Annotated in this window: 107 protein-coding genes, 9 pseudogenes, 1 riboswitch and 2 other annotated features (2 of these 119 only partly in view); of the genes and pseudogenes, 37 read left to right on the plus strand and 79 right to left on the minus strand. The window is 50.2% G+C overall.

Annotated elements, in window-relative coordinates; genetic code table 11:
- The 3 genes from ald to IC804_RS05635 all read right to left on the minus strand — a co-directional run.
- On the minus strand, positions 1 to 545 hold the 5' portion of the coding sequence (ald, locus tag IC804_RS05625; protein WP_008880874.1) for an alanine dehydrogenase. It extends 571 nt beyond the left edge of the window; only the first 545 of its 1,116 coding nucleotides appear in the window; it begins with the start codon at positions 543 to 545; the stop codon falls past the left edge of the window.
- Positions 546 to 636: 91 nt separating this feature from the next.
- Positions 637 to 1,401 carry an SDR family oxidoreductase gene (locus IC804_RS05630; protein WP_011887965.1) on the minus strand — a complete coding sequence of 255 codons (765 nt, stop codon included), beginning with the start codon at positions 1,399 to 1,401 and terminating at the stop codon, positions 637 to 639.
- A gap of 267 nt (positions 1,402 to 1,668) precedes the next feature.
- The gene (locus IC804_RS05635; RefSeq protein WP_167526070.1) at positions 1,669 to 1,815 is read right to left on the minus strand and encodes a hypothetical protein; all 147 of its coding nucleotides are present in this window, start codon (positions 1,813 to 1,815) and stop codon (positions 1,669 to 1,671) included.
- Positions 1,816 to 1,923: 108 nt separating this feature from the next.
- Between IC804_RS05635 and IC804_RS05640 the strand changes: the two genes are divergently transcribed.
- Positions 1,924 to 2,370: a universal stress protein gene (locus IC804_RS05640; protein WP_029760607.1), complete on the plus strand. Its 447-nt coding sequence runs from the start codon at positions 1,924 to 1,926 to the stop codon at positions 2,368 to 2,370.
- An 85-nt stretch (positions 2,371 to 2,455) separates the two neighbouring features.
- Here the strand turns inward: IC804_RS05640 and argH are convergent, their stop codons facing one another.
- Both argH and IC804_RS05650 read right to left on the minus strand, forming a co-directional pair.
- A complete protein-coding gene (gene argH, locus IC804_RS05645) occupies positions 2,456 to 3,835 on the minus strand; it encodes an argininosuccinate lyase (RefSeq protein WP_029760606.1) in 1,380 nt (459 codons plus the stop codon).
- 49 nt (positions 3,836 to 3,884) lie between these two features.
- Positions 3,885 to 5,105: an argininosuccinate synthase gene (locus IC804_RS05650; protein WP_008880880.1), complete on the minus strand. Its 1,221-nt coding sequence runs from the start codon at positions 5,103 to 5,105 to the stop codon at positions 3,885 to 3,887.
- A 178-nt stretch (positions 5,106 to 5,283) separates the two neighbouring features.
- On the opposite strand from IC804_RS05650, the gene IC804_RS05655 reads away from it, so the two are divergent.
- Complete coding sequence (locus tag IC804_RS05655; protein ID WP_008880881.1) at positions 5,284 to 5,616, plus strand: hypothetical protein; 333 nt, start codon at positions 5,284 to 5,286, stop codon at positions 5,614 to 5,616.
- Between the two features lie 627 nt (positions 5,617 to 6,243).
- Here the strand turns inward: IC804_RS05655 and IC804_RS05660 are convergent.
- A complete protein-coding gene (locus IC804_RS05660; protein ID WP_155121011.1) occupies positions 6,244 to 6,417 on the minus strand; it encodes a hypothetical protein in 174 nt (57 codons plus the stop codon).
- Between the two features lie 343 nt (positions 6,418 to 6,760).
- On the opposite strand from IC804_RS05660, the gene IC804_RS05665 reads away from it, so the two are divergent.
- The gene (locus IC804_RS05665; RefSeq protein WP_011887971.1) at positions 6,761 to 8,422 is read left to right on the plus strand and encodes an acetate--CoA ligase; all 1,662 of its coding nucleotides are present in this window, start codon (positions 6,761 to 6,763) and stop codon (positions 8,420 to 8,422) included.
- 42 nt (positions 8,423 to 8,464) lie between these two features.
- On the opposite strand, the gene IC804_RS05670 is transcribed toward IC804_RS05665, so the two are convergent.
- The 8 genes from IC804_RS05670 to sppA all read right to left on the minus strand — a co-directional run bounded on the left by IC804_RS05670 (position 8,465) and on the right by sppA (position 15,114).
- Positions 8,465 to 8,977: a MogA/MoaB family molybdenum cofactor biosynthesis protein gene (locus tag IC804_RS05670; protein ID WP_008880884.1), complete on the minus strand. Its 513-nt coding sequence runs from the start codon at positions 8,975 to 8,977 to the stop codon at positions 8,465 to 8,467.
- 150 nt (positions 8,978 to 9,127) lie between these two features.
- The gene (locus IC804_RS05675) at positions 9,128 to 10,318 is read right to left on the minus strand and encodes an acetate kinase (RefSeq protein WP_081157354.1); all 1,191 of its coding nucleotides are present in this window, start codon (positions 10,316 to 10,318) and stop codon (positions 9,128 to 9,130) included.
- 196 nt (positions 10,319 to 10,514) lie between these two features.
- Positions 10,515 to 11,504 carry a class I SAM-dependent methyltransferase gene (locus IC804_RS05680; protein ID WP_008880886.1) on the minus strand — a complete coding sequence of 330 codons (990 nt, stop codon included), beginning with the start codon at positions 11,502 to 11,504 and terminating at the stop codon, positions 10,515 to 10,517.
- Positions 11,505 to 11,624: 120 nt separating this feature from the next.
- Positions 11,625 to 12,125, minus strand: a complete 501-nt coding sequence (gene tpx / locus IC804_RS05685) for a thiol peroxidase (RefSeq protein ID WP_008880887.1) — start codon at positions 12,123 to 12,125, stop codon at positions 11,625 to 11,627.
- A gap of 207 nt (positions 12,126 to 12,332) precedes the next feature.
- Positions 12,333 to 12,812, minus strand: coding sequence for a GerW family sporulation protein (gene ytfJ, locus IC804_RS05690; protein ID WP_029760604.1), 480 nt, complete (start codon positions 12,810 to 12,812; stop codon positions 12,333 to 12,335).
- 11 nt (positions 12,813 to 12,823) lie between these two features.
- Positions 12,824 to 13,453, minus strand: coding sequence for a DUF2953 domain-containing protein (locus IC804_RS05695; RefSeq protein WP_087960381.1), 630 nt, complete (start codon positions 13,451 to 13,453; stop codon positions 12,824 to 12,826).
- Between the two features lie 169 nt (positions 13,454 to 13,622).
- On the minus strand, positions 13,623 to 14,075 hold the full coding sequence (locus IC804_RS05700) for an RDD family protein (protein WP_223812938.1): 453 nt from the start codon (positions 14,073 to 14,075) through the stop codon (positions 13,623 to 13,625).
- 31 nt (positions 14,076 to 14,106) lie between these two features.
- Positions 14,107 to 15,114, minus strand: coding sequence for a signal peptide peptidase SppA (sppA, locus tag IC804_RS05705; protein WP_008880891.1), 1,008 nt, complete (start codon positions 15,112 to 15,114; stop codon positions 14,107 to 14,109).
- Positions 15,115 to 15,222: 108 nt separating this feature from the next.
- Between sppA and IC804_RS05710 the strand changes: the two genes are divergently transcribed.
- Positions 15,223 to 16,026 carry an NAD kinase gene (locus IC804_RS05710; RefSeq protein ID WP_008880892.1) on the plus strand — a complete coding sequence of 268 codons (804 nt, stop codon included), beginning with the start codon at positions 15,223 to 15,225 and terminating at the stop codon, positions 16,024 to 16,026.
- A 201-nt stretch (positions 16,027 to 16,227) separates the two neighbouring features.
- On the opposite strand, the gene mbcS is transcribed toward IC804_RS05710, so the two are convergent.
- From mbcS to ezrA, 5 genes are all read right to left on the minus strand, one after another.
- Complete coding sequence (gene mbcS, locus IC804_RS05715; protein ID WP_081157355.1) at positions 16,228 to 17,823, minus strand: acyl-CoA synthetase MbcS; 1,596 nt, start codon at positions 17,821 to 17,823, stop codon at positions 16,228 to 16,230.
- Positions 17,824 to 17,958: 135 nt separating this feature from the next.
- Positions 17,959 to 18,165 (minus strand): alpha/beta-type small acid-soluble spore protein, encoded by a 207-nt coding sequence (locus IC804_RS05720; protein ID WP_008880894.1) that lies wholly within the window; start codon positions 18,163 to 18,165, stop codon positions 17,959 to 17,961.
- A gap of 81 nt (positions 18,166 to 18,246) precedes the next feature.
- Positions 18,247 to 19,452, minus strand: coding sequence for a tRNA uracil 4-sulfurtransferase ThiI (gene thiI / locus IC804_RS05725; RefSeq protein ID WP_011887981.1), 1,206 nt, complete (start codon positions 19,450 to 19,452; stop codon positions 18,247 to 18,249).
- Between the two features lie 7 nt (positions 19,453 to 19,459).
- Positions 19,460 to 20,605, minus strand: coding sequence for a cysteine desulfurase family protein (locus IC804_RS05730; protein ID WP_008880896.1), 1,146 nt, complete (start codon positions 20,603 to 20,605; stop codon positions 19,460 to 19,462).
- A 142-nt stretch (positions 20,606 to 20,747) separates the two neighbouring features.
- On the minus strand, positions 20,748 to 22,451 hold the full coding sequence (ezrA, locus tag IC804_RS05735) for a septation ring formation regulator EzrA (protein WP_008880897.1): 1,704 nt from the start codon (positions 22,449 to 22,451) through the stop codon (positions 20,748 to 20,750).
- A gap of 186 nt (positions 22,452 to 22,637) precedes the next feature.
- Here ezrA and hisJ point away from each other — a divergent pair, with 186 nt between their 5' ends.
- Positions 22,638 to 23,462, plus strand: a complete 825-nt coding sequence (gene hisJ, locus IC804_RS05740; protein WP_081157357.1) for a histidinol-phosphatase HisJ — start codon at positions 22,638 to 22,640, stop codon at positions 23,460 to 23,462.
- A gap of 26 nt (positions 23,463 to 23,488) precedes the next feature.
- Positions 23,489 to 23,965, plus strand: a complete 477-nt coding sequence (locus tag IC804_RS05745; RefSeq protein ID WP_008880899.1) for a GAF domain-containing protein — start codon at positions 23,489 to 23,491, stop codon at positions 23,963 to 23,965.
- A gap of 52 nt (positions 23,966 to 24,017) precedes the next feature.
- Here the strand turns inward: IC804_RS05745 and IC804_RS05750 are convergent, their stop codons facing one another.
- Positions 24,018 to 25,853: a sensor domain-containing diguanylate cyclase gene (locus tag IC804_RS05750; protein ID WP_081157356.1), complete on the minus strand. Its 1,836-nt coding sequence runs from the start codon at positions 25,851 to 25,853 to the stop codon at positions 24,018 to 24,020.
- Between the two features lie 332 nt (positions 25,854 to 26,185).
- On the opposite strand from IC804_RS05750, the gene rpsD reads away from it, so the two are divergent.
- Positions 26,186 to 26,788 carry a 30S ribosomal protein S4 gene (gene rpsD / locus IC804_RS05755; RefSeq protein ID WP_008880902.1) on the plus strand — a complete coding sequence of 201 codons (603 nt, stop codon included), beginning with the start codon at positions 26,186 to 26,188 and terminating at the stop codon, positions 26,786 to 26,788.
- Positions 26,789 to 27,149: 361 nt separating this feature from the next.
- Positions 27,150 to 28,040 carry an ISNCY family transposase gene (locus IC804_RS05760; RefSeq protein ID WP_011886641.1) on the plus strand — a complete coding sequence of 297 codons (891 nt, stop codon included), beginning with the start codon at positions 27,150 to 27,152 and terminating at the stop codon, positions 28,038 to 28,040.
- Between the two features lie 52 nt (positions 28,041 to 28,092).
- Here IC804_RS05760 and IC804_RS05765 read toward each other — a convergent pair whose 3' ends face one another.
- Positions 28,093 to 28,569 (minus strand): DinB/UmuC family translesion DNA polymerase, encoded by a 477-nt coding sequence (locus IC804_RS05765; RefSeq protein ID WP_223812939.1) that lies wholly within the window; start codon positions 28,567 to 28,569, stop codon positions 28,093 to 28,095.
- 183 nt (positions 28,570 to 28,752) lie between these two features.
- Here IC804_RS05765 and IC804_RS05770 point away from each other — a divergent pair, with 183 nt between their 5' ends.
- Positions 28,753 to 29,922, plus strand: coding sequence for an IS256 family transposase (locus IC804_RS05770; protein WP_190300666.1), 1,170 nt, complete (start codon positions 28,753 to 28,755; stop codon positions 29,920 to 29,922).
- Between the two features lie 224 nt (positions 29,923 to 30,146).
- Here IC804_RS05770 and IC804_RS05775 read toward each other — a convergent pair whose 3' ends face one another.
- The 5 genes from IC804_RS05775 to IC804_RS05790 form a co-directional block, all read right to left on the minus strand.
- The gene (locus IC804_RS05775) at positions 30,147 to 30,479 is read right to left on the minus strand and encodes a hypothetical protein (RefSeq protein WP_087960191.1); all 333 of its coding nucleotides are present in this window, start codon (positions 30,477 to 30,479) and stop codon (positions 30,147 to 30,149) included.
- Positions 30,480 to 30,494: 15 nt separating this feature from the next.
- Positions 30,495 to 32,447, minus strand: a complete 1,953-nt coding sequence (locus IC804_RS05780; protein WP_081157648.1) for a DUF6792 domain-containing protein — start codon at positions 32,445 to 32,447, stop codon at positions 30,495 to 30,497.
- 24 nt (positions 32,448 to 32,471) lie between these two features.
- Entirely contained in the window at positions 32,472 to 32,894 is a 423-nt protein-coding gene (locus IC804_RS05785; RefSeq protein WP_223812896.1) for a hypothetical protein, read from the minus strand.
- Positions 32,875 to 33,057, minus strand: coding sequence for a hypothetical protein (locus IC804_RS18485; protein WP_223812897.1), 183 nt, complete (start codon positions 33,055 to 33,057; stop codon positions 32,875 to 32,877). The genes IC804_RS05785 and IC804_RS18485 overlap by 20 nt, the downstream gene beginning before the upstream one ends.
- A 368-nt stretch (positions 33,058 to 33,425) precedes the next feature.
- Positions 33,426 to 34,559 (minus strand): IS4-like element IS5377 family transposase, encoded by a 1,134-nt coding sequence (locus IC804_RS05790; protein WP_015374614.1) that lies wholly within the window; start codon positions 34,557 to 34,559, stop codon positions 33,426 to 33,428.
- Between the two features lie 266 nt (positions 34,560 to 34,825).
- On the opposite strand from IC804_RS05790, the pseudogene IC804_RS05795 reads away from it, so the two are divergent.
- The 3 genes and pseudogenes from IC804_RS05795 (at position 34,826) to IC804_RS05805 (ending at position 39,084) form a co-directional block, all read left to right on the plus strand.
- A pseudogene (locus IC804_RS05795) lies at positions 34,826 to 35,703 on the plus strand (IS982 family transposase).
- Positions 35,704 to 36,014: 311 nt separating this feature from the next.
- Positions 36,015 to 37,250 carry an IS256 family transposase gene (locus tag IC804_RS05800; RefSeq protein WP_031406929.1) on the plus strand — a complete coding sequence of 412 codons (1,236 nt, stop codon included), beginning with the start codon at positions 36,015 to 36,017 and terminating at the stop codon, positions 37,248 to 37,250.
- A 356-nt stretch (positions 37,251 to 37,606) separates the two neighbouring features.
- Positions 37,607 to 39,084 (plus strand): annotated as a pseudogene (locus tag IC804_RS05805) (IS1182 family transposase).
- A gap of 36 nt (positions 39,085 to 39,120) precedes the next feature.
- Here the strand turns inward: IC804_RS05805 and IC804_RS05810 are convergent.
- The 3 genes and pseudogenes from IC804_RS05810 to IC804_RS05820 all read right to left on the minus strand — a co-directional run.
- Complete coding sequence (locus IC804_RS05810; RefSeq protein ID WP_011230089.1) at positions 39,121 to 41,259, minus strand: heavy metal translocating P-type ATPase; 2,139 nt, start codon at positions 41,257 to 41,259, stop codon at positions 39,121 to 39,123.
- Positions 41,252 to 41,618, minus strand: a pseudogene (locus tag IC804_RS05815) (ArsR/SmtB family transcription factor). Before IC804_RS05815 ends, IC804_RS05810 begins: the two are co-directional and overlap by 8 nt.
- Before the next feature lie 125 nt (positions 41,619 to 41,743).
- Positions 41,744 to 42,304 (minus strand): annotated as a pseudogene (locus IC804_RS05820) (IS982 family transposase); the annotation flags it as partial.
- A 106-nt stretch (positions 42,305 to 42,410) separates the two neighbouring features.
- Between IC804_RS05820 and IC804_RS05825 the strand changes: the two are divergent.
- Positions 42,411 to 43,055: pseudogene (locus tag IC804_RS05825) on the plus strand (transposase); the annotation flags it as partial.
- Positions 43,056 to 43,104: 49 nt separating this feature from the next.
- Here the strand turns inward: IC804_RS05825 and istB are convergent.
- Together istB and istA are read right to left on the minus strand one after the other, a co-directional pair.
- Positions 43,105 to 43,864: pseudogene (istB, locus tag IC804_RS05830) on the minus strand (IS21-like element helper ATPase IstB).
- A pseudogene (gene istA, locus IC804_RS05835) lies at positions 43,857 to 45,145 on the minus strand (IS21 family transposase). The pseudogenes istB and istA overlap by 8 nt, the downstream one beginning before the upstream one ends.
- A gap of 92 nt (positions 45,146 to 45,237) precedes the next feature.
- Here istA and IC804_RS05840 point away from each other — a divergent pair.
- Positions 45,238 to 45,774: pseudogene (locus IC804_RS05840) on the plus strand (transposase); the annotation flags it as partial.
- 128 nt (positions 45,775 to 45,902) lie between these two features.
- On the opposite strand, the gene IC804_RS05845 reads toward IC804_RS05840, so the two are convergent.
- From IC804_RS05845 to tyrS, 3 genes and pseudogenes are all read right to left on the minus strand, one after another.
- Complete coding sequence (locus IC804_RS05845) at positions 45,903 to 46,379, minus strand: PAS domain S-box protein (protein WP_087960194.1); 477 nt, start codon at positions 46,377 to 46,379, stop codon at positions 45,903 to 45,905.
- 135 nt (positions 46,380 to 46,514) lie between these two features.
- A pseudogene (locus IC804_RS05850) lies at positions 46,515 to 47,326 on the minus strand (IS982 family transposase).
- A gap of 75 nt (positions 47,327 to 47,401) precedes the next feature.
- Positions 47,402 to 48,661, minus strand: a complete 1,260-nt coding sequence (gene tyrS, locus IC804_RS05855) for a tyrosine--tRNA ligase (protein ID WP_081157600.1) — start codon at positions 48,659 to 48,661, stop codon at positions 47,402 to 47,404.
- 54 nt (positions 48,662 to 48,715) lie between these two features.
- Positions 48,716 to 48,940: a binding site (T-box leader), on the minus strand.
- Positions 48,941 to 49,096: 156 nt separating this feature from the next.
- Between tyrS and IC804_RS05860 the strand changes: the two genes are divergently transcribed.
- Positions 49,097 to 51,856: a transglycosylase domain-containing protein gene (locus IC804_RS05860; protein ID WP_081157601.1), complete on the plus strand. Its 2,760-nt coding sequence runs from the start codon at positions 49,097 to 49,099 to the stop codon at positions 51,854 to 51,856.
- A gap of 298 nt (positions 51,857 to 52,154) precedes the next feature.
- On the opposite strand, the gene acsA is transcribed toward IC804_RS05860, so the two are convergent.
- Entirely contained in the window at positions 52,155 to 53,870 is a 1,716-nt protein-coding gene (acsA, locus tag IC804_RS05865) for an acetate--CoA ligase (protein ID WP_008880911.1), read from the minus strand.
- Between the two features lie 175 nt (positions 53,871 to 54,045).
- Between acsA and IC804_RS05870 the strand changes: the two genes are divergently transcribed.
- Positions 54,046 to 54,678, plus strand: a complete 633-nt coding sequence (locus IC804_RS05870) for a GNAT family N-acetyltransferase (RefSeq protein WP_008880912.1) — start codon at positions 54,046 to 54,048, stop codon at positions 54,676 to 54,678.
- 281 nt (positions 54,679 to 54,959) lie between these two features.
- Here IC804_RS05870 and IC804_RS05875 read toward each other — a convergent pair whose 3' ends face one another.
- Positions 54,960 to 56,396, minus strand: coding sequence for a DDE-type integrase/transposase/recombinase (locus IC804_RS05875; RefSeq protein ID WP_081157677.1), 1,437 nt, complete (start codon positions 56,394 to 56,396; stop codon positions 54,960 to 54,962).
- Positions 56,397 to 56,564: 168 nt separating this feature from the next.
- Between IC804_RS05875 and IC804_RS05880 the strand changes: the two genes are divergently transcribed.
- Together IC804_RS05880 and IC804_RS05885 are read left to right on the plus strand one after the other, a co-directional pair.
- A complete protein-coding gene (locus tag IC804_RS05880) occupies positions 56,565 to 57,209 on the plus strand; it encodes an acetoin utilization AcuB family protein (protein WP_008880913.1) in 645 nt (214 codons plus the stop codon).
- On the plus strand, positions 57,206 to 58,375 hold the full coding sequence (locus tag IC804_RS05885; protein ID WP_008880914.1) for an acetoin utilization protein AcuC: 1,170 nt from the start codon (positions 57,206 to 57,208) through the stop codon (positions 58,373 to 58,375). The genes IC804_RS05880 and IC804_RS05885 overlap by 4 nt, the downstream gene beginning before the upstream one ends.
- A gap of 290 nt (positions 58,376 to 58,665) precedes the next feature.
- Here the strand turns inward: IC804_RS05885 and ccpA are convergent, their stop codons facing one another.
- The 11 genes from ccpA to IC804_RS05940 all read right to left on the minus strand — a co-directional run bounded on the left by ccpA (position 58,666) and on the right by IC804_RS05940 (position 70,690).
- Complete coding sequence (ccpA, locus tag IC804_RS05890; protein ID WP_011887988.1) at positions 58,666 to 59,661, minus strand: catabolite control protein A; 996 nt, start codon at positions 59,659 to 59,661, stop codon at positions 58,666 to 58,668.
- Positions 59,662 to 60,133: 472 nt separating this feature from the next.
- Positions 60,134 to 61,216 (minus strand): bifunctional 3-deoxy-7-phosphoheptulonate synthase/chorismate mutase, encoded by a 1,083-nt coding sequence (locus IC804_RS05895; RefSeq protein ID WP_008880916.1) that lies wholly within the window; start codon positions 61,214 to 61,216, stop codon positions 60,134 to 60,136.
- A 243-nt stretch (positions 61,217 to 61,459) separates the two neighbouring features.
- The gene (ytxJ, locus tag IC804_RS05900) at positions 61,460 to 61,792 is read right to left on the minus strand and encodes a bacillithiol system redox-active protein YtxJ (RefSeq protein WP_029760596.1); all 333 of its coding nucleotides are present in this window, start codon (positions 61,790 to 61,792) and stop codon (positions 61,460 to 61,462) included.
- Between the two features lie 5 nt (positions 61,793 to 61,797).
- Positions 61,798 to 62,181 carry a YtxH domain-containing protein gene (locus IC804_RS05905; RefSeq protein ID WP_008880918.1) on the minus strand — a complete coding sequence of 128 codons (384 nt, stop codon included), beginning with the start codon at positions 62,179 to 62,181 and terminating at the stop codon, positions 61,798 to 61,800.
- The gene (locus IC804_RS05910) at positions 62,168 to 62,617 is read right to left on the minus strand and encodes a DUF948 domain-containing protein (protein WP_008880919.1); all 450 of its coding nucleotides are present in this window, start codon (positions 62,615 to 62,617) and stop codon (positions 62,168 to 62,170) included. The genes IC804_RS05905 and IC804_RS05910 overlap by 14 nt, the downstream gene beginning before the upstream one ends.
- Before the next feature lie 261 nt (positions 62,618 to 62,878).
- Positions 62,879 to 64,183, minus strand: a complete 1,305-nt coding sequence (gene murC, locus IC804_RS05915; RefSeq protein WP_008880920.1) for a UDP-N-acetylmuramate--L-alanine ligase — start codon at positions 64,181 to 64,183, stop codon at positions 62,879 to 62,881.
- 127 nt (positions 64,184 to 64,310) lie between these two features.
- A complete protein-coding gene (locus IC804_RS05920; RefSeq protein WP_081157202.1) occupies positions 64,311 to 67,403 on the minus strand; it encodes a DNA translocase FtsK in 3,093 nt (1,030 codons plus the stop codon).
- 106 nt (positions 67,404 to 67,509) lie between these two features.
- Positions 67,510 to 68,115, minus strand: coding sequence for a YtpR family tRNA-binding protein (gene ytpR / locus IC804_RS05925; protein WP_008880922.1), 606 nt, complete (start codon positions 68,113 to 68,115; stop codon positions 67,510 to 67,512).
- A 21-nt stretch (positions 68,116 to 68,136) separates the two neighbouring features.
- Positions 68,137 to 68,934 (minus strand): DUF1444 domain-containing protein, encoded by a 798-nt coding sequence (locus tag IC804_RS05930; RefSeq protein WP_008880923.1) that lies wholly within the window; start codon positions 68,932 to 68,934, stop codon positions 68,137 to 68,139.
- Between the two features lie 46 nt (positions 68,935 to 68,980).
- Positions 68,981 to 69,511 carry a DUF84 family protein gene (locus IC804_RS05935; protein WP_081157201.1) on the minus strand — a complete coding sequence of 177 codons (531 nt, stop codon included), beginning with the start codon at positions 69,509 to 69,511 and terminating at the stop codon, positions 68,981 to 68,983.
- Between the two features lie 102 nt (positions 69,512 to 69,613).
- Entirely contained in the window at positions 69,614 to 70,690 is a 1,077-nt protein-coding gene (locus IC804_RS05940) for a M42 family metallopeptidase (RefSeq protein WP_008880925.1), read from the minus strand.
- Positions 70,691 to 70,802: 112 nt separating this feature from the next.
- Here IC804_RS05940 and IC804_RS05945 point away from each other — a divergent pair, with 112 nt between their 5' ends.
- On the plus strand, positions 70,803 to 71,099 hold the full coding sequence (locus tag IC804_RS05945) for a PepSY domain-containing protein (protein ID WP_011887994.1): 297 nt from the start codon (positions 70,803 to 70,805) through the stop codon (positions 71,097 to 71,099).
- Here the strand turns inward: IC804_RS05945 and IC804_RS05950 are convergent.
- Positions 71,094 to 71,945 carry a YtnP family quorum-quenching lactonase gene (locus tag IC804_RS05950; RefSeq protein WP_008880927.1) on the minus strand — a complete coding sequence of 284 codons (852 nt, stop codon included), beginning with the start codon at positions 71,943 to 71,945 and terminating at the stop codon, positions 71,094 to 71,096. The genes IC804_RS05945 and IC804_RS05950 overlap by 6 nt on opposite strands.
- A gap of 257 nt (positions 71,946 to 72,202) precedes the next feature.
- The gene (gene trmB, locus IC804_RS05955; protein ID WP_008880928.1) at positions 72,203 to 72,853 is read right to left on the minus strand and encodes a tRNA (guanosine(46)-N7)-methyltransferase TrmB; all 651 of its coding nucleotides are present in this window, start codon (positions 72,851 to 72,853) and stop codon (positions 72,203 to 72,205) included.
- 147 nt (positions 72,854 to 73,000) lie between these two features.
- Between trmB and IC804_RS05960 the strand changes: the two genes are divergently transcribed.
- Positions 73,001 to 73,270, plus strand: coding sequence for a YtzH-like family protein (locus IC804_RS05960; protein ID WP_008880929.1), 270 nt, complete (start codon positions 73,001 to 73,003; stop codon positions 73,268 to 73,270).
- Positions 73,271 to 73,366: 96 nt separating this feature from the next.
- On the opposite strand, the gene IC804_RS05965 is transcribed toward IC804_RS05960, so the two are convergent.
- From IC804_RS05965 to pepV, 6 genes are all read right to left on the minus strand, one after another.
- Entirely contained in the window at positions 73,367 to 74,149 is a 783-nt protein-coding gene (locus IC804_RS05965) for a phosphotransferase family protein (protein WP_008880930.1), read from the minus strand.
- Between the two features lie 228 nt (positions 74,150 to 74,377).
- Complete coding sequence (pulA, locus tag IC804_RS05970) at positions 74,378 to 76,558, minus strand: type I pullulanase (protein ID WP_081157200.1); 2,181 nt, start codon at positions 76,556 to 76,558, stop codon at positions 74,378 to 74,380.
- A gap of 105 nt (positions 76,559 to 76,663) precedes the next feature.
- Positions 76,664 to 77,605, minus strand: a complete 942-nt coding sequence (locus IC804_RS05975) for a hypothetical protein (RefSeq protein WP_008880932.1) — start codon at positions 77,603 to 77,605, stop codon at positions 76,664 to 76,666.
- A gap of 11 nt (positions 77,606 to 77,616) precedes the next feature.
- Positions 77,617 to 78,195 (minus strand): RNA 2',3'-cyclic phosphodiesterase, encoded by a 579-nt coding sequence (gene thpR / locus IC804_RS05980; RefSeq protein WP_060476118.1) that lies wholly within the window; start codon positions 78,193 to 78,195, stop codon positions 77,617 to 77,619.
- On the minus strand, positions 78,192 to 79,388 hold the full coding sequence (locus IC804_RS05985; protein ID WP_060476119.1) for an MFS transporter: 1,197 nt from the start codon (positions 79,386 to 79,388) through the stop codon (positions 78,192 to 78,194). Before IC804_RS05985 ends, thpR begins: the two co-directional genes overlap by 4 nt.
- 82 nt (positions 79,389 to 79,470) lie before the next feature.
- Positions 79,471 to 80,883, minus strand: coding sequence for a dipeptidase PepV (gene pepV / locus IC804_RS05990; RefSeq protein WP_078172648.1), 1,413 nt, complete (start codon positions 80,881 to 80,883; stop codon positions 79,471 to 79,473).
- A gap of 249 nt (positions 80,884 to 81,132) precedes the next feature.
- Here pepV and IC804_RS05995 point away from each other — a divergent pair, with 249 nt between their 5' ends.
- A complete protein-coding gene (locus IC804_RS05995) occupies positions 81,133 to 81,354 on the plus strand; it encodes a DeoR family transcriptional regulator (RefSeq protein WP_008880936.1) in 222 nt (73 codons plus the stop codon).
- 97 nt (positions 81,355 to 81,451) lie between these two features.
- Here the strand turns inward: IC804_RS05995 and IC804_RS06000 are convergent, their stop codons facing one another.
- Positions 81,452 to 82,198 (minus strand): pseudouridine synthase, encoded by a 747-nt coding sequence (locus IC804_RS06000; protein ID WP_008880937.1) that lies wholly within the window; start codon positions 82,196 to 82,198, stop codon positions 81,452 to 81,454.
- Between the two features lie 102 nt (positions 82,199 to 82,300).
- Here IC804_RS06000 and IC804_RS06005 point away from each other — a divergent pair, with 102 nt between their 5' ends.
- On the plus strand, positions 82,301 to 82,501 hold the full coding sequence (locus tag IC804_RS06005) for a prefoldin domain-containing protein (RefSeq protein WP_008880938.1): 201 nt from the start codon (positions 82,301 to 82,303) through the stop codon (positions 82,499 to 82,501).
- Positions 82,502 to 82,606: 105 nt separating this feature from the next.
- Here the strand turns inward: IC804_RS06005 and IC804_RS06010 are convergent, their stop codons facing one another.
- Positions 82,607 to 84,232, minus strand: a complete 1,626-nt coding sequence (locus tag IC804_RS06010) for a putative polysaccharide biosynthesis protein (RefSeq protein ID WP_060476120.1) — start codon at positions 84,230 to 84,232, stop codon at positions 82,607 to 82,609.
- Positions 84,233 to 84,346: 114 nt separating this feature from the next.
- Between IC804_RS06010 and IC804_RS06015 the strand changes: the two genes are divergently transcribed.
- Complete coding sequence (locus IC804_RS06015; RefSeq protein WP_060476121.1) at positions 84,347 to 85,648, plus strand: BaiN/RdsA family NAD(P)/FAD-dependent oxidoreductase; 1,302 nt, start codon at positions 84,347 to 84,349, stop codon at positions 85,646 to 85,648.
- Positions 85,649 to 85,780: 132 nt separating this feature from the next.
- On the opposite strand, the gene IC804_RS06020 is transcribed toward IC804_RS06015, so the two are convergent.
- The 6 genes from IC804_RS06020 to IC804_RS06045 form a co-directional block, all read right to left on the minus strand.
- On the minus strand, positions 85,781 to 85,960 hold the full coding sequence (locus IC804_RS06020; protein ID WP_008880941.1) for a sporulation protein Cse60: 180 nt from the start codon (positions 85,958 to 85,960) through the stop codon (positions 85,781 to 85,783).
- A 237-nt stretch (positions 85,961 to 86,197) separates the two neighbouring features.
- Positions 86,198 to 86,512, minus strand: a complete 315-nt coding sequence (locus IC804_RS06025) for a rhodanese-like domain-containing protein (RefSeq protein ID WP_029760579.1) — start codon at positions 86,510 to 86,512, stop codon at positions 86,198 to 86,200.
- Positions 86,513 to 86,575: 63 nt separating this feature from the next.
- Complete coding sequence (gene leuS / locus IC804_RS06030; protein WP_008880943.1) at positions 86,576 to 88,993, minus strand: leucine--tRNA ligase; 2,418 nt, start codon at positions 88,991 to 88,993, stop codon at positions 86,576 to 86,578.
- Between the two features lie 76 nt (positions 88,994 to 89,069).
- Positions 89,070 to 89,294 (minus strand) — a binding site (T-box leader).
- 79 nt (positions 89,295 to 89,373) lie between these two features.
- Positions 89,374 to 90,573: an MDR family MFS transporter gene (locus IC804_RS06035; RefSeq protein ID WP_008880944.1), complete on the minus strand. Its 1,200-nt coding sequence runs from the start codon at positions 90,571 to 90,573 to the stop codon at positions 89,374 to 89,376.
- Positions 90,574 to 90,689: 116 nt separating this feature from the next.
- Complete coding sequence (locus IC804_RS06040) at positions 90,690 to 90,854, minus strand: hypothetical protein (protein WP_008880945.1); 165 nt, start codon at positions 90,852 to 90,854, stop codon at positions 90,690 to 90,692.
- 129 nt (positions 90,855 to 90,983) lie between these two features.
- Positions 90,984 to 91,247, minus strand: coding sequence for a YtzC family protein (locus tag IC804_RS06045; protein ID WP_011888007.1), 264 nt, complete (start codon positions 91,245 to 91,247; stop codon positions 90,984 to 90,986).
- Between the two features lie 158 nt (positions 91,248 to 91,405).
- Here IC804_RS06045 and IC804_RS06050 point away from each other — a divergent pair, with 158 nt between their 5' ends.
- A complete protein-coding gene (locus tag IC804_RS06050) occupies positions 91,406 to 92,365 on the plus strand; it encodes a tRNA modification radical SAM protein MnmL/YtqA (protein WP_008880948.1) in 960 nt (319 codons plus the stop codon).
- Positions 92,362 to 92,934 (plus strand): tRNA 5-(aminomethyl)-2-thiouridylate-methyltransferase MnmM, encoded by a 573-nt coding sequence (locus tag IC804_RS06055; protein ID WP_029760569.1) that lies wholly within the window; start codon positions 92,362 to 92,364, stop codon positions 92,932 to 92,934. Before IC804_RS06050 ends, IC804_RS06055 begins: the two co-directional genes overlap by 4 nt.
- Positions 92,935 to 92,986: 52 nt before the next feature.
- Here the strand turns inward: IC804_RS06055 and IC804_RS06060 are convergent, their stop codons facing one another.
- Positions 92,987 to 94,069, minus strand: a complete 1,083-nt coding sequence (locus IC804_RS06060; protein ID WP_029760568.1) for a tetraprenyl-beta-curcumene synthase family protein — start codon at positions 94,067 to 94,069, stop codon at positions 92,987 to 92,989.
- Between the two features lie 172 nt (positions 94,070 to 94,241).
- Between IC804_RS06060 and IC804_RS06065 the strand changes: the two genes are divergently transcribed.
- Positions 94,242 to 94,763, plus strand: coding sequence for a gamma carbonic anhydrase (locus IC804_RS06065; RefSeq protein WP_008880951.1), 522 nt, complete (start codon positions 94,242 to 94,244; stop codon positions 94,761 to 94,763).
- 122 nt (positions 94,764 to 94,885) lie between these two features.
- On the opposite strand, the gene metK is transcribed toward IC804_RS06065, so the two are convergent.
- On the minus strand, positions 94,886 to 96,100 hold the full coding sequence (gene metK / locus IC804_RS06070; RefSeq protein ID WP_011888011.1) for a methionine adenosyltransferase: 1,215 nt from the start codon (positions 96,098 to 96,100) through the stop codon (positions 94,886 to 94,888).
- A gap of 118 nt (positions 96,101 to 96,218) precedes the next feature.
- Positions 96,219 to 96,334: riboswitch (SAM riboswitch) on the minus strand.
- Positions 96,335 to 96,520: 186 nt separating this feature from the next.
- On the opposite strand from metK, the gene pckA reads away from it, so the two are divergent.
- Positions 96,521 to 98,107, plus strand: coding sequence for a phosphoenolpyruvate carboxykinase (ATP) (gene pckA / locus IC804_RS06075; protein WP_008880953.1), 1,587 nt, complete (start codon positions 96,521 to 96,523; stop codon positions 98,105 to 98,107).
- 198 nt (positions 98,108 to 98,305) lie between these two features.
- Here pckA and IC804_RS06080 read toward each other — a convergent pair whose 3' ends face one another.
- Complete coding sequence (locus tag IC804_RS06080) at positions 98,306 to 98,548, minus strand: DUF2584 domain-containing protein (protein ID WP_008880954.1); 243 nt, start codon at positions 98,546 to 98,548, stop codon at positions 98,306 to 98,308.
- 148 nt (positions 98,549 to 98,696) lie between these two features.
- On the minus strand, positions 98,697 to 99,485 hold the full coding sequence (locus IC804_RS06085; RefSeq protein ID WP_008880955.1) for an alpha/beta hydrolase family protein: 789 nt from the start codon (positions 99,483 to 99,485) through the stop codon (positions 98,697 to 98,699).
- A gap of 218 nt (positions 99,486 to 99,703) precedes the next feature.
- Here IC804_RS06085 and IC804_RS06090 point away from each other — a divergent pair, with 218 nt between their 5' ends.
- The 3 genes from IC804_RS06090 to IC804_RS06100 are packed head-to-tail and all read left to right on the plus strand — an operon-like array spanning position 99,704 to position 102,341.
- A complete protein-coding gene (locus IC804_RS06090; protein WP_081157199.1) occupies positions 99,704 to 100,708 on the plus strand; it encodes an ABC transporter substrate-binding protein in 1,005 nt (334 codons plus the stop codon).
- Between the two features lie 18 nt (positions 100,709 to 100,726).
- On the plus strand, positions 100,727 to 101,545 hold the full coding sequence (locus IC804_RS06095; RefSeq protein WP_008880957.1) for an ABC transporter ATP-binding protein: 819 nt from the start codon (positions 100,727 to 100,729) through the stop codon (positions 101,543 to 101,545).
- Positions 101,532 to 102,341, plus strand: a complete 810-nt coding sequence (locus IC804_RS06100; RefSeq protein ID WP_008880958.1) for an ABC transporter permease — start codon at positions 101,532 to 101,534, stop codon at positions 102,339 to 102,341. Before IC804_RS06095 ends, IC804_RS06100 begins: the two co-directional genes overlap by 14 nt.
- Before the next feature lie 52 nt (positions 102,342 to 102,393).
- Here IC804_RS06100 and ytkD read toward each other — a convergent pair whose 3' ends face one another.
- The 4 genes from ytkD to IC804_RS06120 form a co-directional block, all read right to left on the minus strand.
- Positions 102,394 to 102,861: an RNA deprotection pyrophosphohydrolase gene (gene ytkD, locus IC804_RS06105; protein WP_029760561.1), complete on the minus strand. Its 468-nt coding sequence runs from the start codon at positions 102,859 to 102,861 to the stop codon at positions 102,394 to 102,396.
- A 58-nt stretch (positions 102,862 to 102,919) separates the two neighbouring features.
- A complete protein-coding gene (locus IC804_RS06110; protein ID WP_008880960.1) occupies positions 102,920 to 103,258 on the minus strand; it encodes a hypothetical protein in 339 nt (112 codons plus the stop codon).
- 253 nt (positions 103,259 to 103,511) lie between these two features.
- Entirely contained in the window at positions 103,512 to 103,907 is a 396-nt protein-coding gene (locus tag IC804_RS06115; RefSeq protein ID WP_008880961.1) for a phage holin family protein, read from the minus strand.
- Between the two features lie 142 nt (positions 103,908 to 104,049).
- Positions 104,050 to 104,490: a Dps family protein gene (locus tag IC804_RS06120; protein WP_081157198.1), complete on the minus strand. Its 441-nt coding sequence runs from the start codon at positions 104,488 to 104,490 to the stop codon at positions 104,050 to 104,052.
- A 151-nt stretch (positions 104,491 to 104,641) separates the two neighbouring features.
- On the opposite strand from IC804_RS06120, the gene ytzI reads away from it, so the two are divergent.
- Entirely contained in the window at positions 104,642 to 104,800 is a 159-nt protein-coding gene (gene ytzI, locus IC804_RS06125; RefSeq protein WP_223812898.1) for a YtzI protein, read from the plus strand.
- 24 nt (positions 104,801 to 104,824) lie between these two features.
- Here ytzI and IC804_RS06130 read toward each other — a convergent pair whose 3' ends face one another.
- Positions 104,825 to 105,301, minus strand: coding sequence for an S-ribosylhomocysteine lyase (locus IC804_RS06130; RefSeq protein ID WP_008880964.1), 477 nt, complete (start codon positions 105,299 to 105,301; stop codon positions 104,825 to 104,827).
- A gap of 194 nt (positions 105,302 to 105,495) precedes the next feature.
- Here IC804_RS06130 and yidD point away from each other — a divergent pair, with 194 nt between their 5' ends.
- The 4 genes from yidD (at position 105,496) to IC804_RS06145 (ending at position 108,312) form a co-directional block, all read left to right on the plus strand.
- Entirely contained in the window at positions 105,496 to 105,735 is a 240-nt protein-coding gene (gene yidD / locus IC804_RS06135; protein ID WP_041264654.1) for a membrane protein insertion efficiency factor YidD, read from the plus strand.
- A gap of 108 nt (positions 105,736 to 105,843) precedes the next feature.
- On the plus strand, positions 105,844 to 106,818 hold the full coding sequence (locus IC804_RS06140; RefSeq protein ID WP_011888020.1) for a metal ABC transporter substrate-binding protein: 975 nt from the start codon (positions 105,844 to 105,846) through the stop codon (positions 106,816 to 106,818).
- 63 nt (positions 106,819 to 106,881) lie between these two features.
- On the plus strand, positions 106,882 to 107,319 hold the full coding sequence (locus tag IC804_RS18490) for a S1C family serine protease (RefSeq protein WP_223812899.1): 438 nt from the start codon (positions 106,882 to 106,884) through the stop codon (positions 107,317 to 107,319).
- Between the two features lie 12 nt (positions 107,320 to 107,331).
- On the plus strand, positions 107,332 to 108,312 hold the full coding sequence (locus tag IC804_RS06145) for a S1 family peptidase (protein ID WP_223812900.1): 981 nt from the start codon (positions 107,332 to 107,334) through the stop codon (positions 108,310 to 108,312).
- Positions 108,313 to 108,459: 147 nt separating this feature from the next.
- Here IC804_RS06145 and IC804_RS06150 read toward each other — a convergent pair whose 3' ends face one another.
- Both IC804_RS06150 and IC804_RS06155 read right to left on the minus strand, forming a co-directional pair.
- The gene (locus IC804_RS06150) at positions 108,460 to 108,963 is read right to left on the minus strand and encodes a hypothetical protein (protein WP_008880968.1); all 504 of its coding nucleotides are present in this window, start codon (positions 108,961 to 108,963) and stop codon (positions 108,460 to 108,462) included.
- Positions 108,964 to 108,981: 18 nt separating this feature from the next.
- Positions 108,982 to 109,272, minus strand: a complete 291-nt coding sequence (locus tag IC804_RS06155; RefSeq protein WP_008880969.1) for a DUF2325 domain-containing protein — start codon at positions 109,270 to 109,272, stop codon at positions 108,982 to 108,984.
- Positions 109,273 to 109,488: 216 nt separating this feature from the next.
- Here IC804_RS06155 and IC804_RS06160 point away from each other — a divergent pair, with 216 nt between their 5' ends.
- Both IC804_RS06160 and IC804_RS06165 read left to right on the plus strand, forming a co-directional pair.
- On the plus strand, positions 109,489 to 109,650 hold the full coding sequence (locus IC804_RS06160) for a DUF1540 domain-containing protein (protein WP_008880970.1): 162 nt from the start codon (positions 109,489 to 109,491) through the stop codon (positions 109,648 to 109,650).
- Between the two features lie 66 nt (positions 109,651 to 109,716).
- Positions 109,717 to 109,917 (plus strand): hypothetical protein, encoded by a 201-nt coding sequence (locus IC804_RS06165; protein ID WP_011888022.1) that lies wholly within the window; start codon positions 109,717 to 109,719, stop codon positions 109,915 to 109,917.
- Positions 109,918 to 109,948: 31 nt separating this feature from the next.
- On the opposite strand, the gene IC804_RS06170 is transcribed toward IC804_RS06165, so the two are convergent.
- The 5 genes from IC804_RS06170 to IC804_RS06190 all read right to left on the minus strand — a co-directional run.
- On the minus strand, positions 109,949 to 111,430 hold the full coding sequence (locus IC804_RS06170) for an o-succinylbenzoate--CoA ligase (RefSeq protein ID WP_008880972.1): 1,482 nt from the start codon (positions 111,428 to 111,430) through the stop codon (positions 109,949 to 109,951).
- A 195-nt stretch (positions 111,431 to 111,625) separates the two neighbouring features.
- Positions 111,626 to 112,444 (minus strand): 1,4-dihydroxy-2-naphthoyl-CoA synthase, encoded by an 819-nt coding sequence (menB, locus tag IC804_RS06175; protein ID WP_008880973.1) that lies wholly within the window; start codon positions 112,442 to 112,444, stop codon positions 111,626 to 111,628.
- Positions 112,445 to 112,449: 5 nt separating this feature from the next.
- Positions 112,450 to 113,250 (minus strand): 2-succinyl-6-hydroxy-2,4-cyclohexadiene-1-carboxylate synthase, encoded by an 801-nt coding sequence (menH, locus tag IC804_RS06180; protein ID WP_008880974.1) that lies wholly within the window; start codon positions 113,248 to 113,250, stop codon positions 112,450 to 112,452.
- Complete coding sequence (menD, locus tag IC804_RS06185) at positions 113,241 to 115,001, minus strand: 2-succinyl-5-enolpyruvyl-6-hydroxy-3-cyclohexene-1-carboxylic-acid synthase (protein ID WP_081157197.1); 1,761 nt, start codon at positions 114,999 to 115,001, stop codon at positions 113,241 to 113,243. Before menD ends, menH begins: the two co-directional genes overlap by 10 nt.
- Positions 114,994 to 115,343: the 3' end of an isochorismate synthase gene (locus tag IC804_RS06190; protein ID WP_029760552.1), read on the minus strand. It continues 1,027 nt past the right edge of the window; 350 of the gene's 1,377 nt are visible here — the last part of the coding sequence; its start codon lies beyond the right edge, outside the window — the gene reads right to left on this strand; it ends in the stop codon at positions 114,994 to 114,996. The genes menD and IC804_RS06190 overlap by 8 nt, the downstream gene beginning before the upstream one ends.

Raw genomic sequence — 115,343 nt, forward strand, 5'->3', positions numbered from 1 at the left:
GCGTTCGTCCCAGCCGTTCCCCCACCGATGATTGTCACTTTGCCGCGTCGCACTCCGGGTACACCGCCAAGCAAAATCCCTTTGCCGCCGTGCGGCTTCTCCAAAAACTGGGCACCGACTTGCACCGACATGCGGCCTGCGACTTCACTCATCGGGGTTAATAGCGGCAGGGAGCCATTCTCCAACTGCACCGTCTCATAGGCGATGCCGACGACTTTTTGTTCAACAAGCGCTTTTGTTAGCTCTTCGGCCGCTGCCAAATGCAAATACGTAAACAAAATCAACCCAGGCCGAAAATAACGGAATTCCTCAGGCAGCGGTTCTTTCACTTTCAACACCATCTCCGCCGCCCACGCATCTTCGGCGTTCGGTACGATCACCGCTCCGGCTTGTTCATATTCGGCATCTGAAAAGCCCGATCCGGCGCCGGCATTCGTTTCAACATAGACGTCATGCCCGGCTTTCACAAGCGTCATGACGCCAGCCGGTGTAATGGCGACACGGTTTTCATTATTTTTGATTTCTTTTGGAACGCCAATTTTCACCGTTCATTTTCCTCCTTTTTCCTTGCCACTTCCTCTTTTATTGTTCCCTGTTCAACCGGAAAGCAAACAGCAAAAGAAGACGGCATTGCGATCACCGGAAAAAGTGGCGATAGATGACGTTCGCTCCGCCGGTGACATCAATGACAGCGCCGGTGATGAAGTCCGAATCGTCTTCGCACAAAAAGGCGATGACACGAGCGATATCCTCTCCCGTCCCAGGCCGTCCGATGGGCGTTTCCTCATCACGCTTGGTGCGGGCATCTTGAATGTCCGCTTCTTTCATGTCGCCAACGATGTTGCCTGGACAGACCATGTTGGCGGTGATGCCGTATTCCGCCTCTTCGAGAGCGATCGTTTTCGTCAATGACACAAGCCCGACCTTCGCAGCGCCAAAGGCCGAACGATGCACCCATCCCGGGGCATCGGCCGCTCCTTGGAACCCATACGTAATGATGCGACCGAACCGTTGTTTCCGCATAATCGGAATCGTCCGCCTTACCAAATGGAACACCGAGCTCAAGTTGCCTTCCACCATCTCGTACCATTCATCTTCCGTATAATCGGCCAGCTTTTTCCGTTCAAAAATGTATGGTCCCGCGTTGTTAATGAGGAAATCAATGCGGCCGAACCGTTCCATGGCCGCGTCAACCAATGCCGCCAAATCGTCTTTGTTGGTCACATCGCCGCGCACAAATTGGAGACGATCGCTCGCGTCCTTATACCGTTCTTGAAGCAAGTGCACTGCCCGTTCATCGCTCCGGTAGTTAACCGTCACTGAATAACCTTTGTCCAGCAGCAGCTCCGTCACTTTTCGACCCAGCCCTTTCGCTCCAGCCGTGATTAAGGCGTGCCGCACTGTTCTCCCTCCTTGCCGCTATTCGCCTGTCTCATTTTTACTTTACTACAAACAGGAGAGAATTGGAACGCTCTGCCACCGACGTTTACGCTTAGAGAGGAGAGTGTCGGGAACACCCGTCCCACGGCAGGCTGTCAACCACGCCAGCCTCGTGCGCTCCACAGTGGGTGATGACGGATTCATCTCCCACTTATCCTCATGGGGTCGAAGTGAGGTCTTCCCGGGGCACGATGATAAAAAAATAACCATAGCGCGTTGTCGCTATGGTTATTCGCCGACTTCCCGGCGCGGGTCATAATACGATGCATCGTCATCATCAATCATACCGCTCTCATACGACTCAGTAATTTGCTGCGTAATCGTCCGTACTTCCTCCTCATCGTATGACCAGCCGTTGTACCGCTTTTCCATCATTTTTCCTCCTTGTTCACAAAATCGAAATATATGGTCTAGTTTCCCGCTAGAACGAGGAGGGTATACTACATATAGAAGTAACATTTATATCCAAGGGGAGTGGAGAACGTGACGACAACATACAAAACGATTGTCGTTGCTGTTGACGGCTCGAAAGAAGCAGAATGGGCGTTGAAAAAAGCGATCGAAATTGCGAAACGAAACAAAGCGAAGCTCATTTTATCCCATATTATCGATTTGCGCGGCTTTACGACTGTCGAGGCGCATGATTATTCTCTTGCCGAACGGTCGGAGCAGTACGCCAACGACCTGCTCGAACGTTATAAAAATGCGGTCATCGCCGCAGGACTCAACGACGTGGAGACCGACATTGAGTTTGGCTCGCCGAAAGTGAAAATCGCCAAGGACGTCGCTCCCAAATACAAAGCCGACTTAATCATTTGCGGGGCGACGGGTCTGAACGCAGTCGAGCGGTTCTTAATCGGCAGCGTATCGGAAAACATCGTCCGCTATGCAAAATGCGATGTGTTGGTCGTTCGGACACCAAAAGAATAGTGGTACGAACAAAACTCATGCACATAGAGAGAGAAAGAAACCGCACATGTTCCGGCCCTGTCCAAAAAAAGAGCACCCCGTCATGTTACAGGGTGCCTAGTCTCTCTTTCACTTTGGCGAGCGTCGCGCGCACTTCCGCAAAACCGGTTCCGCCGGCGCTGTTGCGGCGATTGACCGCCGTACGCGAATTCAACGCGTCATAAATGTCTTTTTCAAACAGCGGCGACGCTTCCTTATACACCTCAAGCGGCAAATCGGCCAAAAAAACGCCTTGTTCGATGCAATGCAAGACGAGCTTGCCGACGACCTCATGCGCTTCGCGGAACGGCATGCCTTTGGCCGCCAGATAATCGGCGAGCTCCGTAGCGTTCGAAAAGTCTTGTTTTGTCGCCTTCTCCATCGCATCCACGCGCACATTCATCGTCTCGATCATGCCGGTGAAAATTTTCAACGAACCGATGACCGTCTTCACCGTATCGAACATGCCTTCTTTATCTTCTTGCATATCTTTGTTGTAGGCAAGCGGCAGCCCTTTCATCACCGTCAACAAGGCCATTAGGTGCCCGTAGACCCGCCCGGTTTTGCCGCGGATAAGCTCGGCCATGTCCGGGTTTTTCTTTTGCGGCATGATGCTGCTGCCGGTCGCAAACGCGTCATCAAGCTCAACGAACTGAAACTCTTGGCTTGACCAAAGGATGAGCTCCTCCGCCAGCCGCGATAAGTGCATCATGAGCATCGAGCTGTTGCTTAGAAATTCGATGATAAAATCGCGATCGCTTACAGCATCTAAGCTGTTTTCGTAAATGCCTTCAAAACCAAGGAGCTCCGCCGTCCGCTGCCGGTTGATCGGGAACGTCGTGCCGGCGAGCGCCCCGGCGCCAAGCGGCGAGCGGTTGATCCGTTTCAGCGACTCGGAAAAGCGCTCATAGTCACGTTCTAACATCCACACATACGCAAGCAGATGATGGGCGAACGAAATCGGCTGCGCCCGCTGCAAATGCGTATACCCCGGCATGATCGTTTCGACATGCTTCTCGGCTTGAGACACAAGCGCCCGCTGCAGCCCGCGGATCAAGCTGAGAATCTCTTTGACGCGCTTGCGCAAGTATAGATGCATATCGGTCGCCACTTGGTCGTTCCGGCTCCGTCCGGTATGCAACTTGCCGCCGACTGAGCCGATGTCATCGATCAACATTTTTTCGATGTTTAAGTGAATGTCTTCATACGCGACCGAAAACTCCAGCTCTCCCCGCTTCGCTTTTTCGAGCAAGCGCAGAAGCCCGTCTTTTATTTTTTCGACGTCCTCGGCCGGCAAAATACCGCACTCGCCGAGCATCGTCACATGAGCGAGGCTGCCTTCAATATCTTCTTCAACGAGCTCTTGGTCGAACGGGATCGATGCGCCAAACTCATCGACCCATTCTTCCGCTGTTTTTGTAAATCGTCCACCCCAAAGCTTTTTCACACATCACGCCGCAGAGGAATGCGACTTCCTCCTTCCTTTTCCCGATGTTTTATTGACCCGTCGACACCGATGATTTGTTTTGCTTATTCACAATGCTGTTGACTTTCGTCGGCAAGCCGTACAGCGAAATGAAGCCAACGGCTGCTTGATGATCAAATTCGTCTTCTGAAGTATACGTTGCCAATTTTTCATCATAGAGCGAGAATGGCGATTTGCGCCCTTCGACGATCGCATGGCCTTTAAACAGCTTCACACGCACAACGCCGGTCACGTTTTTCTGCGTCTCTTTCAAAAACGCGACCAACGCATCTTTGAGCGGCGAGAACCAGAGGCCGTTGTAAATGACTTCGGCGATTTTTTGCTCGATGAGCGGCTTGAAATGGGCAACTTCCCGCACAAGCGTCAAGTCTTCCAACTCTTTATGCGCTTTGATCAATGTCATGGCGCCTGGGCATTCGTACACTTCACGCGACTTAATGCCAACAAGGCGATTCTCGACATGGTCGATGCGGCCGACACCATGCTTGCCGGCGATGGCGTTCAGCTCCAAAATCATCTGTGCAAGCGGGTACGCTTTCCCGTTTAGCGTCACCGGTACGCCTTGCTCAAAGCCGATCTCGATAACATCCGGCACGTCCGGCGCATTCTCAAGCGAAGCTGTCAGCTCGTACGCCTCTTCCGGTGGTGCAGCCCACGGATCTTCCAAAATGCCGCATTCGTTGCTGCGTCCCCATAAGTTTTGGTCGATCGAAAACGGGCTATCAAGGTCAACCGGGATCGGAATGCCGTGTTTTTTCGCGTATTCGATTTCTTCCTCACGCGACCAGCTCCATTCACGGACGGGCGCGATCACGTCCAAATCCGGATTCAATGCTTTGATTGACACTTCAAAGCGCACTTGGTCGTTCCCTTTCCCCGTGCAGCCGTGAGCCACTGCCACCGCGCCTTCAAGCTCGGCGATTTCCACCAATTTTTTCGCAATGAGCGGGCGGGACAGCGCCGAGACGAGCGGATATTTTCCTTCATACAGCGCGTTTGCTTGCAAGGCGATGAGCGCGTACTCGTTCGCAAACTCGTCTTTGACGTCGATGACGTACGATTTGATTGCTCCGACTTTGAGCGCTTTTTCTTTCACAAAATCGAGGTCTTTCCCTTCTCCAAGGTCCAAGCAGCACGCGATCACATCATACCCGCGCTCCTGCAACCACTTAATCGCCACCGATGTATCTAAACCGCCGGAATACGCCAGCACCAATTTTGGATTTGCCATGGTTGTTCCCCTTTCTTTTTCACATAAATATACTTAAACATAAATAAATATTCAATCTAATACACTATCACTTTATCAGCTTTCCAATGATTTTTCAATACTTATTCAAATAAAAGCATAAAAATTCGACTCCGAGCTGTCGTATGTTTTCGTATAATAGAAACAGGGAGGGGATAAGATGAACCGCCAATTTATCGATGACAAACGGCTCGGCATCCGCGTGCCGCAGTTGGACAAACGTTGGGAAGACTACAGCGCCGAAGAACAGGAAGCGATTTTGCTCGAGTGGGAAGCCATCCGTGGCTCCATCCCTGACCGCATCGCGACGCTGGAGCGGCAAATCAATGAAAAACAAGATGCGCTTAGCCACGAAGCCGATTTTGCGCGCTCGTGCCAGCTCAATGCTGACATCGCCGAACTCGCCTCGATTATCAACGATTTGTGGATTTGGTATCGCACCGTGCCATCCGTTTCATCACTCACAGAAGAAAAACAAGGTGAAAAACGGTGACATGCCCTCACGAATGAGTGCCAAGACCGTTTGGTGTTCTTTTAAAGACAGCAGACAAGCGTAACGGAAAGAGAAGTGAACAGATGTAGCGGATTTCGCTGCGCTGACAGAGAATACGTTGGTACAAATAAAATTTTAGTCATGCCTGAAAGACGAGGAGGAGTGCTCAAATTAGGGAACTCCTCTTCAGCGTTTTTATCCCACTCGCCAAGAGCCTATCAAAGTCCTTTCTACTATTTGAAGTTCTCCAGCATCAATGACGCCAAGAAACAGCGATTTTCATCAGCCTTCCATAGCAATCATATTAGTGGATCAAGAGCTTTTATGTATAAAAAATATAGCAAGCAACAATGGGAACATAGGATAAAACATCAGGCACTTGAACGCATTCTCCGCTCCGCTGAAATAATACGCAATCGGTAAAAATAATAAGGCACTACTTACCAAATGAATCGCCCTTTTTCTCAGCCCTCCCCAAATGAGAAGGAAAATTGAGGCTCCGATGAATAACCAAAATAGAAATCCCACCCAAAAAAAGCTCATTTCCCCATCCCCCGTCTCTCTAATTTTACTATATCATTGCCCGGTTTTGTGTGAAAATTCGGTTATCATTGCTCGTCTACCATTTCATTTGTTTTGATCGCTCCCTTTCACTTCACCATTTTCTAATTCCCTACCTGCAATACTAGCTCCGTTAACGATGACGTATTCTTTCTTATTGTCGGTGATTGCTACAATCGCTTGCTCAAATCCCTCATCATTTCCTTGATGACTTCCCTTCCAACGTCCTGACTGATCCATTCATCACTACCAAATCGGTAAGAACGCCGTTTTCTTTTCGCATCCTCCGATAAAAATCGGAGAATTTTTTTATCCTCGAAATCCAAGAGGAAGCAAAAGGAGGAGCTTCCAGCATCATCGCTCGAAATGTTGCTTATGCAAAAAAGGAACGAGCCACTAGGGACACCAGCCAAGAAATGAATACCACCCTCATTGGTTCTGCCAAGTTCAGCACCCTAACACAAATTGTTCCTAAACAGATTCTCTTATTACTATCGGTGTTATCTAACAATAATATATTGAATTTTATACATTTTTCTATTATTATTAATTTAAGTCTTTTTCAAACAACGGAGGGATCAAGATGGTTAACAACGTATCACCAGTCTCACTCATCCAATCGTTTTCCTGGGATCACGTATTTGCTCATTATGATGGAGATCCCCACAGCCGATTCAACGTCGCCCATGAAGTATGCGACCGCTATGCCAATGATCCGAATCGCATTGCGCTCTTTTATGAAAACGCTTTAGGAGAGCAGAAAACGATCACGTATCGACAATTACGCGATTGGTCCAACCAAATGGCGAATGTGTTCCGCAAACTAGGAGTGAAAAAAGGGGATCGCGTCTGCGCGCTCATGCCGAAAAACCCTGCGCTTGTCGTTTATATTTTGGCAGCTTGGAAAGTCGGCGCCGTGTACGTGCCGCTCTTTACCGCGTTTGGCCCACAGGCGATCGAATATCGCATCAACCATGCCGAGGCGAAAGTGATTTTGACGAACAAGGAACAACGCGCCAAACTACCGGCAAAGGAAAAAATGCCGACTCTCGAACACATTTTTGTCGTCGATGATGAGCGCGAAGATAGCCAAGATTCCCCATTTTGGAAAACGCTTTCGAAAGAATCGACCGAGCACTCGCTCGAAGAAACGACGGCCGATGATCTGCTTGCCATCCAATATACGTCCGGATCGACTGGAATGCCAAAAGGCACCATGTGGCCGCATAACGTGCTGATCAATATTTATCCATACATGCGCTATGCCATCGATTTGCGGGATGATGATGTCTTTTTCGGTGGGGCCGACCCAGGTTGGGCGTACGGGTTGATTTTCTGCACCTTTGCCCCGATGGCGTTTGGGGTGCCGATCGTCTTTTATGAGGGACCGTTTAAACCAGAAACATGCTATTCACTGATGGAAAAATACGGCGTCACGAACTTTGCGTACGCTCCGACCGCCTACCGGGCGATGGCCGCAGCCGGTGCCGATGTCATCGGCCGCTATCACCTGAAAGTGCGCGCGATGAGCTCAGCCGGCGAGCCGCTCAATCCGGAAGTCATTCGCTTTTTCCAAGAGCACTTAGGTGTCACGATCCACGACCATTATGGCTTATCGGAAACGTTGATGCTGATTGGAAATCTCAACGCTGCTGCGATGGACATCCGCCCGGGCTCGATGGGGTGCCCGCTTCCGGGCTTTGACATCGCCTTGCTCGGTGAAGATGGAACCCCGGTCGCTGACGGCGAAGTTGGGCAAATTGCCTTTAACATCGATTCCATTCCGAACGTCTTTAAAGGATATTGGAAAGATCCTGAAAAGACAGCCGAACGGCTTGTCGGCCGGTGGTTTTTGACCGGTGACTTGGCGAACAAAGACGAAGACGGGTATTTTTGGTTCCAAGGGCGGGCTGACGATATCATCTCAAGCGCCGGCTACCGCATCGGACCGTTCGAAATTGAAAGCTGCCTCCTTGAGCATCCAGCCGTCGTCGAAGCAGCCGCCGTCGGCAAACCGGATCCTATTAAAGGGGAAATCGTCAAAGCGTTTGTCGTGCTGAAAGAGGGCTATGCTCCATCGGACGAGCTGGCCGAAGAGCTGTCATTGTTCGTCAAAACACGCTTATCGAAGCACGAATACCCGCGCGAAGTCGAATTTGTCACCGAACTTCCGAAAACGCCGAGCGGAAAAATCCAGCGGTTTATCCTTCGCAATCAAGAAAGGGAAAAACAGAAAAACGTGTGATTAAACTTCGTGTCCGTTCTTACCGAACGGACACGTTTTCCTTTACCGGTCTTTTCGAATCTCCCTCATGACATGTCCAAGTTCCGGCAAGATGAGCTTCGTCATCGCAAGGCGCACCGCTCCGGTTGAGCCAGGAGTGCAAAAGATGGCGGTATCCATCGCCACACCGGCGATGGCGCGCGACAGCATCGCCGCCGAGCCAATGTCTTCCGTATAACTTAAAAAGCGGAACAATTCGCCAAAGCCGACGATCTCCTTCTCGAGCAGCGCACTCACCGTTTCGATCGTCACGTCGCGCTTGGCGATGCCAGTGCCGCCGTTTGTGAGCACTGCGTCGACATCAGTGCGACGGCAGCCGTCGAGCACCGCCTCGCGAATGGCGGCTTCCTCATCTTTCACAATGTCATAGCCAACAACGTCATGCCCCGCCTCGGTCAGCAACTCGATCATCAGCCGGCCGCTCCGGTCGGTTTCTTCCGTTCTCGTATCGCTGATCGTCACGACTTTGCAGCGGACGGTTTTCGGGGCTTCTTGCTTATGTTCGATCGTGCTCATCGTTCGTCTCTCCTTCGCTTATCGTCTTCATCCATAAGTATAGCAAAAAACAGCAGGTATCCTGCCAAACGCTTCGACCAACGAAAAAGCGGCTCCCTCCTAGAAGCTAGGAGAGAGCCGCTTCATTTTATTTTGCGCTATCCGGCTCTATTACAAATGCGCCAACCGCATCACATCACGGGCAATCATAACCTCTTCGTTCGTCGGGATGACGAGCACTTTCACCGGCGAGTGCGGGTAGCTGATGAACGCTTCTTTGCCGCGCACTTTGTTTAATGCCGGATCCCAGTAAACCCCCATGAATTCGAGACCGCGCAACACTTTCGCGCGCACGACATCACTGTTTTCGCCGATGCCGGCGGTGAAAATGATGGCGTCGACACCGCACATGCGCGCAGCATACGAACCGATATATTTATGAATTCGGCTAGCAAACACTTCAAGCGCCAGCTCTGCCCGTTCATTCCCTTCCGATGCCGCTTTTTCGAGGTCGCGCAAGTCGCTTGAAAGGCCAGATAAGCCGAGCATGCCGCTTCGTTTGTTCAGCACTTCAATCACTTCATCCGCCGTCATTCCCGTTTTCTCCATAATATACGGGATAAGCGCCGGGTCGATGTTACCAGAACGCGTTCCCATCGCTACGCCCGCTAATGGAGTGAAGCCCATCGACGTGTCAATCGATTTTCCTGCTTCCACCGCCGCGATGCTCGCGCCGTTTCCTAAATGGCACGAGATGAGGCGCAGCTGTTCGATCGGCCGGCCGAGCAATTCGGCGGCACGATGGGTGACGTATTTATGCGACGTGCCGTGGAATCCATATTTTCGAATACCGAATTTCGTATAATACTCATACGGCAAGCTATACAAAAATGACTGTTCTGGCATCGTTTGGTGGAACGCCGTATCAAACACGGCCACCGCCGGCACATTCGGCAACACTTCCTGGAACGCCCGAATGCCAACGAGGTTGGCTGGATTATGGAGCGGGGCGAGCTCGGAAACTTCCTCGATTTGTTTCATGACTTCATCGGTAATTAACACGGAGTCGCTGAACTTCTCCCCGCCGTGAACGACACGATGGCCAATGCCGTCGATTTCCTCAAACGACCGAATAATGCCGTAGCGAATCAATTTATCCAACAGCATTTTCACCGCCACGGCATGGTTCGGGATGGCGATCACTTCCTGTTGTTTTTCCCCGTTCACAACAATGGTGAAAATCGCGTCGTCAAAACCGATGCGCTCGACGACCCCTTTCGTCAACACCGTTTCCGCCGGCATCTCAAACAATTGGAATTTCAACGATGAACTACCTGCGTTAATGGCTAACACTTTCGCCATATATCCAAACAGCTCCTTTTTACGAAATCCGATCGCACCTATCTTTAGTGTGCGCGCTTGGGCGCTATTTCACTATGCCTTTTTCATTGTATGCCCCCCTTGTTTTTCTTTCAAGCGCTTCCCCCTTCAGTAATCGGTTGCAACAAAAAGTTTTTATGTTGCGAAAAATGAAAACGGCCTCCCTTTTTGGAGGCCGTCAACTTCCCTTCTCGTTGGCGATCCACGCCTCGATTTTTTCCATCATTGCCTGCATCGCCGTCTTGTTCGAAAAGCGCGGCAGCTCGGCAAGCAGCACGTTTTTTGGCGGCTTGGCCATCGGTCCTTTCTTTTGCAAAATAAATACACTTTTCGCTGCTTGTTCATGTTTAAACATCGACAACGGCAACTGCAGCACGCCTTGGACGATGGCCGTCTCTTTTAGAAACTGGTTCAGCTGTTCTGCTTGCGGGCTCGAAAATAACGTATTAGGAATAAGGAAAAACAAATAACCGCCGTCTTTTGTGTACCGCAAGCTTTGTTCAATCAACAAATGGTGCGCGTATGACTGCCCTTCTTCCGCTTTTAGAGCAAAACGAGACGCATTGTCATCATCCGGGTAATAGCCGACCGGCAAATCACAGACGATGACGTCGGCCGGTTCGACAAAAAGAGGGCGTAAGCTGTCTTGGTTAAACAGCTGCAGCGAGTGTTTTTGCAAGTTCGCGTTGACATACGCGAGTTTGACGAGCAAGTCGTCCACATCGACGCCATAACTTTTCACCTGTTTGCCACTAAGACCGTTGAGCACCGCCGTCAATAAATTCGCCGTGCCAACGGCCGGGTCAAGGATGGTAAGCGCCAAATGCGGGCGTGTAAACCGACGGACTAAATACGCCAAAAATAAACTGACCGCATCCGGGGTCATTTGGTGGTGCGGCTGGATATGTTGGCGCATCCCTTTTAAGACGGCGAGCTGGAACGCCTTGCGGATTTCCTCATTTTGAAACCGGTCGAGCATGAGTTCGCGATATTGTTTTTTCAACCGTTTAGCATTTAATTCACTCACTTCGTCTTGCAACACGTCGCCGTGAAACAAATTTTCTCCTGTTTCGGCGACCGCTTCTAAATACGTGCATTGCAATTCTTCCTGCAAAATATGAGCTGTTTCATCCAATACAGTGAACAGCCGCTCAACTGGCGTCATCATTCCGTATATCCCACCTTTCTGGCCATTTCCTTTTGCTATTGTACGCCGGATTCCCCCTGTGCGGCAAGAAAAGCGTCGGCAGGAAAGAAAAGACCCCGAACGGATCGGGGCCTTTTTCCATTATTTCGCTGCTTTTGCTGCTTCAATCGCGGCTTCGTAGTTCGGATGGTTCGTCACTTCCGGCACGTATTCTACGTACGTCACCGTATCATTGCTGTCGATGACAAACACCGCGCGGGCGAGCAAGCGCAGTTCTTTGATCAAGACGCCGTACGCTTGTCCGAACGAAACGTCGCGATGGTCGGACAATACTTGGACGTTGTCAATGCCGGCAGCGCCGCACCACCGTTTTTGTGCAAACGGCAAATCGACGCTGATGGTTAACACTTTCACATTGTCAAGCTTCGCCGCTTCTTCGTTAAATCGGCGCGTCTGCGCATCACAAACCCCAGTGTCAAGCGACGGAACGACGCTGATTAAGCGGACGTGTCCTTTCGTATCGGCGAGCGTTACTTCTTGCAAGTTTTGGTCAAGCACCGTAAAATCCGGCGCCTTGTCACCGACGTTCACTTCGTTTCCGACGAGCGTGACCGGATTTCCTTTAAACGTCACATTAGCCATCATTTCTCTCCCCTTAAGAAAAAATATGTACTATTTCCATATTAGAACACGGAAAAGATTTTTGCAATCGTTTTGCCTTCGCTAGAAAGTTAATTTGAATGAACATTCAAAAAATAGTTTGTAGCATCTGATGAAACAACAGAGACTGTTGTTTTCGGTTTCCACAACTTAGAAAAAGCGCCGGACAAAAACGTGTCCAGCGCCCAGCTAAATGTCAAAGTCATTTGCCGAAGCAGAGGATGCCTCGTCTTTCTTGTTTTTCTTCAACATCGCTTGAATTTTCTCAAACGCCTGCGGGGCGACATCAAGTAGTTTCTCGTATAAGTGCGTGCTTTCATCCAAATGGAGAAGTTTGACCCCTGACGAATTGACGACAAGAAACGCAATCGGGGTAATGGAGACACCACCGCCGCTGCCGCCGCCAAACGGATGCCCGCTCCCTTGGGCTTGTCCGTTTTGCCCGCTTTGCCCGTTTGCGCCAGCTTGAGCTCCTTGGCCGTTTTGCTGGCCGTCGAGCATAAACTCGCTGCCGCCGGCAGCAAACCCAAACCCGACTTTCGACACGGTTAAAATAACGCTGCCATCAGGCGTTTCGACCGGATCGCCGATAATCGTATTGACGTCAATCATTTGTTTTAAGTTTTCCATCGCTGTTGTCATTAACCCTTGGATTGGATGGTTCGTCATGCTCATTCCTCCTAATAGCCTTCATTTGCCTGTTTGGCCGCAAGCGGCTTTCGTTTCGGCAAGCGTCGTCCGTTCCAATGTTTGACCACTCGCAATCCTGCTAACATAGCATGCCCGATTCGAAACTGAAACATACATAAAAACGCTGTTTCCGAAACCGCTCGGTCATACGAAGGAACGATCATAATCACTGGTACCGTTTTCATCTTCGTGTAGCGGCTCACCACACCAATGATGGTGTATTTCAACGACCAACCAAGCCCGGCGATCAATCCGGTTGACGCTGCATCGCCGGTGCCGATCGTTGTTCTCCATTCCCATTTGGTAATCGTTACATGACGGTAAAACTGTTTCATAATTTCATGCAAGTCGACGACTTGCTTGAGAAATTGCTTGACTTGACGAAAGAAATGAGCAATGTCTCTCGGTGTCCATTTGCTTTTCTTCTCCTTTTTCGTTCGCGTCCCCCCAACACCTTCTTTATGGACAAACGTCACACCGGGCGACTCCGATTCGGTTTCGAGCTTGATGAGCGGAATGCGAATCGTGTAACGAATGAGACCAAATAGCGTGCGCACAACAATTTTATACTCATCATCGTCTTTAGCATGGCGGAAGACAACCGTCACCGCGACTTTCATCCATGCGACAAGAAGGAGAAAAAGAGCAACCACCACGACAGCTATGATTATTCCTCTCAATGTCCGCACTTCCTTTCACCATATCATTGTCACCATATGGAAAAAAAATAAACCTGCCGGAGCGGCAGGTCGATATCATTGATGATCAGCCGATACAAACCAAAGACCGTCAATCGCGAATGACGATCGTATCGGCAAACTGATCATGCATCCCTTTTTTCTTTTCCGAAAAAGCGACAAACAAAAAACCGATGAACAACAGTTTTTTCGAAATAAACTTGCCAACCACTTCGCGGAACAGCACCGTCAGCCATGTAAGCGGCACGCCCCGCTCATCGACGACTTTTAAGCCGAACACCATTTTGCCAAGCGTCTGTCCGAACGTTTTCGTCATTAAGACAAAATAAGCGTAAAAAATGATCGCCGCCACCACCGCAGCCGGCGCAAACAAATGATCTCTCTCTAACGGCCAGTCGAACAAGCGAAACAGCGGCCAAACGATCAGCCGGTTGATGCTTGAAACGACGATGATGTCAAGCAAATATGCCCAAAAGCGAAGCCAAAACCCGCCGTAGCGGGGGGCTGTTTCCACCGGCAGGCTTTCGGCTGCAGACGGCGCCATGGCTTGCGTATCAGTCATCTTCCCACTTCCTTTACTCACTAAATAAATACATAAGCCGTGGCGATGACGGACGCGACAACAAGCGAATGAGCTCGGACGCTTCCGTTTCTGGCTTAGCATTGTTCGATATCACGCCAAACAATGAACTCCACGGAGTATCACTGACATATTTCACGACTTGAGCACCGGAAAGCCGATGTTCTTTTTTCAGTGCTGCAATGGTATCATCCAAATAGCCAAACTCATCAATCAACTGGAGCGCTTTCGCTTGGCGGCCGTCGTAAATGCGGCCATCAGCCAGTTTGCGCACCGCTTCTTCCGACAACTTTCTTCCTTCAACAATGACATCGACAAACCCCTCATACGATTGGTTGATCAGCCGTTGCAAAATCTCCTGCTCCGCATCCGTCATTTTGCGCGCTGGATTCATGATGTCTTTGTATGGGCCGCTTTTGATCGTGACGAGTTCGACGCCGTATTTTTTCGCCAACCCTTCGTAATTGATGCTCTGCATAATGACGCCGATCGAACCCGTGATCGTCTCCGGGCTGGCAAAAAGTTTATCACCCGCTGTGGCGATGTAATAGCCACCGGAGGCTGCCATCGCTCCCATCGACACATAAATAGGCTTCTTCGTCTCTTTTTTCAATTTCAACAGCTGGTTATGAACTTCCGCGCTTTCAACGACTCCGCCGCCCGGCGAGTTGATGCGCAATACGATCGCCTTGACGCTGTCATCTTCTTTCACCTGTTTAATCATTTTCAAAAACGCTTGATGATTATAAAACGACGAGGAAAAGAACGTTTCCGCTTCGCCCGTATCTTCAATGACACCGTTCACCTCCAAGACAACGATTTTTTTCAACGGATCGCCGTCTTCGATCACTTCCTCGCTAAATGAATCTTCCATAAGCGACAACCAATTTTTCGACCATGTTTCGGACTTATCAGACAGCAAGATACCAACGGCATTAACAAGCACAGAAATAATAAATAACGCGGCAGCAATCGCCAACGCCGTCCACCGTTTTCGATTCATTTTCTTCCCCCTTTGCATGGACTGTCCATATTTTTATAATCATGGAAAACGTGGTACAATATTCATTGTACATCGGTTTAAGCATGATGCCAATAGGAGGGCGCAAAGATGGACATGGAACGTAATCGCCTTTATTTTTTTTATAAGCGGGATGACGAGTTGGTCGAACGGGTAAAGCCGCTCATTGAACGGGCGGAACGCGGGCCGTTTGTCGTGGTCGACGACGCTCAAGAAGCGAATATTATCGTCAGCATCGGCGATGATGGAGCTTTTTTGCAGGCGGTCCGGCAAACCGGGTTCCACCCCGACCGTTTATACGTCGGTGTGTCAACGTTACCGACACGCGGATTTTATTGTGATTTCCAAATTGATCATATCGATCATATCGTTGAAGCGGCGAGAAACTGGAAATTAGAAGTACGACGTTACCCAATCATCGAAGTGACGATCGATGGCACCGCCTCCTTTTTCTGCCTAAACGAATGTTCCATTCGTTCGCAAATCATTAAAACGATGGCCATCGATGTCTTTATTGACGACTTGCATTTTGAAACCTTCCGCGGCGATGGCATTATTGTCTCAACCCCAACCGGCAGCACCGGCTACAATAAGTCGGTGCACGGAGCAGTGGTTGATCCGCTCTTGCCGTGTTTCCAAGTGAGCGAGCTCGCTTCGCTCAACAGTAACCGCTACCGGACGCTCGGTTCGCCGTTCATTTTAAGCGGCGAGCGGAAACTGACGCTGAAAATGTCGGAAGAAACGAGCCATTTTCCGATCATCGGCCTCGACAACGAGGCGCTTAGCATCCAACATATCGAACAAATCGACATCCGCCTGAGCGATCGGGTCATCAAAACCGTACGGCTGAAAGACAATTCGTTCTGGGATAAAGTGAAGCGCGTCTTTTTATAAACCGCGGGAAAGGTCTCCAAGATCAGATCTGTGGAAGTGTTCGGTGCAAATAGAGAGGGTGTCCCCGTTGCTTTCGGGACACCCTCTCTTTCATTTGGCGGATGGCTTCAAGACGCCCTGCTTCCCCTTCATCCTTTAGGAAGACAGGCAGTTCTGACGTCTTTTCGTTAAGCTCGTGTTTCACACGCCTTCTCACGGTGTTTAAGAAGAGCGGCCTGCAAGGCGCGCTTCCCGCTCGCGAAGCTCGACGCGGCGGATTTTTCCCGACACGGTTTTCGGCAAGTCATCGACGAACTCAATTTTGCGCGGATATTTGTATGGAGCGGTCAATTGTTTGACATGTTCCTGCAGCGCCGGAATGAGCGATGGATCGTTTGGATCGACTCCATCACGGAGCACGACGAACGCTTTGACGACATGACCGCGCACTTCATCCGGGCTGGCGACAACCGCGCATTCTTTTACCGCCGGATGCTTGACGAGCGCATCTTCCACTTCAAACGGGCCGATCGTATAACCGGAGCTGATGATGATATCATCGCCGCGGCCTTCAAACCAGAAATAACCGTCTTCGTCTTTTCTCGCCTTATCGCCGGTAATGTAATAGTCACCGCGGAACTGCATCGCCGTCCGTTCCGGATCTTTATAGTAATATTTAAATAAGGCTGGCGTTTCTACATGAACAGCGATATCTCCCACAACGCCGACTGGGCACGGTTCGCCGTTTTCGTCGATAATTTCGACACGGTTGCCCGGCGTCGGTTTCCCCATCGATCCCGGTTTGATGTCCATCCCCTTCATGACACCGACAAGCAATGTATTTTCCGTCTGTCCATAACCGTCGCGCACTTGGATGCCAAAATGTTTGGCAAACGTGTCGATCACTTCACGGTTGAGCGGCTCACCAGCCGAGACGGCGCTGTGCAAATGCGATAAGTCGTAGCGGCCGATATCCGGCACTTTCGCCATCAGACGGTACTCGGTCGGTGTGCAGCAAAGCACGTTGACTTGATATTTTTCTAACAGCTGCAAATATTTTTCCGGCTCAAAGCGGCCGTAATAGACAAACCCGGTCGCTCCCGAACCGAGCACCGATAAAAATGGGCTCCAAATCCATTTTTGCCACCCCGGTCCAGCGGTCGCCCAAACGAGATCCGTCTCTTCAATGCACAGCCAGTTTTTCGCCGCCGTGCGCAAATGGGCGTACGCCCAGCCGTGGCAATGGACGACCCCTTTCGGATTGCCGGTCGTTCCAGATGTGTAAGATAAAAACGCCATATCGTCGCGCGATGTGTCGGCCGTTGCGAGTGTTTCGCTTTCCGCCGCCATCGCCGCGTCCAACCGAACCCAACCGTCATGCTCGTGTTCACCGATCGAAAATTTCAACAGCTTGTCCACGCCATCGATCGGAGCGAATTCGTCGAGATACGGTTCATAGGCAACGATTGCCTTCACTTCTCCATGGGACAATCGGTATTCCAAGTCTTTGGTCCGCAGCATCTCCGAGCTTGGGATGACGACAAGCCCGGCTTTGAGCGCCCCTAAATATACTTCATACGCTTCAATCAGCCGCGGAACCATGACAAGCACTTTATCCCCTTTTTCCAGCCTGCGCGATAAGAAAGCGTTTCCAATTTGGTTAGCGCGCGCCATGAGGCGACCGTATGTAATCTCTTTCGTTTCGCCGCGCTCATTCTCCCATTTTAAAGCAATTCGCTCCGGATGTGCTGCCGCATGCCGTTCCATTTCGGACGTTAAATTGTAGCGCTCAGGAGCGATCAGTTTTTCCCGCTTCATCGTTCCTCTCCCCCTCTTCTGTTCATTTTGCCGTCTCCGACACCTTTTATTATACAAAATAATTATTATATTTTGAATACTTTTGTCATAACAAACGGCGGGGAGCTCCCCGCCGCGTAAGCCATCATTATAAAATTAGAATTGACGTGCACCGCCCAATTGTTGTTGCGCCATAGCGACAAGACGTTTCGTAATCTCGCCGCCGACCGAACCGTTAGCGCGCGATGTCGTGTCAGCGCCTAAGTTGACGCCGAATTCTTGGGCGATTTCATATTTCATTTGCTCAAGCGCTTGTTGTGCGCCCGGAACAAGCAATTGATTGCTGTTGTTGTTGCGTGCCATCTGTTTTCACCTCCTTTGTACGTATAGAATGTGTGAAAACAGACAGCAATATGCAACAACATGTTTGGTAAATTTTGAGATTTAAAACAGCGCAGTGAACTCGTCAGCCTGTCCAGCTTCTTCATCAATCACGATGGTTTCCGTCTCATTGATCGCTTTTTCAAGAAGCGGAGCGAGATCAAGCTGGCTCTCGTGCTGAAGCACTTTCTCTTTTTTCGGCTTTGTTTTTGGCGCCCGCGGCGTAAAAATGGTGCAACAGTCTTCATATGGAAGAATGGAAATATCATGGGTGTCGATTTGCTTAGCAATCTCGATGATTTCCATTTTATCCATCGAAATGAGCGGGCGCAAAACCGGTGTGTTGGTCACTTCGTTAATCACGTACATGCTTTCAAGCGTTTGGCTCGCAACTTGGCCGAGGCTTTCACCGGTGACGATCGCCAACCCCCGCTGGCGGCGGCGCAAGGCGTCTGTAATTTTTAGCATTGCCCTCCGAGTGGAAATCAGCGAATATTCGTTTGGAACCCCTTGATAAATGGCTTGCTGCACTTCGGTAAACGGTACGATATGCAACTTGATTTTTCCACCGTACGCGGTCAGTTTCCGCACCAAATCGATCACTTTTTGCTTTGCCCGCTCGCTTGTAAACGGCGGACTGAAAAAGTGAACGGCTTCGATTTCGAGACCGCGCTTCATCGCCAAATACCCGGCGACCGGGCTGTCGATGCCGCCTGAGAGCATGAGCATCGCCTTGCCGCTCGTCCCCACCGGCAAGCCGCCAGCGCCGAAAATGTCATGGCACGTAACATAGGTTCCGTCTTGGCGTACTTCGATGCGCACATCAATATCCGGTTGGCGCACATTGACCGTTAAGTCTTCCGTCTGCCGCAAAATATGTGCCCCAACTTCATGATTAAGCTCATCACTTCGGTACGGAAACTGTTTATCGACGCGGCGGGCGCTCACTTTAAACGTTTTTCCTTTGTATGGAAGCTGCCGGACAGCAGCGAGCGCCGTCTCTTTAATAGCCGCTAAATCGTTTTCGCACTTCATCGCCAAGCTGAACGAGTGGATGCCAAACACCGTTTTCAGCTTGTCGATAATCGGTTCATGCGGCTCACCGTTTAATAAAATGTACATTCGGTCACGCATATATTCAATTTTGATCCGAGGAAACGCCTGCAGTTTGCGGGCGATGTTGTTTTTTAGCCGTCGAACAAAAATATTGCGGTTTTTTCCTTTTGTCGTCATTTCCCCATAACGGATTAAAATGCGGTCATACTTCATTTCCATGTTATCCCGTTACCTCGCTTAACGTTTTGATCGCTTGTTTCATGGCAGCCACTGCCGGCGCGATTTCTTCGCTTGTGTTGTCAAACGATAAGCTGACGCGGATGCCGCGCTCAGCACGGTCTTCCCCAAGCCCCATCGCCACCAGCGTTTTGCTCGGCGCCTTTTTCTTCGACGAACAAGCCGATGTTGTCGAGACGTAAATGCCGCTTTTCGCCAGTTCGTGGACGAACACTTCCGGCTTCATGCCGCGCTTTAAGGAAAAGTTAATAATATGAGGCGCAGCACCGTCGCGCGGCGTGTTGATCTCAATCTCCGGAATGGCGGAAAGAGCGGTTCGCCACTCGTCTTTTAACGCCTTGAGCCGGTCGATCTCCCGCTCGTATCTCTCCATAGCGAGGCGCAGCGCTTTCGCCATCGCGACAATGGCGGCCACATTTTCCGTTCCGGACCGGAGCCGCATTTCCTGCCCGCCGCCGGCAATCAACGACGTCAAGCGGACACCTTCGCGGACGTAAAGCACTCCGGCACCGCGCAATCCGTGAAACTTATGAGCCGATATCGTGCTTAAATCGACGCCGGCCTTTTTCAAATCAAGCGGCACTTTGCTGATGCCTTGCACCCGGTCGACATGAAACAGCGTCTTCGGGTAGCGGGCAAGAAGCGCACCGATTTCCTCAATCGGTTGCACCGTGCCGACTTCGTTATTGACGTGCATGATTGAAACAAGAATCGTATCATCGCGCAGCGCGCGCTCGACTTGCTCCGCCGACACTCTCCCGTTGCGGTCGACCGGCAAATACGTCACCTCAAAGCCGAGCTCCTCAAGCTGACGGCACGGCTCAGCAACGGACGGATGCTCGATCTCCGTCGTAATAATATGCCGGCCGCGCCGCCGATATTGCCAAGCCACTCCTTTAATGGCGAAATTGTTGGCTTCCGTTCCACCGGACGTGAACACGACCTCGTTCGCTTTGACCCGCAGCATGGCAGCGATTTGTTCGCGCGCCTGCGCGAGCAGCCGCTCCGCCTTCATGCCCAGTTCATGAAGCGAAGACGGATTGGCAAAATAGTCCGTCGCGACCTTGACAAACGAATCGATCACTTCTGGAAACGGTTTGGTCGTCGCACTGTTATCAAGGTAAATCATTGTTTCCATCCTCCGCTCATGATCGGCAAATGTACATACATAGTATAATAACATAAAACCGAGCTGAAAACACACACGTACTTACAGTATTCACCAAAAACCCGATAAATATCGGTTTTCACCGATAATTATCGGGTTTTGATCATTGTTCGTCCTCGTTGTCCGCCTGCCAAAGCTTCTGCACGCGGTCAAACGCGCCTGGCTCGACACTTTCAATCGTGGCCACCGCCTGCCGGAGCGCCTCTTCGTAATCGTAATGACGGAACAAAAACTCGGCCTCCTCAAGCCCTTTGTGAACCGCCGGATAACGGCGGCGGTAGCGGTTGCCATATTGAATCGCCCGTTCAGCCAAGGACGCCTGTTCAATCATTTCGACTGTTCGCTCATAAAGACGTTCAACCGAAACTTTCGCTTCTTCGAGCGCCCGGTCGACCGCCGGCATGTCGAGCGGCTTTTCTTCGAGGCGGGCGGCCACATTTTGCAAGCTGTTTTTCGCTTCCGTCAGCTCAAGCGCATACGGCTCAGGCAGCCCCGGCAGTCGGCTTTTTTGCACGAGGCGAAGCGATTCGGACAATTTTTTTCTCATGTCGTCGAGCTTTTCACGGGCAATTAATTCGTCTTTGCGCAGCGCCTGCAGCATCAACCGAAACTGTTCATGCTCTTCTTTCATCATGTCAATTTGCCCGACGAGCTGTTCCAGCTCCTCTCTGAGCAAAGAATAGGCAGTTTTCGCCTCAGCGACGCGGTCTTCGATCAGCAAAAACCGCTTCTGCAACTGATGCATCTGTTTTTCAATGCTTCGATATTTTTCAAGGTCGCTTGGCGGCAGATGGTAGCTTTGTTGAACAAACATCGCTTCAGCGCTCGTTTCTTTTGCCTCGGCAGCCAACTCCGTAAGCATGCCGCCAATGCGCGGCATTTCCGTTTGCACGTATTGATTAGCGAGCACTTCTTTTTCCAGCAAGTCGTATAGCGTATCAATTTCTTCTTTCAGCTCAGCGACGGTTTGCTTCGCTTCTTCGATGCGCAGCTCGCCAATCATCGCTAAGCATTGTCCGATTTTCTCCTGTTTTTCTGCCAATGTGCGTTCGATGTGCAAATGGTCGAGTATGTACCCGCTTTGCTCCATTTCCCGATAGCCGTCAGCAAGCTCGGCCAACTGGGCGGGAAGAGAGGTTTGGCACTCGCTAAGCAGCGCCGGAATCTCTTCCATCATCGTCGCCAGGCTGTCAAGCTCCTGCTTCAGCTCCTGGACGACACCGCGCGCTGCCAAATAGTTGCCGGCTTCCGTCAATTTGGCAAACGACTCAAACTGCTTTTCGGCCTCGGTTAGGCGGACGTCAAGCAAATCGGCAGCCGCCCCAAACGTATACCGATAAGCAAGCAGCGTTTTCTTCGCCTCCCGATGGACAGCGCGCAGCTCTTCGATTTCCGTCCGGCTTTGCTCTTCGCTTCCGATCAGCTCGTTAACTTCATCAATGATTTGATGCACCTCTTCCTCAAGGCGACGCAACCCATCCTCAATTTGCCCAATCAACTTGCGTGCCTGCCGGTACCGGTATTTGTCCAGAAACGTCTCGGTATCAAACAGCTGTTCTTCGACATTCGGCAGCTTCACGGCTACGATCTCATCCCATTGTTGGCGCCACCGTTCAAACAGCTGCTCCGTTTCCCCGGTCATGTTCAGCTGTTTCACTTTCGCTAACTCATCCGGCACCGGCCGGTTCATCAGTTCGATTTTCCATGCCTCAAGCCGGTCGATTTCCCGGTACATCTTCTTCCGATACATATGATTGTATATGATTACTCCTGCGCCGAGGAGCAGAACGATCCATACGATTTCCATGCACGAATGCCCCCTTGCACTCAAGCTACTCCGAAATGAATGAATACGGCGGAGAAGGCAAAAATATATGTTTTTCAATGTTTTTATGATACCATGTTAACGACATTTTTTGACCAAAATTTTTATTTTTTTTACAAGAATCTTCAAGATTTTTGCTATGATACAAGGGAAAGGGGGAAAACCGCCTTGCGTGACGGCCATATTCATACACCGTTTTGTCCACACGGAAGTCCTGACCCACTTGAGCAATATGTGGAACGGGCGATTGTGCTCGGCTATACCGACATTTCCTTCACTGAACATGCCCCGCTGCCAGAGCGGTTTGTTGATCCGACGCCGGATCGGGATAGCGCGATGGAGCGCCGTCAGCTTGAACGCTATTTAGCCGCTGTGGCTGATGTAAAAGCGCGCTACCGAAACGACATCACGATCCGCGTCGGACTTGAGGTCGACTTTATCCCCGGCTGGGAGGAAGAAACGGTTCGATTGCTCGATGAAGTTGGACCGCTGCTTGATGACAGCATTTTATCGGTCCATTTTTTAGCGCACAAAGGTCAATATGTATGCATTGACTACAGTGCTGACATGTTCGCCGACATCGTCCACCTGTTCGGTTCCGTCGAACATGTTCACCGCACCTATTACGAAACGGTGCGCCAGTCGATCCGCACCGACATGGGCCGCTATAAGCCGAAACGCATCGGCCATCTAACGCTTGTGCGGAAGTTTTGGCGTCGCTTTCCGTGCCCAGATCCGATGACTGACCTCGTTCTCGCCATTCTCGATGACATAGAGCAGTTCGGCTATGAGATCGACTATAACGGCGCCGGCGCTGCCAAACCGCTCTGCCTCGAGCCATACCCGCCCAATCACCTCATCACTGAAGCGCGGCGGCGTGGCATTCCGATCGTTTACGGCTCGGACGCTCATCGTGCAGCCGACCTGCATCAAGGGCGGGACGTGATGGATCACGAGGCGCTTTCGATTGACAATCGCCAAGCGTCGTCATAAAATGGGTCAAAAAGGAGGGCGAACAAATGTTTCATCAACTAACCTACAACGGGACACGCGAAGAAAACTATGCGCTCGTCATTGAGCAGCTGAAGGCGCTCATCGCCGGCGAACCGAACATGATCGCCAACTTGGCGAACGCTTCCGCCCTGCTCAACCAGTTTCTCACCGACATCAACTGGGTCGGGTTTTATTTGGCAGATGGCGATGAGCTTGTGCTCGGTCCGTTCCAAGGATTGCCAGCATGCGTGCGCATTCCGTTCGGCAAAGGCGTGTGCGGCACAGCGGCTGCCGAGCGGCGGACGGTCGTCGTTCCCGATGTGCACCAATTCCCAGGCCATATCGCCTGTGATGCCGCATCCCAATCGGAAATCGTCGTGCCGCTCATTAAGGAAGGTCGCGTCATCGGTGTCCTTGATATCGACAGCCCGATCAAGAACCGCTTTGATGACATTGACCGCCGCTATTTAGAGCAATTCGCCAGCGTGCTCGTTTCAGAATAAGCGAAAATAGCGGTGAGCGCGAAGAAGGAATCCGCCTGTCCGGATTCCTTTTTCACCCTCTATATAGATGGTCACCATCATGAACGAAGATGGCGTTTTTCCCTGTTTCTTTTGCCATATACAGCGCCGCATCAGCCCGTTTGAACAGCTGTTCTGCATCATCATGATCCTGTCGTCTCCACGATGAAAGACCGCATGAAACGGTCACTGACGGGACCGTATGCTCTCTCACTTTTTCAACGATGCGGCGCGCAATCGCTATCGCATCCAAAAGCGCCACCTTTGGCAAATAGACGGCGAGCTCTTCTCCTCCCCAGCGCGCCGCTATATCGCCATCGCGAATGTTAGTGCGGATCATCTTCGCCACTTGAACGAGCACATCATCGCCGGTTTGGTGGCCATAAGTATCGTTGATCTGCTTAAAATTATCGATATCGATTAAAAGAAACGACCCTAACGCATCCTCTTCCATCGATTTTTGGATCGCCTCATCTAAATAACGGCGCGTATACAGCTTCGTCAAATAATCGGTGACAACCAATTTCTCAAGTTCTTCGCGCAAAATCGCATTCATAAACGCCAGTGTCGAGTGTTGGACGAGCGATTGCAGCAGTTTAAACATCTCAAAGGTGAATCGATACGTCTCATAGGCAAGCACGATACAGACGCCTTTCATTTCTTTATTTTGCATCATTGGCGCCGCCATAATGGAACGAAACGGTCCGAAATCGGACGTGCGTACATCGCCGGCAAATAGAATATCATTTCCGCTTAGAAGCCGTGCTTCGACCCATTCGACATACAGCGCCGACAAGTCATTATAAAAAAATGGTGTGCTTCCTCGAAGAAGCTCACGTTTGCCGTCAGCAAACAAGAAAAAGCCGACCTCGTCCGCGCCAAACGATTCTTTGATTTGCGACACCATATACTCGATCGCTTCACACAGCCGCGGCCGGGCATTCAGCTGACGCATCGTATCGTTAATGAGTTGCAAATCGGCAACGAGCCGGCGCGATTGCTCATACAGTTTGGCGTTTTCCAACGCCCTTCCCGCCGTTCCCGCCAACAACGAAATAAAATTGATTTCCCGCTTTGGAAATGGGGCGGCATACGGAGCAATGATTTGAATCACCCCGTATACGGCCTGCACCCCTTTAATGGGGGCATATAGCACTGAACGCGGCGGTGCGGCTGTCTCCTCACATTGCACCTGTCCGGTCAAAAACGCCCGCAGTGCCGCCGGTTGCCCCTCGCTTTCATCCAAGGCAAGCGTTTTAATCGGCAAATTCCCGCACACATGGTTATCATGCGATAAGAGGAGATGGTATGTAAACGCTGGGTAAACATTTTGCAGCGTGCGGATAATTTCTTCAAGCACATCGTCAATTTGCATGGTGGAATGGATTTTCGCTGCAAAACGGTGCAACTGCTCATACCGATTCTCCTCGCTCGTTCGTTGCGAAAGCGCACTCAACTTACGGAACAATGAAGACAAATCCGTTCTCAGCACTTTCAACCATTCACGGTCGATGTGGCGCTCTTTTCCATACATAAGCTCAAGCATCGCTCGTGTTTCTTCAGAAAGCAGGAAAAAGAGGCGGACAACTATACACGGCCCGCCATCATCTATCACGACGATCTCCTGCTTTTCCTCTGCCACGATCAATTCTGCCGCCGGCATCCTGCCTGCCGCTGCTTCTGGGCAAAAGGCGTCACAGGATGGGTCAAACAAATACAATACGGCTTGTTGCAACGCCAACTCTTCTTTTAACATCACAAGCAGCTCGCCCGCCGCCACAGAAAACGGCTCATCCCCCGAAAACGCTAAAAACCAGTGGAAAAATTCCCGCTTAAACGATTCATATCGTTTCGTTTCTTCCTGTTTCATTGTCTTTCCACCTGAACTGATATCATCACTTTAAAGCGAAAGAATGAGTAGCATTTTTTTCTAAAAATTTCATCTTTTATTATATCATATAAGCAGCAAAGAAGGAAATTAAAATATTGACTTTGCCCTTTAAAAATCATATAATAGCCTTTGTGTAAAATATAGCAGCCTTTGTGCACACCTTTATGGTTCATTTTGTTCCTCGGTGCTCCGAGGTGTATCGTGTAACTCTTAGCTGCTAGAGCGAGGATACATGAAAACAAAATGGCCATAATTGTTGGCGCACGTCTGCTTTTATTTTACGGGAATAAAAGCATAAGGAGGAGCAAAACATGGCTCGTTATACTGGCCCAACATGGAAAATTTCCCGCCGCCTCGGCATCTCGTTAAGCGGCACGGGGAAAGAATTGCAAAAACGTCCGTATCCGCCTGGTCAACATGGCCCAGGCCAACGGAGAAAATTGTCGGAGTACGGTTTGCAGCTCCAAGAAAAACAAAAGCTGCGCCATATGTACGGCGTCAACGAGCGCCAATTCCGCAAAACGTTTGACGAAGCGGGCAAAATGCCGGGTAAACACGGCGAAAACTTCATGATTTTGCTTGAATCGCGCTTGGACAACCTCGTTTATCGTTTAGGGTTGGCTCGTACGCGCCGTCAAGCTCGTCAGCTCGTGACGCACGGTCACATTTTAGTTGACGGCAGCCGCGTCAACATCCCGTCTTACCGCGTAAAACCGGGACAAACGATCGCTGTCCGCGAAAAATCGCGCAACTTGCAAGTCATTAAAGAAGCGATCGAAGTGAACAACTTCGTTCCAGATTATTTGACGTTCGATCCAGAAAAACTGGAAGGCACGTACACTCGCTTGCCGGAGCGTTCTGAACTGCCGGCAGAAATTAACGAAGCGCTCATCGTTGAGTTCTACTCGCGTTAATAAAGCCAGGTTCTATAGTTCAACATGTAAAAACCCCAAAACCCTTGAACTACAAAGGTTTTGGGGTTTTTCGTTTATATTCATTTTTACGAAATAATGTTTTTAGAACCAACGCGATAGATTTAAGCTAAAATTTTATGTGGACAGCTGTTGATTTAAATATAAATTTTTATCCACTGATACCATTGAGGCCTAAATAACCAACTCAGATACGATGTTCTTCGGTTAAAGTTGGAAGAACGTGTTGGAAGAACGTGTTGCAAAACGCATAACGAATGCATAAATGCACATAAAAAATCCACCACCTTGGAAATCATATACAGTGACCAAAAAAACAACTCTCCAAGGGGTGGACACTATTATGATTTCCAATTGGAACAGCGAACATGCATGGACTTATGAAATTGACCCAATTTTAGAAGCATTATTTCGGTATATCGACTCGCTATCATTGCCGGAAACACCGTATGTGACAGGAAGACCGCCGGTGTCGAAAAAATCGTTGTTGAAATGTTTCTTTTTGAAAACCTATTTTTCCATTGATTCCTTGCGAAAATTAGTGCGCATCCTGCAGCGTTTTCGCTGTTTTCAACGGGCCTGTGGGCTTGGTGAAGTCCCTCACCTTTCTACGTTTTCCCGTGCGGCGAAGTGGTTCCGGGAACAAGGATTTCCTGTTTTTCATGCACAGCTGCTCAAAGATCTAGAAGTACGTTATCCGCAAATCGTGCTGATCGACAGCACGGCCCTTCGAAGCAGTCTTTACGATTCACAGGCGAAGTGGGGAGTGTCCACCCGATATCACTGGTTTAAAGGATATAAACTCCATCTCTGCACCACCGCCGAGGGAATCATTTTATCTCATGTGTTGACCACAGCGAATCGAAATGATGCGGCAGTAGCACCAGAATTGCTTGTTTCTTTAAAGCAGTGGGATATCGAATTTGTATTGGGCGATGCCGCGTATGACAGTGAAAAGGTTCGTCAAACAGCAGAGCAGTCAGGAATCCTATTCATTTCCCCTATCAACCGCCGCAATAGCGAGGAACGAAAAGATGCCTATGGCCGGGTTCTTCCTGTCTTTTTGAAAACGAGATTTGGCCAATGGCTGTTTGGACTTCGTCGTGAGATTGAACGAGTATTTAATGAGTTAAAGAGTGACGGGTTGGAACAGCCAAGATGGTATGGATTTCATCGATATGTACTGCATGTGTTATGTTGCATCCTTATGCATAACTTCGAGTTTTTACTCTAGTTTTGCAACACCATCAAGGGAGAATATTTGATGATTCCTCGATCGCGATGGTTCATGACTGATGTCCTCCTATATAGCCGTTGCGGATGCGGGCGACGCTTCCAGGCGTGTAACTGACGGCACGCAATAGCGCGTTGGGACCAAATTTATCGCGGATTGCGTCCATTGCTTTGGCAAGGGCGCGTTCTTTTGTTCTGTCTTCAAAAAGGGACAGCTGCAAACTTTCCTCATCCATCAAGTTTTCAAGGGATACATGAATGACGCGCACGCTTCGTCCGTCATAAAACTTATGGAAAATCCGCTTGCAGACGCGGTAGATGTCCATCGTTAAGTTTGTAGCGGTATCAAGGGTGACGGACTGATGGAATCCTCCTTCATTATGCGAATAGCGCACGCTAAACGAAACGGTGCGTCCTACTTTACCGATTTCACGCGCCTGTTTTGCCACTTCCTCGCAAAGTTCCAACACAACTGTTAAAATTTCGTTTTCCCGCCAGTAGTCGCGCAGTAATGTAATTCCTTTTCCGATGCTTTTTTAACTATACTATAATGATTAGAGGATATTATGTTCAGTATAAGGACATATATCCTCTTTTTTCATACGATGATGTATAAAATTTTGTGTAAAGCATTTTGCTAGAACAAAAGAAAAAAGGTAGGGTATTCTCTGATTTGGACCACAACACATTCCAGAGAAAGGAGTACCCTACCTATGTCTAAAAGAAGTATACCGAATGTCGACTGGGCAAATCAACTGGAAAATGCCATTCGTCAGTTTGTAAAAGAAAAATTAGAGCTGATTATGCGGGAAGAAATTAAACATTTCCTCGAAATCGAACAGGCTGGAACGCCAAATATGAGAAACGGCTACTATCAGCGAAATCTAGATACGCAATATGGCCGGATTGAGGGTCTTTTGGTTCCAAGAGACCGAAACGGGGAATTTCAAACACAGTTGTTTGCCCCTTATCAACGCCACACCGGCTGGCTGGAGGAAGCCATCATTAGGATGTATCAAAGTGGCATGAGTACGCGTGAAATTGGCAAGTTTATCGAACGAATTCTAGGAAGCACCTATTCTCCTGCGACGATCAGCCGGATTACCGATGTCGTGAAGGAAGACATCGAGAAATGGCACGCTCGTCCACTACACCAGCGTTATTCGGTCTTATATTTGGACGGCTTGTACGTGAAACTTCGCCGGGATACGGTAGAGAAAGAAGTTATTTATGTGGTATTGGGGGTGAACGAAGAAGGGTATCGTGAAATTCTTGATTTCTTCGTAGGAGGACAAGAAAGCGCCTATGTATGGCAGGAGATTCTCCAACAGCTCTACAAAAGAGGCGTCAAGGAAGTGCTTCTTGGCGTCTTCGATGGCCTTCCGGGATTGGAGGAAGCCTTTAAGGCGGTGTATCCGAAAGCCGATGTGCAGCGCTGTGTCGTGCACAAAGTCCGCAACACCCTCAGCCGTGTTCGGAAAAAAGATCAATTCGAAATGGCGGAGGACCTGAAACTCATTTATCGTTCTCCGAATAAAGAAATCGCATTGGAGATGTTTCAACAGTTTCAATCCAAATGGTCTCACAAATACCCAAGGGAAGTCCAATCTTGGGCAAATGAGTTGGATGTCCTTCTCACCTTTATGGACTATCCAAGCAGTATTCGAAGTGTGATTTATACGACCAATGCCATCGAACGAACGATCAAGGAGATTCGGAAACGCCTAAAACCGATGAACAGTTTGAGCAGTTTAGAAGCCGCTGAAAAAGTCGTATATTTGACGATACAGGACTTTAACGAGAAATGGGCAGGGCGAAAGTTGCGAGGATTTGCCGAAGCGCATGAAGCTCTTCAACGAATGTTTGAAGAACGTTATTGTTAACCAAATATTGTAAATAAACAAAATAAGGGGATTCTCCCTTTCCACACAAGAGACTGAATATTCAGTCTCTTGTGTGAAGGAAACCGGTTCCCTATCCATTCCAAATCCATTTCAGAGATACCCTATCTATCTTACATTACACAAAATTCTTGACGGTACCAGAAAATGGAATATAGGAGAAATGTATGAGAATAGGCAGGGCTGATGTTCATTAATCCCCTAGTTTACCTTTTCTTTTCCCGTGTGACGACATCATAATACAAGGTGATATTTTGTCCTCTCATGTCGTTAATCATGTGTGTGTACCGCCAAGCAGCGGTGCGCATGGAGTTTTTATACATATCATTGTGCGATTGATTGTTTTTTTGATACTGTTCTATCGCTTCATTGGTTTTGTTGATGATTTGTCCCCTATCATCTTTCATTTCATGATGAATCAAATGAACCAATTCCGCATCCAATTCACTCATTCTATTTAATTGTTGAATAAACGTGTTCGCTTTATACATGAAATCCTGCTCTACATCAAAATGATAGAACATATTCAATTGTCCCATACAAAATATCCCTCTTTATCCATATCGCAAATCAAATATCTTGGACACATTTTGGTCCTGCTCAAAAAACTCCTCAAACGATTTTTTGATGGTTGCAATGAGTTCTTTTCCTTTGGAAATTTCCAGTTCATAGTACGAGAACATCGTTTCAAAGATATGCGGAATCATCGGATCCAACGGCGGAATAAACTCATGGACATCAATGCGGCGTAACACATACACTTGGTCGGCATCGTAGGTAAAATGCCCCAATAAATGCTGATAGGCCCACGGGTTTTGTTCCATGTCCTCGATTTTCTTCATCAGTTTTCGTTTTTGCATTTCAAAATCTTCTACATATTCATCGAAATAACGCTGCTTCATCTCATGTAATACCGCTTCTTTTTCTTCCAAGATTTGTAGTCCTTTCTGATATATTCTTACGGCGGAGGAAAGATTCATCCGGATCTCGTGTTCTCCCACTTTCTTGATGAAGATTAAATTTCCATACTCATCATACGTTCTGCCTTTCGAACGGGCGAGAGCCGTGATGACTTCGTTCAAGGTATGGGCATCCACGCTCATGGTGATGGCTTTTTGAAGATTCGCCGTATTTTCTTGGATGATTTGAAGGCGTTTTAAGATGTCCAATACCTTATCCCGAATCTGGAATAACACCTCAATACTAGCTTTCCATTGAAGAATGTCATCAGTTACCAATGGAGTAAGGAATGGAATGGCCATTCTCCAATTCCATGTTTTGCGAAGCAGTTGTTGAATCGATGCGACATCCTTTTCAATTCCCTTGACTTCGCTCAAAACCGTTTTCTTTTCTTCTGGAGTAACATAGCCCAACTCCACGAAAACGCTGAATATTGGATCCAAATTTTTATACAAAATCGCCACGTTCTTCATGAGTTCCGGAATTTTCACTTTCATATCGTCGAGCATATGATTCGCTTTCGAGACAATGTCTCCTGCATGCCACACGTAGTCCATGCTATCATAGCCCTGAAGCGACTCAATAAAAGCGATATCGACCCCCGTCATCGCCTGAACGATCCCATCAAACCCTTTTTCATTGTAAACATCGGAATATTGCGATAAATACACTTGAATGGCCCTAACATCTTTATCTGATATTTTTGAAACCAAATCTTTGATACTAGTAAAATCCTTGTTCGTATCAATGACCCGGCGGCTTCCGATATCGATGAACCCCCGCACCCCGCTCACCGCATACAATAGATCCTCTTGGGCGGTCAGATGATGAATCGAACGCTCGTCGATTTGCTTTTTGTAGTACTCTTCCGCAAAGGCTTTGAGCTCGGAAGGGGGAAGGGTGTATATAGAGTTGTAGTTCAAAGGATTTAAGTTAAATCTTTCGGCTAAATCATACCAAAAATCAACATCTATTTTTGCTAATTGATAATAACTAGGCGGAGCATCATTAATTACATATACTTGCTCATACTCCTTTGTTGTTAACTGGATAGTAGCAATTAAGTTTCCACCCAAAGAATGTCCTAGTCCTATTTTCTTTAACTTTACTTTTTTATCACATTTATTCTTTTCCAAGTCTTCATCTATTTTTTTAGTTACTATTTCGTCGAAATGCATGGCATCTCTATATTGGCTTTTGTCTTGCCCCACGAAAATACCAAAAGTATTATAAAACCAATCAAGGGGTTTCCATGTATCTTTCTCTGATGCTTCGCTTCCTCTTGTAATGATATACGCTTGATTGATTCCCTTCTCCTCATCATAAAAATGAATCGCTGTTCCATCAAAACCAGAATCAATATGCCTGAAATCTTTAAAATCATCAGAGCGATAAATAGCAATGTGAGCGGGCGGCTCTTTTCCCGTCTCTTCGATATAAATTCTTTTGATTTCTCTTTTGATTTCTCCAATGGTAAGATTTTGATATTCTACATTCATAATCCGCGCACGCAATATATCCGTATTTAGTACTTCTTCATTTGACACAACTCCTTCGCCCCCCAGGTTCACTTAATGCAGGAATTCAATGGATTTCATAAACTTCTTAGCATTTTTTTCTTCCTTTGTTAGGTCAATATTACATTTTTGTTTAAAATTCAAACATGACACTCCGTAAATAAACTCTATTCCTTGATTACTTTTATTAGACTTTATATAACTAAAAAATGTATAAGCTTTACTTTTTCCATTACTTAGAAGTTTTTCATTTTTAGCATAGTAGAATATCTTATCTTCATATTGAAATTCTGTATAATGCCCATTGTAGTTAACAGAATTAGATAATAATTTTAAATTCGTATCAATGTTATTAGTTATTGCTTTATTTTCATATGTTATCCTTACAAAATAAGCAATATTCTCTTTCTTGTTACTTTCTCCGAAATTAATATCTTCGAAATAATCTTTATGTTTTTCATAATACATTTTGTCCATTATTGCATTTTTTCGGATACAGCATCGTAAATCCGCCGGTTTTCGACTTGAATAAGTAATACCCTTCCTTCACTTCTTTTGGCGAGACCATAAATCCTCGAGTAAACTCGTCTTGAAATGCCACCGTGTTCGGCAACTTCTCCGGATGAGCCTTCGAATCCATCTCACACCCCCCTATTAATATCAACGTCAATAGCAACAAGTTCCTCCATCTCTTAAGCAAATGATGTTCCCCTTTCCCAATTATCTCCATTCTCTCTATACGTATCATATGATGACAAAATGTTCAATAAAAAATGTAATTATATCCAAATTTAAGTAAAAAGAACTAGAAAATCAGTGCGTTTTAGGCAGGAATGCAGATATTTTATGACTTTAGACCTCGTTGATGAATTGGAAAAATAATGTGGAGACTGGCTCTATATGTTTTATTGAAGGGCGGTACACGTGGATCTAGAAAGAAAAGGCTCACTGTCTGCCTCTTTGATTTCCTCTGCTGCGAAGATAAAATCACAAAATCACGAGTGTTGATTATCCAAAATTAGACATACGCCTTCCATAAATTTGGGCATACTCAAACAAAGCAGCGGCCATCCCGGATTTCCAATCGAGAGGAAGCTGCCCAGAGAAAAAACGGCGAACGAACGAAATGAAGGAAAGAGAGACGTTCGTCTGTTTTTTGGTTTGATCATACAGCCATCGCAGCAACACATACGCGATGAACGCCGCAAACAGTTGGTTGTATACCGCATTTTCCGTCGTGCCAAACAAGGTCGGGACATTCAGATATTGCTTCACCCAACGGAAAAAGACCTCAACAGTCCAACGTTGTTGGTACATGTCGGCAATGGTTTCCGCAGACGCATGGAAGAGGTTCGTCACGACCCGAATGTCGCGGCCATTCGCATCTCGAAAGATCACCACCCGGTGACGCTTGGTGGAGCGGCATTGTTTCGTCCCCAACTGGCACGTGAAGTCGGCTTGAACCGATGAGGATGTGCTGGAAAGGCGTTTCAAGCTTTTTTTCTGATGAAGTTCGATGTTGTCCTTCATCCGAATGACAAAGAGCTGATGCTGCTCCACAAATCGATCGAGGCGTTCGATTTTGAAATACGCCCGGTCTTCCACCAGCACTTGTTGAGCGTTCGTCAACTGTTCTCCCACCGGGCCATCATGACGCAGTCCGATGGTTTCCACCACGTCTGCCGGCAACGAGGATTCCGGCGAATACGCGACGTGCAGCTTCACTCCGGCGCGTTCGCCGTGATACGGCGCCCATGGCAGGCGGTTTTTCCCGACCGTGACGGTCGTCGAATCCACCACCCGAAGCGGTTTGGGAAACCGAAGCGAACGGCGGGTTTGGCGGTTGCACTTGGAAATGATCAACGCCAACAAGCGTTTCATGATGTCATAGGGAACTTCTTTCGCTTTCTTGGATACAGTTGAATAATGGAATCGCGGCAATCCATACAGAGGCCCCACATCGGCTCCGTGGCGAAAGCTTTTCCATTGATGCATGGCGGCCAGCAGGAAGAAGTGAATCAACTCGCGCAACGTAAAGGTTCGAGACGAATCACGATACCCAACCGCTTCGGCAATCAGTTGAATCTCTTCATCCGAAACAAGTTTTTGCATCAAATTCGGGAGTGTGGTATGCTTGTTCATAGAGAGCACCTCCTGGGTTTGTTTGTGTCGCTACTCACATTCTACAGGAAAGGTGCTCTTTTTTCTATACCCTTTGGATTTTATTGGATAATCAACACGCCTGTCACAAAATTTACTTTTTATATATCCAAACGAATTCATGAAATTAAGTAAGTATTATATTATACCCGTGGTGCTAGATAAACTCAAACAAGCATAAAAATAGCCCTTGCATGAGGATCTCCTTAAAATGAAAGTGCGATCAAACATTGAAAAGGAGAATCCCTATGCAAGAGCACTTTCATTTTACTACAGATCGAGCCAAGATTCAAAAGCAATATGCCGCCATTTTCTTTTTTGTCTCTGCCCAACTGTCATCGATTCAGATGTACCTGCAGCGCCGCAACCGCCATTTGGTCAAACAGGAAGACGCCGTGGTCATCGCGATTCATATTTAGGAAAGTTGCTCGGTTTTACATCCGAACGGGCATGGCATCGCTTTGTCACTGGAAATTTGTTCACAAACGGCTCGTTTCTCGAACGTTCCCGATACAACCGCCGTTGTCGAGCGCTGCGCTTCGCCATCAAATGGATCCGCCATGAGCTGGCAAAACGCGGCCAACATCATGCCTATGCCGTCGTCGACAGCTTGCCGCTCCCGTTGTGCCATACCGCAAGAATGCATCGCGTCAAACGGTTTCAAGAGATCGCAGACATCGAGTATTGCGCTTCAAAAAAACAATGGTACTATGGGTTGAAGCTGCACCTTCAAGTGACCGATCAAGGGTTGCCCATGGGCTATGTGGTGACGGAAGCATCCTGCCATGATCGTATCGCCGCTGAAAGCGTGATGACTCAAATTCCTCATCCCTATAACTTCGGGGACAAAGGATTCATTAGCCGTGAGTTGCAAAAAAGGCTGTACGAAGAGTACCAAATGGCGCTTTGGACTCCGTCTCGAAAAAACCAGAAACATTACTCGTCCGAGGCATGGGAGAAATGGATCCAACAAAAACGCAAAGTGATCGAGACGGTGTTCTCGGTTCTGGTTAACCAATACCGGATCACAGAGATTCGAGCGAATTCCATGATCGGATTTGAAGTAGCGCTCGACGGCATATTGTTAGCCTATTCGCTGGTCACACTAGGGCTAGTTGAGTTCTAACGCTCAACTAGCACCACGGGTATAATAGTAATTTTTTTAAGATACTGCCCCCCTTACTTATACTTAATTTCTTCCCCTTGCTTAAATTCGCAACAATAGAATATCAATAAAATGTAACAATTATGTTTCATAGAATTAGTAATTATATTACAAAATGAAAACATAATTGTTTCTTGACTTTTAGTTCCTCAAGCATCGAGTTAAGTCCATATAATTGTGTAAAAAGGGAAATAGAAAAAGAGCCATGTTGCTTCCCCTTTGGTAGAATAAACAGTGGACCAAAAACACCAAACATAAGGAGGAATGCAACCATGGCTCAATATCATATTACCCTAAATGATGAACTTTTGCACGGGTTATTCACCAGAGATGAGGGATTAGCTAAGCTATTGGAACAAGTCCTCAATCAAATCCTCGAGGCACAAGTAGAAGAACAGCTGGGAGCTCGCCGTTATGAACGAACGGAAGAACGAAAAGGCTATCGAAACGGTTCGTATCCACGCCAGCTGACGACCCGGGTGGGACGGTTGACCTTGCGCGTTCCACGGACAAGAGATGGGGAGTTCTCTACGGAACTGTTCCAACGGTATCAACGGAGCGAACAAGCACTGGTACTGGCACTAATGGAAATGGTGGTAAACGGGGTGTCTACCCGAAAAATCACTCAAATCACGGAGGAATTATGCGGCACTTCGTTTTCCAAATCCACGGTCTCCTCACTGTGCAAGGGACTGGATCCGATTATCCAAGACTGGAATTATCGTTCCCTTCATGAACACGTGTATCCGTTTGTGCTAGTAGATGCTATTTATACGAAAGTCCGGGAGGATGGACGAGTACGCTCCAGAGCCGTGTTGATCGCTACAGGAGTGAATGAGGAAGGATATCGAGAAATTCTTGGCCTGCAAATCGGAAACAGTGAATCGGAGTCCAGCTGGAGCGAGTTCTTCGGATGGCTGAAAGACCGGGGACTCCGGGGAGTGGACTTGATCATCTCGGATCAGCACGGTGGGCTGGTGCAAGCCATTGAAAAGCATTTCCAAGGCGCTACATGGCAACGATGCCAGACACATTTTATTCGTAATATCCTCGATGCCGCACCAAAGTATATGCAGGATGCCTTGCTCGAGGAGATTCGTGGGATTCTTCATGCTCCAAATAAGCAAACGGCCCGGCTGTTATTGGAACAAGTGCTGGCCAAATGGGAAGAAAAAGCCCCAAAAGCCATGCAAATCCTCGAAGAGGGATTCGAAGACGCCACCGCCGTATTGGACTATCCGGACCGTTACCGGCGGCGCCTGCGCACGACCAACGGAGTGGAACGGCTGAACGAAGAAATTCGCCGCAGAGAACGGGTCATCCGCATCTTTCCGAACCGGGAATCGGTGTATCGCCTCGTTGGTGCCGTGTTGATCGAAATCGATGAAAAATGGATGTCAGGGCGCAAATACTTGGATATGGCTGAATATTGGCAGTGGCGGAAAACGAAAGAGCAAGGAGTCCGATCGGTGAATCAGGAGGCTCCGGCGATCAAGAGAGTGGGATAACCTCTACGCCGTGTCAAGGAGAACGTGGAATACCGGAGCGAAGCGAGGATATGCCGCGAAAGCTCCTTGACACGCCTGTTCCTTGACAACATGATCATTTGTCCGGGAAGGCGACCGGCAGGGAGACTTTCCGGTCTTACCTACCATACGTCAAGTCATCAGGTCCATGTTGTCTATCAAAGGGGAATTTACACAATAATTTGGACTTTACCTTTAATCAGGGCTTTGTTAAATTTCAATGTTGATTTTTAAACCACACAAAAAGACCGAAATAAATTCGGTCTCAGCTTGTCGACAAAGTCGACAAGCTGTTTTATTATGAAGGTAAGACGAGGGAGAAATGGAGGAAAGGAACGATGCTTCGGCCACACCAAGAAGATGGGCGCTATACCGAAACCACGGTGAAACTGGATGATCTGGTTCCAGAGGATCACTTGGTAAGAAAGCTGGATGCGGCCATTGATTTTTCTTTTATCTATGATGTGGTGAAAGATCTCTACTCTCCTGATCATGGACGTCCGAGCATTGATCCAGTGATGTTGTTTAAAATGTATTTGATTCAGTATGTATTTGGGATTCGCTCCATGCGTGAAACCGTCGAACAAATCCGAACCAACGTCGCCTACCGTTGGTTTTTAGGACTTAGTCTTCATGATCCCGTTCCTCATCACTCGACGCCAAGTAAAAACTATGCGCGTCGTTTCGCTGGAACGGATGTATTCCATCAAATTTTTTCACGGATTTTAAAAGAAGCCTTTGAACACGGATTGGTAGATTCGAGTGTCTTGTACGTAGACTCCACTCATGTCAAAGCAAGCGCCAATAAAAAGAAGTTTACAACGGAAATGGCAGAAGTCGAAGCCAAAGCCTACCAACAGGAACTCGAAAAAGAAATCGAACGGGATCGGATCGCTCATGGAAAATCGCCGTTGCCATCTGAGAAAAAAAAAAACGGGAAGTAAAAGTAAGCAAAACGGATCCGGAGAGCGGACTGTTGGTGAAAAATGAACGGGAGCGAGTGTTTGCCTATTCGTATCATACAGCTTGTGATCGCAACGGATGGATTCTACAGACCTACGTGACGGCAGCCAACGTCTATGACAGTCAAGCGTTTTTTGTGCTGTTCGAACGAGTGAAACGGGAAATCCAATCATGTCCGGAAGCCGTGTGTGTAGACGCAGGATATAAAACTCCTGCCATTGCCAAGTATTTACTCGAACAAGGGGTAAAGCCGATTTGGCCGTACACTCGCCCGAAAACAAAAGATGGATTCTTTCGGAAATCAGATTTTGTGTATGACGAATATTTTGATTGTTATCTATGCCCCAATGATCAAGTTCTATCTTACTCTACTACGAATCGGGAAGGGTACCGGGAATACAAATCGGACCCGGCGGTGTGCCGAAGCTGTCCGTATCTTCATCAGTGCACGCAAAGCAAGAGCTACACCAAAGTAGTCACTCGCCACGTATGGCAGGACTACTATGAAGAAGCAGAGCATTTGCGGTATGTTCCGGAATACCGGGAACTCTATGCCCTCCGAAAAGAGACGATTGAACGGGATTTCGCCGATATGAAAGAGAAGCATGGTCTGCGCTGGACGCATTACCGGGGATTGGAAAAAAATGAGGCGCAGGCGATGCTTGTTTGTGCTGCCATGAATTTAAAAAAACTGGCGAATTACCTATGGAAGGCGAAGCACCGCCCTTTCTTTTCCTTTGCATGGCTTCCCATCCTACCCACTTTTTTTGAAAACATAGTCTATTTATGGAACAAAATGGGTTTCAGACATTCGTCTGAAACCCATTTTGTCAACAGTCTGAGACCGAAATAAATTCGGTCTTTTTGTGTGTCTTCTTCAACTATTGCATTATTCTTTCACATTTAGCAATCGCATGCTGTTTAATGTTACGATTAATGTTGCTCCCATATCCGCAAATATCGCTAACCATAACGTTAACCAACCAGGTACAATTAACAATAACGCCAGCACCTTAATGCCCAAAGAGAAGGTAATGTTTTGCTTAATAATTGCTAAAGCCTTGCGGCTCAATTTAATCGTATATGGCAATTTACTTAAATCATCAGACATTAAAGCAATATCGGCTGTTTCAAGGGCTGTATCGGTTCCAGCACCACCCATTGCCACACCAACGGTTGAAGCTGCAAGAGCTGGTGCATCGTTCACACCATCTCCAACCATCGCAACACTTCGATACTTGTCGCGAAGCTCTTTGATGAAATTCAGTTTATCTTCTGGAAGTAAATCGGCTTTAATATCGGAAACACCGACTTGTTTTCCGATGGCTTCGGCTGTTCTTTGGTTATCTCCCGTCAGCATCACCGTTTTTTCAATACCGACTTGATGAAGTTTTCGAATAACCTCTTTGGATGATTCTCTTATTTCGTCTGCCACGGCAATTAACGCCAGAATTTCTTTTTCCGTTCCTAATGCCATGACCGTTTTCCCTTGTATTTGAAGGGTTGTAATTTGTTCTTTTATTTCTGATTGGATGCCATTTGGAAGAAGTTCTTCAAAAAGACCTGGACTTCCGACATAATACATTGCGTTATTTACTTTGGCTTTGACCCCTTTACCTGTAATGGATTGGAATTCTTCAACCGATACATCATTAAAATTCAATCCATCTTCTTCTGCTTTTCTTATAATGGCGGAAGCAAGTGGATGTTGTGAGCCTTTTTCAATGGCTGCTGTAATGGTCATTAGTTCATTTTCATTGCCATTATAAGTGACTACATCGGTGACGGAAGGAATACCTTTTGTTAATGTTCCTGTTTTATCAAAAGCAATCACTTTTAAGTTTCCTGCTTCCTCTAAATAAATACCACCTTTAATTAACACACCGTTTTTCGCTGCATTTCCAATGGCAGTTACAATCGAAACAGGCGTGGAAATAACCAGCGCACACGGACAACCAACCACTAATACAGCTAGACCTCGATAAATCCATTCGCTCCAATCAGCACCCATAAATAATGGAGGAATAACGGCTAGTAAAAGAGCAAAAATGATAATGGCTGGTGTATAGTATTTGGCAAAACGATCTACAAACGCTTGAGAAGGTGCTCGTTCTGCTTGAGCTTCTTCCACTAAATGGATGATTTTCGAAAGAGTTGTATCTTCCACTCGTTTTGTAACTTTTACTTCCAATAACCCTTCTTCATTCAATGTTCCTGCAAAGACTTCATCACCGACTGTTTTGGTTACTGGAACACTTTCTCCCGTAATGGCAGCCTGATTTAGCGTAGATGTACCCTTGATGACGATTCCATCCATCGCTAATTTCTGACCAGGCTTTACGATCATAATATCTCCGACTTGAATATCGTCAACAGGGACCATCATTTCTTCATTTCCGCGACGAATTAATGCTTCTTTTGGAGCAATATCCATCAACGATTCAATGGATTGACGAGCTTTATCCATGGAATAACGCTCTAAGGCTTCGCTAATGGCGAATAGAATAACAACCGTTGCACCTTCTCCCCATTCACCAATCGCTGCAGCTCCTAAAATCGCCACTGTCATCAGCGTATTCATATCAAAATTCAATCGAACTAGGTTTTTGAAACCTTTTATAAATAACGAATATCCACCGATTAAAATTGCTGCAGCATATCCAATTGTCGCAAAGATATGCTCTTCTCCGTATTGCTTCCCTAAAAACCAACTGATCACAAGCAAAACGGCGGAAATATACACTTTAATGTTCTCTTTTTGCTTCCAAAAAGGTTCACGCTTGACTGCTTTTTCTTTATCTTCCCGAACCTTTAAGTTTTCAAAAGCTCCTGCTTTTTCTAATTCTTCGATGGTTGTTGTACCCCAAACGGTAATTTTAGATGCTCCAAAGTTTACTTTAGCATCTTGAACACCTGGCAATGATTTTACATTATTTTCAAACTTTGCCGCACAGTTTGCACAAGTAAATCCTTGAACACGGTAGGTTTTCGCTTCTGATTTAGATAATTTTGCTTGTTGTTCAGACACGGACTTTCACCTCTTTATCATGTGCTAACGCAATCATGATTAACTGCTTAATATGGTCATCATCCAGCGAATAAAATGCTAGCTTTCCTTCTTTTCGATACTTTACAATCCCTTGTTTATAAAGAGTCCGTAAATGATGGGAAGTGGTTGCAACAGAAGCCCCAATGATATTGGCAATATCACATACACATAACTCTTCATCTTGGCAAAGTGAATAGGCAATTTTGCCCTATTTTCATCTGCCAGTGCTTTAAACAACAGGACAACACTGGATATATCTTCTTTTGCAATTCCCCTTGTATTCGATTGACTTTTTCTTCGTCATAACAATAAATTTCACATGTATCTTTCTTACTCATTCATTATCCCCCTTTCATATTCAAATTTCCGTTTGAATATATTATACCTCATTTCTTTTATTATTCAAACATTTATTTGAATGAAAAACAAAAAAGAATTGGATACCCGTGGTGCTAGTTGAGCGTCAACGCTCCACTAGCCCAAGAACAACGAGAGAATGGGCCAATAAAATGCCATCAAGCGCTGTTTCAAATCCAGAAACCGAATTGGCACGAATTTCCGTAATCCGAAATGAATCCACTAAAACCGAGAACGCAGTTTCGACGATTTTGCGTTTTTGCTTCATCCATTGTTTCCATTTTTTTGATTGCGCAACTCGTTGATTTTTCCGAGCAGGCGTCCAAAAAGCGATTTTGTATTCATCGTATAGTTTCTTTTGCAAGGCTTGGCTCACATATCCTTTGTCGCCAAGTGTATACGGATGAGGAAGTTGGGCCATCACGGTTTCCGCAGCTGTCCGGTCGTGGCAGGATGCTTCGGTCAGGACATATCCCATCGGAAGCGCTTGGTCGGTAATCTGAAGATGAAGCTTAAATCCATAGTAAGCCATCTTTTTGGATGCACAATACCCAATATCTGCGATTCCTTGAAATCGTTTGACGCGATACATTCGTGCGTGGTGGCAGAGTTCAATGGGTAAGCTATCCACCACCGCATAAGCGTGATGTTGTCCACGTTTGGCGATGATGTATAAAATTTTGTGTAAAGCATTTTGCTAGAACAAAAGAAAAAAGGTAGGGTATTCTCTGATTTGGACCACAACACATTCCAGAGAAAGGAGTACCCTACCTATGTCTAAAAGAAGTATACCGAATGTCGACTGGGCAAATCAACTGGAAAATGCCATTCGTCAGTTTGTAAAAGAAAAATTAGAACTGATTATGCGGGAAGAAATCAAAAATTTCCTCGAAATCGAACAGGCTGGAACGCCGAATATGAGAAACGGCTACTATCAGCGAAATCTAGATACACAATATGGCCGGATTGAGGGTCTTTTGGTTCCAAGAGACCGAAACGGGGAATTTCAAACACAGTTGTTTGCCCCTTACCAACGGCACACGGGCTGGCTGGAGGAAGCAATCATTAGGATGTACCAAAGTGGCATGAGCACGCGTGAAATTGGCAAGTTTATCGAACGAATTCTAGGAAGCACCTATTCTCCTGCGACGATCAGCCGGATTACCGATGTCGTGAAGGAAGACATCGAGAAATGGCACGCTCGTCCACTACACCAGCGTTATTCGGTCTTATATTTGGACGGCTTGTACGTGAAACTTCGCCGGGATACGGTAGAGAAAGAAGTTATTTATGTGGTATTGGGGGTGAACGAAGAAGGGTATCGTGAAATTCTTGATTTCTTCGTAGGAGGACAAGAAAGCGCCTATGTATGGCAGGAGATTCTCCAACAGCTCTACAAAAGAGGCGTCAAGGATGTAAATGTCAAGATAAACATGTACACTTTTGACTGTTTAAGAATGTACATTTTTACTCGTTTTCTTTTTCTCTTTCTAAGTGATTTTTTATTCGATATGAATCCCCTACAATATTAATCACGGTCGCGTGATGTAAAATACGATCTAGGATGGCATTGGCTAGCTTTGAATCTTGAAATACCTCCCCCCAATCCTTAAAATTGGCATTGGTAGTAAATATCGTGCTTTTCTTTTCATACCGTAAATCAATCAACTGGAAAAACAATTTTGCATCTTCTCTGTCAATCGGCAAATAGCCAATCTCATCAATGATTAATAGCTTGTATTTTCCATAATGTTTTAAACGATTGTCTAAACGATTTTCCATTTTCGCTTTCTTCAATTGTAAAATCAGTTCGTGACATTTAATGAAATACGTACTTGTCCGCTTTTTTGGCAGCTGCGATTCCAATCGCAGTCGCCAAGTGGGTTTTTCCAACGCCACTTGGACCTAAAAAAACAATATTTTCATTCTCTTCAATAAACCGTAATGTCGTAAAATCTAGAATCTGTTGTTTATTGATTGAAGGCTGAAAGTCAAAATCGAAATCTTTTAATTCCTTTAGGTGAGGGAAAGCCCCCACCTTAACCATCGAGTTAATCATATTTCTTTCACGCATATCAATTTCATAATTCGTTAATTTTACTAGTGTATCAACGAACGACAGCTGATTTTTCGTACTAAAATCAATGGTTTCATTCAGGTGACAAATCATTTGTTTTAACTTGAGATACTCTAAGTTTTGAATTAATTGTTGATAACTACTATTCATTTTTATACACCTCATGAATCGCAAGTAAATTCTTCTTGGCTAGCTCATCAATATCCGGGTGATGAGGTAATCCCCTCGACAAGATTTCGATGTAATGTTCTTGTTTATAATTCAGTTTTATTGAACTAATCCTATGTTGAGTAATCAAATGCATGTTATAATAAACGTAAATATGGTCATCATACACTTGTAATCCAACTGTTTTTCCTTTGTATTCAGCAGGGACGGAATATTGATTCCCTTTATAGGTAACCATTCCCGCTGAATTGACTTTTACAAGTGTATGTTTGATTTTGTAAGAATCTCTTATTTCATTCCTTGGCAGGGGTTGTAAGAGATTCTTTTCTTGTTCAAAGGCTAAGATAGGGATTTTTCCCGTTCCTTGATGATAGCTATGATTGATCCGTTCACAAAGGGATTGAACAAAATTCTGAAGTTCCTCATATGAAAATTGACCTTGATAGGCATGAATTTCATCGATTAGCTTCATCGTGGCTTCCACTTTCCCTTTGGTATAAGGCCTACCGGCTTTACACGGATGAATGTCAAATCCGCAATCTTTGGCAAATTGATCAAACCGTTCATTGACCACCCCTTTCGAATACTCCGTTCTCGCTTCATCCATGACGGTCTTCATATTGTCAAAGACAATGGTTTTCGGCACGCCTCCAATCTTTTCAAACGTCTCCATCAAAAAGGACATCAACACACTCTGCGATTTTGAAAGTGTTAATAAAAAAGTTCGAAATCGTGAATGAGACAGAAGAAATACCCCTATATTAACGTTTAATATTTCCCCTTCTTTCGTTACGTATCGAATATTTTCTTTCCAATCAAATTGCGCTTGTTCTCCAGGTTCCGTTTCATAACGAACGACCTGACCAACCGGTTTTGTCCGTTTACCCTCAGAAAAATATGCTTGAAACTCTGGTTTCCGAGAAATATAGGCCCGAAAGGCTGATTGGAACATTCTAAGCCGTGATTGTCTTTCAAGTACTGCCAAAGAACCCGTTTATAATAAAAAATTTGTTTCGATTCTTTTGAAAGCAATTGAGAAATCACATCGTAGTATTTATCAATCTTAGACCCTCTTTTTCGTGTCTTTTTTGGGATAAGACCATTCAAATATTTATCAATCGTCCTCCTATCTACATTGAGATCTCGTGCTAATTGACTCTTATTAATTTTCATTCCCAAACTCTCCATAAGGGTTTTAAATTTTGGCAAATCTGATAAACTATGAATTTCAATCTCTGTTGTGATTTTCAAATTTACATGCACACCATTTCACCTCGAAATCAGTATGCATGTTAAAATCAAAATTGTACATTCTTATCCAATCACTTTTGTACATTCTTAAACTAGCATTTATAGTCAAGGAAGTGCTTCTTGGCGTCTTCGATGGCCTTCCGGGGTTGGAGGAAGCCTTTAAGGCGGTGTATCCGAAAGCCGATGTGCAGCGCTGTGTCGTGCACAAAGTCCGCAACACCCTCAGCCGTGTTCGGAAAAAAGATCAATTCGAAATGGCGGAGGACCTGAAACTCATTTATCGTTCTCCGAATAAAGAAATCGCATTGGAGATGTTTCAACAGTTTCAATCCAAATGGTCTCACAAATACCCAAGGGAAGTCCAATCTTGGGCAAATGAGTTGGATGTCCTTCTCACCTTTATGGACTATCCAAGCAGTATTCGAAGTGTGATTTATACGACCAATGCCATCGAACGAACGATCAAGGAGATTCGGAAACGCCTAAAACCGATGAACAGTTTGAGCAGTTTAGAAGCCGCTGAAAAAGTCGTATATTTGACGATACAGGACTTTAACGAGAAATGGGCAGGGCGAAAGTTGCGAGGATTTGCCGAAGCGCAAGAAGCCCTTCAACGAATGTTTGAAGAACGTTATTGTTAACCAAATATTGTAAATAAACAAAATAAGGGGATTTTCCCTTTCCACACAAGAGACTGAATATTCAGTCTCTTGTGTGGAGGAAAACTCGGTTCCCTATCCATTCCAAATCCATTTCAGAGATACCCTATCTATCTTACATTACACAAAATTCTTGACGGTACCACTACTGCCATTTTGTTTTCTGTTACTATTAATTTTTGCCTCATAATTTCTAAATCAGAAATATCCCTCTGATTAACCACTACATAGATGAGTTCATTGTTTTCATCATATATCGGTTTTCCTGTAATTAACATTTCTACTCCATCTTTTGCCTTTCCAATGGAACTAATAATCTTGTTTTCCCTTCGAACATGAGGTGAAGTAGAATTTTTAAATATACCTTTTGCTTCTAAATCATCCACATAATGGCCGACAACATCTTCATATTTAAGACCTGACATTTTTGTATACGCTTCATTAACGTAAAGAATTTTACATTCGTTGTCTGTAATGAAAACACCATCGTATAAATGATCTAATGCTATTTTGTAAACACATTCATGCTGTAGCATATGTTGATTATTCATTGGAAACCGATTGATATGTTTAAGGTCTGGAACCATTTACATCCCCCACTTTTAATCAATGTATTCTAATGTGCATTCTCTTGAACAATATTATATCATTTATTTTAGTAATAATATTAATTTTCTCAATATTATAACCATTATTTATATCCCCCTGGTGCTAGTGGAGCGTTAACACTCAACTAACCGAAGAACAACAAAGGAGTAAGCCAGTAAAATCCCATCTAGTGCCGTTTCAAATCTCGAAATCGAGTTCGCTCGAATCTCGATGAGCCAATACAAATCGCTGAAAATCGAAAACACGGTTTCAATCACTTTGCATTTTCATTTCATCCGCTGTTTCCATGAGATGGATTGGCGAATTCGCTCATTTTTTCGAACGGGCATTCAAAAAGCAACTCGATGCTCTTTGTACAGCTCCTTTTGTAGTTTTTGGCTGATGTACTCTTTGTCCACCTAGGTTTATGGATGTAGAATTTGCACTATGATGGTTTCAGCGGCACCCGATCATACACAAGATGCTTCATTGATGGCGTATCCCATCGGAACTCCTTAATTGGTGATCTGCGGATAAAGTTTGAAAACGATCTTTTTCGAAGCACAATAGCCAATATCCGCTTCTCTACGAAACCGTTTGGTGCGATCCATTCGGAATGGATGACATAGCTTAAGCGGCAAACTGTCCACGATCGCATACACACGGTGTTGTCCACGCTTGGCCAGCTGGTGCTGCCCCACTTGATGGCAAAGTCAAGTGCTCGACAACGACAGTTGTGTCAAGAACATTCAGGGAACAAGCCCTTGGAAAACTAATTCCTGATCACAAACTGGTGCCAAACCTGTTCGGAAGTGAAGCCTAACAACTTTCCAAGTGCACGAATCGTGATGATAACTTCTTCTTTCTGTTTCAACAAATGGAGAAAATGAATTTGATTGAGGTAATTTTTAAGAAGGTTTTTAAACACTGATATATCAAGTGAGATGAAACAATTGAGTTCTACTCGCGTTAATGCGCAAAAAAAGCTCCGAAATGCCGATGCATTTCGGAGCTTTTTTGTTTAAGCGTAGCGGATTAAATAATACTTCTTCTTGCCTCGGCGGATCACGGTAAACCGCCCTTCCAAACGGTGTTCGGCCGTTAAGACAGCGCCGACATCTTGGATGCGCTCGCCGTTAACATAAATCGCACCGTTTTGAACATCTTCGCGCGCCTGCCGCTTCGATGGCGAGATGCCGGCAGCTACGAGCAGCTCGACGAGCGGGACGTCGCCTCCTTCATGGACAAACGACGGCACGTTTTTAAACCCTTGCTCGATTTCCACAGCCGTCAGCTCGGCAATGTCGCCGCTAAAGAGTGCTTCTGAAATACGAATCGCTTGATTGAGCGCCTCTTCGCCATGCACGAGCTTCGTCACTTCGGAAGCAAGCGTTTTTTGCGCCACCCGCTTCTCCGGCGCTTCGCGCAGCTCTTGTTCAAGCGCGTCGATCTCTTCTTTTGTCAAGAACGTGAAATATTTTAAGTAACGGATCACATCGCGGTCATCGGTGTTGATCCAGAACTGGTAAAACTCATACGGCGACGTTTTTTCCGGATCGAGCCAAACCGCGCCGCTTTCCGTTTTTCCAAACTTCGTCCCATCGGCTTTCGTCACGAGCGGAACCGTCAAACCGAATGCTTTCGCCTCACCTTTCGTTCTGCGGATGAGCTCAAGCCCCGCCGTGATGTTGCCCCATTGGTCGCTGCCACCGATTTGTAGTCGGCAACCTTCCGTTTCGTACAAGTTGAGGAAGTCGTACGCCTGCAGCATCATATAGCTGAACTCGGTAAACGAAATGCCCATTTCAATGCGCGACTGCACCGATTCTTTCGCAAGCATGTAATTGACGCTGAAATGCTTGCCGATGTCACGCAAAAACGAAATGACATCAAGCGGCCCGATCCAGTCGTAGTTGTTTTTGATTTTCGCTGGATTGCTCTCAGCCTCAAAATCAAGAAACCGCTCGAGTTGCGCTTTGATTCGGGCGCTCCACGTCTCGACCGTCTCCTTGGCGTTGAGCGTGCGCTCGCTTTTTCTGCCACTCGGATCGCCGATCAAACCGGTGGCGCCGCCGACTAAGGCGATCGGTTGATGCCCCGCCTGTTGGAAGCGACGCAAGGTCATGATCGTGACCAAATGGCCGATATGCAAGCTGTCTGCTGTCGGGTCAAACCCGCAATAAAGCGTCACCTTCTCCTCATTCAGGAGCTTTCGAAGCCCATCCTCATCCGTCGTTTGATTGACAAGTCCGCGCCATTGCAGTTCTTCAAGCAGGTTCATGTTTTTCTCACCTCTTTAATGAATGTCGTCAAAAAAGAAAACACCCGCCCTGCATGAAGGGGCGAGTGTTCGTCGCGGTACCACCCTACTTAGAAAGCATGTTGCTTTCTCGCTCATTTCGGTAACGGCGCATGCCGGCAGACGGCTACTAGGCGACAAAGCCGTTCACCATCGCTGCTCGGGGAGGTAATTCACGTTTGCCTATGGACTGGCTCGCACCACCCGCCAGCTCTCTGCACCAGGGAGACAACCGCTACTTGTTCCCGTCATCGCTTTGTCGGTATGAATATATACATTCTTTTACCATACCAGCACACTCACTGTCAACTCCGGCTTTTTTCGCCACAAATGGCGAAAAAGCGACAAAATCCCGCAACAGAACATGCGAGTATGCTATACTTTATATATATGATTTGCCATTATAGGGGGCCCGATATGGAACAAAAACGGTTTCGAGCTTCTTTACAAAAAGTGTGGTACTATTTTTCCCTTACATATGACGTCGTCTGGAATGTCATCCTTATTTTGCTCATCGCCACACTCTGTCTTGTTTGTTTTGCCGTGGGCATCGGTGCCGGCTATTTTGCCTTTTTGGTGAAAGATATGGAGGTTCCGTCCCATGACCAACTGAAAAATGAGATTTACAGCTATGAAGAAACGAGCCATATGTATTTTGCTGACGGCATCTATTTAGGCCAATTCCGATCTGATCTCGACCGCGAGTCGGTGCGCCTTGCCGACGTCTCCCCGTACGTTGTGCAGGCGGTGATCGCCACGGAAGATGAGCATTTTTACGAGCATGACGGCGTCGTTCCCAAGGCTGTCATTCGCGCTATATTTCAAGAAGTGACCAATTCACCGATCAAAAGCGGCGGCAGTACACTTACGCAGCAACTCGTCAAAAACCAGCTGCTGACCAGTGAAGTGTCGTTTGAACGCAAGGCGAAGGAAATGTTATTGGCGATGCGCTTGGAACGGTTTTTTTCCAAGGAAGAAATTTTAGAGGCCTACTTAAACGTTGTTCCGTTCGGCCGCAGTTCATCGGGCCGCAACATCGCCGGCATCCAAGCCGCTGCCCAAGGAGTGTTTGGCGTTGACGCCAAAGAACTCAATCTCGCCCAAGCGGCGTTTTTAGCCGGCTTGCCGCAAAACCCGTTCGTCTATACACCGTTTACCGCTGATGGGAGCCGCAAACAAGATATATCGGCCGGATTGGAACGGATGAAAACAGTGCTCTACCGGATGAAGCGCGCTGGTTATATTTCTGATAAGCAGTATAAAGAAGCGCTCGCCTACGATGTGACGAAGCATTTCGCCGCTCCGAAACCGACACCGTTTGAGCGCTATCCGTTTTTAACAATGGAAATCGAAAGACGAGCCAAAGACGTGCTTGCGGAAACGTTCGCTAAACGCGATGGCCACAAGCCGGAAGAGCTGAAACGCGATGCTGCTTTATACAGCCGCTATGTCGGTGAAGCGGAAAAAATGTTGCGGCAAGGAGGCTTGCACATCCATACGACGATCGACAAAGCGATTTATGAGCAAATGCAGCGTGTGGCCGCCAACTACCCGTATTACGGCAACGAGCGGTTGTATTATGTGACAGACACAAAAACAGGGAAACGGATCGCCAAGCGCCAGCCGGTCGAAGTCGGGGCGATGCTCATCGAAAACAAAACCGGCAAAATCATCAGCTTTGTCGGCGGCCGTGATTACAAGCGCGAGCAGTTAAATCACGCCACCCAGGCGTACCGTTCGAACGGTTCAACGATGAAGCCGCTTTTAGTGTACGCACCGGCGATGGAGATGGGCGTCATTCAGCCCGGCTCGATCATTCCTGATCTTCCGCTTTCGATCGGTTCGTATAAGCCAAAAAATGCGGATGGAAAAACGCACGGCCTTGTCACAGCGCGGCGCGCGCTTCAACATTCGTACAACATCCCGGCTGTTCGGGTCTATACGAAAATCCAAAACCGCCATCCGGTCGACTATTTGCACAAAATGGGGATCACCAGCGTCGCTAAGGAAGAAGAAAAACATCCGGCTTTAGCGATCGGCGGGACGAATATCGGTGTCACCGTCGAAGAAAACGTGAATGCGTATGCGACGTTTGCCAATTACGGCTCATTTGTCGATGCGTATATGATCGAAAAGATTACCGACAAAGACGGAAAAGTCATTTATCAACATACAAGCAAACCGGTTCGCGTCTTTTCTCCGCAAACATCGTATTTAATGATCGATATGATGCGTGACGTGCTGCGCGGTGGAACCGCCTCTTCAGTGCGGCGTTACTTGACGTTTTCTGCTGACTGGGCCGGTAAAACGGGAACATCGCAAGACAATCGCGATTCATGGTTTGTTGCCACTAATCCGAACGTCACGTTCGGCGTTTGGATCGGTTACGATCGTCCAGCGTCTCTTGAGTCGCGCTACAAAGGGTTTTCCTACGGCCAACGCACTCAGCTATTATGGGCGCAATTGATGAATGCTGCCCATCGTGTGAAACCGAAACTCATCAATCCGTCGGAACGGTTTTTAATGCCAGGCGGCATCGTTCGCCGCGCGTATTGTGCCACGAGTGGATTCAGCCCGTCATCGGCATGTAAAAAAGCTGGACTCGTTCGCTATGATTTATACAATACAAAGTTTACGCCGCGGCAAGGAAGCGATGACTATTTGACCGAGGGGCGGGTTGTCGTCATTGGCGAGCATCGATATGCAGCGCTCGAGACGACGCCGGAAGAGTTTGTCACCCGCGAGGTCGTTGTCAATCCAAAATTGCTCGATCAGTGGGGAATCAATAGAAAGACATCGGTTGGCGATGCGTTCGTTGTTTCCACCTTAAAAGACAATGGACGCGTGCCCGCCCCACCGGCCGCCCGCCTGAATGACAATCAGCTCGTCTGGGCTCGCCACGGAGAACGCGATGTCATCGGCTACCGCGTCTATCAGGTAAGCGAAACCGGAAAGCGGCAAATCGTCGCCATCATCAAAGCGGAGGAAGCGACTGCCTTTTCCGATCTCAAACCGGGAGCAACATATTACGTCACCGCTGTCGATATTGCTGGCCGGGAATCAGCACCATCAAGCAAAGTCGCACTGCCGGCCGCCCAGTCCTCCCCGCCGGCCAATTCGCCCGCTAGTGCGGACAACGCGGAAAATAGCGAAGCTCCCCCATCTTCTTCTAGATAAATATTATGAGGCTTTCCAACCAAACAGTTGGAAAGCCTTTTTTTATGAGCGGGCACCTATTTTTCGACCGGCAGGAGAACCTCCTTTCGCCGCCTATATACTCGTGGTCGTTCGTTCCACTTCCTCTCGCTCGTCTTTTATGCCTTGTCATCCCACTTTTTCAACCGTTACGTCTCCCGTTATCTTTTTCCGTCACGGAGTTGTATGAATGGCGAACAACTGACGGAGCATTGCATCATCTGACGCTATAAGAAAAAGCGCCCGGAAAGCGCAACATTCCGGGCGCCTATGTTCGTGTTTAGTCTTCCATGGTCGATAAGTCGCCGGTCGGCAAGTTGAGCTCCCACGCTTTTAAGACGCGGCGCATAATTTTTCCGCTTCGCGTTTTCGGCAGTTTGTCGCGGAACTCGATCTCGCGCGGCGCGGCATGGGCAGCAAGCCCTTTTTTCACAAACTGGCGAATGTCTTCTTTCAGCTCTTCTGACGGCGCGTATCCTTCACGGAGCGCGATGAACGCCTTGATGATTTCTCCGCGCACCGGGTCCGGCTTGCCGATGACACCGGCTTCAGCAACAGCCGGGTGCTCGACGAGCTTGCTTTCGACTTCAAACGGGCCGACGCGCTCGCCCGATGTATTGATCACATCGTCCACGCGCCCTTGGAACCAGAAATAGCCGTCTTCGTCCATGTAAGCCGAGTCGCCGGACACATACCAATCGCCGATAAAGTACGATTCGTATTTTTGCGGGTTGTTCCAAATCGTTTTCATCATCGACGGCCAACCTTTTTTGATGGCTAAGTTGCCCATCCGATACGGCGGCAGGACGTTCCCTTGATCATCGATGATTGCTGCCTGCACGCCTGGAATGGGTTTCCCCATCGAACCAGGCTTAATTTCCATGCACGGGTAGTTGCAAATGAGATGACCACCTGTTTCCGTCATCCACCACGTATCATGAATGCGGCGGCCGAACACTTTCAGTCCCCAGCGGATGACTTCCGGGTTGAGCGGCTCACCGACGCTTAACACATGGCGGAGCGAGCTTAAGTCGTATTTTTTCACCACTTCATCGCCCGCGCCCATCAGCATGCGGAACGCCGTCGGTGCGCTGTACCAGACGGTGACACCGAAGTCTTGAATCGTTTGATACCAAGCGTCCGGGCTGAAGCGGCCTCCGACGATCACACTCGATGCTCCGCACAGCCACGGACCGAAAATGCCGTATGACGTCCCGGTCACCCAACCCGGATCGGCTGTGCACCAATAAATGTCATCTTCTTTTAAATCAAGCACCCATTTCGCTGTTTGATAGTGTTGGATCATCGCATTATGGACGTGCAAAACGCCTTTCGGCTTGCCGGTCGAGCCGGACGTATAGTGCAAAATCAGGCCGTCTTGACGATCCACCCATTGGATGTCAAAGTGTTTGCTCGCCTCATTCATCCGCTTTTTCAAATCGATGTACGGCCCTTCTTCAACAATATCGTCACCAACTAAAAAGACGTACTTCAGTTCCGGAAGGTCGCCGACCGGCACACGCGGCAACAGCTCCGGCGTCGTGACGATCGCTTTCGCTCCGCTATCTTCTAGACGGTCGCGTACCGCTCCTTCCATAAACGCTTCAAACAGCGGTCCGACGATGGCGCCGGTTTTAATGATGCCAAGCACCGTAAAATACAGTTCCGGCAAACGCGGCATAAACACAAACACGCGGTCGCCTTTTTCAATGTCGGCCACCTGCTTTAAGACGTTGGCAACTTTGTTGGACAGCTCCTTCATTTCTTTGAACGTATATTTCTCGTTCCGCACAGCGTCACGGTAGTAAAGTGCCACCTTATTTTTTCGGAACGACTCGGCATGGCGGTCGATCGCTTCGTACGCCATGTTGACTCGTCCAGTTTCATACCAAGAAAACGCCTTTTCCGTTTCCGTCCATTCAAATTGTTCGTATGCTTCCTCGTAGTTTTTCAAGTTGTAATCCCCTTGTACGACGGGTAGCAGTTCCGTTTTCATTCTCCGATCCCCCTTATGTAAGTGGTTACATTACTTATTATAGTAGATAATAATTGATTTCTCAATTTTTAAAATATTCCCGTCGCCTATTTTTTTGAAATTTTTTTGAACTGCGATTACTAAGGCCATTTTTATGTATAATGAAAGAAGATTGAGTGATTCAGGTGGTGACCGAATGGAACATAAAAAAACGTATAACGCCAAAGAGCTGAAAACACCGAAAGGGACGCTTCTCATCGAAGGACCGGTAACACCGGAAGCATTGGCCAGCTACGAATTTCACCCTGACTTAACTTCATTCCGCCAGCCCTCCAAACAACACGAAGCATTAATCGAGATCGCCAAGCTGCCGGAAGGGCGGATCATTATCGCCCGTCGCGGTGGAACCATCGTCGGTTATGTCACGTTTTTATATCCAGATCCGCTTGAACGTTGGTCCGAAGGAAAGATGGAAAATTTAATCGAGCTCGGTGCCATTGAAGTAATCCCTGAATTTCGTGGTTTTGGTGTTGGAAAAAATTTATTGATCGTCTCCATGATGGACGATGCGATGGAAGATTATATTATCATTACAACTGAGTATTACTGGCATTGGGATTTAAAAGGAACCGGGCTAAACGTATGGGAATACCGAAAAGTAATGGAGAAAATGATGAACGCCGGCGGGCTCGTCTGGTACGCGACCGACGACCCGGAAATTTGTTCTCATCCGGCGAACTGCCTAATGGTCCGCATCGGCAAACGAGTCGATCCGGAATCGATTCAACGGTTTGACCGGCTTCGCTTTATGAACCGGTATATGTACTAAACACGCGATACACAAAGGTAGCGTCAAAAGTTTTATGAAAACTCCACATCCGCCATCCCATGGAGCATCGTAAGGCATCCTTGGAGCCGGATTCGCCCTTGACCAACACCCCGCCAAAGGTGTGAAAGGGACGTCAAGGGCGACGGGGACAAAAAAGAGGGCATAGGAAAGCCGCCCTTGCCCTTACCGAATTTTACCTTTGACGAGGTTCGGTTGGTCAAGGGTTCGCTTCGCCGAATCCGGCTGTTCTTCTGATCCATGGGCTCCGGCGGACAAAAAAGTTAGGCTGCCTCTTGTTGGAGGAAATCTTGAGCCATGGCGATCAGCTTCGTCCACCGGGCCGGCATATGGGGCAGATCGGCGAGCTCCGGGATGACGACAGGAACCCGGCCTTCGAGTGCACCGTGCGGGCGCAGGAAGTTGAAATACGCCACAAACAGCGTGACAAAGGAGACCGATCCTTCTTCCGCGCCAAATCCGTGAGTCGGCCGATAGTTGCCTTTAAACGTCCGGTTGAATCGCTCGATGATTTGTTTGAGCGCGCGGAACTCTTCGGACACCGGATCCTCATTGGTCAGTCCGATCACTTGGCGGACGTCAAACGGAATCCCGTGCTGGGCAAAAAAGTGCTGCGCCAGCAGGTAAATGGGATTGCCGTCGACGACGAACGACAAATCGTCCGGGATGGACGACAGCTTTCGCAGGACGTCATCGATGGCCCGGATGGCCGACAACGCATCCCGGTGGGGCGAGACGCGATACGACAACACCACTTTTTTCACGGCATCAAACATAAAAAACAGGTAATGCCAGCGTCCTTTCACGCGAATATACGTCTCATCCCCACAGAACGAGCCGGACAGCTCGTACGGGAACTGGTCGACAAATGGCTGAATCATGAGCGCGACGCTATTGGCGTAGTTGAGTACCGTCTGATGGGAGATCGACACGCCATGCACATCCTTCATGATTCCGGCTGTCTGTCTGGAGGACATCCCATAGTTAACGTAGTACGTCAACACGAGTCCGAGGGTGTGCGACGACACCGCCAGACGAGACAAATCGACCTTTGGCTTTTTCGGCGACGATGGGGCCAATGGTTGAAAGTCAAACAAAAACTCACGGAACAGATACCGCACCTTGAAGGCTTGAGGGTTCTGCTGGAACCGTTGGCGTTCTTTTTGGCTCATCCGGCGAAGGTTCTTTTGGTAAAACGGGCAGTCGTTGTTCTTGCATTTGTAGATGTAGTAGTCCTTGCGTTCTTTGATTTTCTCAAGCGTTTGGAAGCAGTGCGGGCAACGAAAGACCGCTTGCTTTTTGAACCGATTTCGATGGTTGAACCGGCATTGGCACACTTTGCATTGGTACTGCCCTTTTCCGCCGTTGTTGGTGTACAGGTAGGATGACGGCGCCTGGCAACGGGGACACGTCAACGAATCCGGAACACGGTGTTTAGCGTTGTCCCGGCGTTGGATCGGCGGCAACGGACGGCCGTGCCGGGCTTCGTAGTCGGCTAAAAGCTGCCGGTAGTCGAGTGTTTCTGGGACATCGATGATGGGAAGGTCATCGACTTGAAGTTTTCGGTACGGTTTTCGAACCGGTTCGTCCATGTCTTTGCGGCTTAAGGATTTTCCTAATAAGGCACCAATTAAATAGACAATGATTTGATGTTGGGACTTGATTATTTCGAGCAAATAGGCTAATAATTGAGGTAACAAGCTTGTCACTCCTTTGTTTTGGGTGTTGGGTGTGGGGTTACCTCAATGATGGCCTAAAACAACGGGGGTGGCAAGCTTTTTTTATTCTCACCGTTGAAACTCAATGAAAAACAGTGAGTGTGGAGGATAAACTTTTGACAATACCTACACAAAGGGGAGGGGAGACATATGATTGTTGAACAAGTCATGAAAACATCGGTGATCACGCTCCGTGCCACGAATACGATCGCCGAAGCGCTGCAGTTGCTTCGCCATCATCGCATCCGCCATCTCCCGGTCATCGACGAGGAAGGACATTTAATCGGCCTTGTGACAGACCGCGATTTGCGCGACGCCAGCCCATCGATTTTTCATCTTCACCAACATCTTGAAGACTTGCAAAAACCGGTCAGCACCATTATGAAAACAGACATCATCGTCGGCCACCCGCTCGATTTCGTCGAAGAAGTCGCCGCACTCTTTTACGAGCACCGGATCGGCTGCCTGCCGATCGTCAACGGGGGTAAGCTCGTTGGCATTATAACCGAAACAGATTTATTGCACACGCTCATTCAGCTGACCGGCGCCCACCAGCCTGGGTCGCAAATCGAAATCAAAGTGCCGAACGAAGCCGGCATGTTGAGCAAGGCGGCAAGCATCATCTCCAACCGCCACGTCAATATCGCCAGCGTCCTTCTTTATCCAGACAGCGACCCTAACTATAAAATCTTAGTGTTTCGCGTGCAAACGATGAACCCGATCAACTTAATCCATGATTTGAAAAAGGCTGGTTATACGGTGTTATGGCCGAACTTGCCGGGGGTTACATCATGAGCGACAAGTGCGTATTTGTTTATAGCGAACAATTTCTCCGTTATAAGTTTCATGATGACCACCCGTTTAACCAGCTGCGGGTCAAGCTGACCTACGATTTATTGCGAACCATCGGCGCGTTGGACGACCGTCACGTCGTCCCTCCGCGCATGGCGACGGATGAGGAGCTGACCCTCATCCACGATCGGGCATACATCGAAGCGGTCAAGGCAGCCGGGCGCGGCGAGCTTTCGGAAACCGCCGCGGCAAACTACGGCCTCGGCACCGAAGACACGCCGATATTTCCGAACATGCATGAGGCGAGCGCCCTCCTTGTTGGCAGCACGCTGACGGCTGTGGATTACGTCTTATCTGGACAGGCCGACCATGCGCTCAACCTTGGCGGCGGCTTACATCATGGATTCCGTGGCAAGGCGTCGGGCTTTTGCGTCTACAATGACAGCGCGGTCGCCATTCAATACATTCGCGAAAAATACGGATTGCGCGTCTTGTATGTCGACACCGACGCCCACCATGGCGATGGGGTGCAATGGGCGTTTTATGACGATCCAAACGTCTGCACGTTCTCCATTCATGAGACAGGCCGCTACTTGTTTCCGGGGACAGGAAATGTCAATGAACGTGGCCATGGAGCGGGTTACGGCTATTCGTTCAACATTCCGGTCGACGCCTTTACAGAAGACGAGTCATGGCTTTATGCCTACACGATGGCACTCCGGGAAATCGCTGACTTTTTCCGCCCCGATGTCATCGTGACGCAAAATGGGGTGGATGCCCATTATTACGATCCGCTTACCCATTTGTCGGTAACGATGAAAACGTATCGCGCCATTCCGAAGCTCGCCCACCAAATCGCCCATGAATATTGCGGCGGGCGCTGGATCGCCGTCGGCGGCGGTGGCTACGACATTTGGCGCGTTGTCCCACGGGCATGGGCGCTTCTTTGGTTAGAAATGACGGAACAATCCGATATTTCTGGCCCTCTGCCGGCCGCTTGGCGCGAGCGATGGCAGCCACTTTCCCCGGTCTCCTTGCCGCTCGAATGGGACGATCCGGACAATTTGTATGCACCGATCCCACGCAAAGCGGAAATTAGCGAAAAAAATGCCCAGACGGTGGAAAAAGCGTTGTATTTCATCCGCAGCCAGCGGCGCGCGGGCACTTGATCCTTACTTCCTGCTACAGACGTGCGGGGATTCGCGGTTTCCATTGGCCAAACAAGAGGCGGTGCAGAGAAAGCACCTCCTCTTATTTTGCTTCAAGAAGTGGACACATAGCCCAATGCCATGTGTTTTCAAACCGAGAAACTTCACAATCGTTCATCTCGTCTTCCCGCCAGCCTCATCTTTGCCTACTGTGCTCGTGGAGCAGCTTCATGATGTGGCAGTTTTTCACCCGTTTTTTCTGCTCACAAGACAATTAAAAAAGCGCCCATCCGGGCGCTTTTTCTTGTTGTTTATTTCGTCGACTCGCGCACTTCCAACCGATGCGGCAAGACGACGATATGGTTGTCGACGTGTTCCTTGTTCATATATTTCGTCAGCAACCGCATCGCCACCGCGCCGATGTCATACATCGGCTGCACGACGGTCGTCAGCCGCGGCCGCACCATCGTCGCCAGCCTTGTGTTGTCAAAGCCGACGACTTCGAGCTCATCCGGCACACGCACCCCTTGATCTTGGGCGCTATGGATGATGCCGAGCGCCATTTCGTCCGTGCCGGCAAATACCGCCGTCGGCCGCTCGGCGAGCTCAGCAATTTTTTCATATGCTTCTAAACCGGAATCATATGAGTTGTCGCCTTCAACAACGAGTTCTTCGTCGTACGGCACTCCGTGCTCCTCAAGCGCACGACGATAGCCGGCCAGTTTCCGCTGGTTGATCGGATCGTCGGTCGGACCGGTGACATACGCCACGCGACGATTTCCTCTTTCGAGCAAATACGTCACGGCTTCAAACGCCGCCTGCTCGTAGTCAATGTTGACTGATGGAATCGTCTCGTTTGGCTCTATCGTTGCGGCAAGCACGATCGGCACAGACGATTTTTGAAACTCGGCGACGTGCTCCTCGGTGATCGTCCCACCCATAAACAAAATGCCGTCTACTTGCTTTGCAAGCATCGTATTAAGCAAATGCAGCTCTTTGTCTTTGTTTTGGTCGGAGTTGCTTAAAATAATGTTGTATTTATACATTGTCGCAATATCTTCAATGCCGCGTGCCAACTCAGCAAAGAAGATGCTCGAAATATCCGGGATGATCACCCCGACCGTCGTTGTTTTTTTGCTAGCGAGGCCGCGCGCGACTGCATTCGGACGATAGCCGAGCCGCTCAATCGCTTCCAATACTTTTTTTCTTGTTGACGGCTTGACGTTCGGGTTGCCGTTCACAACGCGCGAGACCGTCGCCATCGAGACGTTCGCCTCTCGCGCCACATCATAAATCGTTACGGTCATTCCGTTCACTCCTTTTTACTCAATCCGGTAACCTACCAGAGTTCCGATATATATATGTACAACTATCATACGATACATTATCTCCAACTCGCAACGAAATGGCAATGATTTTGCTGTTTTGTTCACAAACCGTTCATGGATAGTTTACCCAAAAAGCGTTTGAACAATCTCGATAAAAAGCAAATTTCATCGCAAAAATGAAAGAAAAGCGAGCACGTCTCAGCCGCCCATGTGTTCACACACAAAACGGGGGCTGCTTTTCGACTGCCCCGCTTCTAATCGACGTTTCTGTTGAGCATGCACGCATCTTGAGTTGTCGCTTTTATGCCCCAAACCGCTGCGATATTCACACCTCTTCTCCACGATGCGCATCAGACGCTAGGCAATAGCCCCTCCCCTAACGCTGCCCCCTTCACCGCCACACAGCAGACGATAAAAATCCCCTTCGGCCGAAACCAAAGGGGAGGCTGATTTACGCTTGAACAAACTGGCGTTGGAAAGCGCGAACTTCTTCCATGAATTCGTTGAATTGGGCAATATCCATTTGTTGAGCGGAGTCGGACAAAGCGACGGCCGGATCCGGATGCACTTCGGCCATGACGCCGTCAGCGCCGATCGCCAACGCCGCTTTGGCGCACGGAATGAGAAGATCACGACGCCCGGTCGAATGGGTGACATCGACAAACACCGGCAAGTGCGTTTCTTTCTTTAAGATCGGCACCGCTGAAATGTCGAGCGTATTGCGCGTCGCCCGTTCATACGTGCGGATGCCGCGCTCACACAAAATGATTTGCCCATTGCCTTGCGACATAATGTATTCAGCAGCGTTAATGAATTCTTCAATCGTCGCTGCTAAACCGCGCTTCAGCAAAACTGGCTTATTCACTTGACCAGCCGCTTTCAGCAGCTCAAAGTTTTGCATGTTGCGCGCACCAATTTGAATCACATCAATATAATCCAAGGCGGTCTCAATATCCGCCGGAGTGACGATTTCGCTAATGACCGCCAAATCAAATTCATCGGCGATCCGTTTCAAAATTTTCAGTCCTTCGACGCCAAGCCCTTGGAAGTCATATGGCGAAGTACGCGGTTTGTACGCGCCGCCACGCAGCAACTTCACGCCTTGTTTTTTCACCGCTTCGGCGACCGCAGCCACCTGTTCGTAGCTTTCTACCGCACAAGGTCCCATGACGAAATATTGATTGCCGTCGCCGATCCGTTCGCCTTTCACTTCGACGATCGTGTTTTCCGGATGTTTTTTCCGTGAGACGAGCAGCGCTTTCCGGTGATCATCTTCTTGCAGCTCAAGCGCCGCTTTAAAAATTTCCTTGAAAATATGCTGCAGCGTCGACGTTTCAAACGGTCCATCGTTATGCTCGGAAATCAAATCAAGCATTTTCCGCTCGCGCACCGGGTCGTAGCGATGCGTTCCTTGCGCTTCTTTAATTTTCCCGATCTCTTGGACGAGCCGTCCCCGTTCATTGATCAGTTTCAACAGTTGCAAGTTGATTTCGTCGACTCTCGCCCGCAGCTCATCTAATCTCTCGTTGCTCATGCTTCCCCCATCCTTTCGCCAAATATCGTGCGATGTTTCGTTCTCCTAGTCTCGCCTACAGGACGATGGCAAGCCGCACGTCAGGCGCTTCCCCTCATCCGGAGACAGAACGGTTAAGTTTTGTAATTAGTCTTTATTATAATGGATGAAACCCCAGTTGTCACGAAAAAAATGCTTTTTTGATTAAACGCTTTTAAGCGATAAAGCGAGAAGGTTGGCAAAAACCGCCCGCTAGGCAGGCGGTTATGCGGTGACCGTGTGCGCTTTTAACGCATCGTACGTAATCTTCCAATGGGATGTATGCCAAACCACTTGGCCGTTTTCAAACAGCAGCACTTGCGGCGACTCATGCTTAACGCCCGTTCGCTCCGCGATATAGTTGGAAAGCGGGCGCGCCTCTTGAACGTATAGGCAATAGACGGCCAGCTCCGGATGGTCGGCGGCAAACTTCTCACACTCACGGAACGCCGCTTGACTAATCGGACATGTTAAGCTATGTTTGACGAATAAAAAGCGATCCATTTCTTGCATAACGCGATCAAACTGTTCGATCGCCTCCAGTTTCTCCATTCCCACCATCTTCACTCCATTTCTCTTCGGTATGACATGTTTTGCTCAGCATCATCCAGCGCTGCTTCCGCTTCTTCAAGCAGCTTTTGGAGCGTTTCGCGGTCTGTCTCATCTGCCGATGGTGGAATCGGGATCGTCGTTTCTTCGATGTTTTCCCCGCCAGCTGGCGCTTCAGCCGTTTTCAGCGGGATGAAGTTGGCGATTTCCTTCGTTTTCTCTTTGGCCGTCTCGAACCATTCGGTAGCTGTCGTTTTCACCGGCTCCCATGTCTCGTTGTTGTTCAAGTCGTTCAGCCACTTCCGCCCTTTTTCACTCGTCAAAAACATCGCAGCAGCCGCGCCGGCGATGCCGCCGACAAGCGCTCCAAGCAAAAATCCGCCATTATTTTTGGCCATTTCGTATACCCTCCTTTTCTCGCAGTTGTTCTCTTTCTCTCCATTTTTCCCATATATCAAGCAAAACATTTGCCCAGCGCAGCGCTTTCGCCCACTTTTCTTGCCCTTGGCTCGCCCTCGCCGACAGCGCAGCTGCCGTCTGCTGAAGTGCGCGGTTTAGCGATCGGACGGTGCCGCCGATTTCATTCACCGCCTCGATCGTATTGTTTAACTTTTCTGCCTTGTTTTGCATATCACCGGCGATGCTATTAGCCGTATGGAGAAGCTGGGTCACTTCTTTCCCAACCGTCTGCACTTGTTCATCGGCATGGTTGACTGCTGCTGTCAGCCGGCGCAGCGTCTCCTGCAAAACAATGAGCGTTCTCGCTATGTAAACCGCAAGAAGCAAAAAAGCGACAGCGATGAGCGCGGCGCTCGCATACAAAAGCCATTCCACCTTGTTTCCCCCTTGCCTGTTGAAGCATTTCGTCCTTCTTTATACCCGTTCTGCTCCGTTTTCAAACTTCGACATCCCATCCTCTGTTTCCTGCCCAGCCCTTCATCTTTCCCGACGAATTCACGGCAGAGAATGAGAAATTTTGCTGACCTTCTCTAGTGAAGACGAACCGCATTTCTCATTCCGTTTGCTTCGTTTACGAGTAAACGTCTTCCCATAAAAAACAGGCCGTCTTGATCACGGCCTGCTTCCTGTCGGCCGTCAGGCGGAGAGAACGGCCTGTTCGTATGCATGTTGAAACTTTTGAATGTCGCCGGCACCCATAAACACAAGCACTGCATCGCGATGCTGCTTCAACACCGACACGTTTTGCTCCTCAAGCAGCTGCGAGCGCGGGATTTTCTCCTGTAAGTCCCGAATAGACAGCTTGCCATGATGTTCGCGCGCCGAGCCGAAAATGTCGCACAAATAAACATAGTCGGCCTGCTGCAAGCTTTCGGCAAACTCACTCAAAAATGTTTGCGTCCGCGTATACGTGTGCGGCTGAAAAATAGCGACGACTTCGCGCCCCGGGTATTTTTGTCTAGCTGCTTCCAATGTCGCCATAATTTCGCGCGGATGATGCGCATAATCGTCAATTAACACTTGGCGCCCGACCGTTTTTTCGCTAAAGCGGCGCTTCACTCCTTGGAACGTTTGCAGCCGCGCAGCGATCGTGCCAGCGTCAATTCCCTCGTAATGACAAAGGGCGATGACCGCGAGCGCATTCAGCACGTTATGAGTGCCGAAGCGCGGAATGGTAAACGAGGCGAAAAACGTGTTGCGCACAAATACGTCAAACGCCGTTCCTTCTGTCGTTTTCACGATGTTGCGCGCCTGAAAATCATTTTCTTCGCCAAGCCCATAAAACAAGATCGGCACTTTGGCTTGAATATTTTGCAAATACGGATCGTCCCCACAAGCGACAATCCCTTTTTTCACTTGTTGCGCCATCTGCTGGAAAGCAGAAAAGACGTCGTCGATATTGGCAAAATAATCTGGGTGGTCGAAGTCAATGTTCGTGATAATTGCATAATCTGGAAAATAGGAGAGAAAGTGTCTTCGGTATTCACACGCTTCAAATACAAAGTATTTGCTCCCCGGCTCCCCTTTTCCCGTTCCATCTCCGATTAAATACGACGTTGGATGCGCCCCTTGCATCACATGAGCGAGCAGCCCCGTCGTCGTCGTCTTTCCGTGCGAGCCGGTCACCGCTATACTCGTAAACTTGCTTGCCAACTCACCTAAAAAGCGATGGTACCGAATGACAGGAACACTGAGCTGACGAGCGGCTTCGATTTCCTCGTGCGTGTCCGGAAATGCATTGCCGGCAATGACCGTATAACCCGGGTGAACATTATCTTTTGAAAAAGGCAAAACCGGGATTCCCCGCTCTTCAAGTGCCTTTTGTGTAAAAAACCATTTTTCTACGTCCGATCCTTGCACTGTATAGCCGAGATCATAAAGCACTTGCGCGAGCGCGCTCATCCCCGTGCCTTTAATGCCAACAAAATGGTAAACTGTCATCGCTAAGCCCTCCAACCATCGTCTCTCTGTAAGACAGTATATGATATTTATCTATTTTTGCCATTTATTTCATCCTACTGTACCAACTGTCTCATTTCCCCATTATAGCACGCCGGTCGGCAAAACACTACTGTTCGGAAGAGGAAAAACCATCCGTCTGCAACGCGCCTCTCTCCCGCCAACGCGTCCATTCTTCTTCACTCATTAGTACGTCACGCGGTTTGCTGCCGCGCGCTTCGGAAATCAGTCCTTGCTCCTCCATCATCTCGATAAGCCGGGCGGCGCGGTTGTAGCCGATGCGGAAATGGCGCTGTAAACTCGATGTGGATGCCCCACCTTGCGCAATGACAAACCGACACGCTTCGTCAAATAATTCATCATCTTCCTCACTAAACGCCGCCGTCTGCCGAAACTCGTCCGGGCTGAACATGTAGGAAGGGCCTTGTTGCGCCTTCACATACGCCGTCACCCGTTCAATTTCCTCATCAGAAATAAAACAGCCTTGCAGCCGCACCGACTTCGCCGAGCCGTTTTCCAAAAAGAGCATATCGCCGCGACCAAGCAGCCGCTCGGCTCCATTCGCATCCAAAATCGTACGCGAATCAATTTGAGAAGAGACGGAAAAAGCAATGCGCGTTGGAATGTTCGCCTTGATCAAACCGGTGATGACATCAACCGACGGCCGCTGGGTAGCGATCAATAAGTGAATGCCACATGCCCGTGCTTTTTGTGCCAACCGGCAAATCGATTCTTCGACATCGGCTGGGGCGGCCATCATTAAATCGGCCAACTCATCAATGACAATCACGATGTATGGAAGGATCGGTTCACCGCTGCCTTGGGCACGGAGATAAGCATTATACTTTTCAATGTCACGCACGCCCGCATGAACAAATAGCTCATACCGCCGCTCCATTTCGCGAACCGCCCATTTGAGCGCCCCGGCGGCCGCCTTCGCCTCCGTAATGACCGGGCTGAGCAAATGCGGCAAGCCGTTGTACGGTGCCAATTCGACCATTTTCGGGTCGATAAGCAGCCATTTTACCTCATGCGGAGCGGCTTTATACAACATGCTGACGAGCATTGCGTTCATGCACACGCTTTTCCCTGACCCGGTCGCTCCAGCGATGAGTCCATGCGGCATTTTTTTGATGTCCGTCACAACCGGCGCTCCGCTAATATCAAGACCGAGTGCGACCGTGAGCGGAGAACAGTGCTCGCGAAACGCGCTGCTGTCTAAAATCTCCCGCAGCTGCACCGGGCGGCTCGACGGGTTGGGCACTTCGATACCGATCGTTCGTTTTCCCGGAATCGGCGCTTCAATCCGAATATCTCTCGCCGCCAAGCTTAGTTTGATATCATCCGTCAAACTTGTAATCTTGCTCACTTTCACCCCTAAATCGGGCTGCACTTCAAACTGCGTGACTGTCGGGCCTTGTGTGGCGTGAACGACTTTAGCGCCAATATGGAAACTTTCAAACGTCTGATCCAAACGGGCGCATTGTTCGTGAATCCATTGTTCATCGCAGGCCGCTGCCTCCCCCGGCGGCTGAAGGAGCGACAACGGCGGCAGCGAATAGCCGCTCGAGCGACGGGCCGCTCTTTCTTCCAGCTTGCGCCGATCTTGCTTTAGCATCATGACGTTGTACGGAATGCGCATTCGTTCCGGACGATGGCGATCAGCCGCCCGTCTGTTTTCACTAGCCGGTGCCGAAGAGGAAAGCGGTCTTCTCTCAGCCTCTTTAGAAGTCCCCCGTGCATTCCTGTTGCCGCTCTCCGTCGGCAGCTCTTGCATTTCCTTTTGTCCATCGTCGCGGTCATCCGGTTGAGTTAATCTGTTTTCATGCACTCGCGTCGCTGACCGTCCGTTTTCATGTTCATCTCCGCCTTCACGGGAGCCGCTCTCGGGTTCAACGACGGATGCGGCCTGACAAAGCGACGCATGCGCCTGTTCCTCTTTCATTTCAGGAGCCGCCGGTTCACCGCTCGTCGGCACGGCCGCAGACATCGCCTCCGGGACTTCCTTTTCTTCCGAGACGGGCGCTTCTGTCCATGTCGTCCCTTTCATTACTGCCTGCCCCGCTTCTGCTTTCCCTTCGCAATCGTCATCCCCTGCCGAAATGCCTTCTATCTGCTCTTCTGCTTCTTTTGCTATTTCAGTGAATGCCGATTCGCCAAGAGCAGGGGCTTCCTCGACAAGTTCAACGGACGGATCCTTCGCTTCCGCTGCCGTCTCCGTGAATGATGGTTCGTCGAGCACGGACTCTTCCGCGATAGGATCAGCCGATGGCTCCTTCGCTTCTACTGCCGTTTGGGTGAATGCCGGTTCACCAAGGACGAGCGATTCTTCGACAAGCTCAACAGGCTGCTCCTCTGCTTCTGCCGCCATCTCGGTGATTGCCGGCTCGCCAAGGGCGAGCTCTCCCTCGTCAGACTCAACGGACGGATCCTTCGCTTCCGCTGCCGTCTCCGTCAATGCCGATTCGTCAAGGACAGGTGATTCCTCGACAGGCTCAACAGGCAGCTCCTCTGCTTCTGCCGCTGTCTCGGTGAACGGCGCTTTGCGAAGCTCATTTTCTCCCTCGCTGATTTCATTCATCCGTTTTTCTGCGCCCGGCGTTGCGATCTGTACGGTTGCGGCATCGACTTGAGTCTCTTTTTCTGTCTGCCGGTCGGCCGCTGCTCCCCCCTTCGCGCTGTGAGTCGTTTGTTCCAACGTCCCCTGCGGCGCCGCGGTATTAATGAAATCAGATGAGCGAGACGACAGAGCTTGTTCACTTGGCAAGCTGCTCGCTTGTCCATCGGCGGACAAGCCCTCAGGACGTTGCTTCGCTTTTTCTGCCGTTCGCCTAGCGGCAATGATTCCTTGTTCTGTCAGTCGTTGCCGCTGTTCCCTATTGTTATGGTACCCAAAAATAGGAGACGGCACGTCGGACGGACGGAACGGCTTTTTTTCTGACGTTTCTCTCACTGTATCGACAGATGGGCGACGTGGGGGCTTCAGCCTGCTTTCCTCGTCGACTATTTGCCTTGTCGTCTTCTTAGTCTCTAAGGAATGGTCATCTGGAATGAGCGGAAACCGGAAACGGCCTTGCGGGTACTGGTACACGACTTTCGCCTCGGCGCGTTCCGGCCTGTGGTCTAGTCGTTCTCTGTTGGTTGGTCGTTCGTGTTCCTCCTCATCTGTAAAAAAACGAAGCCATCGTTTCCAAAATTTCATTGATCGTTCCACTCTTTCTATTCATTCAGTGTCGGAAAAAACGTCACTGGAGTCAGTTCCAGTGACGTTCAAGCTGAATATCGCCCAGCTCTCCCATATTGACTCGTTAAAACGTGAACGGTTGTCCCACTTCATATTCATCGGAGAGCACAAGAATCCCTTTTTCTTGCGGGGCGTTTGGCAATCCGAGTTCGCGTGCCGAGCAAATCATGCCGCGCGAGGTGACGCCGCGCAGCTCACTTTCTTGAATGACGAGCCCGCTTGGCATGACCGCGCCGATTTTCGCGACAACGACTTTTTGCCCTGCAGCAACGTTCGGCGCCCCGCAGACGATTTGCAACACTTCGTTGCCGACATCGACTTGACAGATACTCAGTTTATCGGCGTTCGGGTGTTTTTCCTTTTCCTTTACATATCCAACAACGAATTTTGGCGACAAATCGGCTTCAATCCGCTCTTCATAGCCGTTTTTCGCCAAAATGTCATTCACGACATTGACCAGTTCTTCATTCACTTCAAGCGGACCGCTGCCAGAAAACGGATAATACGAAGAAGCGGAAAAAATATTATAGCCGACCGTCTCGCCTGTCCGTTCAGAAATGATGCGGACAACATCCCCTTGCTTTGTAAACACTCGCTCCTCAGCCGCCACCGGCTTTAGCGATACTAGCAATACATCACCGAGCCCTTCCCGATTGTAAAACACGTTCATCGCTTAACTCCTCCTTGTGCGCTACGTTCTCCGTTTTTTTCCTAAAATGAAGATCGGTTCAAGTTTGCCGTTTTCATATAAAAAGGACAATGCCGTAATCGGCACGCGGCCATTGGCAAAAAAGCTCATCGTCATTTGCGCCAACACATCATAGCCAATGTCATTGCGCAAATCAGCAAGAATGAGCACGTCTTGATGAGGAACGGCTATCGCCATCGTTCCTTCCATGCGTGTATGCATTTCGGCCAAAAACGCATCGTTTAAAATTCGGCTCGCATCATAGCCGTCGTTCGTGTTGACAAAATAAAACACGTTGTCGGCAACGCGGTCTTCTTTCACCGGCGTCGGCAGCGAACGGACGTTAAAGCGGGCGATTTCCTTCACCCGCTCGCGGTTCCATTTTTCCTTTTCCATCATTTGTTCATCAATCAAGCGATAGGTTTTACCTAAATCAAGCGCGTAGTAAATGCGCGTTTCGGCCGTATGATCATCGTGCAAAAGCGGAACGCCTTCTTTCGTTTCAGTCGGAAACGACGTCGACCGGATCACGGGATAAATGTTCCGTTCGTTTCCGGAAAGCGTTGCTGTTTCTTCCATTGTTTTCAGTGTCTCTTCTACGTAATAAATAATTTCGCGCACCGCTTCGTCTTTTTGTTCGTGCCACTTGGCGATCACGCCGGGAAGCGAGATCGTAACCCCTTTTTTCGTGCGGTGATCTTCGATTCGCATCGTATCATGTTTGGCATCAAAGTGAAACGTCCAATGCGGATGGGCGTTGAGACGTTCCTTGATCGTCTCATACATTTGCCGGCTGTTCATCAATCTGCCTCCTTGTTTTTATGGCGTCGCCAGCTGTCCTCCTTTATCATACCGTGAACGGGCCATTTTGACAAAACAATTCGTATTGGCCGACCAACAGCTGAACGATGTGGGAAAACATCGCTGCACGGTCGATGCGCCCGTTCGTAAACACACCGACCGCCCCCTCTTTGGTGCGGATGTTCCGCCGCCCTGTATATTCCTCCATTAGTTCACCGAGCTCGCGACCCGCCTCAAGCCCGGCGCCGATGTCTGGCGGCAAGGCGAGACGCGCACCACCGACAGCGACAGTAATGCCGTTTCGGTCAACGAGCGCTCCCCAGTTACAAAGCCACCATTGCCCGTCCATGTTCATGACGCCGCCCTCAAGCCCGATGCCGATCTCCGCCTCGGCGGCTTCAAGCGCCCGCTTGGCGCGCTGAATCGCCCCACGCCGCGTTTCCTCGTCCGAAAGCGGCTGAGCGGAGACGCCTGATGGCACATCAATCGGAACAATGCGCCATTGCGATCCTCCGAACACCGCACGAACGGCGGCCACTTTCGCTTCGTTTTTTGTTCCGACTGCGATTGTCTTCATTGCTCATCCTCCTTGGCATGGAAAAGGAGAAGCTACCGCTTCTCCCCTTATCTTGTTCAGCTTTCGCCATCGTGTTGCTTCTTTGCCGCCATTCGCTTTTGATCAGCTGTTGGCGCGAATCGCTTCGACCGTCGCCCGGTCGCATCGTTTCACAAGCTCGACGATCAATTGTTTGGCCGCCGCATAATCGTCGACATGAATGATCGACGCATGCGTATGAATATAGCGAGCGCAAAGGCCAATCACTGCCGACGGCACACCGCGGTTCGCGATATGGACTCTGCCGGCGTCCGTTCCTCCGGCTGGAGAAATGAAAAATTGATATGGCACACCAAGCGATTCCGCCGTATCGAGCACGAACTCGCGCATGCCGCGGTGCGTCACCATCGTCCGGTCGTACAAACGGAGGAGCGCCCCTTTGCCGATATGGCCAAACGCCTGTTTATCGCCAGACATATCGTTCGCCGGACTTGCTTCAAGGGCGAAAAAGATATCCGGATTAATCATCGTTGCCGCCGTCTGCGCCCCGCGCAGCCCGACTTCCTCTTGGACCGTCGCTCCGGCATACAACACGTTTGGCACGGTTTCGTCTTTCAGCTCTTTTAACAGCTCAATGGCAAGCCCGCAGCCAAACCGGTTGTCCCACGCTTTGGCCATCACCGTTTTCCCGTTTGCAAGCGGAGTGAACGGGCTGACCGGCACGATCGGCTGGCCTGGACGAATACCGATCCGTTCAGCGTCCTCACGGCTTTCCGCGCCGATGTCAATGAGCATATGTTTGAGTTCCATCGGTTTGTTGCGCTGCTCCTCATTGAGCAAATGCGGCGGAGTCGAGCCGATGACGCCAATGACCGGCCCGTCGTCCGTGATAATTTGCACGCGCTGGGCGAGCAGCACTTGATTCCACCAGCTACCGAGCGTTTGAAAGCGAATCATGCCGTTATCGGTAATCGCCGTTACCATAAATCCGACCTCGTCCATATGGCCAGCGACCATCACCGTTGGACCTGTCTCATCGCCACGCTTGACGCCGAAAATGCTGCCGAGACGGTCTTGCACGATCTCATCGGCGTATTTGGCGAGCTCTTTGCGCATAAACTGCCGCACCGCGTGCTCATGGCCTGGCGCCCCTGGCAGTTCGGTCAACGTTTGAAACAGTTGCAGCGTTTCTACGTTCATCACGGTTCTCCCTTTCTTTTCATTCATTGCCTTCTGTTTTTCCGCTCTGCTTACATCTTCCGTCAAAATCGGCTATACTAATCCGTATCAAGGCAAAAGGAGGAACAAACGCATGGCTTGGAAAAAATGGCTTGTTGGCGTTGCCGTCGGTGCCGCTGCTGTCTGCGCCATCCGCGCCGCGTCACGGCCCGCACTTCTCCCCCCGGAAAAAGCGCTGGCGATGGCGAAGCAATCGCTCAGCGGGACGCGCCCGATCCGTGGTTCATGGATTCAATCCGCTCCGGAGCGCTATGAGAAAAACGGGTTGACATACACCGTCTACCGCGGCGGCATTTGCCGTGATGACAGGGATGACGAGTTTTGGGTGAACGCGTACACCGGCACCATCGTCGACACGAAACCGCTATAGCGTCGGCCGGTTTCGCTTCACTTGCTCTGCGATCGTTCCGTCTTCCCGCCATTTGACAGCGCGGTAATAGGCATCATGATAAAACGTAAACCAAGCGTTCCGCTCGATGCCGTACGGAAGCCACCGCTGTTTGGCGAAAATCGAGTCCATCGGGTAATCATCATACGCCATCACCCAAAGGACGTTTTGATGCGCATGTGTGCCGAGCAAATCGCCGAGGTGGATGGCCATCTCCCCATCCGATTCGATCAACACAATCGCATGGCCGGCGCTATGACCGCCGGTATGTATGAGGCGGATACCGGAGACGACTTCCGTTTCTTTCGTAAACGGAATGACCTGTTCAGCAATCGGCTCCCAGTTTTCTTTCCAATACGTATTGCGCGAGCGGATGTTTGGAGCGCGCATTTCCTCCCACTCCACGTCCGAAGTGATGATCGCTGCGCGCGGAAACGCCGGCACAAGCCGCCCGTCTTCCCAAACCGTCAACCCGCACGCATGGTCAAAATGAAGATGGGTCATGATGACGATGTCAATATCGCCGCGCGTCAGCCCCAGCGCAGCGAGCGACTCGTCAAGCGACGATTCCTCGGTGACGCCGAAATTGCGCTTTTGTTTATCGGTCAGTTTGCCGTTGCCGATGCCGGATTCAATGAGCAGACGTTTGCCGCCAGCCTCCACCAAAATGGGATCCGTGCGCAGCTCAATTTGGTTTTGGTCATTCGGCGGATATTTTTTCGACCAAAGCGGTTTCGGAACGACACCGAACATCGCCCCGCCGTCAAGATGAGTAACGCCTCCGTTCAACCATGTCAATGTCACTTGTCCAACTTGTAATTGTTCCATGTTCCTCTCCCCCCTTATTCATTAGTGTACCATTTTCTTCATCGGCCGGAAAGGATGGAACGCTCTCCCATCGACGTTTACGCTTAGAAGTGGGAGGTTCTTAGGAATACCCGCCTCACAGCCGGCTGTCAGCCAAGCCATCCCCGTGCGTCCGAAAGTTGGTGAGGGCACGGATGCATCCTCCACTTATGCTCACGAGGAAACGTGGTGAGACCGGTTCAGAGCACTAAAAAAACCCGACCAAACCGGTCGGGCCGTTATGACTGCTGTGGCGGACGAAGCGCCTCGCAGCGGTAAATGCGGTTGCCTTTTGCTGAAAATTTTTCTTCGTACTCGGTCATGACGTTACCGACAATATCGCTCCGATGCAAATCCAATTGGACCGCCGCGAGCACAAACCCATATTGTGACAGGCTGACAAGCGAATACTCAAAAAACGACTGATTGTCCGTTTTTAAATGAATGTCCCCGTCCGCGGACAAAATGCGATCATAAAGCGCCAAAAAATCCCGATAGGTCAGCCGCCGTTTCTCATGCCGCTTTTTCGGCCACGGGTCGGAAAAGTTCAAGTAAATACGCGCGATTTCTCCGTCAGCAAAAAATGAGGTGAGATCTTTCGCGTTGGCATTGAGCAACCGCACGTTTGGCAGCTCGCTCTCGATCAGCTTATCCAGCGCCGACACGAGCACGCTCGGATACAACTCAATGCCGATAAAATTGACGTCGGGATGCAGCTTCGCCATTTCGGTAATAAATTTTCCTTTTCCAGTGCCGATTTCAATATGGATCGGCCGGTCATTGCCAAACAGCTCATGCCAACGCCCGCGCCTCGCTTCCGGGTCAGGGATGACATACTGAGGGTAAGCGGCGATTTTGTCTTTCGCCCATGGTTTGTTGCGCAAACGCATATTGACACCTCTGTCTCGTTTCCGTTTGTTGTTTTGATGCTACCTTGTTAGTATAACCGCGCTTGAAGAAGCAAACGCCTAGGCATAAACACCGTTAGGCCCGGGCATATTAAAACCGTACAGCTTCGCTAAAGGATGGTGAACGGCATGCCGCTCGACCATAACCATCAATTGACCGTGCTCCGCGATATTTTGTCTGAACACCAACTTGATTGTTGCGGAACGGTTTCCGAATGTGAACAAATCGAACGGCTTGTCAAATCGCTGCTCGCCAACAATGAGGTGAGCGCGAATGTCAAGCAAATTCTCCCGAACATTTACGCCTATGGCCAAGGCGGAAAATATAGCCCCGATTTAAACGCCCATATTTCCGCGCATCAAAGCCAGCTCGCCGATTGGGTGAACGAGCTGTCATAAACAGCGCGGCTAAGACTGGTCAAACATGAGAGGCCGTGAAACGTTGCCAGCGTTCTGTTTTCTTTTTCGAAGACCGTTTCGGCAACGTTCAACGGCTTACTGTTCCGCTATAATGTACTGCAATAATTGCAACGATTGTTCCCTTTCTTTTTGACTATCCTTCCCTTTCGGCCAAAACAGTGAATGCAATGTATGGGCGATGGCATACCATTTCAGACGGAGGGCAAGTCCCTCCGTCCATGCCAATCCATACTGATGAAGCCACACTTCCCACTCAGCGCGCGGAATGTATAAATGAAGCAACATGCCGATGTCAATGGCCGGATCCGCAATAACAGCTCCATCCCAATCGATCAAGTACAATGTGCCGTCATCAGCAAGCAGCCAATTGTTATGGTTAATGTCACAGTGGCAAACGACGTGCTGATCATCAGGCAAGAACGATACATGTTGCCTAAGCCAGCTAAGCGCTTCACGAACGGCCGCAGCGCCGATCGGATGACGTCGTTGCCGCTCGGTGAGCGCAGCGAGCATCTTCTCGGGATGCAGCGGCGTTTTGCCGAGCCGCTTAAGCATCGTCACCAGCTCTTTGGAGCCATGAATTTTCCGCAACAACGCCGCCACCTGTTCGCTTCCCATCTCATGCGGCTTCAGCTCCCGGCCGTTCAGCCACTGCTGGGCCGTAAACACATCGCCATTTTCCATCCGTTTCGTCCAGACGAGCTTCGGGACGATCCCTTCCGCCGACAATACGGCAAGAAACGGGGAAGAGTTCCGTTTCAAAAACAGTTTCTTCCCTTCATATTCGGCAAAATACGCATCCCCTGTTGCACCGCCGGCCGGAGTGATCTCCCACTCCTTACCTAGTAACTGTTCCAAAGCATGTTCACCTGCGACTTAAAAAATAGAAAACGTGTCCGTTTGCTTCTTCTTGTGCACAAATAAAAAGGACGGCCGTGCCGCGTCCTTCTTCCGTCCGTCTTACTTGTATTATACTGAAATACCGCCCCGGCATGCAAACATTTTTCTTACCAAGACACTTGCATAAAACTGCCAAAGTCTGCACAGCAAAACAAAAGGGAAGGAGTTTTCCCATTGGGATTCCGCTCATCCCGCATTTTCATCGGCATTCATCGCTTCTGTTCTGACAAGCACCCATGTACCGATACCGTCAAGGTCAACAACATGGCGCACCCGTCGGAGCGGAATCGTCCCGCTTTGCTCTCCGTCGCAGACGACGTCCCATTCTTCTTGATCGGGAAGAACAATTGTCTCCGATTTCTCTTCATGATGGTGAATGACAATGATGTCCCCCCACGGCCCGTAGACGGCGACATCGCGCAGCCAATAAGCGATCACTGACGGCGGGGTTGGTTCAAGAAACTCGAAATGGCGCAACACCTCCGCCTCTGTCGCGAGGCGAAACGCACCGTGCGCCCGACGAAGAGCGATCAGCCCTTGAACATAGCGAACGTCGTTTTCATAGCGGCTTTTCTGCTCCCAATCGATCCAATTCACCTCATCAGGTGCCTGATAGCTGTTGCCATCTCCCCCTTTTGTCCGATAAAACTCCTGACCGCTATGCAAAAATGGAATCCCTTGCGCCAATAGAACGATCGCCGTGGCGAGCTTTTGCCGTTTGCGCCTAATCGCTTCTGATTCGTAGCCGTTCGCAACTTCCATCTTATCCCAAAAAGTATGATTATCATGACATTCTACATAGTTCAACGATTGGAGTGGATGACAAAACAGCCCGCCTAACGCCCGCAAGCTGCCGGCGATGACCGTTTTCGCCTGTTCGCGCCCGCTTGCATCGCCGAGTGCAAAGCCGCGGCTTGGCAAATGGAACGTGCTTCCTTTGATCGTATCGCGGAACCGATCATTGAAATAGGCAATGCGCGGCAACTTCCAAGCGTTGGCCATCGTCGCTTTTTGCTCTGGCGCAAGCGGTGTCGGCAAGTCCCAACCTTCCCCATACACGAGAATCGATGGATCGATTGCATCGAGAGCGTCACGCACGACTTTCATCGTCTCTATATCATGCACACCCATCAAATCGAAACGAAATCCATTAATGCCGTACTCTTTCGCCCAAAAGATGACCGAATCGACGATCCACCGACGGGCCATCCGCCGCTCAGAAGCGATGTCGTTGCCGACGCCGGTGCCGTTGGCTGGCTGGCCATACGCATCATAGCGGAAATAATACCCGGGAACAAGCTTCTCCAGTGATGACTGCTCCCGATCGTAGACATGGTTATATACCGCATCCATGACAACACGCAAACCATTTTCGTGCAGCGTTCGAATCATTTGTTTTAATTCAACAATGCGCGCGTAAGGATCGGTCGGATCGGTTGCATAACTTCCTTCCGGTGCATATAGATGAAGTGGATTGTATCCCCAGTTATACGAGGCTGACGGATCGCGTTCATCAACTCCAGCAAAATCGGTAAACGGCATAATCTGCACATGGGTGACACCCAGCTCTTTTAAATAGGAAAGCCCGGTCGATGTTCCGTTCGGCCCACTTGTATTCGCTTCCGACAACCCAAGATACTTCCCTTTATGGGCGGCACCGCTGTCGGGGTGGCTCGTAAAATCACGGATGCTTAATTCGTAAATAATGGCGTCAGTCGGTGATGTGAGCGGCGGCAACGGACGAGCGGATGGTGCGAGCTTCGTCTTTTCCCAGTCGATGATCACGCCATACTCACCATTGATGGAAACAGCGGTCGCATATGGATCCACTGCCTCGCGCCATACGCGGTTAATGCAGGCAACATACGTATAATACGTTCGTTCCCAGTCGCCGGGTACGACCGCCGACCATACACCGCGCTCCCCTCGCTCAAGTGGCACATAGCGGGCATCACCGCTATCTGGGTGGATCAACTTGACGTTGACGGCGGTTGCCGTCGGTGCCCAGACGCGGAACACCGTTTGCTCCTTCGTGTAGTCCACTCCTAGCTTTCCTTCGTAAAAAAATTGATCATCGAACGCCGGCGTCCGCACGACAGCACCGATTTGCACATCGGTTCTCTCCCCCGAACGGGCACGAACCCAATAGGTCGCCCCAAACTCGAACGCAGACGCAAATCGACATACATATTTCACCATATCGCCTAAGTCCTCGAGCTGCTGCACGGAAAGCGGAATTTCCTCTCCGCTCGGTGCCACCATCGTAAATGGCGCCATCTCGTCAGGGCAACACGACTTCGGTACAAGCACGGTCAATTGATCCATCTCGTCCAAATAGGCGACAAACGTTCGGTTAATATGAAGCATATTGGCTCACCCCCTTTGTGGCCTCCCGTTACTACTATCATACGCAAAAGAAAAAGGGCGGTGCCAAAAAATCGGCCGGTTCGCCCCATCGATGCACAGATGCTTTTATTGTTGCCATTCTTCGTTGTAAATATTCCCATCAAGGCGGGGGCTGTAAAAACTGGCGCAGTGGCCAAGCAACGCCTCAGCCGCCTTCAACTGCTGATGCCGAAGCGGAAGGGCTGAGCGGCGCAAGCGGGAAAACCATTGTTCATAATTTCGTTTATCAATATAGTGAACAAAAGGAAAAAGATTGCTATGGTCAATGTAGCCATAGCGGTTTAACAGCACAAGATGAATCGGCCAATCGATTTGATGTTTTTGGAAAATATCAGAAACGACTTGCCCTGTCCGGCGCAGCGACACGACCGGGTTCACCCGCTTAACCTCTTTCATTCCGGCCCGCTCCGTCCAAAACCGGTCTGCGGATACGATCACAATATTGTCCGGACTTCCCTCGACAAAGGCGATGCACCAAGCCGCCGTCGGCGTCAGGATGACCGTCTCGAGCTCGACCTGCGCCTTACCGGCCATAACGACCGGCTGGTAAAAACATAAATACGTATCCGGAAACCGCTGCAAAAAATACTTCAACGTTTCATCGCGATACAGCTCGTCGTCAAGCGGAGAAACGTACATCATCGTCGAACTGGCCCATTTCAGCTGAAGCTGAAACAATTCGTCAAGAAATTGACGCTTCAGCTCCTCAACGGTGGCCGCACGGTTGACCATCGCAATAGCGGCTGGCGCCTCTTCTTCCTCTTCCAATGCCGTGTCGCGCCGCCACCGCTTTACGAGCCGTTCCCACCATGATGGTTCGTTAAGCAAAAAATCCCACGTCTCTTCCGTGCCCGTTTGAACGCTCATGCCAGCATCGTGTGCCGCTTCCCACCGTGCTTTCGCCTGTTCCCACTGCCGTTGTTTCAGCCGGATAAATTCCGGCACATAATAATACACATCCGTTTCATAGCGGGAGATACAATCCCGCATTTTCACAAGCTGTCCCATACCCTCACCTACTATTGGTTGCCCTCCGCCGGTGCACCCAGCAGCGGAAACGAGGCGATCACTTCATATTTTGGCGTCTGGTGCATATTTGTCCGGTATAGCACAATCTCCGGCACCGAAAACACCGCCGAAGCCGCCGGAAGCATACCGAGCATTTCCGGCTTAAACGGCTCGGCGCCTTGCCATTTGCGAGCGATCGTAATATGCGGGGCAAACGGCCGCCGGTCGAGAGAAAAACCGAGCGTTAAGCAAGCCTCATACACATCGCGCCGCAGCGCATTGAGCGTTTCCTCCGCTTTGACTCCTTGCCAAAAAATGCGGGGCGCTGTGCGCTCTCCGAACGTTCCGAGCCCGTCAAGTTGAAGGGAAAACGGAGCGTAGCGGGCTGCGGCTGCCGCTACCTTTTCACATAGCAGGTCCATTTTCTGTGGCGGCACATCCCCTAAAAATGCAAGGGTAATATGGTAGTCTTGTTCATGCACCCATGTACGGAACGGAAGCGATGATGCCATATCGCCCGCAAAACGGGCAATCGCTTGTTTCGCCTCCGCCGTCAGCGGAACGGCAATAAAATAATGGTTGCGTTTCATCCTCTCTCACCTGCCGATTGGTCGTCTCGTTCTAGTTTGGCAAGCCAAAGCAATACGAACACGCCAGCGAGCGTGCAAGCGCCAAAAAACAAATAAACCGTGCCAATGTGCCACCGCTCAAGCAAATACCCGCCCAAAAGCGTGCAAAACCAAGCGCCAAGGCCGTTGCTGACTGCCGAGTAAAGGGACACCGCCGTCACCTGCACCCGCTCTGGCACCAAGCGACGCGCATATTGGAGCGCGGTCGGAATCGACAGTCCAACGGAGCAGCCTTGCACGATCGTTGTCATATAGACAAACCAAAGCGGTGGATCGGCGGCATATGACAGCCAGCGGACCGCCGATATTAGCGCCGCCAAAATAAGTAGGCGCGCCATGCCAAACCGGCGGATGAGCCGATCCGTCGCTTTCATAAACGGCGCCTCACTTCCGGCAGCAAGCAAAAAGGCGAAGCCGACGCCAGTCAGCGTACCGCCGAGTTCATGAATCAACAGCCCGAAATACGAATTGTTGGCCAAAATCGGACCGAACAACAAAAACGCGGCCGTCAACAACAGTCGAAACGGGCGGAGCGAAAGCAGTCCGCCGATGTCACGCCACGTCAACCTCCCTGTCGACACCGCCGTCCGGTAGCGCGGCAGGCGAGCAGTCAACGCGGCTGCAGCTAACATCGCAAGCGAAAACGCATAAAAAATGACCGCAAAGGCGATACGTTCGGATAGCCATCCGACGACAAACACCGCCACAGCAAAGCCGATCGATCCCCATAACCGAATGGAGCCGTAGTTTCCGCCCTGTTCGTGGACATGGCGAAGGGCGAGGCTGTCCGAAATCGGAACGACAGCGCTCTGCGCCGCCGAAAGCAGCACCGTCAACGCAACAAAGGCTTCGTAACTGCCGGCGAATGAATACATGAGTCCGAACAACGCCGTCAAAACGAGCGTGATCATTAATATCCCGACCGGTTTGCGCGTATAGTCAGTCACCATGCCCCAAAGCGGTTGGGCGGCCATCGTCACGATCGGGGTGAGCGACATAATCCAACCGATGGCCGTCCCCGACAGGCGCGCTTCTTCCTGCAAATAGACAGACAAAAGCGGAGACAGCGCCCCAATGGCAAAAAAGATCAGAAAATAAAAGAGCGGAAACACCGTTTTTCGCGCCGCTGCTTCCCGTTTTAAGGCTGCTTCCATCCCGTTCTCCCCTTTCCTTGTCACAACATTGCTGTCTTGTGGGGCAACCATTCTATTTCTTAAGCCGTTCCGAAGCAGCGGTTTATTTGGCCAGCTCATAGATCGCCTGAGCGTAAATGGCAGTCGCTTTCACTAAATCGTCAATCTCGACATATTCATCTTTTTGATGGGCGACATCAGGGCGGCCAGGAAACAAAGCACCGAACGCCACCCCGGCGGTCAACGAGCGGGCATACGTGCCGCCGCCAATCGCCAACAGCCGACCAGGCTCACCGGTTTGTTCTTCATAGATGCGTTGAAGCGTGCGGATCCACTCATGATCCGGATCGACGTAATGCGGTTTCGTATCATGGAAACGCCCGAGCGTCAGGCCGCGTTCAACAGCCACGTTGGACAACGTTTGACGGATCGTTTCCCCGTCGGCCGTCACCGGATAGCGAATGTTCAACCCGATGGTCCCGCCCTGCGCACGGTCGTATGACAACACGCCGACATTCACGGTCAGCTCACCGCTCCGCTCATCCCGATACGCCAGACCGAGCTTCCGTCCGCGCGTGTCGCCGAAAAACGAGGACGCCACAAACTGGACAAACGGCCGGCTACCGCCATCTAGCGGAAGGCTCGCTAAAAATTGCGCCAAGTAGACGCCGGCATTTTTGCCGCGCTCCGGTTCGGCGCCATGAGCAGCCACTCCTTCCAGCGTAAGCACAGCCGCTTCGCCGCTATGGCGGATGTTCCCGTTTAATCCGTGGTCACGGCAAAAGCGCTCATACCGGCTAGACCATTCCTCCAGCCCGGCTCCTTCGACAACGGCTTCGGCCGCATCAGGCACCATATTGTAACGGCGGCCTGCTTGAAACGAGCAAAGCGTCATTTCTCCCGTTTCTTCGCTCCCCGTCAGCCGATATTGCAAATCAGCGTCAATAATCCCTTTTTCCGCATAAATAATCGGAAAATCAGCGTCCGGGACAAACCCAATGTCCGGCATCTCTTCATGCTTGAAATAATGGTCGACACACCGCCAATCGCTTTCCTCATCCCCTCCGATGATGAGACGAACCCGCTTGCTCAGCGGCAGGCCGAGTTCTTTCACGATTTTCATTGCGTAAAACGCAGCGATGGTCGGCCCTTTGTCATCGATGGCCCCACGCCCGTAAATGCGGCCGTCCCTCACATGAGCGGAGAACGGATCAACCGTCCAGCCATCCCCGGGCGGCACGACGTCGATATGGCCGAGCACACCGATAAGCTTCTCCCCTTGTCCCATTTCCACATGTCCGGCAAACCCGTCGACGTTTTTGACGCGAAACCCTTCCGCTTGACCGCGGGTTAACATATAATCGAGCGCTTCTGCCACTTTCAGTCCAAACGGCGCTCCTGGCTGCGCCTCGCTGTCATCACGAACGCTCGGAATGCGGACAAGCGCTTGCACATCGCGAACTAAATCGTCTTTCCGTTTCCGTGCCTCCTCAATCCAGTTGATGTTCAACGTCATTCTCCCTTTCTTTTTATCACTCTTTGTTGCCAACGTATCATATCAAAAAAAGGTTGTCAAAATTTTTCATTTGTCACAACTTCGTTTCATTTTTGCTACAAAATGTTTAAATTTTTCGTGAATATGTGCAAACGGGTAGCATTTCCCCAGCCATTTCGTGTACAATGGTAGTAAACAGATAAAAGACATCTCTCATCTAAAAGCTGTCGGTTGTGCCATGCGAATGATGCTAAGATAGGGAGTGGTCTTTTGAAACCTTCAACACACCGGATGCTTACCCGTATTAAATCCGTGTATATGTACATTAGCGAAAAAGGAACGGTTACGACCCAAGAACTTGTTGATGAGTTCGGCACCACCCCACGAACAATCCAGCGTGACTTAAACGTGCTTATGTACAATGATCTCGTTCGCAGCCCGAGCAAGGGCAAATGGACGACCACGAACAAAAAAGTGCGTATCTCTTCTTGAGCGGTGCCAACAGGGCAAAACAGGATGAGAGATGAATGCAGAATGTCTTTTCATAACGAACGAATATTCTTCACTTTTTCATAAAAAAGGAACCGTCTCAGGTTCCTTTTTTTTCATCCGCGTCCGCCCGATATTGCTTCAGCATCTCCACCTCTTCATCTGTCAATTCCCGATACTCGCCAACCGCTAAATTCGGATCGAGAGAAAGCGGCCCCATTTGCACCCGTTTCAAATAAACGACCCGCTTGCCGACCGCTTGAAACATCCGTTTCACCTGATGAAATTTCCCTTCTGTAATTGTCACTTCGACATCGGAACGCAGGCCGGATTTCAACACGACAAGCTCGGCCGGCTTCGTCTCATAGCCGTCATCGAGCACCACACCGCGCCGAAACGCCTCCACATCGTCTTCCGTCACCTCGCCATCAATGACGGCAAAGTACGTTTTCGGCACATGTTTTTTCGGCGCCAACAGCTGATGGGCGAGCTGTCCATCATTCGTCAACAACAGAAGCCCTTCCGTGTCTTTGTCGAGCCGCCCGACTGGAAACGGGTCAAACAGCCGATCTTCCTCTTCAAGCAAATCAACGACCGTCTCTTCCACAGCGTCTTCCGTCGCTGAGATGACGCCGGGGGGCTTGTTCATCATCAAATAAATGAACTGTTTATACTCGACCGTTTCTCCCCAGACGGTCACCGTCTGCTCGTCCGGCCGCACTTTCGTTTTCGGATCATAGACAGCAGCGCCATCCACTTTCACCAAGCCGGACTTCAGCAGCTTTTTTACTTCCTTCCTCGTCCCATAGCCCATATGGGCGAGCAGCTTGTCAATGCGCAGTTCCACGAAACTCCCTCCTAAAATATTCCTCTATTGGGCGTTTATCTAGTCCGCTTTTGCCTCCTCACCATACACTATGAGGGAAAGATACAGAAAGGAGATGTGTCGATGAACGAGTATTACTATTATGTTCCGACGTTTGACGATTACCGTCAACAGCCAGCAGGCCAGTTCTTGCCCATATGGCAATTTACCAACTGGGCGCGACGCATCGAGCAGCTCGAGCGCAATGTCGAACGGCTCAACCGGCAGCTCGAACGGGTGGACAGACGCCTCGATCGCATCGAGCGCCGACTCGGCCTTGCATAAACCGATGAGAAAGAAGGCGGATCACAAGACCGCCTTCTTCTCGTTTTGGCCATAAATCCGCCACTGCCAACGCAGATAGCGAAACCGGGAACTGATGAGCAAGAATTATGACACGGCCTTTTTCTCTTTCCGACGCCAAAAAGCAAACCGGTCGCCAAATAGCGCCACAAACAGCCCGGAGCGAATGCTGAGAAACAAGTACACCACCGCACCGGCCGCCACGCCAATCGCAGCAACGAACACCGCCTCCGCCGTTCCCTGGCGATAATCGACCCACTGCCCGACCAACGCCGCAACGACCATCACGGTCACCGACATCAACGCCGTCAAAATGGCCATAAACACCGTTCGGCGAAGGACAAAACGATAGCGATAGCGGGTGTACCGTTGAATCACCCATAAGTTGAACGCCACCGAGACGAAATACCCGGCCATCGTCGCAACAATGGCACCAACCGTCGCCCATTTCATAATCAACAGTGTGTTAAGCGACAGTTTCACAAGCAGGCCGGCCGCTAAACTAATGACCGTAAACCGCTGCTGGTTAATGCCTTGCATAATCGCGGACGTCACGGAAAATAACGCGTACAAAATCGCCGCTGGGGCGTACCAACGCAACACTTGCTCACCGAGCGGGTCATAGCTGTAAAACGAGCTGTACATCGGACCAGCGAGCACCGCCATGCCGATCACCGCTGGCATCGTTAAAAACATCAGCACTTGGAACGTCTGGTTCAAATATTGCCGCATGGCCCTCCGGTTTTGTTCAACATGTGCTTTCGTGATCGTCGGAATGAGCGCCAAGCTGAACGAGGTCGCCAACGTCACCGGGATGATGACGAGCTTTTGCGCCCACATATTGAACACCGAATATGCGTGTTCCGATATTTTTCCCAACCCTGCGGCAGCCATCGCGTGGTTGAACGTAAACTGATCGATGAGCTGATAAAGCGACATCGATAAGCCGACAAAGACGAACGGAATCGAAGAAAGGAGCAACTCCTTATACATCGCCGGGAGCGACACGCTCACTTCGCCGCGGTCGCGCTCGAGCAAGGAGCGCAAATACGGACGCCGCTTCCACCAATACACAACGAGCACCAACAACCCGCCGGCGGCGCCGACAAACGCGGCAAACGTCGCTGCACTCACGGCGGTGACGATCGAGCCGTCCCACATACGTAAAATGACATAACAAGCCCCAAGCAAAAAGGCAATGCGCACAACTTGTTCGACGACTTGCGACAACGCTGTCGGCCCCATCGATTCGTGTCCTTGGAAAAAGCCGCGGATCAAGCTCATCATCGGCACGATGATGAGCGCAAAACTGACCGCGCGAATGACAGCGACAACGTCATCGACCGAGTTGACGTTCGTTTCTGCATCGATCACATGTGGAGCCAAAATGGGCGCGAGCCCGTACAAAATGAGCCATGAGGCAATACCGCTCACCAACATAAGCACGAGGCCGGAGCGAAAGAGCGTATAGCCGACGCGGTATTCCTCAAGGGCATTGTATTTTGACACAAATTTCGATACGGCGACCGGCAGCCCGGCCGTCGCCAAACTTAAAAAAATTTGGTAAGGCACATAGCCGTATCCGTACAGCGCCCCACCCCGCTCACCGACAAGGTGATAAAACGGAATGACGTAAAACAAGCCGAGAAGGCGGGAAATCATCACACCAGCAGTTAAAATAAATGTGCCGCGCAGCAATTTCGATGTTGACATATGATCCCTTCCCTAACCGTGGACGTTGAAAATCGCAACATTCCTATTTTATCATAGTTGGCAACGGAACGAAAAACATTGTCTGCTTGTAGACAACGAAAGGATGGAATCCATATGGGATATGACGTCATCATCATCGGCGGCGGCCCGTCCGGGCTCATGGCGGCGATCGCTGCTGGGGAACAAGGAGCGAACGTACTGCTGTTGGAAAAAGGAACAAAGCTCGGGCGCAAGCTTGCCATCTCCGGCGGTGGGCGCTGCAATGTCACGAACCGGCTGCCGATCGATGAAATCGTCCGCCACATTCCCGGCAACGGCCGCTTTTTATACAGCGCCTTTTCCGTATTTAACAATGAAGATATCATCCGCTTTTTCGAACGGCTTGGCGTGCCGCTGAAAGAAGAAGACCATGGCCGCATGTTTCCCAAAAGCGACAGCGCCCAATCCGTCGTAACAGCACTCGTGAACGAACTCGGCCGGCTTAAAGTCGATATCCGGCTTGAGGCGCCGGTTGAGGATGTTCTGTATGAGCACGGAAAAACGGTCGGCGTCAAGCTAAAAAGCGGGGAGACAATCGCAGCAAACGCCGTCGTTGTCGCAGTCGGGGGCAAATCCGTGCCGCAAACCGGCTCAACCGGCGACGGCTATCCTTGGGCGGAAAAAGCCGGTCATACGGTGACTGAGCTGTTTCCGACCGAAGTGCCGATCGTATCGAACGAGCCGTTCATCAAAAACCGGACGCTGCAAGGACTGTCGTTGCGCGATGTGGCGCTGAGCGTCTTAAAGCCGAACGGCAAGCCGCTCATCACCCACCGAATGGACATGCTGTTTACCCATTTCGGTATTTCCGGCCCGGCCGCTCTCCGCTGCAGCCAATTTGTTGTCAAAGCGCTGAAAAAAGCTTCGGACGGCACGGTCGCCATGAGCATCGATGCGCTGCCGGATCTCACGCAAGAAGAGCTGTTTCAACGCTTAGCCAAATTATGCAAACAAGAACCGAAAAAAGCGGTAAAAAACATCGCCAAAACGGTGCTGCCGGAACGATACGCCGCCTTTTTGCTGGAGCGAAGCGGCATCGACCTGCAAGCGGCCGCCGGAACGGTGAGTCATGAAGCGCTGCGGGCGTTCGTCCGCTGTTGCAAACAGTTTACGTTTCACGTCCATGGCACGCTGTCCATCGAAAAAGCGTTCGTGACCGGAGGCGGTGTGTCAGTGAAAGAAATTGAGCCAAAAACGATGGCATCCAAATGTATGGGCGGTCTATATTTTTGCGGCGAAATTTTGGACATCCACGGCTATACGGGCGGCTACAACATCACCGCCGCCTTGGTGACCGGGCGGCTCGCCGGCATGAACGCCGCTCGCTATGCGTTGGAAGTGAAAAGCAGAGGAAGCATCGGCGCGGACAGCCGTTGATTGACGGCATACCAAACTAGGCGCAGCCGCTTTCCCACCGCCGGGGTGGACAACGGCTGACAGAAAGCTGGAAAGCCTCTTACAGACAGCTCGACCTTCCGGCTCCGCCTGCAACCGGGGCGGCCCGGCAAATTACGTCCGGTAAATGACCATGGCAGAAAAGCAATAAATTTGCTCGCCCTCTGATTCCATCGCCGCCACGCTGTATTTGACATCAATCAACTGCCCGTCTTTCAAGCGGGCTAAAAAATCATTGACGGCCGCCTCTAAATCTTTTTCATGTTCTTTGTCAAACACTTTCACTTTATACATGGCGATCGCCCTCCGTTTTTCTTTTTCCATTTCCACAAGGCAAGGGAAAGTTCCTGCCTAAGGAACGAAACGGGCTCGCCTTCTCCTTTTCACTGAGTTGACGGATCGGTAGGGCGGCACGTAACAAGCAGCGTGAAGCGAAAAAAAACGGCAGGCCGTCTTTACCGGCCATGCCGTTTTTTGTCCGTCTGCCAATCGCCCCGCCTGCCGGTTGACCGGCTAAGCGGAACCGTCACATTATTGCTTCGTCACTGTTTCCCCTTCCCACTCGAGCATGCCGCCGATCATGTTGCAGACGCGGTAGCCAAGCTCCTGCAAATAGCGGCAGACGTTTTCGCTCCGCCGCCCGGAGCGGCAGACGAAAATGTATTCTTCCTCCTTGTCGAGTTCGTCCAATCGGTTCGGAATATCGCCCATTTTGATATGTTTGGCACCTGGAATCATGCCGAGAGCGACTTCCTCGTCTTCACGCACATCGACAATGTTCAGCTTTTCGCCGCGTTCAAGCTTTTCTTTCACTTCCGCCGCGGTGATTTCCTTGATTTCTTCCATCCAAGTTCGCTCCTTTCATCCATATAAGAGGGTGGCAGCGGACTGCCCGCCCCACCCGTCTCGTTAGTTGGCGACGATATTGACGAGCTTACCAGGGACAGTGATCACCTTACGCACCGTTTTCCCTGCAAGCTGCTCTTTAATTTTTTCATCGGCGAGCGCCCGTTCTTCTAGCGCCTCTTTCGATAAGTCCGCCGGCACGTTCAGTTTCGCCCGCACTTTGCCATTGATTTGGATGACGATTTCAACGACGTCTTCGACGAGTTTCGCTTCGTCATATGTCGGCCATGGTTCATAGGCGATGGTGTCAGTATGGCCGAGCTTTTGCCAGAGCTCTTCGCCAATATGCGGGCAAACCGGCGATAAGAGCTTGACGAACCCTTCCATATATTCTTTTTTCATCTGCTCCGCTTTATACGCTTCGTTAATGAACACCATCAGCTGCGAAATGGCAGTGTTGAAGCGCAGCGCTTCGTAGTCTTCCGTCACCTTTTTCACCGTTTGATGGTAGACGCGCTCGAGCGTATCGTTCGCTGGCTCGTCAACGATGTTCGGGTTCAGTTGACCATCTTCGGTGACAAACAGGCGCCAGACGCGCTCTAAGAAACGGCGCGCTCCGTCAAGCCCTTTCGTCGACCAGGCGATCGACGCTTCAAGCGGCCCCATAAACATTTCATACAGCCGCAACGTATCCGCGCCATGGCTTTCGACGATATCATCCGGGTTGACGACATTGCCTTTCGATTTGCTCATTTTTTCATTGTTTTCGCCTAAGATCATCCCTTGGTTAAACAGCTTTTGGAACGGCTCTTTCGTCGGCACGATGCCAAGGTCGTACAACACTTTATGCCAGAAGCGAGCGTACAGCAAGTGCAAGACCGCATGCTCCGCCCCGCCGATGTAGACGTCAACCGGCAGCCATTGTTTCAACTTTTCCGGATCGGCGAGCTGTTTGTCGTTATGCGGGTCGATGTAGCGCAAATAATACCAGCAGCTTCCCGCCCATTGCGGCATCGTGTTTGTTTCACGCCGCCCTTTTTTCCCGGTTTTCGGATCAACAACATTGACCCATTCTTCGATGTTGGCGAGCGGCGATTCACCCGTTCCCGACGGTTTAATTTCATCCGTTTTCGGCAAGACAAGCGGCAATTCTTCTTCCGGCACCGTCGTCATCGTCCCGTCTTCCCAATGGATGACCGGAATCGGCTCACCCCAGTAGCGCTGGCGGCTGAACAACCAGTCGCGCAGCCGGTACGACACTTTCTTTTGTCCTTTTCCGTTTTCTTCAAGCCAGGCGATCATTTTTTCAATCGCTTCTTGTTTGTTCAAGCCGTTCAAAAACTCAGAGTTGATGTGCTCCCCGTCGCCAGTGTACGGCTCGTTTTCGACATTCCCGCCGGCAACGACTTCTTTAATCGGCAAGTTGAATGTTTTCGCAAACTCGTAGTCGCGCTCATCGTGCGCCGGTACAGCCATGATCGCCCCAGTGCCGTAGCCCATCAACACGTAGTCGGCGATCCAAATCGGCAGCTTGTCGCCGGTAACTGGATGGATGGCGTACGCACCAGTGAACACGCCTGTTTTTTCTTTCGCCAAGTCGGTGCGCTCGAGGTCGCTTTTGCTTTGCACTTCTTTTAAGTAAGCATCAACGGCTGGTTTTTGCTCCGGCGTTGTAATTTTCTCAACAAGCGGATGTTCCGGAGCCAACACTGCGTACGTGGCGCCAAACAGCGTATCTGGCCGCGTCGTAAATACTGTGAACGACTCGTCATGGCCGTCGACAGCAAACTCAATTTCCGCCCCTTCTGAACGGCCGATCCAGTTGCGTTGCATTTCTTTAATGCTTTCCGGCCAGTCAAGCTCCTCCAAATCTTCGAGCAGCCGGTCGGCATAGGCGGTAATTTTCAGCATCCATTGCCGCATCGGCTTGCGGATGACCGGATGCCCACCGCGCTCGCTCCGGCCGTTGATGACTTCTTCGTTCGCCAGCACGGTGCCAAGCGCCGGACACCAGTTGACCGGTACTTCGTCCATGTAGGCGAGCCCTTTTTCATACAGCTTCAAGAAAATCCATTGCGTCCATTTGTAATAGTTCGGATCAGTCGTGTTAATTTCCCGATCCCAGTCATACGAAAAACCAAGCGACTTAATTTGCCGGCGGAAGTTGTCGATGTTTTTTTGCGTAAATTCGGCCGGGTCGTTGCCGGTATCGAGCGCATATTGTTCTGCCGGCAATCCGAACGCGTCCCACCCCATCGGGTGAAGGACATTGTACCCTTGCATCCGCTTCATGCGCGCCAAAATATCGGTCGCCGTATACCCTTCCGGATGGCCGACGTGCAAGCCAGCGCCAGACGGATACGGAAACATATCCAACACGTAAAACTTCGGTTTATCGCTTTCATCCGGGGTGCGGAACGTTTTATGCTGTTCCCAATAATCCTGCCACTTTTTCTCAATTTCGCGATGGTTGAAACTCATCGTCGCACTCCTCCTCATCGATTTCTACTTTGCATCATTGACGGAAATATATATAAAAAAACCTCCCATCCCAATGAAAAGGGACGAGAGGCACAATTCCCGCGGTACCACCCTTTTTGGCGCGCCAATGGCGCACCCGCTTTGCTCCTTAACGCAGATTCACGGCAAGTGCTACGAGGCCGCGACCGCTCGCACCTGCAACTCCGAGGCGAGTTCACGAGCCGGCTTCGGTTGACTCGCACCGACCGTCAACTCTCTGCCGTCCGCCAGGCCCGTTACTGCTCCTCTTCACCGTTATTCGCTTTATCCTTCCTTTGCGTTCGAAACAACAAATTTAATTATTATTTTAAAAAATTTGTCGATCAATTGCAAGTCGAAATCTATACAGTCGCCGTCGTTTTTTTCTCGGCCTTCCCGACCGGCTTCGGCAGCCAGCGGTCGTACAACAGCGACGCGGCTACCGCTAACAACGCAAACGCAACGAGCAGCCCGATGAGCGGTTTCATTCCTAATTCATCAGCGACCCACCCGCCGATGACCGGTCCGATCATCCGTCCGACCATCGCCGTGCCGTTGACGATTCCTTGATAAAATCCAGCCTTCCCTTGTGGCGCCAGTTCGTTCACGACCGTTGGAATCACCGGCCAGACAACCATCTCAGCGATAGTGATGACCACCATTGAGGCGACAAACTCACCGAGCGAATCGGCGCCAAACAGCATGGCAAACGAAACGGCGAAAATGGCAAACCCGATCACCATTTGTCGTTTCATCCCCGGCATGAAGCGTCGAATCACCCGCGACAGCAACGGCTGCGCCAAGACGATCAACGCGCCGTTGATCGTCCAAAGCAAGCTATATTGCCGGACTGACAAATGAAACTCTCGCATATAAACGGCGATCGTCGTCGACCATTGGACATAGCCGATCCAACACAATCCATAGCCGACGCAAAGGAGAGCGAGCGCCCATCCGACGGCGCGGGATGTCGATGTTTTGACTTCTGCAGCTCGTTTTGTTTTCGGCGGGGGCAAAAGCGGGATACGCCGCAATCCGACCACGACAATCAACAAAAACGCAACATACAACAACAGATTGGCGAAAAAAACGAACGAAAAAGAATACGAAGCAACAAACCCGCCGAGCGCCGAACCGACGGCGACACCGAGGTTTTGCGCGACATACAAGGCGTTGAACGCCCGCCGTCCCCCTTCCGGCCAAATCGCCCCCGCATACGCCGATGACACCGGAAAAACGATGCCGCTGCCGATGCCAAGAAGCGCCAAAAACACCGCATAATGCGGCCAGCCGTGCCAAACGCTCAAAGCAGCCGAAGCGACCACCGTCGAACATGCCCCGACAAGAAGGGCGCGAAACCCGCCGATCCGATCAAACAAAACACCGCCGACTAAGCTGCCGATGACGCTGCCCCCTGAGTTGAGCATCAGCACCGCTCCCGCCACCGCCAGCGGTTGGCCAAGCTGTTCGTGCAAATAAATCGTATTGAGCGGCCATAAAAATGACCCCCCTGTCACATTGAGCACCATACCGATAAGCAGCCACCAAAGCGCGCGGGGCATCGGTCATCATCCTTTGCTTGATTTATTTCGTTTCCCAAAATAATTGTAGAGGGGAAAGGAAAAAAAAGCAATAAAAAAGAGGGCAACGTGATGCCCCCTCGTTTGTTCACCATGCTTCATCCGTTCCGCTGCTTGGAGCGAACCGGCTGGCCGCCTGTTTGTTCGTATTGTTTTTTCGCCAGTTTGACCGGATCGAAATCTTGGCCCAGCTCGAGATCGTTATTGTTTTGACCGTTGCGTGTTTTCTGTTCCGGGTTCGTTTGTTTCAGACGCCGCTTCATGTCGCATCATCCTCCCTTCTTTTTTCGTGTCGCATTTTGCCTTCTCTTCTCCCCTTTGCCAGGGGACGGGGCGCCCAACTTCGGAAACGCTTCCCCCTCCCCATCAAGGGCGTTCATTGACACCGCCTTTTAGCGGTCAAGCAAAATCATTTCGTTTTGCAGTTGCTCAAGCTGAAGCCGCATCCGATGCAGCTGCTCGCGCTGCTGGGCGTTGCAGCTTAACGCCAAGTGCGCCAAATCGTTGACGGTTTGCTCGAGCATTTGCTGGGCGTTTGTATATTCAATGAGATTATAATGTTCTTGTTTTTGCGCTTCTGTATATTGCTCTTTCGCAAAGCGGATCACATCTTCACACCGCTGCAAAAACTCCTCGACCGATTGTCTTGTTGCCATGCGTTCACCTCTTTTCATGATGTTCCCTCATGTTTACTATGCGCCGCCGGCGTCATCCGTATCACGTCAATGATTGGCAGCGATCGCTTTTTGCCGCCATTCATGGTACAATGCAAGGATGGTGGGATTTTTTCAAAGCAAGGAGGGAAGCGGTATTCATGCAGGCAAACCCGTTTCCATATACAAACGACCATAAACGGTATCATACGTGGAACTATCATTTACGCCAGACGTTCGGACATAAAGTGTTTAAAGTCGCGCTTGATGGCGGCTTTGATTGCCCGAACCGCGACGGGACGGTGGCGTACGGAGGGTGTACATTTTGCAGCGCTGCCGGATCAGGCGACTTTGCCGGCAACCGGGCCGATGATTTAGTGACGCAATTTCATACGATTAAGGAAAAAATGCATCAAAAGTGGAAAGACGGCAAATATTTGGCGTACTTTCAAGCGTTCACCAATACACACGCCCCCGTCGAGGTGCTGCGTGAAAAATACGAAACCGTGCTCGGCCTTGACGGAGTCGTCGGCCTGTCCATCGCCACGCGCCCCGACTGCCTGCCGGATGAGGTCGTCGATTATTTAGCGGAATTGAACGAACGGACGTATTTATGGGTCGAACTCGGTTTGCAAACGATCCACGAGCGGACGGCGCAACTGATCAACCGGGCGCATGATTTCCAATGTTTTGTCGATGGCGTACAAAAACTGCGCCGGCACGGCATCCGTGTCTGTGTCCATCTCATTAACGGCTTGCCACTTGAGACGTACGACATGATGATGGAAACAGCCAAAACCGTCGCCGCCATGGACGTGCAAGGCATCAAAATCCATTTGCTTCATTTATTAAAAGGGACACCGATGGTGAAGCAATATGAAAAAGGGCTCGTGAAGTTTTTAACGTTTGACGAATACGTCCATCTCGTGTGCGACCAGCTTGAAGTGCTGCCACCGGAGATGGTCGTGCATCGCATCACCGGCGACGGGCCGATCGACTTGCTCATTGGTCCGATGTGGAGCGCCAACAAATGGGAAGTGTTAAACGCCATTGACGCCGAACTCAAGCGGCGCAACAGCTATCAAGGAAAACGGTACAAACAAGAGGTGACGGCCCGATGACATTGATGAACATTTTGCCGTTTGCCCGCTTTTTGCTTGAACGTGCCGTCACAGAAGGCGATCTTGCCATCGACGCAACGGTCGGCAACGGCCATGACACCGTCTACCTTGCGGAACTCGTCGGTGATAGCGGACATGTGTTCGGATTTGACATTCAACCGGAGGCCATCACAGCGACAACAGCCCGCCTTTCTGAACACGGGCTGCACGACCGGGTCACGTTATTCCAACAAAGCCATAGCGAGCTGCTCACAGCGCTTCCTAGCGATGTGTATGGACGGATTGCCGGCGCCGTTTTCAACCTCGGCTATTTGCCGGGCGGTGATAAACAGATTGTCACCCAACCGGAATCGACGATTCAGGCGGTCGAACAGCTTCTTTCCATCATGAAGCCGGGCGGCGTCATCGTTCTTGTCGTTTACCACGGCCATCCGGAAGGAAAAATCGAACGTGACGCGTTGCTTGATTATGTGCGTTCCCTCGACCAGCAACACACCCACGTACTCAAATACGAATTCTTGAATCGGCGCAACGATCCGCCGTTTATTATCGCGCTCGAAAAGCGATAGGCGGAGACGTCTCCCTTTCGCCGATCCATCATCAAGCAATAAACGGCTGTCTTTATGAAAAAGACAGCCGTTTTTGTTTCTCCTGCCAAAAGCGATACGCTTTTCCGTTCCAATAAAAAAACTGCGATGCCGCCCCGCCGGCGCGGACGAGTTGACGCGCCAGCCGGCGCAAGGCGCGCTGTTTTTTCACTTTCTCATCGGACAAATACAGACCAAGCAAGCCGCGATGAATCAAGCGATGGAACTTGCCATGCGGCAGCGTGCCGACATGGCGGTCCGCTTCTTCAATAAAGTGGCAAAGCCGTTCCAGCAGCACGGTTTCATTCGGATAGTAAAAGCAAAAGTTCAAATCGCCGCCTTCGCGATCTTCTTCCTGATCGATCAAATAGTCAAGCAAAATGTGCAGCCCTTGAATGTACGGAAAATAACCGTCGCGCACTTGTTTTGCCATCTCCGGCGGCATCGACTCGCCAAAGGCGTACGCCACAAGGCAAAAAATGCCGAGCGTCGAGCCGGAACAGGCGGAAAACTCATACCATTCCATCGGCGGCAAGCTGTCTTTGTATTGGGCAAACCATCTCTCCAGCCGCGGCACGCGCTCTTTTGTGTCGACATGTTTATGTACTTGCAAGTCGCAATAATATCCGGCAAGCTCATGCAAAAACGGAACGATCGTTTCGTAATGTCGCACTGTCGCGAGCACCTCTTGGCATGTGCGCACAAGATCCGGTAAATAGCCGCCGTCTTCCTGCTCACGGCGGTAGCGGTAATAGTTGGACGGCTCTGCCCCAATGGTGAGCGCATCCGGCATTGAATCATGCAAGGCGCGAAAATCGAGCGGATCAAGCGATGTGCTCCGGTCGCACAAGTTATCTAAGTAATCGCTAATCGTCTGATACGCGACGATAAAGCGAATGCATGCTTCTAATTTTTCCCGAGCCAAAAGCGCCAAAATCGCGCCGCCTTCACAATGGAACGTTTTCGACGCGATGCTTGCTAACGCTTGCCGGCGCAACTCCGGGTCAGGAATGCGCTCCGCCCGCTGCCGCCAATAGGAAAGCTCGCGATGGACAAGGGGAAACACGTCACGATATACCATTTTCATTAACGCAATGGGATGTGTCGGGATTTTCAATGGGCTCACCTCGGGCGCAAAAACAGTGCTTTTTTCATCTCCTAGTATTTCCATCTCTACAACTGTGGAAAACTGCTTTGGTCATCATCTATTTCATTCCGTTTACGAACGGCAGACAACTTTGTAAAATAAGAATGAGCTGACGATTTCGCAAAAGAAAGGAACGAAAGCGATGATTTATCCATACAAAGGAAAAACACCGCAAATTGCCCCGTCCGCCTTTATCGCCGATTATGTGACGATCACCGGCGATGTCACGATCGGCGAGGAGACGAGCATCTGGTTTAACACCGTCATTCGCGGTGACGTGGCGCCGACCATTATCGGCAACCGGGTCAATATTCAAGATAACTCAATTTTGCATCAAAGTCCAAACAATCCGCTCATCATTGAAGACGGCGTGACCGTGGGCCATCAAGTCATTTTGCACAGCGCCATCGTCCGGAAACACGCCCTCATCGGCATGGGCTCGATCATTCTTGACCGTGCGGAAATCGGCGAAGGAGCGTTTATCGGCGCCGGCAGCTTAGTGCCGCCCGGCAAAAAAATCCCGCCGAACGTGCTCGCCCTCGGCCGGCCGGCGAAAGTCGTCCGCGAGCTGACGGAAGACGATTTCCGCGAAATGGAACGCATCCGCCGCGAATATGTAGAAAAAGGACAATATTACAAGGCGCTCCAACAAAACAGAAGCTGACCTGCCATCTTTTCACAGCGGCTAAAAAGGACAGAACCAACAACAGCACGCTTCATTTCGATGTCTATATAAAAAGAAACGGAGGAAGACTCACCTTAGTGCAGTCCCCCTCCGTTTTTCATTTATTCGTTTTTCGCTAATGCCAGTGCTTGCTCTTTCAGCACCGCTGCTTTATCCGTGCGCTCCCAAGGCAAGTCGACATCCGTGCGCCCGAAATGGCCGTAAGCCGCTGTTTGTTTATAAATCGGACGACGCAGATCCAGCATTTTGATGATGCCAGCCGGGCGAAGATCGAAGTTGTTGCGGACAACTTCAATTAAAACGTCTTCCGACACTTTGCCGGTGCCAAACGTATCAATCGAAATCGATACCGGACGAGCGACACCGATGGCGTAAGCAAGCTGCACTTCGCACTTGTCGGCCAGTCCGGCCGCAACAATGTTTTTCGCAACATAGCGAGCCGCATATGCTGCCGAACGGTCAACTTTCGTCGGGTCTTTCCCCGAGAATGCACCGCCGCCATGGCGAGCGTAACCACCGTACGTGTCAACGATGATTTTCCGCCCTGTCAGTCCAGCGTCCCCTTGCGGACCACCGATGACGAAGCGGCCGGTCGGGTTGATGAAATATTTCGTGTTCTCATCCAACAACTCCGCCGGAACAATCGGCTTGATGACGTGTTCTTTCATATCGCGTTCGATTTGGTCGTGCTCAATTTCCGGATGATGCTGCGTTGAAATGACAATCGTATCCACGCGCACCGGTTTGCCGTTTTCATCATATTCGATCGTCACTTGCGTTTTGCCGTCTGGACGCAAGTATGGCAAAACATCCGTTTTGCGCACTTCGGCCAATCGACGCGAAAGACGATGGGCAAGCGAAATCGGGAGCGGCATAAGCTCTTCCGTTTCATTGCAGGCAAATCCAAACATGAGCCCTTGGTCGCCGGCACCGATCGCTTCAATTTCTTCGTCAGTCATCTGACCTTCGCGTGCCTCAAGTGCCTGGTCAACCCCCATCGCGATATCCGGCGACTGCTCGTCAATGGCCGTCAACACCGCGCACGTATCGGCGTCAAACCCGAACTTCGCGCGCGTATAGCCGATCTCGCGGACCGTATCGCGAACGATGCGCGGAATATCGACGTACGTCGAGGTCGTAATTTCCCCGCTAACAAGCACGAGACCTGTTGTGACGCTCGTTTCACAAGCAACACGGGCGTTCGGATCTTTTTCTAAAATGGCATCCAAAATGGCATCCGAAATTTGGTCACAAATTTTATCCGGATGCCCTTCTGTTACAGATTCTGAAGTGAACAAGCGGCGTTTGGCTGACATTCGGCTCATTTCCTCCTCTTGACATAATGTGGCGATACGGAACTCGTTTCCCTTCATATAAAAAAACCTTTCCTGTCACGGTGAGGAAAGGTCATTGCAATCATATTGCTTCCTTTCACTCTTATCGTTCAAGGACCACGCCTTGCCACAGGTTAGCACCTTTTCACATATTGTAAAATTGTGACGGTTGCTGGGTTTCATCGGGCCTGTCCCTCCACCGGCTCGGGATAAGAGTATCCGTTCAATGACTTATCTTATCGTAATGAAATAAGCAAAGTCAACCGCAGAAACAAATTTTTTATTATCTGAAAAATAGGCCAAACTAAGTTTAAAAAACCTACACAATTAGTATGGACTATTAATAAAAATGTGTTATACTATTTTCAAGAGGAATTCCAATAAAAAAGGCAGGTTGTGAACATGGGGATCGCAAAAATGACCAATAAGCTTTCTTTGCTGCTGCAAAAACCGTACGTACATCACCAGTTGTCCGTTGCTGAGCTCGTCGAAAAAGTGCTGCACCGAAACGAAGGGCGGCTGACGCACACTGGCGCTGTCGCCGTCACGACCGGTAAATATACCGGACGGTCACCGAAAGACAAATACATCGTTGAAGAACCGTCGACGAAACAGAACATCGATTGGGGAACGGTCAACCAACCAATGGCACCGGAGACATTTCAAAAATTATATGATAAAGTGCTCGATTATTTAATGAAAAAAGATGAACTGTTCGTCTTTAAAGGCTTCGCCGGCGCTGACCCGAAAGCGCGGCTGCCGATTCAAGTGGTGAACGAATTCGCTTGGCACAACTTGTTTGTCCATCAGCTGTTCATCCGTCCAAGCGCGGAAGAACTCGCCGACCATGAACCGCAATTCACCGTCATTTGCGCGCCGAACTTTAAAGCAGACCCGGCCGTTGACGGGACGCGTTCGGAAGCGTTTATCATCATCTCGTTCGAACAGCGCACCGTCTTGATCGGTGGAACGGAATATGCGGGCGAAATGAAAAAATCGATCTTCTCGGTCATGAACTATTTGCTGCCGGAACAAGGCATCTTGCCGATGCACTGCTCGGCCAACGTCGGTCAGGAAGGCGACGTCGCCCTCTTCTTCGGCCTGTCGGGAACCGGGAAAACAACGCTCTCGACCGACCCGAAACGCCGCTTGATCGGCGATGACGAACACGGCTGGTCGAGCCGCGGCATTTTCAACATCGAAGGCGGCTGCTATGCGAAATGCATCAACTTATCGCGCGAGAAAGAGCCGCAAATTTTTGATGCCATCGGCTTTGGCGCCGTGCTTGAAAACGTCATTCTCCATGATGCGACACGGGTTCCGGATTACGATGACGGGACATTGACGGAAAACACGCGCGCGGCCTATCCGCTTCAGGCGATCAAAAACATCGTTGACCCAAGCGTTGCCGGCCATCCGTCGACCATCGTGTTCTTGACGGCCGATGCGTTTGGCGTCTTGCCGCCGATCAGCAAGCTGACGCGCGAACAGGCGATGTACCATTTCTTAAGCGGCTACACAAGCAAACTCGCCGGCACCGAACGCGGCGTCACTGAACCGGAAGCGACGTTCTCGACATGCTTTGGCGCGCCGTTTTTGCCGCGCCCGGCCGTCGAATACGCCGAAATGCTCGGGCAAAAAATCGCTGAGCATAACGTCCGTGTCTTTTTGGTCAACACTGGTTGGACAGGAGGACCATACGGCGTCGGTAGCCGAATGAAGCTCGCCTACACCCGCGCGATGGTACAAGCCGCCGTCGAAGGGGAGCTTGACAACGTCGAAACGGTCCAAGACCCGATTTTCGGTCTTGCCATCCCTGCCCACGTCCCGGGCGTGCCAGATGACGTCTTGCGTCCGCAAAACACATGGGCAGACAAACAAGCGTACGAACAAAAAGCGAAAGAACTGGCGGAAAAATTCCGCGCTAACTTCCAAAAATTCGCTCACATCGATCCGTCCATTGAAAAACTCGGTGGACCGCTCGTTTAACAAACACCCGGCCGGACAGGGAACATCCTGTCCGGCCGTTTTTTCTGTTCTTTCCTCTATTTCGGTCTCCGTGATTCTCTTTCTCTTTGACAAGCAGGGCCTTTTTTCCTCTTATCTATGGCAAGGCGCAAACCGTCCTTCGGTTTGCGCCCCTGCCTGATGGACCAATTCCGCGCTCATTTGCCCGACGCTTCGTGTTCAATTGGTGGAATACAAGCTGACGAGCTCATACGTAACCGTTGTCTTGTTATCTTCCCATTCGAGCTTTCTTACGACCGCGATGCCGCTCGCTTCGCTTTGCAGCGTCCGGCGCACTTCAAGCGGCACGTCAAGCGGGTATAAGCGGTAGCCTTCTTTTTCGAGCACAAACAAATTGCCTTGAACGCGCTGTTCTTTTCCTTTTGTGACAATGAGCGTCTGCAGCTCCATCGGCATGCCCATCGTTTCCGACCTCCTTGCACCTGATCGATTCGTTTATAGCCCACGAAGCCGTCCTCCCAACGTCATCGTTTTCTGCCAATGGTGATGTTGGCAAGCTCCCGAGGCTTCTTATGAGCGGTTTCCTCAACATCCTTCCCATCCTATCGTATCATACCGTCGGTTGTTGTTTCATCCATTCCGTGAGCCGTTGCACCGTCTTTCGATTATCTTGCGGCGGGAAATAGTGATTGAACTCAGGGAAGTACCAAGCGGTGACCGGTCGGCCGAGCTGCTTGAGCCGCCGCTCCAGCCGCCACGCATGCTCAATCGATACGTTTGTATCTCGCTCGCCATGGATGATAAGCACAGGCGCTTTGAGGCGCTCTAGGTTATAAAGCGGCGTACGGTGACGGTAGCGTTCCGGGTATTTGTTCGGTGTCCCGCCGATGACACGCTTCATCATCCGCCGCAAGTCCAACCGCTCCCAATACGTCAGCTCCAAATCGGTCACCCCTCCCCAGACCGCGACCGAACAGACCCGTTCGGCCAACAAAGCGGTATGAAGCGCCATCGCCCCGCCGCGTGAGAAGCCGAACACGTGCACACGCCCCGGGTGAACAAGCGGATGGCGGCGCAGGAGCTCAAATCCGGCAAGCGCATCATAACGGTCTTCACCGACAAAATCTTCGTTCCCTTCCCCGCCCCCGTTGCCGCGGTAAAGCGGGGCGAAGACGACAAATCCATGGGAAGCGAATTGGATGAGGCGTGGCACCCGCACTTGTCCGACGTTTTTGATCCCGCCGCGCAAATACAAAAACCCGTCATACACGTCGTTTTGTTTCGGCACGGCCAAAAATCCTTTCACTTTCAGTCCTTGCGCCATATAGGTGACAAAAAAGACGTCGATGTCCGGATGCGGCGACGGAAACCGGTATTGGTCGATGATGTCCCCGTCCATGGTGGATCTCTCCTTTCCGCCAGCTGAATGAATGTCTCCCCTCTTTTTTTCGTGAAAACAAGGGCATGTTGCATGCCTGAATGAAGGGAAAACCGTTGCCCATAGACCGTTCCCGTCGTTTCGCCCATTTTTTCTAGGCATTCACACATTTTTCGCCTGTGCATACGATAAGGTGAAGCGAATGTTCACCACGTGTGGACGAAAAGGGGGTAGGTCACATGAAAAAATGGGCTGTATGGTTATGTTCACTTCTTCTCCTCTTGCCGCTCGTTGCCTGCGGCAACGACGCCGATCAAAAAGAAAAAACGCTGACAAAAGTCCGTCTCGCTGAAGTGACGCGTTCGATTTTTTATGCGCCACAGTACGTCGCCTTAGCGAAAGGATTTTTTGAAGAAGAAGGGCTCGATGTCGAGCTGACGACGACGTGGGGCGGTGACAAAACGATGACGACGCTGCTGTCTGGTGGCGCGGACATCGCCCTTGTCGGTTCGGAAACGTCGATTTATGTGTATGCGCAAGGGACGAATGATCCGGTCATCAACTTCGCCCAGCTGACGCAAACAGATGGAACGTTTCTCGTTTCCCGGAAAAAAATCGACAACTTTACTTGGGAGATGTTGAAAGGAAGCACGTTCCTCGGCCAGCGCAAAGGCGGCATGCCGCAGATGGTTGGCGAATTTGTGCTGAAACAACACGGCATTGACCCGCATCAAGACTTGAAGCTGATTCAAAACGTCGATTTTGCTAATATCGCCAACGCCTTTGCGAGCGGCACCGGCGATTTCGTCCAACTGTTTGAACCGACTGCTAGCATTTTTGAGCAAGAAGGAAAAGGCTACATTATCGCTTCCTTTGGCACCGAATCGGGGCGCGTTCCGTACACGACGTACATGGCAAAACAAAGCTATATGAACAAGAACAAAGACATCATCGAAAAATTTACGCGCGCCATCTACAAAGCGCAACAATGGGTCGAATCACACAGCACCAAAGAAATTGCCAAAGTCATTCAACCATACTTTGAGGACACGGAATTGGACATTATCGAAACAGTCGTCGATCGATACAAAAGTCAAGGCTCTTACGCGACCGATCCGATTTTAGATGAGGAAGAATGGAACAACTTGCAAAACATCATGGATGAAGCCGGCGAGCTGCCAAAACGAATCGACCTCGACACACTCGTTGATTCGTCGTTTGCCAAAAAAGTCATGAACGACTAACGAAAGCGGGTGAACCGGATGTTTCTTGTCATCGACCGTCTCTCGCACACGTATTTTACGAAAACAACCGCCGTCACCGCGCTCGCTGAGGTGTCGCTGTCGGTCGAGAAAGGAGAGTTTGTCTCCTTTCTCGGCCCAAGCGGCTGTGGGAAAACGACCCTTCTTTCCATTATCGCCGGGCTGATTCAACCGACGGAAGGGAAGGTGTTCATCGAAGGCGAACCGCTTTGGGCGCAGGAAACAAGCGCCAAAGCAGCGCGCCGGGCGGCCGGATCCGATCTGTCAACCCGCGGCGCTGTCGGGTATATGCTTCAGCAAGACTACTTGTTTCCATGGAAAACGATTGAAGAAAACATCTTACTCGGTCTCAAAATCACAGGAACGTTGACAGCGGAAACGAAAGAGCGGGCGCTCGCATTGCTTGCGGAGATCGGCCTTGACGGCGTGGAATCGTATTACCCGAGCCAGTTGTCCGGCGGCATGCGCCAGCGCGCGGCGCTCGTGCGCACATTGGCAACCGACCCGAAGCTCTTGTTGCTTGACGAACCGTTTTCCGCTCTTGACCAACAGACGAAGCTAAAATTAGAAGAACTCGTCTGGAAAACGTTAAAGCAATACGAAAAAACCGCGGTGCTCGTCACCCATGATATTGAAGAAGCCATCGCCATGAGCGACCGCATTTTCCTGTTTTCGCGACGCCCGGGCCGCCTAGTGCGGACGTTTATCATTCCGGAAGAGCTGCGTCACTGTCCGCCGTTCGCCGCTCGCCAGCATCCCACGTTTTCTCCGCTATTTCAATCCATTTGGAAGGAGATGGAGGCCCTTGAATCCGTCTAATGAACGCATCCGCTCATTGCACCATGAATACCTCGCCGCGCTCCGCAAAGAACGGCGGGTGATTCGCGTTTGGCAAGTTGCGCTCCTTATTGCCTTTTTCGCTGTCTGGGAAGCGGCAAGTCACTTTCGCTGGGTCGATCCGCTGCTGTTTAGCTCTCCGTCGGCCATTGGCAAATTGTTTATTGAAAAAATCGGCGACTACTCTCTCTTAACACATACGTGGGCCACCTTGTTTGAAACGATGCTCGGGTTTATCATCGGCACGGTCGGCGGTGCGCTCATCGGCGCGTTGCTTTGGTGGTTTCCACGCCTCGCCAAAACGCTTGATCCCTATTTGGTCGTCTTTAACGCCATGCCCAAAGTCGCACTCGGGCCGATTTTGATTGTCGCCCTTGGACCGGGATTTACGTCGATCATCGCGATGGGTGTCGTTATTGCGATCATTATTACGACAATTGTGGTGTATGCCTCGTTTCAAGAAGTCGACCCGAACTATTTGAAAGTGTTGCGAACGTTTGGCGCCACCCGCTACCAATGTTTCAAAGAAGCCGTGCTGCCAGCGTCGTTTCCGGCGATCATTTCAACGTTGAAAGTGAACGTCGGCCTCGCCTGGGTCGGCGTCATCACCGGCGAATTTCTCGTTTCCAAACAAGGGCTCGGCTATTTAATCATTTACGGCTTCCAAGTGTTCAATTTTACACTCGTCTTGATGAGCCTGCTCATTGTCGCGGTGCTGTCGACATTGATGTATCAACTTGTCGCTATGATCGAAAAGAAATGGAGCAACCGCCGCTAAGAGACGTTCGCGAACGATCGATGAACGTCTCTTTTCGTTTTGCCGCCGAATATTAGCCGATCCACCCGCGCTGTTTGACTTCCGCCAACGCCAACGGAAGCACATCGTCTTTCATGAGATAACTAAAGCGCGCATCCGTGCGGATATGATCCGGCAGTGCCGAAAGCAGCACGGGGCCGTTCGTCTCCCAATAGGAGTCCCGCTCGGAAAGCGCCGCAATGTCGGCGAAATAAATGTTTTTCACAATATCCGGCTCCACCTCATATTGGCCGACATAGGAAAGACGGCCAACCACCCCGCCGGTTTCTTCCATGACCTCGCGAGCGGCAGCTTCTTCGGCCGTTTCCCCGTCTTCAACTTTGCCGCCGGGAAATTCGAGACCGCGGCGCGGGTGATCCGTCAACAACCACTGACCTTGATAGCGGCAAATGACCCACACATGCCCAGGCGTCAAGGAAAACGGATGATCCGCAAACGCCAGCCGGACGCGATGCCCGTAATAATCGCGAAACTCATACATCGGACTCGCTCCTTTCCTCTCCCCATTATACAAAAAAAGCCGCCCCATTCGCGGCTTTTTACTCGTTTGTTTCTCTGTCATCAGGAAGGATGCCAAGCGATCGGATCTGCGCCTTCGTTTCGTCATTGCCAAGCCGATAAATCATTTCGTAAATTTTCATCATCGTCTCGTCATACGCATCGTTTTCCCGATCGTAATGATATTGGACATAGGGCACATGGGCGCGCCAAAACGCTTGCCAGTCGGTCGAGTAATTTTGATCGAAATACTCGCGCAGCTCCGCGATTTCCCGGTCGGTTGCTTCAATTTGGAAATCCCATGGCGACGCCGTTTTCAGCTGCGAAATTTCCCCGTGCGCTATCGAGATGTAATACGTCTTTTTCCGTTCTTCTGCCACACTCGTCCACTCCTTCTGCTCTTTTTGTTTAGTGTGGGGTCATCCGGGAAAAATATGCGGATTTTGCGAAAATCAGCGAACAAATCCGCTCGGGTGTTCAAGCAACAAGGACTGCGTTCCAATGCGGCATAACCGGAACACTGCCGATGCAACGCTTTTCTTGAAGGTTGGTGATTGAGCCTTCGGATTCATCTAGCAATAAGAACGATTCATTGTAAACAAAAACCCCCGATGAACTCGTCATCAGGGGAAATCATTTCATCTCATCTTTCAACAACTCGATCGCTTTTCGCAGCACGGCGGGAATCGGAACACCGGCCCGCCCGGCGTTTTCCACGATCGAAATAAATTCATTGGCAATATAGAAAAATACGATCGCGTCGCGAATCAAGTGCATGTTCCAGCCGATGGCCAAATCGACTAAATGCGCCGCTGCCGTGAGCACAAAAATCAACAACTTGCGGACGATGCCGCGAAACCCGACCTGGCTTGACAGCTTGCCTTCCATCGCACTAGCGACAATGCCAGTAATGTAATCGACAATCACTAATGCAAGCAAAATGACGACGAATGAGTCCACGCTGCCGACAAATACCGACACAAGCGAACCGAACAGCGGAACACCGATCATCGGAATTGGCTTGTTCACGGCTCTCTCCCCTTGAACATAGGATACGCGTACCCTATTCTATGCCAAGGGGAAAAAGCAAGACGCGGCGGTTTCCCTAAACAACGCCTTTTTTCGACAAAAACCGAAGGCCGCCCATGAGATTGACGGGCAGCCTTTCCCTTTACTGTCCCAAAAACGATTTCAGCATCCAGACGTGTTTCTCCAAGCTCCGGTGAATGCCAAGCAGCATATCCCCTGTCGTTTCATCGCCGACTTCATCCGCCACTTGCATTCCTTCCTTCAGTTCACCGACCATCGTTTCAAAGTCGCCGACAATCGAAGCGACCATTTGCTCGGCGGTTTCCGTCCCGGTCGCTTCCTTGACCGACGCTTGCTCTAGCGCGCCTTTCATCGTCGCCACCGGCTTGCCACCCAGCGCCAACAGCCGCTCGGCGAGCGCGTCAATATGGCCGGCTGCTTCATTGTAAAGCTCTTCAAACTTCTCATGCAGCGTAAAAAACTGCGGACCGGTGACATACCAATGGTAATTGTGCAACTTCACGTACAAAACGGTCCAGTTCGCGATTTGCTTGTTGACAATGTCCGTTAATTGGTTTGCCATATTCATTCCTCCCCATGGTTGATTTACCCAACTTGTCCGCTATTGAAACAGCCGAACCTTGCCGATGAATAGCTTGCCCGATTCCAGGAGAAATATGAATGCACGCGTGCTTACATATGGTATAATGAAAAGAAAAAAGGTAGGCATCATCATGTATTGGACGTTAGTGATTTGTCTCATCATTGTCGTCATCATTCTTACATTAGCCGTCGTCACCACCTCAAAAGCGTACGGATACAAACATACGGTAGATCCGCTTCCTGAGGAACAGGACGACAAACAACAGGCCGGCCCGAAACAGCCGCAGTAGCGGCGTTCGGACCGGCCTTATTGATCAGCCAAACACTTTTTTCAGTTCGCTTTTCTCTTGCGACAGCCAAAAGCGCATCAGCTCTTTCGCCGCCTCTAAGTCATGCAGCTTCGCTTGGCCGCATTGCCGCTCGGTCGCAGCCGGCACTTCCGTCGCATTCAAGGCGTCTTTCATCGTCTCCTCAAGCAAATCGATGATTTCGTCAACGGTCGGCGAACCGCTCACGACAAGGTAAAATCCCGTTTGGCAACCCATTGGCGAAATGTCGATAATGTCAAAGTGATCATACTTGGTCACATGTTTGCGCAGCGTATACGCCAACAAGTGCTCCAACGTATGAATGGCCGCCGGATCCATCGCTTCTTTGTTCGGCTGGCAAAAACGAATATCGAACTTATTGACGACACCGTCGCTTCCGATTTTGTGAACGCCGCAATGCCGCACGTACGGCGCTTTCACGGCGCAGTGATCCAATTCAAAGCTTTCGACTGGTGAAGGCATATGAATTCCCCCTAATCGTATATTCTCTTTTTTATCATAACCAAAACGAGGGGCGTCCCGCATCTTTTTTGTCTTCTAGACCGATGGATGCGCTGCGGGCGAAACACCGGCTGCTCACAACAGACCATTTCCCTTGAATGGAAAGGCGATTTGTCCTATTGTAGAAATAGCGAAAAGGACGGAAAGGAATGGTGATGGTGGCCAAGTTGCTGATTATGCTCATCCGCTTTTACCAACGATTTCTTTCCCCGCTCAAGCCCCCGACATGTCGCTTTTACCCGACTTGCTCTCACTACGGGATAGAAGCGGTGACGCGGTTTGGTGCCATCAAAGGGGGATGGCTGACGGTGAAGCGAATTTTGAAATGCCACCCGTTCCACCCCGGCGGATTTGACCCCGTACCCGAAAAACCACAAAAAAAGACCGAACCATAACGAACAGAGCGACGTGCTTCCCCCTAAACGGGGACAAATAGTTTTCAAATCGGAATCATTACGATATAATAGCGAAGGACATATCGCTTTCAAGGGAAGGAGCTTATCATGAGAACGAGATCATGGATATTATGCTTATTTCTCGCTTTATTCGGCTTGCTATACGGCTGCCAAAACGAACAAGACAAGAACGGGTCAGAAACTAAAAAAGATACGTTAACGATATACACAACGGTCTACCCGCTCGAAGATTTCACGAAAAAAATCGGCGGCGATGTCGTTGAAGTCAACAGCATTTATCCGCCCGGAGCCGAAGCGCATACGTTCGAACCGACAACCAAAACGATCCAACAAGTTGCCGATGCGGACGCCTTCATTTATATCGGCCAAGGAATGGAACCGTTCGCCGAAAAGCTAAAGGAAGCGTTAAAAAATGAACCGGTTCGCTTTCTTGCTGCTGCCGACAGCATCGATTTACTTGAATCGTCTCACGAAGAACATGGAGAAGATGATGAACATGCCGCTCCAAAAGGCAATGGAGACGAACACGAGCACCACGGTGATAAAGATCCGCACGTTTGGCTTGACCCAATCCGTTCCGTCAAGATGGCCGAACAGATTCGCGATTTGCTCATTGAACTCAAACCGGAGCAAAAAGAAACGTTTACGGCAAACTTTAACGCCTTGAAAGAAAAACTGGAAGTGCTTGATCAAACCTTCCAGCAAACCGTCCAATCGGCGCCGAACAAAGACATTCTCGTCGCCCATGCGGCCTACGGTTATTGGGAAGAGCGCTACGGCCTCCGCCAGCGCAGCGTGTCCGGCCTGACGCCGACAAACGAACCGTCGCAAAAACAATTGGTTGCGCTCATCGATTGGGCGAAACGTCATCACATTCGCTACGTTCTTTTTGAACGCAACATCCCAGCGAAAACAGCAGAAATGATCCAGCATGAAATCGACGCCAAAGCGCTCTATTTGCACAACCTAGAAACATTGACCGACGAAGACAGGAAACAAAACCGTGATTACTTCAACTTGATGGAACAAAATATCGAAACGATCGAACAGGCGCTCCGTTAACCTTCCCTGCCCCGCCGTCAAGGCGGGGCTTTTTTCTCACTCTTTCCTTTATTTTTTTCGGTGGTGCTCCAAAAGACGGATGGCGAATATAATATACCATTGTTGTTTTTAAATTTTCTGACAAATGAGCTGAAACATGTGCGCAAACGAGCGATGATCACGCTCCCAATCAGCATCATTTTCGCCGTATGCATCGCCGCTTCCTTCTTTCTAATGAACATCAAACCCGACACGTCCCACGTCTCACAAGCGCAAAAGCTGGCTGAGTATACAAAGCCAGCCGTCGTCCGTATCGTCGATTATGCGATCGTGGAATGGAAATTTGTCAACAATGATCCGGATGTCGACGCGTACCTCCACCAGCTTGATTACCGAACGATGATTGGCGCATCCGGCTCAGGGGCCATCATTAGCTCAAACGGCTATATTGTCACGAACGCCCATGTCGTTGAGTATTCGAAGGCAGAAGAAAAAGACATCGCCCATGCGGCCTTTGAATAATTAGTAGCTGGAGTGGCCGAATATTTTGGCGTCGATTTTGACATCGCTTATGATTATATGATTGAGTATACGTTGTATACAAACGTCACCCGCGGTCTGAAAGTGATTTTACCTGGAGGGGATGTGCTTGACGGGGAAGTAAAAAGCTACGGGGCCCCAGTCAATCAAGGGAAAGACGTTGCGGTTTTAAAAGTCGAAGGGAAACATTTGCCGACGCTGCCGCTTGGCGATTCGGACAACGTCCAAAATCAAGATGACATTTGGGTGATCGGCTACCCCGCCGCTGCTGAATCCGACTACCTTTCTCCCGACTCCTCCTTAGTCTCTTCCATGAACGCCGGCCATGTTTCCGCCACTTCGAAAAAGACAGAACAAGGGAGTCCGGTCATCCAGATTGACGCCGCCGCCACCCATGGCAACAGCGGAGGACCCGTCATTAACAAACGCGGGGAAATGATCGGCTTGCTCACCTTCCGCGGCGGCACTGTCAACCGCCAAGAAGTGCAAAGATTCAATTTTGTCGTTCCGGTCAATACCGTGAAAGAGTTTGTCAAGCAGGCTGGAGCCGACCAAGGGCAAGGAAGCATTGATACCCTCTTCCGCGAAGGATTGACGCTGTATTGGGGCGGTTATTATAAGGATGCCTTGGCCAAATTCGAAGCGGTCGAACGCCTCTATCCCGGCCATTCGGAAATTAAACGGTTCATTACCGACAGCCAGCAAAAAAGCGGGCAAAGCAAAATTCTTTGGTCAACCTACAAAACCGCCTTCCTTATTTTCGATGACGTCGCTCTGCTTCTCATCATCGGACTGCTTGTGTTCACCTTCGCCTGTAAGCCAAAACAGCAAACCAAGGCGGCTTCAGCCGACGGCCCACCGGTAGCCTCCGCCGATCTGAACGGTGACGGCAAAGTCCATCTCCAAGACGTGCTGTTGGCCTTGCAACAACAGCAACAACAAACCGACGACAGCAAGAAAAAGGAGAGCCCATAGCGACACCTTGCCATAAATATTATGATAAAAATGGGACATTTATGACTATACCCTCGCAAGGACAACATAGAGAATGTCCGAACGTCCTTTTCTTTCAACATGAAACGACATGTCGAGCTTTCACACCGTTCGAAGACATGCCGTTTTTTATCCGGCAGACATCCATTCAATGCGGCGCCCGCCTGTCCATAAAAAGCAACATTCAAGCTCGTGCGGACAAAATCCGACCGCTTCTCGACATAAAGACGGCAGTCTTTCCTTGTAGTTCCGGATTTCCCCCTCTTCCTCGCACCATAACAATACGCGCACGCGGTCACGGTAAACGATACACAAGTTTGTACCGTTCCAATCTTCCGCCTCCCCCTCATTCCCGCCGTCAACAAGCAACAGTGGCTTGCATTCTGTCTCGTCCGCCGAACCAAAAAACTGTAACAAATGATCGGTCACTTTAGCGAGCACGAGGCCGTAATGTAATGGCGACGGAAAGAGAGACAAAGAAAGGAGCGGGCGATGCATTTCAATCAGCTTCAATAGCTGAAACGGCGACCGCAAGGAAGGAGTCGTTTCACAATACGCCTCGACCACGCGGTGGAGAAATCGGTGAACGGCATAAACCCAAGCACCTTGTGTCTTTTGATGTGTCAATGCCATCACTGCTGCCTCCCATGTTTAAGCATGTTTCTCCAGCTGCTCCAGCACAGTATAAATCGAACTCCACGAACGCTTGACAAAATAAATGGGCTTGTCTTTGCTTTTCGCTTTCTCTTTCACTTTTTTGGCTAAGTTATGGTTAATGTAATCGATCATGACTAATACAGCATCCACATGCTCCGGAATATCGCGCTTGACCATATTCACTTTTCGGCCATTGACATGAATGATTTCCCGGAAACCAGAATTCACTAATTTATCGGTAATATTGCCTAAATGATCTGCACCCACAACAAGTAAAGAGGCCATCGTGTCACCCTCCCTTATCACCTTCTTGATTTTTATTTTAATTGAGAATGATTTTCTATGTCAATGATAATGATAAATATTTTCATTTATCGTTAGTCAAAAAACTTCCCACTTTTTACACCGGATCCGCAGCAGATGATCCTTCCATTCATAAATTCCGCTTGAACCGGCAAACTATTGTTGTAGCCGATTTCATCATGATAAGGGGGACGACGAATGGCAAAAGACGTTCTTTGCGAAGTACGCAACTGTCATTACTGGGCAGAAGGAAACCGCTGCAGCGCTGAGGCGATTTACGTCGTCAGCCATACAGGGAAAGCAGCGTCCGATGTGACGGAAACAGACTGCAAAACGTTTGTTCCTTCTGACGAAGCATAACTGGCAGATGAGTCAAGCGCTGCCCGGCTGACCGGGCGGCGCTTACATAGTTAGAGGGGGATAACGATGGACAAGCGCGCCAGCCTCATTAAAGCGTTCAAAAGGGAAATGAAGCGGAGCCATCCGGAAGCGTATCCGATTTGCATCGATTCCTTCACAAATTTATGGCAGTACGAGTTCGGTTCGTTGGAACAGTTGCCGCCCGATATTAAGCGGCTTGTCGCCTATCGAGCAGTTGAGCTTGGACTGGAGGACGATGATTTTTAACAGAAGCTGATGAATAAAGCGAGCGCCCCGCTTATAGCTGGGACGCTCGCTTTTCTGCTTCTGGAATGAGTGTTTTCAGCTCGCGGCGCAGCAGTTTTTGTGCCGCATTGCGCGGCAGCGCATGAACGAAATAAATGCGCGCTGGCACTTTATATTTGGCTAATCGGCCGCGGCAAAATTGCTTCAGTTCATCCTCATCGGCCGCCGCTCCTTGCTTCAATTTCACAAACGCATACGGCACTTGTCCCCACGTTTCATCTTCCATGCCGGTCACCCCGGCTTCTTCGACATCCGGATGAGCAAGGAGCACGGCTTCAATTTCGGCCGGATACACATTTTCGCCACCGGAGATGATGAGGTCAGAGCGGCGGTCGAGCACGTACAAAAATCCCTCTTCATCGACGTAACCGATATCTCCCGTATAAAACCAACCGTCGCGGATCGCCTGTTCGGTCGCCTCCGGCCGGTGCAAATACCCTTTCGTTACGTTCGGCCCTTTCACAACGATTTCCCCAGCTTCATACGGCGCCGCCGGCTTTCCATCGCGCACGATGCGCAACTCGGCGGGAAAAAGCGGCTTGCCCGCTGAACCGAGCTTTGTCAAGCTGTATTCGGGGGCCAGCGTAACAATTTGCGACGCCGTTTCGGTCATCCCGTACGTTTGGTACACTGGAATGCCTTTTTCTTTGCACACTTCAAGCAGCGGCTTCGGCGCCGGCCCGCCGCCTAACAGCATACAGCGGAACGTATCCGGGTAGCGCTCTCCCCCTAATTCCACCACCATCCGCTGCAGCATCGCGGCCACAACCGACATGACAGTGACCTTGCCGTCCATGATCAAGGCATTAGCCGCCTTGGCATCAAACGACGTTTGCAACTGCATCGGCATCCCGTAAATGACGCTGCGCATCGCGATCGACAGCCCGCTAATATGAAACAGCGGCACCGCCGCCAGCCAGCAGTCGCGCTCATGCAAACCTAAATTGAGAACGGAACCGACGGCGCTCCACCAGTGGTTGCCGTATGTTTGCAGCACGCCTTTCGGGGTGCCGGTTGTCCCCGATGTGTACATGATCGTCGCTGTCTCGTCCAAATGGTACGTTTCTTTGAGTGGGACGTCCGCTTCTGCAAGCCCGGCGAGCGCGCTGACGGTAATGACCCGCTCGTCACCGCCGAAGCGGTCGGCGAAACCATCATCCGCAATGACAAAACGCGCCCCGCTGTCATCGAGCTGCCAACCAAGTTCATAAGGGGTCAGGCGCACGTTTTGCAGCAAAGCGCGGGCGCCGAGGAAAAACAACGCATGGACGATTTCAATCATCTCGATGCTATTTTTCATAAGCAAGGCGACAATGTCGCCTTCTTTGATTCCCGCTCCGGCGAGGCGGCGCGCCCAGCTTGCGGCGGCTTCATACAGCTCGGTGAACGTTTTCGTCCGCTCCCCATCACTGATGGCCGTCCGCTCCGGAGTCAAAAACGCCCGCTGCTTCAGCCAGTTCGGCATGGTCGTCATTTCGTTTTTCCTCCCTTCGGTCGCAAAAAAGCAGCTTGATGCCGCATCAAGCTGCTTTTTCGTTCTCACGGAAAAGACCGGTGGGCAACCTTTTGCCCTCAATCGAGCCAAGCGTGCGCATGTTCACGGAAATGATTCATGCGCAGATTGGCCCCCATCCAACCGTGACAATGTCGGCTCAAGGCGCGCACATGATCACGGAAAACGAGGGAACTGGCCGAAGTCCGGTTTCCGTTTTTCCTTAAACGCTCTCATTCCTTCTTTTGCTTCTTCCGTCGTATAGAAGAGAAGCGTCGCATCGCCAGCGAGCTGCTGAATGCCGGCTAAGCCATCGGAATCGGCATTAAACGCCGCTTTTAAGAAGCGAATCGCCGTCGGACTTTTCTCCAAAATTTCTTGCGCCCATTTGACCGTTTCTTCCTCGAGCTGTTCAAGCGGCACGACTTTGTTGACGAGCCCCATCTCGAGCGCTTCTTGGGCGTTGTACTGGCGGCACAAATACCAAATTTCGCGCGCTTTTTTATGGCCGACGATGCGCGCCAAATAACCGGCGCCGTAACCGCCATCAAAGCTGCCGACTTTCGGCCCGGTTTGACCGAAGATGGCATTGTCTGCTGCGATCGTTAAGTCGCAGACGATATGAAGCACATGACCGCCGCCGATTGCATACCCGGCAACCATCGCGATGACCGGTTTCGGGATAACGCGAATGAGCCGCTGCAAATCGAGCACATTCAAGCGTGGGATTTCGTCCTCGCCGACATAGCCCCCGTGGCCGCGCACTTTTTGGTCGCCGCCGGAGCAAAACGCTTTGCCGCCCGCGCCGGTCAAAATAATGACGCCGATGTTCGAATCATCACGCGCCCGCGTGAATGCATCAATCAGCTCGTTAACTGTTTTCGGACGAAACGCATTATGTACTTCCGGACGATTGATCGTAATTTTAGCGATGCCGTTGTACGTTTCGTAAATAATATCTTCATAATCGTGTTCTTTTACCCATTCAAACGGCATTCATACTACCCCCTTTTAATCAATTCACTTACTATTTTAGCAAAAATGCCGGGTTGTTCCACATGAATTGCATGTCCGACCTTTTGGACACAGACGAGTTCGCTGTTTGGGAGTCGTTCATGCATGTCGGCAGCGATGCGGCAAAATTTCTCATCGTACTCCCCGCAAAGAAGCAACACAGGCACTTTGACCTCCCCAAGCCGATCCCACCATGACGGCTGCACGCCCGTTCCCATTCCGCGCAAACTGTTGGCGAGTCCTCGCTCCGTATGGCGAAGCCGCTCACGACGAATGGCATCCTGCACGGGCTTCGGGAGTTTCTTTTGGGTCGCAAACAACGGGAGCTGTTCCCAATAATCGACAAATGCACGCACGCCGTTTCGTTCAATCATTTGCGCGAGCGCCTCATCGGCTTCTTGCCGCGCGCGCCGCTCCGCTTCCGTCTTCAACCCGGGCGAGCTGCTTTCGAGCACTAAACGGCGGAGGCGGTGCGGATACCATATAGCAAAGCTTAAAGCAAGCCGCCCGCCCATCGAATAACCAAGCACGTTTGCTTTTTCGATACGAAGTGCATCAAGAAGTGCCGCCAAGTCGGCCGCTGCCTGTTTCATTTGATACCGCTCAACGCTCTTTGGCGCCTCCGTCCGCCCGTGCCCTATTAGATCGACGGCAATGAGACGGAAGTCTCCCCAAGAACGAAGGAGTGGCCGCCACGTATCCGCACTGCCGGTAAACCCGTGCAACAGCAATAACGGCTCCCCTTCCCCATATTGTTCTACATGGTAACGGATTCCATTCAATTCCATGGTTCTTCCGTTCCTTTTTGTTCGAGAAATTTGGCGATTTCCTGGGAAACACGTTCCCACAAAAATCGATGCATTTGGACATTTTCTGTGCGCGACGTGCGCACTTCGATGACACTTAACCCACCTGTGTTGAGCGATTCGGCGACATGGTGGCGAAACTCGCCCCATGTGTGCGGCACTGCATAACGGCCGCCATACATCTCGACCGCATGAGCAAACGTCAAATCGGTCGGCGTGCCAAACAACGTTTCAAACGGCCCTTCATGGCGCGCTTGCGGCAAAAAAGAAAAAATGCCGCCGCCGTTATTGTTCATCAACACAATCGTCGCCTGCAGTCCATGCATTTTGGCCGCCAGCAGACCGTTTAAATCATGGTAAAACGACAAATCGCCAATGACAAGCACAAGGGGCGATGCGGCAAGGCTGGCGCCCAACGCGCTTGAAACGACACCGTCAATGCCGTTAGCACCGCGGTTGGCGAGAACGCGAAGCGGCTTGTCCGTGGCAAAGAGAAACGTATCGGCGTCGCGAATCGGCATGCTGTTGCCGACAAAAAGGGTGGCTCCGGCCGGCAACAACTCAGCGAGCTCAGTGAACACTTTTCCTTCAAACCATTCGTCTGCCGGCAAATGCTGCCGCAACACGGTGCGGGCAATGTCGTTCATCTCCCGCCATGTCGTCGACCACGCGCTCTCCTTTTGCTTCGGTCTAGCGATGTCAAGCAGCTGGCGGCAAAGAACCGTTTCATCGCTGCGGACGAAGCACGCCGCTTCCAACGTCGGATCGCGCCAGCCGCCGTCATCGACGACAATTTGGCGGATGGAACGGTGTTGCTTCAACCATAAAAACAGCGGCTTGGATACCGGCATGGCGCCGAACCGGAGCACGACATCCGGCACAAGCCTCGAAGCGACCGCCTCGTCTTTTAAAATGGCATCATAGCTATCGATGACATACGTTTTGTCATGCGCACCAGCGCGCAGTTGGGAAAGCGGGTCAGCAAGAATCGGAAAGTCAAGCGTCCGTGCCAGCTCTGTGACCGCTTCAGCGAAGCCGGGCTGATCAAGCGCTCCGCAAACAATGAGCCCGCGTTTCGCCGCCGCCAACTGCTCATAGAGCGCCGCCACGTGCTCTGCTGGCAGCGTCGCACGGCCGCTCATGATTTGCGGCGTTTCCGCAACCGTACGCACCTTCTCCCAAACGGCCTCGTCGATGGTCGGGACAAGCGGCTCGCGGAGCGGAACGTTGACATGCACTGGTCCGGCCGGCGCCCCCGCTGCGATGGCGGCGGCCCTTGCCGCCATCGTCCGCGCATAGCTCAGCATAGGATCCGTTTCTTCCGGCAACGCCAGATCGACAAACCATTTCGCATAGCGGCCGTATAAATGCAGTTGGTCGATCGCTTGCGGGGCCCCGACATCGCGCAGTTCATGCGGTCGGTCAGCCGTCAGCACGACAAGCGGCACGCGCGAATAGTACGCCTCAACAATGGCCGGCAAATAGTTGGCCGCCGCGGTCCCTGACGTGCACACTAAAGCGACCGGCCGCTGTTTCGCTTTCACCATGCCGAGGGCAAAAAACGCAGCCGATCGTTCATCAATGTGCATGGAAAAGTGGAGACCGCTATGCGCCGCCATCGCCATCGCGAGCGGCGTCGAGCGCGAACCAGGGCTGATGACGGCTTCTGTCACCCCGGCTTGCACAAGCCCGTCAACAAAAGCGGCCACATACCATGACAACGCATTAGTCATTGCTCATCACTCCTAAAGCCGATAACATCGGAGCCATTTTGACGTTCGTCTCTTCGTACTCGCTCGTTGGATCTGAATGGGCGACGATGCCGCAGCCGGCAAACAGCATGGCTTTATCGACGTCAAGCAAGCCGGAGCGAATGGCAACTGCCCATTCCCCGTTGCCGTCAGCATCCACCCAGCCGATCGGAGCGGCGTACCACCCGCGGTCAAGCGGTTCAAGAGAACGGATCGCTTCCATCGCTCGTTCGCGTGGCGTTCCGCCGAGCGCCGGCGTTGGGTGCATCATTTCTACAAGGCGCAACACGGATGGCTCCTGGCAGCCGCGGCCGACAACTGGCG

This window comes from Geobacillus sp. 47C-IIb, assembly GCF_014679705.1.
Lineage (GTDB): Bacteria > Bacillota > Bacilli > Bacillales > Anoxybacillaceae > Geobacillus > Geobacillus thermodenitrificans.

Bases quoted from the DNA above. Each gene is read 5' to 3' on its own strand.
- yidD (WP_041264654.1), top strand. From the start codon at position 105,496: ATGGTGGCCAAGTTGCTGATTATGCTCATCCGCTTTTACCAACGATTT.
- menH (WP_008880974.1), bottom strand. From the start codon at position 113,250: ATGGAATTGAATGGAATCCGTTACCATGTAGAACAATATGGGGAAGGG.
- metK (WP_011888011.1), bottom strand. From the start codon at position 96,100: ATGTCAGCCAAACGCCGCTTGTTCACTTCAGAATCTGTAACAGAAGGG.
- IC804_RS06025 (WP_029760579.1), bottom strand. From the start codon at position 86,512: ATGGAAGAAATCAAGGAAATCACCGCGGCGGAAGTGAAAGAAAAGCTT.
- IC804_RS05800 (WP_031406929.1), top strand. From the start codon at position 36,015: ATGGCTCAATATCATATTACCCTAAATGATGAACTTTTGCACGGGTTA.
- IC804_RS05930 (WP_008880923.1), bottom strand. From the start codon at position 68,934: ATGAACAGCCGGCAAATGTATGAGACGATCAAGGAACGTCTCAACGCC.
- IC804_RS06050 (WP_008880948.1), top strand. From the start codon at position 91,406: ATGCAGGCAAACCCGTTTCCATATACAAACGACCATAAACGGTATCAT.
- IC804_RS06080 (WP_008880954.1), bottom strand. From the start codon at position 98,548: ATGGGCATGCCGATGGAGCTGCAGACGCTCATTGTCACAAAAGGAAAA.
- pckA (WP_008880953.1), top strand. From the start codon at position 96,521: ATGGGGATCGCAAAAATGACCAATAAGCTTTCTTTGCTGCTGCAAAAA.
- IC804_RS05785 (WP_223812896.1), bottom strand. From the start codon at position 32,894: ATGGACAAAATGTATTATGAAAAACATAAAGATTATTTCGAAGATATT.
- IC804_RS05660 (WP_155121011.1), bottom strand. From the start codon at position 6,417: ATGGATCAGTCAGGACGTTGGAAGGGAAGTCATCAAGGAAATGATGAG.
- IC804_RS05935 (WP_081157201.1), bottom strand. From the start codon at position 69,511: ATGAAGACAATCGCAGTCGGAACAAAAAACGAAGCGAAAGTGGCCGCC.
- IC804_RS05650 (WP_008880880.1), bottom strand. From the start codon at position 5,105: ATGGCAAATCCAAAATTGGTGCTGGCGTATTCCGGCGGTTTAGATACA.
- IC804_RS05985 (WP_060476119.1), bottom strand. From the start codon at position 79,388: ATGGAAGCAGCCTTAAAACGGGAAGCAGCGGCGCGAAAAACGGTGTTT.
- IC804_RS05665 (WP_011887971.1), top strand. From the start codon at position 6,761: ATGGTTAACAACGTATCACCAGTCTCACTCATCCAATCGTTTTCCTGG.
- IC804_RS05750 (WP_081157356.1), bottom strand. From the start codon at position 25,853: ATGAAACAGGAAGAAACGAAACGATATGAATCGTTTAAGCGGGAATTT.
- IC804_RS05670 (WP_008880884.1), bottom strand. From the start codon at position 8,977: ATGAGCACGATCGAACATAAGCAAGAAGCCCCGAAAACCGTCCGCTGC.
- IC804_RS05845 (WP_087960194.1), bottom strand. From the start codon at position 46,379: ATGGTTCCAGACCTTAAACATATCAATCGGTTTCCAATGAATAATCAA.
- IC804_RS06035 (WP_008880944.1), bottom strand. From the start codon at position 90,573: ATGCCCCGCGCGCTTTGGTGGCTGCTTATCGGTATGGTGCTCAATGTG.
- IC804_RS05860 (WP_081157601.1), top strand. From the start codon at position 49,097: ATGGAACAAAAACGGTTTCGAGCTTCTTTACAAAAAGTGTGGTACTAT.
- IC804_RS06015 (WP_060476121.1), top strand. From the start codon at position 84,347: ATGGGATATGACGTCATCATCATCGGCGGCGGCCCGTCCGGGCTCATG.
- thpR (WP_060476118.1), bottom strand. From the start codon at position 78,195: ATGAAACGCAACCATTATTTTATTGCCGTTCCGCTGACGGCGGAGGCG.
- IC804_RS06150 (WP_008880968.1), bottom strand. From the start codon at position 108,963: ATGGCATTGACACATCAAAAGACACAAGGTGCTTGGGTTTATGCCGTT.
- thiI (WP_011887981.1), bottom strand. From the start codon at position 19,452: ATGAAGTATGACCGCATTTTAATCCGTTATGGGGAAATGACGACAAAA.
- IC804_RS05950 (WP_008880927.1), bottom strand. From the start codon at position 71,945: ATGGAACAATTACAAGTTGGACAAGTGACATTGACATGGTTGAACGGA.
- trmB (WP_008880928.1), bottom strand. From the start codon at position 72,853: ATGCGTTTGCGCAACAAACCATGGGCGAAAGACAAAATCGCCGCTTAC.
- IC804_RS06130 (WP_008880964.1), bottom strand. From the start codon at position 105,301: ATGCCTTCACCAGTCGAAAGCTTTGAATTGGATCACTGCGCCGTGAAA.
- IC804_RS06165 (WP_011888022.1), top strand. From the start codon at position 109,717: ATGGACAAGCGCGCCAGCCTCATTAAAGCGTTCAAAAGGGAAATGAAG.
- IC804_RS06160 (WP_008880970.1), top strand. From the start codon at position 109,489: ATGGCAAAAGACGTTCTTTGCGAAGTACGCAACTGTCATTACTGGGCA.
- IC804_RS05775 (WP_087960191.1), bottom strand. From the start codon at position 30,479: ATGGGACAATTGAATATGTTCTATCATTTTGATGTAGAGCAGGATTTC.
- IC804_RS06170 (WP_008880972.1), bottom strand. From the start codon at position 111,430: ATGACGACCATGCCGAACTGGCTGAAGCAGCGGGCGTTTTTGACTCCG.
- IC804_RS05880 (WP_008880913.1), top strand. From the start codon at position 56,565: ATGATTGTTGAACAAGTCATGAAAACATCGGTGATCACGCTCCGTGCC.
- IC804_RS06155 (WP_008880969.1), bottom strand. From the start codon at position 109,272: ATGGCCTCTTTACTTGTTGTGGGTGCAGATCATTTAGGCAATATTACC.
- IC804_RS05945 (WP_011887994.1), top strand. From the start codon at position 70,803: ATGGCTTGGAAAAAATGGCTTGTTGGCGTTGCCGTCGGTGCCGCTGCT.
- tpx (WP_008880887.1), bottom strand. From the start codon at position 12,125: ATGGCTAATGTGACGTTTAAAGGAAATCCGGTCACGCTCGTCGGAAAC.
- leuS (WP_008880943.1), bottom strand. From the start codon at position 88,993: ATGAGTTTCAACCATCGCGAAATTGAGAAAAAGTGGCAGGATTATTGG.
- IC804_RS06120 (WP_081157198.1), bottom strand. From the start codon at position 104,490: ATGGCAAACCAATTAACGGACATTGTCAACAAGCAAATCGCGAACTGG.
- IC804_RS05710 (WP_008880892.1), top strand. From the start codon at position 15,223: ATGGACATGGAACGTAATCGCCTTTATTTTTTTTATAAGCGGGATGAC.
- IC804_RS05790 (WP_015374614.1), bottom strand. From the start codon at position 34,559: ATGAACAAGCATACCACACTCCCGAATTTGATGCAAAAACTTGTTTCG.
- IC804_RS05770 (WP_190300666.1), top strand. From the start codon at position 28,753: ATGTCTAAAAGAAGTATACCGAATGTCGACTGGGCAAATCAACTGGAA.
- IC804_RS05655 (WP_008880881.1), top strand. From the start codon at position 5,284: ATGAACCGCCAATTTATCGATGACAAACGGCTCGGCATCCGCGTGCCG.
- IC804_RS05960 (WP_008880929.1), top strand. From the start codon at position 73,001: ATGCCGCTCGACCATAACCATCAATTGACCGTGCTCCGCGATATTTTG.
- menD (WP_081157197.1), bottom strand. From the start codon at position 115,001: ATGACTAATGCGTTGTCATGGTATGTGGCCGCTTTTGTTGACGGGCTT.
- IC804_RS05720 (WP_008880894.1), bottom strand. From the start codon at position 18,165: ATGGCACGCAACAACAACAGCAATCAATTGCTTGTTCCGGGCGCACAA.
- IC804_RS18485 (WP_223812897.1), bottom strand. From the start codon at position 33,057: ATGGATTCGAAGGCTCATCCGGAGAAGTTGCCGAACACGGTGGCATTT.
- IC804_RS05730 (WP_008880896.1), bottom strand. From the start codon at position 20,605: ATGATTTACCTTGATAACAGTGCGACGACCAAACCGTTTCCAGAAGTG.
- IC804_RS06055 (WP_029760569.1), top strand. From the start codon at position 92,362: ATGACATTGATGAACATTTTGCCGTTTGCCCGCTTTTTGCTTGAACGT.
- IC804_RS05695 (WP_087960381.1), bottom strand. From the start codon at position 13,453: ATGAAAGTCGCGGTGACGGTTGTCTTCCGCCATGCTAAAGACGATGAT.
- IC804_RS06020 (WP_008880941.1), bottom strand. From the start codon at position 85,960: ATGTATAAAGTGAAAGTGTTTGACAAAGAACATGAAAAAGATTTAGAG.
- IC804_RS06065 (WP_008880951.1), top strand. From the start codon at position 94,242: ATGATTTATCCATACAAAGGAAAAACACCGCAAATTGCCCCGTCCGCC.
- IC804_RS06010 (WP_060476120.1), bottom strand. From the start codon at position 84,232: ATGTCAACATCGAAATTGCTGCGCGGCACATTTATTTTAACTGCTGGT.
- pulA (WP_081157200.1), bottom strand. From the start codon at position 76,558: ATGCTTCATATTAACCGAACGTTTGTCGCCTATTTGGACGAGATGGAT.
- IC804_RS05870 (WP_008880912.1), top strand. From the start codon at position 54,046: ATGGAACATAAAAAAACGTATAACGCCAAAGAGCTGAAAACACCGAAA.
- ytfJ (WP_029760604.1), bottom strand. From the start codon at position 12,812: ATGACGAACCATCCAATCCAAGGGTTAATGACAACAGCGATGGAAAAC.
- IC804_RS05760 (WP_011886641.1), top strand. From the start codon at position 27,150: ATGATTTCCAATTGGAACAGCGAACATGCATGGACTTATGAAATTGAC.
- IC804_RS06040 (WP_008880945.1), bottom strand. From the start codon at position 90,854: ATGAAGCGGCGTCTGAAACAAACGAACCCGGAACAGAAAACACGCAAC.
- IC804_RS05975 (WP_008880932.1), bottom strand. From the start codon at position 77,605: ATGGGACAGCTTGTGAAAATGCGGGATTGTATCTCCCGCTATGAAACG.
- IC804_RS05920 (WP_081157202.1), bottom strand. From the start codon at position 67,403: ATGAAATTTTGGAAACGATGGCTTCGTTTTTTTACAGATGAGGAGGAA.
- murC (WP_008880920.1), bottom strand. From the start codon at position 64,183: ATGACAGTTTACCATTTTGTTGGCATTAAAGGCACGGGGATGAGCGCG.
- tyrS (WP_081157600.1), bottom strand. From the start codon at position 48,661: ATGAACCTGCTTGAAGAACTGCAATGGCGCGGACTTGTCAATCAAACG.
- acsA (WP_008880911.1), bottom strand. From the start codon at position 53,870: ATGAAAACGGAACTGCTACCCGTCGTACAAGGGGATTACAACTTGAAA.
- IC804_RS05745 (WP_008880899.1), top strand. From the start codon at position 23,489: ATGTTTCATCAACTAACCTACAACGGGACACGCGAAGAAAACTATGCG.
- mbcS (WP_081157355.1), bottom strand. From the start codon at position 17,823: ATGAAGCGGGAAAAACTGATCGCTCCTGAGCGCTACAATTTAACGTCC.
- IC804_RS06045 (WP_011888007.1), bottom strand. From the start codon at position 91,247: ATGGCAACAAGACAATCGGTCGAGGAGTTTTTGCAGCGGTGTGAAGAT.
- IC804_RS05940 (WP_008880925.1), bottom strand. From the start codon at position 70,690: ATGAACGTAGAAACGCTGCAACTGTTTCAAACGTTGACCGAACTGCCA.
- IC804_RS06090 (WP_081157199.1), top strand. From the start codon at position 99,704: ATGAAAAAATGGGCTGTATGGTTATGTTCACTTCTTCTCCTCTTGCCG.
- IC804_RS05895 (WP_008880916.1), bottom strand. From the start codon at position 61,216: ATGAGCAACGAGAGATTAGATGAGCTGCGGGCGAGAGTCGACGAAATC.
- IC804_RS05675 (WP_081157354.1), bottom strand. From the start codon at position 10,318: ATGGCGAAAGTGTTAGCCATTAACGCAGGTAGTTCATCGTTGAAATTC.
- IC804_RS05635 (WP_167526070.1), bottom strand. From the start codon at position 1,815: ATGATGGAAAAGCGGTACAACGGCTGGTCATACGATGAGGAGGAAGTA.
- ytzI (WP_223812898.1), top strand. From the start codon at position 104,642: ATGTATTGGACGTTAGTGATTTGTCTCATCATTGTCGTCATCATTCTT.
- IC804_RS06140 (WP_011888020.1), top strand. From the start codon at position 105,844: ATGAGAACGAGATCATGGATATTATGCTTATTTCTCGCTTTATTCGGC.
- ytpR (WP_008880922.1), bottom strand. From the start codon at position 68,115: ATGAACGTGTTTTACAATCGGGAAGGGCTCGGTGATGTATTGCTAGTA.
- ccpA (WP_011887988.1), bottom strand. From the start codon at position 59,661: ATGACCGTAACGATTTATGATGTGGCGCGAGAGGCGAACGTCTCGATG.
- ezrA (WP_008880897.1), bottom strand. From the start codon at position 22,451: ATGGAAATCGTATGGATCGTTCTGCTCCTCGGCGCAGGAGTAATCATA.
- rpsD (WP_008880902.1), top strand. From the start codon at position 26,186: ATGGCTCGTTATACTGGCCCAACATGGAAAATTTCCCGCCGCCTCGGC.
- sppA (WP_008880891.1), bottom strand. From the start codon at position 15,114: ATGAATCGAAAACGGTGGACGGCGTTGGCGATTGCTGCCGCGTTATTT.
- IC804_RS06005 (WP_008880938.1), top strand. From the start codon at position 82,301: ATGAACGAGTATTACTATTATGTTCCGACGTTTGACGATTACCGTCAA.
- pepV (WP_078172648.1), bottom strand. From the start codon at position 80,883: ATGACGTTGAACATCAACTGGATTGAGGAGGCACGGAAACGGAAAGAC.
- IC804_RS05680 (WP_008880886.1), bottom strand. From the start codon at position 11,504: ATGATGACGCCAGTTGAGCGGCTGTTCACTGTATTGGATGAAACAGCT.
- IC804_RS06085 (WP_008880955.1), bottom strand. From the start codon at position 99,485: ATGGACGGGGACATCATCGACCAATACCGGTTTCCGTCGCCGCATCCG.
- IC804_RS05700 (WP_223812938.1), bottom strand. From the start codon at position 14,075: ATGGCGCCGTCTGCAGCCGAAAGCCTGCCGGTGGAAACAGCCCCCCGC.
- IC804_RS05885 (WP_008880914.1), top strand. From the start codon at position 57,206: ATGAGCGACAAGTGCGTATTTGTTTATAGCGAACAATTTCTCCGTTAT.
- menB (WP_008880973.1), bottom strand. From the start codon at position 112,444: ATGCCGTTTGAATGGGTAAAAGAACACGATTATGAAGATATTATTTAC.
- ytkD (WP_029760561.1), bottom strand. From the start codon at position 102,861: ATGTATGAGTTTCGCGATTATTACGGGCATCGCGTCCGGCTGGCGTTT.
- IC804_RS05905 (WP_008880918.1), bottom strand. From the start codon at position 62,181: ATGGCCAAAAATAATGGCGGATTTTTGCTTGGAGCGCTTGTCGGCGGC.
- IC804_RS06095 (WP_008880957.1), top strand. From the start codon at position 100,727: ATGTTTCTTGTCATCGACCGTCTCTCGCACACGTATTTTACGAAAACA.